The organism is Rahnella sp. ATs2 (genome assembly GCF_051851855.1).
GTDB classification, from domain to species: Bacteria; Pseudomonadota; Gammaproteobacteria; order Enterobacterales; family Enterobacteriaceae; genus Rahnella; species Rahnella variigena.
Genome location: NZ_JBLYPL010000011.1, coordinates 115,343 through 208,278, shown reverse-complemented (window position 1 = coordinate 208,278; position 92,936 = coordinate 115,343). Strand labels below are relative to the sequence as shown.

Genomic DNA, 92,936 nt, shown 5'->3' with positions numbered 1-92,936 from the left:
GGGCTGGGGAGGGGTATTAAGGTCAAAAACTGATGTTAAGGTTTTTTTAAACAGGGTGTTAGCCCTTAAAACCCCCTCCCGTCCTCCCCCTTCGCAGGGGGAGGAGCAGGGCAAAACCCATTCACGATGGAAGGAAAACCAAAACTACATCACCAGCGCCTGTCCGTCTTTGCGCGATTCAGTGCCCGCCAGATAACCGCCTGCCGGATTAGTGACAATCACCTGCGCGCCGCCGAACGAATGGCCGCCGAGCGGGTCTTCGACGATCAGCTCATGACCCATCGCGCGCAGTGCAGCCAGCGTGTTGTGATTGAAGGTCGATTCGATCGCCACCTGACGCCCGCCGTTAATCCGCCAGCGTGGCGCATCTATCGCGGCCTGCGGATTTTGTTTATACAGCATCACGCGCAGCGCCAGTTGCAGATGTCCCTGTGCCTGCATCGGACCGCCCATCAGGCCAAATGACATCAGCGGTTGACCTGCGGCGTCCTGGGCAAAGGCCGGAATGATCGTATGCAGCGTGCGTTTGTTCGGCGCGACACAGTTGGCGTGTGCCGCATCGAGAGTAAATCCACAGCCACGGTTTTGCATGCTGAGACCGGTGCCCGGCACTACGACGCCGGAACCAAAGCCCATGTAATTCGACTGAATGAAAGAGACCATCATGCCGCTGGAATCGGCCGCTGTCAGATACACGGTGCCGCCCGGACGCGGTGCGCCGTAGGTCACGTCGCTGGCTTTGCTGCGGTCGATCAGTTTCGCGCGTTGTGCCAGATAATCGTCGTTAAGAAACAGTTGCGGATCGAAGAACATATGCTCGCTGTCGGTGACGTGCTGATCCAAATCCGCCAGCGCCAGTTTCATCGCTTCAATGCACAGGTGCGTGGTTTCGACCGAGTCAACCGGCTGGCTGCCGATATCCAGTTTGTCGAGAATGCCCAGTGCGATCAGCGTGGCGATACCCTGACCATTCGGTGGCAGTTCATGAACCGAACCGCCCGCGAAAGACTGCTGCATGGTTTCCACCCAGTCGGCTTTGTGATTCGCCAGGTCGTCCAGCGTCAGCGCGCCGCCGTGGGCCTGACAGTGCGCCACCATTTTTTCTGCCAGTTCACCGCGATAAAACGCTTCGCCTTCAGTTTTGGCGATCAGTTCCAGTGAATCCGCCAGTGCCGGATTACGGAAGATTTCACCGATTTTCGGCGCACGACCTTCGGGCGCGAAACACTCCATAAAGCCCGGCTGGTTATGCAGTTTTTTGACCGCGATTTCCCAAAGGCGGCCAATCAGCGGCGATACCGGAAAACCGTTACGGGCATAATCAATCGCCGGTTGTGCCAGCGTGGTCAGCGGCAGGGTACCGAAGCGTTTTGCCAGCGTCACCCAGCCGGAGACTGCGCCCGGTACGGTGACGGCATCCCAGCCGTAGGTCGGCACGGCGTCCAGACCTTTAGCGGCGAAATATTCCGGTGTCCACGCGGCGGGTGAACGGCCTGAAGCATTCAGTCCGTGGGCTTTTTTGCCGTCCCAGATAATAGCGAACGCGTCGCTGCCTGCGCCGTTGCCGCTTGGTTCAAGCACGGTCAGGGCGATAGCGGTGGCGATGGCCGCATCGGCGGCATTTCCGCCCAGCATCAGCATTTTCATACCGGCCTGTGCGGCCAGCGGTTGTGACGCGCAGACCGCATTAGCCCCCATCATCGAGGGACGCAGGGTCGGATAAGCTACGTTAAAATCGTAATTCTCAGACATGTTTCTTCCTTAAAAAAGCGGCAAACGGTTTATTCAGAACGCGGGTCGAGCGCATCACGCAGCCCGTCACCCAGCAAATTGAAACCCTGTACGGTCAGGAAAATCGCCAGACCGGGAAAAATCGACATCCACGGCGACTGCTCCAGGAAACTGCGCGCAGTATTAAGCATCGCACCCCATGAGGCGTCCGGCGGTTGCTGGCCGAGGCCGAGAAACGACAGGCTGGCTTCGGTGATGATCGCCGAGGCAATCGCCAGCGTCGCCTGGACCAGAATCGGCGACAGCACGTTCGGTAGCACATAGCGCCAGAGGATCCAGCGGTCGGGCAGGCCAATCGCCCGCGCACCTTCGATATAATCCTCGTTACGGATACTCATCACCTGCGCTCGCGTCAGGCGGGCGAAAATCGGCATGGCGGAAAGCCCGATGGCGATCATCGCATTGCCCAGACTCGGACCCAGGAACGCGCCCAGCGCAATCGCCAGCACCAGAAACGGACACGACAGCAGCGCCTCAACCACGCGGGAAATCACGCTGTCCAGCCAGCCTTGCCAGAAACCGGCGATAAGGCCGAGCGGCACGCCAATCACAATCGCGATAATCACCGACACACAACCGGCCATCAGCGAGGTGCGTGCCCCCCAGAACAGGCGCGATAAAATGTCGCGGCCCAGCTCATCGGTACCCAGCCAGTGCAGGGCAGAAGGCGCTTTACGCACTGCCATGAAATCAGCTTTGATCGGATCAAACGGTGAAATCCACGGCGCAAGTAAAGCCAGCAGGGCGAAGGTGACGACCAGTACTGCGCCAATCACCGCGCTTTTATTACGCAAAAATTTGCGCAGCACACGATTAGGTTCGCGGACAGGGAGTGACGTTGTCACGGAAATCACAGATACGCTCATCTCAGGTTCTCCGCATACGTGGGTTGACCAGCACATACAACACGTCGGCCAGCAGATTCATCAGCAGAAAACCGACCGCGACCACCATTACCACGCCCTGAACCACGGCGTAATCACGGTTAAACACTGAATCGACGATCATTTTGCCAAAGCCCGGAATGGTGAATACCTGCTCGCTGAGCACCGCGCCGCCCAGAAGTTCGCCGAACAGCAAGGTCGTCAGCGTGATGATCGGCACCAGCGCATTGCGCAGCGCGTGTTTCATGATCACCATTTTCGGCAGCAGCCCTTTGGCACGGGCGGTACGGATGTAATCGGTTTTCAGCACCGCAATCATCGCCGCACGCGTATGGCGCATCAGCGTGGCGGAAAGGCCGGTGCCGAGCACCGCCGCAGGCAGCAACATGGTTTTCAGGTTTTGCAGCGGATCTTCTGAGAACGGCACGTAACCGGACGCCGGAAGCCAGTGCAGTTTCACCGAGAACAGCATAATCAGCAGCACACCCAGCCAGAAATGGGGGATCGAAATCCCCGACAGCGCCAGAAAATTGGTGCCGTTATCTATCCAGGTGCCTTTGTTCACCGCCGCCAGCACGCCCATAGTGATGCCGATGATCAGCGCCACAATCATCGCCAGCAGCGAAAGTTCGAGCGTCACCGGTAGTTTGCTGGCGATGAGCTGTAACACCGGTTCCTGAGTGCGCAGCGAGGTGCCGAAATCACCGCGCAGCGCGTTGCCGACCCAGTGAAAATACTGGCTGGGGATCGGATCATTCAGATGGTATTGCTCTCGTAACTGCGCAATGACTGCCGGATCCCGTTCCTCGCCAGCCATCGCGGTGATCGGGTCGCCCGGCAGCAATTTCTGCAACGAGAACACCATCAGCGTGACCAGAAACAACGTCGGTATGGCTGAAATCAGCCGTTTCACCACCAGTTCTAACATTGTCTTTCCTCAGGCAATTACTTGTTCAGCGCCAGACCCTGCAAACGGATCAGCCCGTCGGCGTAGGGCACGAAACCCGTCACTTTCTTGTTGATACCGAAAATGCGCGGTTCGAAGTACAGATACACCAGCGGATCGTCGAGGTTTTCCTGTACAACGACCTGTTTGTAGAGGGCTTTACGCTTAGCCACATCGCTGGTCAGACGGGCTTCCTGCAACCACTGGTCAACCTGCGGATTGCTGTATTTACCATCGTTCAGACCGCCTTTGGTATTGAGGAACGAGAAGATATTACCGTCGGGATCCGGGCGTCCTGACCAGCCGGACATGCTCATTTTGAATTCACCGCTTTGCTGGCGATCCAGCAGCGTGGCGTATTCGGTCATTTGCAGATTCAGGTTGATGCCCGCTTCGCTGACCATCGCCTGAAGCACCTGCGCTACCTGCTGGGACGTCGGGTTGTTGGCGACCAGGAAATCAATGGTCAGCGGCGTTTTCACACCGGCTTCGGCCAGCAGCGCTTTGGCTTTTTCAATATCGCGTTTTGGCACCGGAATGTCGGCGTGATACGGGCTGGCAGGCGAGAAAGCCTGATTCGCCGGCGTGTACTGCCCCTGGAACACCACCTGATTCAATGCGTCGCGGTCAATCGCCAGCGATAATGCCTGACGTACACGGGCATCTTTCGCCAGCGGTGTATTGGTGTTGGCGGTGCCGTTGGCGAGATTAATTGTCAGCCCCATATACCCCAGGCCGGTGGTGCTGGCCAGTTGCAGATTGCTGTCGGCTTTCACCGTGGCGGTGTCGCTGGCGGCAATACCTTCGGTGATATCCAGATCACCCGCACGCAGGTTAGCCAGGCGCACGGACGCATCCGGGATCGGCAGGAACACCACTTTATCGAAGTGATATGCGCCTTTGTTCCAGTAATTTTCAAACCGTTTCAGCACGATGCGATCCTGCTGAACGCGGCTGACAAACTCATACGGGCCGGAACAGACCGGATGTGCCGCCACGTTGCCTTTGGCCGTTGCCTCTGGCGCCATCATGGTGCCCGCGCGGTCAGTCAGTTGCATCAGCAGCGCGGCATCCGCCGTTTTCAGATGGAAAACCACGGTGTATGGCGCGGTGACTTCCACGGATTCAACCGAGGACAGCTCACTTTTACGCAAAGAACCCGGCAGCGTCAGATAACGTTCGATGTTGTATTTCACCGACTGCGCATCGAATTTTTCGCCGTCCTGGAAAGTCACGCCTTCGCGCAAATTCAGGGTCAGCGTTTTGCCATCCTCGCTGTACGCCCAGTCTTTCGCCAGACCCGGAACGATTTGCAGATGTTGATCGACATCCACCAGCCGTTCGCACATGGCGCTGAACACGAAACGCCCGTAATAGGTGCGCGCCGTGGCCGGATCCAGCATGTCAGGATCGCTGCCAAGGCCGATACGCAGGGTGCTTTCCGCATGGGCGAGGCCCGCAGACGTCAGCAACATGAAGGCCGGAATGCAGGCAGTTAAGCGGGGTGCAAATTTCATGGTCGGGTTCCCAGAGTTGATGTCGGAGTGGAAAGTGAAAGCCGGTTCTGGCTCGCTTGTTCAAACAGCGCACGCCGTAAGGTGAAAGCGGCGGACGGCGGCGGAACCAGCACCGAAGTGCGATCCCGTTGCAGTTCGCTCCAGCGGTGGCAGGCCACCATGCGGTTGTCACTGACGGTTTCAAGTTGCGGCTCCACCAGTCGACATTCGTCGGTAGCGTAGGCGCAGCGGGTATGGAAACGGCAGCCGGTCGGCATATTGGCCGGATTGGGCATATCGCCCTGCAGCAGCGGCACCGGACGTTTCATCCCCGGCGCGAGCTGTGGCGCGGAAGCAATCAGCGCCTGGGTATAGGGATGCAGCGGCTGGTCGAAAATGTCATCGGTGCTGGCGAGTTCGACGATTTGCCCGAGGTACATCACCGCCACGCGGTCGCTCATATGGCGGATCACCGCCAGACCGTGCGCGACGACGATCATCGTCAGGCCAAACTGCTGTTTAAGATTTTCCAGCAAATTGACTACCTGCGCCTGTACCGACACATCCAGCGCCGACACCGGCTCATCACCCAGCAGCAGTTTTGGCGATGACGCCAGTGCACGCGCAATGCCGATACGCTGGCGCTGACCGCCGGAAAACTCATGCGGATAACGGTTACTGAATGCGGCGGGCAGGCCGACGGTGGTCAGCAGTTCGCGCACTTTGGCCTGCCTGTCCGCTTTGCCGCTGACGATGTTGTGCAACCACAGGGGTTCGCCAACGATTTCTTCTACCGTCATGCGCGGGTTGAGCGAGGCAAACGGATCCTGAAAAATGATTTGCAGGTCGCGGCGCAGCTTTTTCATCTGGTCAGCAGAAAACTGTTTCAGGTTTTCGCCTTCATAAAACACGTCGCCGTCGGTGGCGCTGAGTAACTGCAATAACAGACGTCCAAGGGTCGATTTTCCCGAGCCGGATTCGCCGACAATCGCCAGCGTTTCGCCATGCCAGACGCGCAGCGAAATGCGATCCACCGCCTGCACGATTTTGGGTTTCGTGAACAGCGTTGAAGGACCTTTGAAGACTTTGGTCAGCCCGGCGGCTTCCAGGATGGGGCGGGGTGCGAGACTCATGCGCAGGCTCCTTCAGCGGACAGGGCAAAAAAATTTTCCAGCGGCGCATAAAAACAGGCGACGTGGTGTGAAGACTGATGCAGCGGACGCAACGCCGGACGTTCCTGATGGCAGCGCGCATCGGCAAACGGACAGCGCGTCGAAAACCGGCAGCCTTTCGGCATGTCTTTCGGCAACGGTACGGCACCGGGAATGGTGGACAATGCGCCCTGGCGCGAGGCCAGCGACGGCATCGACCCCATCAGCCCGATGGTGTACGGATGCTGCGGATTATTGAAAATATCGGCCACCAGACCCTGTTCGACGATTTGTCCGGCATACATCACCGCCACGCTGTCAGCGACTTCCGCCACCACGCCGAGGTCATGGGTGATCAGCAACAATGCGCTGCCGGTTTCCTGCTGAATGCGGTTGAGCAGGGCGAGGATCTGCGCCTGAATGGTGACGTCCAGCGCGGTAGTCGGTTCGTCGGCAATCAGCAATTGCGGACGGTTGATCAGCGCCATCGCAATCATCACCCGCTGGCGCATACCGCCGGAAAGCTGGTGCGGATAAGCGTCCATCCGCAATTCCGGCGCAGGAATTTGCACCTTTTTCAGGATTTCCAGCGCCTGCATTCGTGCCTGTTTTTTATCCGCACCCTGATGGCGCATTACGGCTTCAGCCAGCTGATCGCCGAGTGTCAGCGCCGGATTGAGTGAGGTCATCGGTTCCTGAAAAATCATCGCCAGCTCCTGACCGCGCAGGTCTGCGTACTGGCGTTCAGATAGCCCGAGCAGCGAGGTGTCATTCAGGCGGATATCGCCCTGCAACACATTGGCGCTGGCAGGCAATAGCCCCATCAGCGCCAGCGACGTCACGCTTTTGCCGCAACCGGATTCCCCGACCAGCGCCAGCGTTTTTCCGGCTTCCAGCTGCAAGGAAATGCCGTCGAGCACGGTCGCGGGGGAGCCGGAAAACTGCACCCGCAGGTCGCTGATATGTAACAGCGGCGTGACGGGTTTGGCCGGGTCAGTCATCAGTAAAATCCTCGTCATCATCATTCAGGGTGGAAAGAAACGCCTGTTGCAGCGCCAGAAGGTGCTCGCGCATGACTCTGGCGGCCTCTTTGGGCTGGCGTGCGGCGATGTGTTCTACGATGCGCTCATGGTGATCGTCGTAACGGTTCAGGCGCTCCTGATTTCGTGCGGCGTTACGCACCGCCAGCCAGCTTGGATCACGGCGGATGGCATCGACGGCATCGAACAATCCAAGCAACAACCGGTTACCGGCGGCATCGGCAATTGCGCGGTGAAATGCGCTGTCCCACAGTTCAATCTGATCCGGATCGCCGCGTGACATGGTTTTCACCTTGTCGAGCAAACGGCGCATCAGCTGTATCTGTTCCGGCGTGGCGCGCAGTGCGGCGTATTTCGCCAGCCCCGGTTCGAGCTGCAAACGCGCTTCCATCACTTCCTGCAAGTTCGATTGCTTCTGTAACGTCTGCAAACTCAGCGGCTGCGCAGGACCGTTCGGCCCGATGAACGTGCCTTTCCCCTGTTTGCGCCACACGCGGCCTTCTTCTGCCAGCACATCCAGCGCCCGGCGGATTTCACGGCGGCCGACGTCAAACATCTGCATCAGATCGCGCTCTGCCGGTAACGGCTGAGTCTGATCGGGATGCTGCTGTATCAGCTGACGCAGCTGTTCCAGTGCTGAGTTCGAGGTCCCGTTAGAAGGGGGCAGCGCCCCGGAATTTGTTGGCATATTTCAGTTTCCCGCTGGGAATTAAATCGTTAATCAGTCCTTTGCATTTTCTGAACCAATTTTGTAATGGTTCATGAGAAAGTTAGGCAGAACGGCAAATTTGTTTTTAATTTCAAACGACTAAAAATTACACGCTTTAATCGGAAGATCGGTTTAAGTATTTCTAAGGTGTTGATATCTGGCTGATATGCACGCGTGTGGTGCGTTAAATTAATGTTAACGGATCGTAATGGTGCGTGGTGTGGCGGTATGAGAAGTAGATCAAATAAGCGTAATAAGTTGGCTAATGGTTCGCTATATCGTTGCTTCACCAAAGAAGGAAAGGGTTGGGCGGGGTATTAAGGAATAATTCGCAAGTCGTAGCGGACACGGGCAGTGGTTTCGTCTGCAAGTTTGTGAGTACTGGTCAGGTTTTCGCAGAGTAGCCAGGGAATTCAGTTCAGCTCCCTCCCCTGCGAAGGGGAGGGTTGGGGTGGGGTATTAAAGTAAAATCAATAATTTGGAGTATACTTTGACCGGGTATTAGCCCTTAAAACCCCCTCCCAACCTCCCCCTTCGCAGGGGGAGGAGCAGGTCAACACCCACTTCCGTTGTGGAGGGAAACACGGTCAGCTCGCTCCCTTTCGCAGGGGGAGGAGCAGGTCAACAGCCACTTACGGTGTGGAAGGAAACACGGTCAGCTCGCTTCCTTTCACAGGGGGGGGTGCAAAAACAATCGTCAGAAATAACAGCCATATATACCGCTGTTCCCCCAATCACTCCCAACAAAACCCGTGTTTAATACCTATCATCAGAGGGGTGCAAACCCAACCAGTCTTGACTCTGAGGGCTGAGGCCGTCCGAAGAAATATCCCTGGAACAACGTACAACCTTCTTCTTTCAGACGGCGGAACTGCTCGTCGGTTTCCACACCTTCCGCTGTGGTCTGAATGTCCAGACTGCGGCTCATGCCAGTAATGGCGCGGATGATCGCCAGAGCCTCGCGGCTGTCCTGCATGTCATTGATGAACGACCGGTCGATTTTAATTTTGTCGAACGGGAAGGAGCGCAGATAACTCAGCGACGAATAACCGGTGCCGAAATCATCCAGTGCAATGCGCACGCCGAGCGCCTTCAGTTTGCGCAGGATGCTGATGTTTCCCAGTGTGTTATCGAGCAATACCGATTCGGTGATTTCAACTTCCAGACGTGACGGATCCAGCCCCGAAGCTTCCAGCGCAGATTCCACCACAGACACCAGCCCGCTGTTTTTAAACTGGATCGGTGAAAGGTTTACCGCAACCGTCTGATTGCCTTTCCAGGTGGTCGCTTCACGGCAGGCTTCGTGCAAAGCAAATGAGCCAAGACTGTGGATCAGTCCTGTTTCTTCGGCAATCGGAATGAAATCGACCGGCATAATCAGTCCGTTTTCCGGATGCTGCCAGCGCATCAGCGCTTCATATCCAATGACTGCATCATGACGTGCATCGGTGATCGGCTGATAATAAAGACGCAGCTGATTACAGGTGATCGCATCGCGTAAATCCATTTCCACCACGCGGCGTTTGCGGGCGGCGGCATCCATTTCGATGCGGAAATCTTCGTAGCGGTTACGGCCATTACGTTTGGCTTCGTACAGCGCCATATCCGCACAACGCAGTAACTGATCCGGGGTATTTTCTGCCGAATCTGCCAGCGCAATACCAATGCTCAGACCGACAGACAGCGAATGGCCGTCGATGATCACTGGCGGGCGCACTGATTCAATCAGTCGTTTAGAAATCTGATGTGCCGCTGAAATGTCTTTCAGCCCCGGCAGCACCACGGCAAATTCATCGCCGCCAATGCGCGCCAGCGTATCGTCATCACGCAGCGTCATGCGCAGACGTTTGGAAATCGCACGCAGCAGTTCATCACCAATCTGATGGCCCAGTGCGTCGTTGACGTTTTTGAAGTTATCGAGATCCAGACACAGCGTGGCGGTGTGGCTGTGGCTATAACTGTCACGCTGCAACGCCTCGCTCAGACGCTGGCTGAACAGAATGCGGTTCGGCAGACTGGTCAGATTATCGTGGTGCGCCATGTGATGAATCCGGGCATGTGCGGCCTGTTGATCCGTCACGTCGTCAGCGATCATCATCACGTAGCTGGTCTGCGGATCGTTGCCGCGGATCACCGAACTGGTGGTCTGCAACGTGCGGTCGCCGATGGCGGTCAGCAATTGCTGTTCGCTGCGGTGAACCCCTTCTGCGCGCAGACACTCGTCCGACTGCTTATTGATAAAGGTGCTCAGCCCTGAACCCATGCAATCCTGCGGACGTTTACCGAGCATTTTTTCACGTGAAATGCCCAGTAAACGTTCTGCCTGACGGTTAACCAGTAAGATCTCGCGGGAAACCGCATTCTCAACAATCACGGATGACGGGATATTGGCGATGACCGTATTCAGAAACTGCGAAAGGGAAGCGAGTTGCTCACTGTTAGATTCAGCCAGTTCTTTGGCCTGTAACAATGCCTGTTCGGCTTCACGACGTTCTGTCACATCGCGGGTGATTTTGGCAAAACCTATGATCTCACCGGCTTCACGCAACGCTTCAATAATGATGTGCGCCCAGAAGAGAGTGCCATCTTTGCGCTGTCGCCAGCCTTCGGATTCATAGCGGCCGGTTTCGCGCGCTGTTTCCAGGCCGTGCTGTGGCCAGCCGCTTTTGCGGTCTTCTTCGGTGTAAAAACACGAAAAATGCTTTCCGACTATTTCCTCGGGCGTATAACCCTTTGCCCTCTGCGCACCGGCATTCCAGTTCGCAATAATGCCATCGGGTTTAAGCATGTAAATCGCGTAGTCTTCTACGCGCTGAACCAGCAACCGATACAATACATCAGAATCTTCGCTCATTTTATTTTGCCTGCTAGCCTGCCGCCTTTACGGGGATCCTTCCGTACTAAAGTCCGGCTAAATAGTGCGCCTGTCCCGACGCATTTTTGCTGTGATGTGCGGATGAAACGTTAGCATAAGATAATTCTTACTTCGCCAAATTTTGCTTCTAACGTGCTTAAATTTAAGCGTATTTAGCAAAAAGATCGGCCTTAAGTGAAATTCACTCTTTGGGTTTTAAATAGCACGGAAGTTATCGGCAGACGGGGAAGTAACTTTAATAAAAAGGCACACAACGTTCAGGCGTTACACGTGTTTAATCAGCATGCAAAAAAGCCGCAACAGTGTGCGGCTTGTCATGAAATTGTTTAGCCGCGATGTTCGGGCTTATTCATCTCCGGCTTTGGTTTCACCTTGTGATGAACCGGCACCGGTTTAGCTTTGTGATGCGCAGGCTGATGATGAACAACCGGCTTGTGCGTTTTATGTACCGGCTGCGGCTCTTTAACCGGCGGCTGACGCGGGCCTTCAGCAAAGACGCTGACACTCGCAACCAGCAGTGCTGCGCAAAGAACAACCATTCCAGATTTTTTCATTTTTGTTTCCTGTGTCCCGTCATGACGGTGGATCATGTTCACGCGCACAATGCAGGGCAAAGGGATAAACGACAATTCGGAAAAGGCTTAATCGGTGGTGTTTAACGGATAATTTAAACCGCGTTTACGGAAAGCTTAAGGAAGAGCCGGTCCGCTCGTCACCGATTCCCGCAAAATAAGCTCTGATACAAACTTATTCTGTTCGGACAAATAACCGCCATCGAGCATGGAAATAATCTGGCTGATGACTTCACTGACCATATCGCTGACCGGATCTTTCACGCTCGACAGCGCCGGAATAAGAAACGGCGCAGTCGGGATATTATCAAACCCGATCACCGAAACATCGGCGGGGACGGCAATTCCGGCATCATTCAGTTTCTTCATCGCGCCGATCGCCATTTCATCGTTACTGGCAAGAATGGCGCTGAACGTCTGACCGGCGGCGAGCAGGGCTTCTACGGCGGCGGCACCGCTGGCTGCTGACCATTTACCGGGGATAATCAGTGCATCATTTACCGGTAAACCGGCTGCCATCAGCGCCTCTTTATAACCTGACAGGCGCTCAATCGCGGTCGGGGAATCCATCGAGCCGGTAATAAAAGCAATATTGCGATGGCCGCGCTCAATCAGCGCATTGGTGGCCTGGAGACCTGAACCTTTGTGATCGCAATAAATACAGTGGCTCTGATGTTTTCGTAATTTACGGTTCACTACCATCACCGGCTTTTTATATTTATCGATGATGTCATCCATTTCATCGACGGATAAAAAGCGCGGATAAATAATAATGCCGTCGCAGCGCAAATCATGCAGAAACTGAATGGCTTCGCGTTCCTCTTCGGCGCTGTGTTTGCCATCGACCAGGATCAGCTGACGTCCGTTGGCATCGAGTTTTTTTGCCGCCTGTGAGATTAACTCGCTGAAATAATTGCCGTTATACAGGGTGTTGGTGACCACCAGTCCGATGCACATGGATTTGCTGGTCGCCAGATTCCGTGCCAGCAGATTTGGCCGGTAGCCCGCTTCCTCAATCGCTTTAAACACCTGATCTTTGGTTTCCTGGCTCACATATCCCTTACCGGAAAGCACTCGGGAAACGGTGGCTTTGGAAACTCCTGCTTTATTAGCCACTTCCTGCATTGTTGACATCAGCCGCACCCAAAAAAGAAAAATTATCCGTCATTCTACACATTCCGCGCATTTTGCGATGAATTGAGCCCGGCTCAACGCCAGCGGGAGATCGCCATCACAAAAATAAAACAGCGTTGCAGATTTTTATTGATGTCAGGAATAGAACTGCACATTCTCGTATGAAACCGGTTACCTATCGTTTCACAGCCTTTCACAAAAGAACCAGTACGTTGCATAAAAAGCGGTTTCACAGAAGCCAGGGCTTCTGAAAAAACATTCATAACCCTATGAATCCGAGAGAGTTTTTACTCATGTCTAAAAATTTTGCAGCAATATCACAGTCGGTTGTCGCGGCAATCGGTGGTGCAGAGAATGTGGCAGCAGTGACGCACTGCATGACACGCCTGCGCTTCGTGCTGAATGATGAATCTGCCGTCGATACCGCCACGCTGAAAGCCATTACCGGCGTGATGGGTGTGGTGCGCAATGAAAAACAGTGTCAGGTGATCATCGGTAACAATGTTTCTCAGGCCTACGCCGAAGTGCTGAAACTGCTGCCGGAAGGCTTTGCTGCGGCCAGTGATGACGCGCCGGCCAAAAGCAAAATCACGCTTAAACGCATTGGGTCCGGCATTCTCGATGCGCTGATCGGCACCATGTCACCGCTGATCCCGGCGATTATCGGTGGCTCGATGGTCAAACTGCTGGCGATGATCCTGGATATGACCGGTGTTTTCGACAAGGGTGCCTCAACGCTGATTATCCTCAACACCATCGGCGACGGCGCGTTCTTCTTCCTGCCGGTGATGGTGGCGGCGTCGGCGGCAGTGAAATTCAAAACCAATATGTCGCTGGCGATTGCCATTGCCGGGATTTTGGTGCATCCGGCATTTATCGATTTAATGGCGAAAGCGGCGCAGGGACAGAAAGTCGAATTTATCGGTATTTCGGTGACGGCGGTGAAATACACCTACACCGTCATTCCGGCGCTGTGCATGACCTGGCTGCTGTCTTACATCGAAAAATGGGTCGATCGTATTACACCGGTAGTGACCAAAAACTTCCTCAAACCGATGCTGATCATGCTGATTGCGGCACCGGTTGCCATCATGCTGATTGGCCCGCTGGGTATCTGGATCGGTACCGGGATTTCGGCGGTGGTGTACACCGTTCACAGTTATCTCGGCTGGCTTTCTGTCGCCATTATGGGCGCGGCCTGGCCGCTGCTGGTGATGACCGGCATGCACCGCGTGTTCACGCCAACCATTATTCAGACCATCGCCGAAACCGGCAAAGAGGGCATGGTCATGCCGTCGGAAATTGGCGCGAACCTGTCGCTGGGCGGTTCTTCGCTGGCGGTGGCATGGCGTACCAAAAACCCGGAGCTGCGTCAGACGGCGCTGGCGGCGGCGGCATCGGCGATTGTCGCCGGGATTTCCGAACCCGCGCTGTACGGCGTGGCGCTGCGCCTGAAACGTCCGCTGATCGCCTGTTTAATCAGTGGTTTCATCTGCGGTGGCGTGGCCGGATTAGGCGGACTTGCCAGCCATTCGATGGCGTCACCGGGGCTGTTTACCAGCGTGCAGTTCTTTGACCCGTCAAATCCGATGAGCATTGTCTGGGTCGCGGGCGTAATGATCCTCGCGGTGGTGATTTCCTTCTTCACCACGCTGTTACTCGGATTTGAAGATATTCCGGTGGAAACCGTGGCGCCAAAAAATACAGCGCCGGAATCAACGGTTCCCGCCGCCTTTGCGGTTTCGCAGAGCGCAGTTAAAATAAATTAAAGGAGAGGATTTCTCATGGCAGCATCAGCATTTCCTGAAGGTTTTTTATGGGGCGGGGCGATTGCCGCAAATCAGGCTGAGGGCGGCAGTTTTGAAGGCGGAAAAGGCCTGACCACGGTTGATATGATCCCGCACGGCGCGCACCGTCTGGCGGTTAAAACCGGTCAGGAAAAACGTTTCTCACTGAAAGAAGACGAGTTTTATCCGGCGCATCAGGCGATTGATTTCTATCACCGTTATAAAGAAGACATCGCGCTGATGGCCGAAATGGGCTTTACGGTGTTCCGCACGTCAATTGCCTGGAGCCGGCTTTATCCCAACGGCGATGAACTGACGCCGAATGCGGAGGGGATCGCGTTTTACCGCGACGTGTTTGCCGAATGCAAAAAGTACGGCATCGAACCGCTGGTCACGCTGTGCCATTTCGATGTGCCGATGCATCTGGTGATCGAATACGGGTCGTGGCGTAACCGTAAAATGGTCGAGTTTTTTGCACGTTATGCGCGTACCTGTTTTGAGGCGTTCGACGGACTGGTGAAATACTGGCTGACGTTTAACGAGATTAACATTCTGCTGCACAGCCCGTTCTCCGGCGCGGGTCTGGTCTTCGAAGAAGGTGAAAATCAGGAGCAGGTAAAATATCAGGCCGCGCATCATGAGCTGGTTGCCAGTGCTTTAGCGACCAAAATCGCCCATGAAGTGAATCCGCAAAATCAGGTCGGTTGTATGCTGGCGGGCGGTAATTTTTATCCGCAAACTTGCAAGCCTGCGGACGTCTGGGCTGCGTTGCAGAAAGATCGCGAAAACCTGTTCTTCATCGACGTGCAGGCGCGTGGGGAATATCCGACGTACACCCGGCGGGTCTTTGCAGAGAAGGGCGTGAACGTGGTGACGGAACCGGGCGACGCAGAGATCCTGAAAAACACCGTCGATTTTGTCTCGTTTAGTTACTACGCGTCACGCTGCGCATCGGCAGACATGAACGACAACAACAGCAGCGCGGCCAACATCGTCAAATCGCTGAAAAACCCCTACATCGACGCCAGCGAATGGGGCTGGGGCATCGATCCGCTTGGCCTGCGCATCACCATGAACATGATGTACGACCGCTATCAGAAACCACTTTTCCTGGTGGAAAACGGCCTCGGCGCGAAAGATGAAATCAACGCGCAAGGTGAAATCAACGACGACTACCGCATCAGCTATCTGCGCGAGCATATTCACGCGATGGGCGAGGCGATCACCGACGGCGTGCCGCTGATCGGCTACACCTCATGGGGTTGTATCGATCTGGTTTCCGCTTCGACCGGCGAAATGAGTAAGCGCTACGGCTTTGTTTACGTCGACCGTGATGATGCCGGAAATGGCACGCTGGAAAGAAAGAGAAAAAAATCGTTTTACTGGTATAAGAAAGTGATCGCCAGCAACGGCGTGGATCTGGACTGATTCTGCAAAGGGGAATATCTGCAAATCAGATATTCCCTTTAACCGGAAAGCATTAATCATTCATTTCATTTACTGACGTTATTTCCGCCATTATTTATGGTGATTAATATTAATATCCGTAACAAACGTGCAATATAATTATCTCATTGTATCCAATCGAATTTTATACTCCGGCTTATCCCTTCGCTATATTTTAATTTCACACTCTGCCACCGCATTAAAATTCCCTGATGGCTGCGCGAATCAGGTGAAAAGAGTGTGATCTTAACTCCATAACCTGAGCAATTAATTTGCAGCCATTCTCTGCAGAGAATAAAAGACAGCTAATAATGTCAGTTAATGCATTTAACTTCAGGAGCGATGAATGAAACAGCAGTGGAGCAGGGAGCAGGCATCCGTGTGGAGCCAGCGACAAGGCTGGATTTGTGGATTTAACTATCTGCCACGCACGGCGGTGAACTGGACGGAACTCTGGCAGCGCGAGACTTTTGATGCGCCAACTATCGATCAGGAACTCGGCTGGGCGCATGAGGCGGGTTACAACCAGCTGCGCATCAATCTGCCGTTTATTGTCTGGCAGGATGACCGCGACGGTTTGCTGGCGCGTATTGACGCGTTTCTGGCGATTGCTGCCCGTCATCAGATCAAAGTGATGCTGACGCTGATGGATGACTGCGGGTTCTCCGGCGACGAGCCGTTCCTCGGGCCGCAAAAAGCGCCGGAACCGGGTAAACATAACAGCCAGGCGGCAGCCAGTCCGGGGCGCGATGTGGTGTGTAACCGCGATATGTGGCCGGAAGTGGAGCGTTATGTGCGCGATATTGTCCGTTATTACCGCACCGATGAACGTATCGCTATCTGGGATTTGTATAACGAGCCGGGCAACCGTGGCACTTTTGCCAGCGGGCTTGAGGAAGTGTCGTACGACGAAAAACTCGAAGTCTTTGCGCTGGAACTGATGCAAAAGGCGTTTGTCTGGGCGCGGGATGAAGATCCGCTTCAGCCGCTGACTGTCTGCGCATGGCATTTCTCGCAGGATCCGGATGAGCCGGAAAACGAATTCTTCACCCATCCCATTGATGTCGAAGCGGCAAAACTTTCCGATATCATCAGTTTCCACGCCTACGTCGCCACGCCGAAGCTTTTGCAGGCGTTGCGTTTCTGGCAGAAATACGACCGTCCGGTGTTATGTACCGAATGGCTGGCGCGCCACGTCGGGAGCGTGTTCGAGGAACAACTGCCGCTGTTCAGCGCATTCAATGCGGGCTGTTATCAGTGGGGATTAGTGCGCGGTAAAACGCAAACTACGCTGCCGTGGCCCTCGGTGCGTAAGGGCAATCACGATTATGCGCATTTGTGGTTTCACGATGTGCTGGATGAATACGGCATTCCATTCCGTCGCACAGAAATGGACCTGGTTCGCCGTTTAACACGAATGAAATAACGCGCAGGGAGTGATTTATTCAATGCGTCAGGTTTTTCGGCAGGCGATATGCGTCTCATATCTGTCCTGAACATTGATATCGCCTGATGCAGAAATTATAAAAAAAGCCTTCGCGAGCGAAGGCCAGTGAATGATCACTAAAATTTAGTTTTGGAACGAGAGACGTGCTCCCGGAACGATGTTAGTACTCTTTAGAAATTTGGCCTGAGAAATCGCGTTAAGTAATTAAAGAAACTTCACCTGTGATTTCCGCAAAATTCGAGCAGGGTGATTTACGATGAAAAAAGCCGCCCGGGAAGGGCGGCAGCGCTTCAGTTTTAAGACTCCGGTTCCGCCTTTTTCCCGGCCAGCATGGCTAAGAAGTCATATTTCTGCTGCAACTCTTTCTCTGCCGCCGCATACAACATTTCTGCCACTTCCGGCTGCTGGGAATTCAGTCGACGGAAGCGTTGCTCGTTGTTGAGCGTATCGGTCAGTCCGCTGGAAGGTGGCCTTGAATCCAGTGCCAGTGCCGGTTTACCTTCTTCCACGCGGCGCGGATCGAAGCGGTACAACGGCCAGAAACCGGTGGTGGTCAGCTGTTTCATCTGGTCATGGCTGAGCGCCAGATCGTAACCGTGTTCTTCGCACGGACTGTACGCGATAATCAGCGACGGCCCCGGATACGCTTCGGCTTCCTGAATGGCTTTCACTGTCTGGTTCAGTTGCGCACCGAGCGAAATTTGCGCCACATACACATGACCGTACATCATCATGCTGACGCCCAGATCCTTACGCGATTTCCGTTTGCCCTGTTCGGCAAATTTCGTCACCGCGCCAAGCGGCGTTGCCTTCGACTGCTGGCCACCGGTGTTGGAATAACACTGGGTATCGAGCACCAGCACGTTGACGTTTTCCGTCAGGCTCAGCACGTGATCCAGCCCGCCGAAACCGATGTCATACGCCCAGCCGTCGCCGCCAATCAGCCAGATAGATTTATCCACCAGATAATCGGCGTCGGTCGCCAGCTGACGCGCATCCGGCGTATCAATGTCTGCCAGAATGTTACGCAGCGCCGTGACATGTTCACGTTTCACTTCCGGCGTGGACGTCTCATCGCGCAGGCCGCCTAACAGTTCGGCGGGAATATGTTCTTCCAGCGAGGCGACTAAACGCAGCACGCGACGGCGATGCTGATCGACAGTCAGACGGAAGCCCAGCCCGAATTCGGCGTTATCTTCAAACAGCGAGTTTGCCCAGGCCGGACCGCGGCCATCGGCGTTGGTGGTGTACGGCGTTGAAGGCAGGTTGCCGCCATAAATCGATGAACAGCCGGTGGCGTTGGCAATCAGCAAACGATCGCCGTACAGCTGGGTCAGCAGTTTGATGTAAGGTGTTTCGCCACAACCGGAGCAGGCACCGGAATATTCAAACAGCGGCGTGATCAGCTGCGACGTGCGGATATCGATACGTTCCAGCGTGGTTTTATCAATTTCCGGCAGTTTGAGGAAGAAGTCATAGTTGGCGCGTTCTTCTTCCAGATGTTCAATGCGGTCTGCCATGTTAATGGCTTTGATGGACGGATCCTGACGATCTTTTGCAGGGCACACTTCCACGCAAAGATTACAGCCGGTGCAGTCTTCAGGCGCAACCTGCAATACGTATTTCTGGCCGCGCATGTCGCGGGATTTCACATCCAGAGATTGCAGTGCAGACGGCGCGTCTTCCATAAACTCCGGCTGTACCACTTTGGCGCGGATGGCGGAATGCGGACAGGCCGCGACACAGTGGTTGCACTGAGTACACAAATCCGGCTTCCAGATCGGCACTTCTTCGGCAATGTTGCGTTTTTCCCATTGCGTGGTGCCTGTCGGCCAGGTGCCGTCCGGCGGGAAAGCGGAAACCGGCAGTGCGTCGCCAAGACCGGCCAGCATGGTGGCAGTGACGGTTTTGACGAAATCCGGCGCAGCGTCGGACACAATCGGCGGGCGTTTGCGTGGATTTTCCGGAATCGCCTGTAACGGCACAGAAACCAGTTCTTCCAGCGTGGCCGCCAGCGCCATCCAGTTGCGGGTGACGATTTCCTCGCCTTTGCTGCTGTAGCTGCGGGCAATCGCGCCCTGCAATTCGGCGAGCGCCTGTTCGCCCGGCAGGATCTGCGTCAGGTGGAAGAACGCCATCTGCATGACGGTGTTAATGCGCGCGCCGAGTTTGCATTCGCGGGCAATTTTGGCGGCGTTAATCACATATAAACGGGCTTCGCGCTGGATAAGCGTCGCCTGAACTTCCAGCGGTAAACGTGCCCAGACTTCATCAGCGCTGAACGGCGTATTGAGCAGGAAAATACCGCCCGGACGCAGACGTTCTGCCATCTGATACAGATCGATAAACTGCCACTGATGACAGGCGACGAAATGCGCCTGGCTGACCAGATACGCGGATTTGATCGGCTTTTCGCTGACGCGCAGATGCGACACCGTCAGACCACCGGCCTTTTTGGAGTCGTAAACGAAATACCCCTGCGCATACATCGGCGTGCTGTTGCCGATAATCTTGATATTGTTCTTGGTGGCAGATACCGAACCGTCGCTGCCCAGCCCGTAGAACAGGGCCTCGAGCGAAGCGTGCTGCGGTAAATCTTCTTCCACCACCGGCAGGGAAAGGCCTGTCACGTCGTCATAAATGCCGACGGTAAAGCGCGGACGTGGCTGGCTGAGTGACAGCTCGCGGAATATCGACATCACGCAGTCGGGGCCGAACTCTTTCGAGGATAGCCCGTAACGTCCGCCGGTCACTTTTGGCAGCGTATCCCGTTCTCTACGGCTATACGCTTCTGCCAGTGCGGTCATCACGTCGAGGTATAACGGCTCAGCCAGCGCGCCCGGCTCTTTGGTGCGATCGAGCACTGCAATGCTTTTCACCGTCTGCGGCAGCACGGACAACAGATGTTCTGCGCTGAAAGGACGGTACAGACGCACTTTCAGCACGCCGACTTTCTCACCGCGCGCAATCAGGGTTTCAATCACTTCTTCGGCGGTGCCGATCCCGGAACCCATCAGCACAATCACCCGTTCTGCCTGCGGATCGCCGACATATTCGAACGGCTTATATTCGCGGCCGGTTAGGGCGGCAAACGCATTCATGGCGTCGATAACGTGCTGACAGGTCGCGTCGTAATACGGATTAGTGGCTTCGCGTGACTGGAAATAGGTGTCCGGGTTAGCAGACGTCCCGCGGATCACCGGATGATCCGGCGAAAGGGCGCGTGCGCGGTGTGCGTCAATCTGCGCCTGCGGCAGCATCTGCTGGAGCGTGTCATCGCTCAGCGGGGCAATTTTGTTGATTTCGTGCGAGGTACGGAAGCCATCAAAAAAATGAATAAACGGCACGCGGCTGTTGAGACTGGCGACCTGAGAAATCAGCGCGAAGTCTTGTGCTTCCTGCACGCTGGCAGCAGAGAGCAGGGCGCAACCGGTCTGGCGCACGGCCATCACATCGGAATGATCGCCAAAAATCGACAGCGCGTGGGTGGCGACGGTGCGCGCCGCGACGTGCAGCACGAACGGCGTCAGCTCACCGGCCAGTTTGTAGAGCGTCGGGATCATCAGTAACAGACCCTGCGACGAGGTGAAGGAGGTCGACAGCGCACCGGTCTGCAATGCGCCGTGAACGGTAGAAATTGCCCCGGCTTCGGACTGCATTTCCATTACCGTCGGGACATCGCCCCACAGATTTTGCTTTCCTTCGCCTGACCATGCACCGGCAATTTCGGCCATGGTGGAACTTGGTGTGATCGGGTAGATGGCAATCACTTCGTTAGTGCGATAAGCCACGGAAGCGACTGCGTTATTACCGTCAGTGGTGATCATGGAATACCCTTTTGCGTTGCTCACAATTGCGGCCAGCAGGAAATTCGTTTTGCTGGCAAGAATGATAAAAGCTTAGCAGAGGGCGGATTAATCGATTTATCCTGATTGTGTGCAGGGCTATTTCGCTCTATTTTTGAACCGGTTACGCAATGACCTGCGGTGTAAGGATTTTTATTAGCCGCTGGCGGAAAACACAAACTCAGCAGCGGCTAAATAGGGCAATGAGGAAATGAAACGGCGATTAATTAATATCGATGCGTTTTATTCCTTTCACCGACATCAGCGCCTCGTACAATTTATCCACGCTTTGTTTCGGACGCAGGATCACATCCAGAACCAGTTCACATTTACTTTCATCTTCGTCGCGCTGATTCACTTTGATATGACCCGGACGTATACGCATTTTCTGTAACGATAATAACACCGCAGGCACGCTTTCCGGCATCAGGCGTATTTCGATTAAATGGTGATGGCCGACCCAGTGATTGCTGATCTGGCGAAAGACTTCCAGCACAATTAAGGTCATGAAAGCGCCATATATACCGATTTCGTACAACCCGCTACCAATCACCAGACCAATGGCGGCGGTCACCCACAAACCGGCGGCGGTGGTTAAGCCTTTCACAATCTGTTTTTGAATAATGATGGTCCCGGCGCCGAGGAAACCCATCCCGCTGACGACCTGTGCGGCGACACGGCTGGGGTCGAAACTGACGTGGGTTTGCATCAGGATATCGGCGAAACCGTATTTCGACACAATCATAAACATCGCGCTGCCGATACCCACCAGAATATGGGTGCGTAATCCGGCTTCTTTCGCGCGCAGCTGACGCTCAATACCGATTAAGCCACCCAGGGCTCCGGCGAGGGCAATACGCAGGAGAAAATCTGTCAGCATAAAAAGGCTCCTTGTTGATTATATTTTCCAGTGTATGTAGACGGAAAATAGGTTAATAACCGTTAATTTTATTAGCAGAAGAAATAACCAGGCGAAATAAAATGTGTCTGAGTGTTTAAATACGCCCTTTTTTTAGGAAAAAGTTGATGTTATTTCTCCGGAGGGCTCGACGGCGATGAAAAACGTCGGATATGATGGCGATTCGAAAAAAATTCCCCCCGTCATATTCAGGAGCAGGACAGATGATCACTGCGTTTCGCGTGTTACTGGCCGCGGGTGTGCTGGTGTTAGCCGCATGCAGCAGCCACGACGATTCGGCTGAAGTTGTGCAAAAAGGCAACAGCGTTAATATCGGACAGCGCACCGTTAATATAGACAGCCCGGCTTATGCAGCCTGTTCCATGGCGGGAGGCCAGTTACGAATGGCGCCGCAGCTTGATGGCAGCCGTGTCGGCATGTGTTCGATGGCGAATGGCCGTCAGTGCTCTGAAGGCGCGCTGATGCAGGGACTCTGTAAAGCCTGATAAAACGCCAAACTGATGTTTGGCGTTTTTGCATTCGTGCTACGACATACCTGCTGTTACATACGGTCTTTCAGACGATATACCAGCTGGTGTTTGCCCTGCGTCAGGGTCAGTTTGTGATCCTGCAGGGTCACTGCCGCGCCGTTATTCAGAACGTCGCTGATCACGTGATCCCATTTATTCAGATTTTCATCCGGGCACAGCATCATGGTGGACGCCAGGCCTTTCACGGTCAGCACGTTGTTTTGCAGCTTGCCCTGACCCATGAAGTTGTTACACATTTTGCCGGAAACATGCATGTTTGAGCCGAATTCGATTTCCGGAATACGCCCCTGCGCAGCAGGAACCGTCTGACCATCCACACTCAGCAGTTCAAAGCGGTGATGCTGCAGGTCGTTTTGTTTCACAGTAGTGTCTTGATTCATGCTGCAGGCACCCAGAGTCATCGCGGCGGCCAGAATAAACAGTGACTTCTTCATCTTCTCTCCTGAGAAATATTCCTTTAGCACTCGCCATGTCGATACATTCAACTGACTTATGCAATATTTGTCGGAGTATTATAGCGTGAATGGATGGGGATTTTAAGCCCTTAACTCCCTCCCCTGCGAAGGGGAGGGTTGGGGTGGGGTATTAATGACAACTCAGAATTTGAAGTTGCCTGTAAAACCCCCTCCCGGCCTCCCCCTTCGCTGGGGGAGGAGCTTAAAACCTTGTCCGTCTTTATCCCGTCATCTCCCCATCATAAAAGCGTCATTTTAGCCCGATAGGTTATGCCCATCACGAGTCAGAGAGACACCGGCGGCATGAGCTATTTATCACTTCACCACATCCGAAAATCCTGGGGCAACAAAGTAGCACTTAACGACATCAGCTTTGATGTGGAAGAGGGCGATTTCATTGCGTTGCTGGGGCCTTCCGGCTGCGGGAAATCCACCATGCTGCGCACGATTGCCGGCCTGGAATCCGCGGACAGCGGCGCGATTTATTTCCAGCACACAGATGTGACAGCGCTCACACCGTCACAGCGCAAGCTTTCTATGGTGTTCCAGTCCTACGCACTCTTTCCGCACATGAACGTTCGCGAAAACCTGTTATTCGGATTGCGGGCGCGCGGCGAGGATAAACGTCATTTCGCTTCGCGGTTACAGGAAGTCAGCAAACTGATGGAGCTGGAACCCTTGCTCGACCGGCTTCCGGCGCAGCTTTCCGGCGGACAGCAGCAGCGTGTGGCGCTGGGCCGGGCGGTGATTGCCAATAACAAGCTGTGTCTGATGGATGAACCGCTTTCCAATCTGGACGCCAAGCTGCGTCAGAGTATGCGTCGTGAGATCCGTGCGATTCAGAAAAAGCTCGGTCTGACGATGGTGTACGTCACCCACGATCAGACCGAAGCGATGAGCATGGCGGACAAAATCATTCTGCTCAACGACGGGTGTATCGAACAGCACGACACGCCGGACAATCTCTATAACAACCCCACCAGCATTTTTACCGCGCAATTCATCGGTGCGCCGCCGATGAACATTCTGCCGCTCGAACGCCGGGGTCATCATCATTATCTGGCCACCATGTCCGTGCCGGTGGTGGAATATTTCCATCAGGACGCGATCAGTCTGGGGCTGCGTGCAGAAGATATTCAGCTGATTGCCGCCGAAAACGCCAGCCTGACCGCGCAGGTGATAAGCCACGAATACTTGGGTGCGGATACTCTCATCGCCTGCGCCTTAGCCGGATATGCGCAACCGCTGACGGTCAAAGTCGCCGGGATGAAACGCTACGCCGAAGGCCACTCCGTCGGGTTGCAGTGGGCGACGGGCGCACAATATTTTTTCTTCACAGCGGACGGAAAGCGCTGCTATCAGGCGGAACAAGCCTGCCAGCCTTCAGATAACCGCGTCGCCGTGTAGCACGTTTTTTTGAGTCACTTTTATTCTTACAACGACTATTACCGAAGGGAACATCATGTCTATTGCGCACCGTTTCTCACGTCTGACCGCAGCGATGCTTTTAATCACCGGAACCTCGGCTTTTGCGGCGGACCCGGTGAAATTACAAATGTATTACCCGATCGCCGTGGGCGGAAAAATCAGCCATACCGTGGATACGCTGGTGGAAGATTTCCAGAAAACGCATCCGGATATCAGCATTCAGCCGGTGTATACCGGGGATTACGCCACCACAGTGACCAAAGCGCTGACCGCGTTCCGTGGCGGCAATGCCCCGCAGATTGCGGTTATTGGCGACATTGAAGCCTATTCGCTGATCGACGCGGGTGCAATTTTGCCGGTCAGTGACCTGGCGAATGACGCAGACGGCAAAAAATGGATCGACGGTTTTTATCCGGCCTTTATCCGCCATATTCAGGACAAGGTCTGGGGAATTCCGTTCCAGCGTTCAACCGTGGTGATGTACTGGAACAAACAGGCGTTTGAGAAAGCCGGGCTGAATGGCGATACGCCGCCCGCTAACTGGCAGCAGGTGGTGGATTTCGGCAAAAAACTGGTGGTGCGTGACGGCAATGAAGTGAAGCAGTGGGGTATCGAAATTCCTTCAACGCCAAACGGTTACTGGAACTTCCAGGGGATTGCCGCCACCAACGGCAGCCATCTGGATAACGGCAAAGGTACGGCGGTCACGTTTGATACGCCGGCTAACGTCGAGACGCTGCAATGGCTGACTGATTTGTCGCAAAAAGAGGGCGTATCACCAAAAGGCACTATTGCGTGGGGCACCACGCCGCAGGACTTTATCGACGGTAAAACGGCGATGATGGTGACCACGACCGGCAATCTGACTACCGTGCGTGAAAATGCCAAATTCCCGTTCGGTGTGGCGATGTTGCCGGAGAAAACCCGGCGCGGCAGCCCGACCGGCGGTGGCAACCTGTACGTTTTCAAAAACACCACACCGGAACAGCAGAAAGCCGCCATGGCGTTTATCCGCTGGGTTTCTGCGCCTGAGCAGGCCGCCCGCTGGAGCATCGCGACGGGGTACGTCGCGACATCACCCGCCGCATGGGAAACCCCGGTCATGCAGGATTACGTGAAACAGGTGCCGCAGGCGCTGGTGGCGCGTGAGCAGCTTAAATATTCCCAGCCGGAGCTCTCGACGTATAACAGCGTGCAGATCCAGGAACTGCTGAACCACGCGATCGAAGCCGCCGTGACGCAGGCCAAAACGCCGGCAGACGCGCTGAGTTCGGCGCAGAAACAGGCCGACCGCCTGCTGAAACCTTATCAGTAAGGACCGGCATGAGCATCCTGCACACTGTTGCACCGGCCGCCCGCACTCGCGGGCTGTCTTTACAGCTTTATGGTTATCTGCTGCTGTTGCCCGCGCTCTGTTTTTTGCTGCTGTTTACCCATTATCCGGCGCTGGCGACGGTGTGGGAAAGCCTGTTCAGCGCAGCGCGTAGCGGGCATTCCGCGCAGTTTGTCGGTCTGGACAATTACCGCGCACTGCTCGACGACGACATCTTTATGCTGTCGCTGCGCAATAACCTGCTTTATGCCGTGATCACCATCCCGCTGTCGGTCATTCTTGCGCTGATGATGGCGCTGGCCGTGAACCGTCGTCTGCGCGGTAACGCCATCACCCGCGCGGCGTTTTTCATTCCTTCGCTGCTGCCGATGGTGGCGATTGCCAACCTGTGGCTGTTTTTCTATACGCCGCAACTCGGCTTGCTTAACAAGCTGCTGGCGCTGTTTTCGCTGCCGGCGGTCAACTGGCTCGGCGAACCCGGCACGGCGCTTTACAGCCTGATGGCGGTTTCCGTGTGGCGCGAAGCCGGATTCTTTATGATTTTTTATCTGGCGGCGTTGCAGCAAATCGATCCGCGTCTTGCCGAAGCTGCTGAAATTGAGGGAGCGTCGCGGCGCTATTTCTTCTTTCGCGTGCAGTGGCCGTTACTGATGCCGACCACGCTGTTCATCCTGATCAATGCCTCGATGAATGCTTTCAGGATTGTCGATCAGGTGATTGCCATGACCAACGGCGGCCCAAATAACAGCACCAGTTTGTTGCTCTTTTACATCTACCGCACAGCGTTCAGTTACTGGGATTTACCGGCCGCGTCAGCCATGACGGTCGTCTTGCTGGTGATCCTCGCCGCTATTGCGCTGATCAAATTTAATCTGCTGGATAAAAGGGCGCACTATCAGTGAATCGTTTTTCTCTCAGCCGTTTTTCCCTGAATCTTGCCATCTGGCTGGCTGCTTTGTTGTGGTTTTTGCCGGTGCTGGTGGCAGTCTGGGTATCCATTCATCCGGCCTCGGCGCAGGGCAGTTTTTCACTGTTTGCGCCGCTGACCTTGCAGAATTTTATCAATGCCTGGAACGCGGCTCCGTTCGCCCGTTACTTTCTCAACACCACGTTGCTGGTGCTGATGATTGTGGTCTGCCAGCTGATACTGGCGACGCTGGCGGCTTACGCGCTGGTGCGGTTTAAACTCAAAGCCGGTGGATTTATCTTCGCGCTGATTTTGCTGCAACTGATGATAAGTCCCGATGTTCTGATCCTGAACAACTACAAAACCATTGGTGCGCTGGGGCTGCGTGACACGCTGGCCGGTATTGCGCTGCCGTATTTTGCCTCGGCGTTTGCCATCTTCCTGCTGCGCCAGACGTTTAAAAGCATTCCGCTGGTGCTGGAAGAAGCCGCCATCGTGGAAGGCGCCAGCCGGTTCTATATCCTGCGCAAAATCTACATCCCGCTGGCGAAACCGATTTACGTGGCCTTTGCGCTGGTTTCCATCAGTTTCCACTGGAACGATTTTCTCTGGCCGCTGGTCATCACCGATTCGGTGAAAGTGCGGCCGGTTACGGTCGGACTTCAGCTGTTTTCTGCGCCGGAACAGGGCGTGCAATGGGCGCTGATCAGCGCCGCGACGCTGATGACCGTGCTGCCATTACTGGTGCTGTTTCTTATCTTTCAGCGCCAGTTCGTTCAATCTTTTATGCGGGCAGGGATCCGATAAGCACCTGACAGGAGAATATTATGACCGTCAAGACTTCATCCCCTTTGTTATCTGAGCGGCAGGCACAGGCGCTGGGCAATGTCAGTTCACTGTACGAACCGCCGGAGGTGCATGATGCGCTGGTAAACGGCGCTCGACTGCGGTTCGGGCTGATTGCGGATCCACAATATGCAGATGCCGATCCGCATAACATCCGTTATTACCGCAACAGCCTGAATAAACTGGCTACGGCTATCAATGAGCTGAATGACTTAAAACTGGATTTTGTCGTCACATTGGGTGACCTGGTGGACAGAGACTGGACCAGTTTTCAGGCGGTTCTTGACCGTTATGACGCGCTGCGCCATCCGCATGCGGTGCTGATCGGCAACCACGATGCGCAGGTGATTTCTGAACATCTCTGTGCGCAAAAACCGGCATTGGGTCTGCCGAAAAGTTACTATTCGTTCAGTCTGCCGGGCTATCGTTTTCTGGTCATTGACGGCAACGACGTCAGCTTGTACTGCAATCATGCTAACGGTGACGACCATCAGCTGGCTGAATATATGCTGGAAGAACTGACCGAATGCCAGCAGTCGCAGGCGCAGCCGTGGAACGGTGCGGTTGGTCGCAAACAGCTGGAATGGATTGAACAGAATTTGCGCGAAGCCCGTGAGCGGCGTGAAGTGGTGCTGGTTTTCGGGCACTACCCGCTGACGCCGGTAAACAGCCATAACCTTTGGAACTGCGAGACGCTGGTCGAACTGCTGTGCCGTTATGACGTGCGCGCCTATTTCGCCGGTCACGACCATCGCGGCGGCTATGACCGCGTCGGAAATACCGATTTTATAACGCTCAAGGGAATGGTGGATGGCGAAAATAGCCTGCCGTTTTCCTCGGTGACGCTGGCCGATGACGTGCTGACCATCATCGGTTATGGCACGGAAATCAGCCGCGTACTTAGTCGCTGACAACTTAGCCGCTGACAGCGACAGCAGAAATTAAAAAGGCTCACCGAAGTGAGCCTTATCATTCTTACGTTATTTAAGCGGTCAGCAGATTCGGGCAGTGAACGCCTTTCGACAGCTGATCAATATTCATCAGCGTGGTTTCTGAAATGCTGGTCAGTGCATCGCTGGTCAGAAACGCCTGATGGCCGGTGAACAGCACGTTGTGACATGATGACAGGCGGCGGAATACGTCGTCGAGGATCACTTCGTTGGAGTTATCTTCGAAGAACAGATCGCGTTCATTTTCGTAAACGTCCATGCCCAGCGCGCCGATTTTTTGTTTTTTCAGCGCATCAATCGCAGCGGTGGCATCCAGCAATGCGCCACGGCTGGTGTTGACGATCATCACGCCATCTTTCATCTTGGCAAACGCACCGGCATTCAGCATGTGGTGGTTTTCCGGCGTCAGCGGACAGTGCAGCGAAATCACATCGGATTCGGCATACAGCGTGTCCAGATCGACATATTCAGCGCCGAGTTCCAGTGCCAGCGGGCTTGGGTACGGATCGTAAGCCAGAATGCGCATACCAAAACCTTTGAGAATACGCATGGCGGCCACGCCGATTTTACCGGTCCCGATAATGCCGGCGGTGCGCTGATACATGTTAAAACCGATCAGGCCTTCCAGTGAGAAGTTAGCTTCACGGGTGCGCTGATAGGCGCGATGAATGTGACGGTTCAGACACATCATCATACCTACTGCATGTTCGGCCACCGCTTCTGGCGAATAGGCCGGTACGCGCACCACCGAAATCCCTAACGCTTTCGCTGCATCTAAATCGACATTGTTAAAACCGGCACAACGCAGGGCGAGGGTTTTAATGCCAAGGGTTGCCAGTTCCTGTAACACGTCGCGGCAACCATCGTCGTTAACAAAAATACAGACTGCATCAGAACCTATCGCTGTTTTCGCCGTTTTCGGGGTCAGCAGAAAATCGAAAAATTCCAGCTCGTAGCCATAATGTTGATTGACCAGTTCCAGATATTTCCGGTCGTAATTTTTAGTACTGTAGACAGCCACTTTCATGGTGTTTCTCCGCAGTGAGTTTGAATCTCTGGCGAAACGGTTTCCGACTGTTTTATAAGGAATAAAGAGTTTCAGAAACAATTCGCAATATGCTACCAAACTAGCAGAGCGCAGGGGCGCAGACAATTTTTCCCGTGCTATTTGGCTCAGGTGTTCTGGCAATCCGGCCATCAGTTGTTACGCTAATTATGATATCTTGCGGGCGGTTAGGTCATTTAGTGAAGTATAAGACAAGGCAAGTCATGAGGAACGGACTGAAGAGAAGCGCGCAGATACTCCTGAGTATAGTGGTGATTATCGCATTGCTGATGTGGGTGTTATGGAAAACCGTGCCGCGCTGGTTGCCCGTTGTGGCCGGGCACTGGCTGCCCGCAGGCACGCAACTGACGCTCAAAGGCGCGCCGCGCTGGGCTGACGGTGTACTTCAGTTGCCGGGCGTGGGTTATTCCGCTGGTGACTGCCAGCTTACCACCGCGCGCAATGCCCGCCTCAGCCGTCATGACGGACAATGGGCGCTGAAACTGGACGCCCTGAGCGTAGACACCGCCTGTCTGGCTAAAATGCCGAAAAGCGACAGCCAGCAGACGCTTTCGCTGGCCGATATTCAGCAGATGTTGCCGCCCGGCGATATCAGCATTGATCATCTTTCTGTCACGCCCTGGCAGCGCTATGCCGGTCAGTTGCAGATCAGTAATGCTGGCGGCACGCAGCATCTTTCCTTTAATGGCGAATCGCTGAAACTCGACGCGGTGCTGGACGGCAACCGTCAGCTGGCGATCCATTCCTTCAGCCTGACACCACCGGGCAGCGACCAGCCTGTCACGCTGAGCGGCAAATTGCTGCTGCCTGCGACGTTAGACACTCTCCCGGAATCCGGCGAGTTGCACGCCGAAATGCAAACTGCGCAGGTGCCCAATCCGCTGGATATTCAGCTCAGCTGGCAGGCGACTGAAGGCGTGCTGACGTTAACAGAAAAAGACAGCCAGCAGCCGTTACTGATGCTGCCGTGGAAACTGAGCAATAACGTTTTAGACATCACGCATGGGCTGTGGCGCTGGCCGTATGCTGCGCAACCGCTGGCGGGTGGCGTAAACCTGACCCTCAGTGACTGGACGCCGACGTTCGATCAAACCAATATCACGGCGCGCCTGAACGTGCTGACGCAGGGGCACAATGGTAAGGCGAACGTGGTGCTGACCATGGGGCCGGGGCGCGTCGGGCTGCTCGACAGTAATCTCGGTTTCCGCCTCACCGGACAAGCCAATTTGCAGGCAACTTCTCTGAGTGCGTCGCTTCCCGGCCAGCTCAGCGGTTCGGTTCTGAATCCGACGCTGTCACTGCGCAGCGGTTCACTGCTGCGTGCGTGGGGGAAACCGACGCCGGAGCTGACGATCAGCGATGCGCGCTGGCCGCTGGCGGGGGTAAAAGTGTCGGCTGAAGGTGTCAGCGGGCCACTTCAGGCCATTCTTAAAGCACGCCACAGCTTCTGGGGCGCGTTTGATTTACATCTCAGTGGCAAAGCCCTGACATTCTGGCCAGATATCGGCCAGTGGAATTTCAACTACTGGGGCAACGGTCATCTGCCGCCGCTTAACGGTCGCTGGGATATGTCCGGCAAAGGCCAGTGGCATGACAATCTCATCAGCATTAATTCGCTTTCCACCGGTTTTGACCGGCTGCATTACGGCCTCGTCGATGTCGATGCGCCGCGTCTGACACTGGAACATCCTCTGCAATGGAAACGTCCGCCGTCTTCGCGTTTTAAACCGCAGTACCCTGATTTACCGACAGAATTTAAAGGTGACATCAAACTGGTGGCGAAAAAAATTGCGCTGGAGAACGGCGGATATCTGCCTCCGGCAACGCTGGCGTTACAGCTCAGCGGCGACAGCCCCGACAGTTTCACGATGCGCGGAATGCTTGATGCCAAACCGATTGGGCCGATCCGCCTCAACGGGCGCTGGGACGGCGAACGTCTGCGCGGCGAAGGCTGGTGGCCTAAACAACAACTCACCGCGTTCCAGACACTGCTGACGCCGGATCTGAACATCAAATTACGTGCAGGATCGTTCTACGCGCAGTCGGCATTCTCGGCGGCACGCGGGCAGGGATTTGTCGCTGGCGGCCACTGGGTAGTGAAAAACGGCGGCTTCTGGATGAAGGACGGCGACCTGAGCGGGCTGGATTTCAGTCTGCCTTATCGCCTGAAAGATCAGGTCTGGCAGCTCGGCGTGAAAAAACCGGTGACGCTGCGCATCGGCGAAGTGAACAATCTGGTCAAAATGCAGAATGTGACTGCTGATTTGCAAGGTCATTATCCGTGGAGTGAAGAGACGCCGCTGACCCTGAGCAATCTCGGTGTCGATATGCTGCGCGGGCATCTGAGCCTCTCGGCGCTGCGTATGCCGCAGCATGATGCGGCGGTGCTGAAGTTCGACAAGATCAATCTCAGCGAACTCTTCACGGCGCTGAAACCGAAACAACTGGCGATGTCGGGCGTCGTGTACGGTGAACTGCCGCTGTACGTGGAAAATCCGCAGTGGATCATCCATAACGGCTGGATCAGAAATGACGGCGGCCTGACGCTGCGCCTCGATCCGCAATTCGCGGACGCGATGGCCAGCGGGAATTTCGCCAATAACATGGTGATTGGCCTGCTGCGCTATCTGGAAATCAGCCGTTCTGATGCGCTGGTCAGCCTCGATAATCTTGGCGTGCTGTCCATGAAAGCGAAAGTGGACGGGGTGAACTACACCGACACGACGCACGGCGGTGACAAAGAAAAACGTGAAATCGTCCTCAACTATTCCCACGAGGAGAACATCTACCAGCTCTGGCGCAGCTTGCGCTTTGGCGACAATCTTCAGGAATGGCTGCAACAGCAGATGTCTTTGCCTGCGAATGCGCTGTCAAAAGGCTCCGCTGCGGCCGGGCAGAAAAAGGATCCAACAGTGAGGAAGGAAAAATGAAACTGCAATTTGCAGGACCGTGCGTGGCGCTTTGCGTAGTAATGCTCAGCGGATGCGTACCGCGCATCGAACTGGCTGCGCCGAAAGAGCCGATCACTATCAATATGAACGTGAAAATTGAACACGAAATTCATATCAAAGTGGATAAAGACGTGGAAGATCTGCTGAAAAATCAGAGCGATTTATTCTAGGAGCCACTATGTCCGCGATAATTTTCAATAAAAATGGCCTCAAAAGAATCAGCCTGATGTTGCTGGCCGGTGGTTTACTGTTTTGCAGTCAGGCGTTCGCATTAACGCTCAATGAAGCCAAGCAACAGGGGCGCGTGGGCGAAACGCTGTCCGGTTATCTGGCACCGCTAAAACAAGACGCGGAAAGTGTCGCGCTGGCATCAAAAATCAACGAGGCGCGCAAACAGCAATACCAGCAGGTGGCGCAGGAAAATAACGTCAGCACCGACGATGTGGCAAAACTGGCCGGACAGAAACTGGTCGCCAGAGCAGGAAAGGGTGAATACGTCCGCGGCATTAACGGACAGTGGTTGCAGAAATAGGGTTTACTGAAGAGAGCGGGTGATTTTGAGGAAAAAACGGCAAAAAAAAGCGCGCCTCTCGGCGCGCAATAGTTTTATCACAACTTCATCTGAGCATAACGGACAGATTCTTAAGTGAATGGGTGCTCAGATTGTGATCACTGCAATTATGCGGCAGCCAGTTCTTTGATGGCCGCATCGATGGCTGCTTTCGCATCAGTCTGTGCTTTAGTCGCCACTTCAGGACCGTATGCAATGCCTTCAGCGTAAACGAATTCTACGTCGCTCATTCCCAGGAAGCCCAGGAACAGGGACAGGTAAGGTGCTACCAGGTCGCTTGGGGTGTCTTTATGAATACCACCACGGCTGGTCAGAACGATAACGCGTTTACCTTTTACCAGACCTTCAGGGCCTTTCTCGGTGTATTTGAACGTCACGCCAGCACGGGCAACCAGGTCGAAATAGGTTTTCAGCTGAGTCGGGATGTTGAAGTTGTACATTGGTGCAGCGATAACGATCACGTCATGCGCCTGCAGTTCGTCGATCAGGGTGTTAGACAGCGCCAGTGCTTCTTCCTGACGTGGTGTCAGCGGAGCATCGGAAGGACGCAGTGCGCCAACCAGTTCGCCATCTAATACAGGGATTGGGTTAGCCGCCAGGTCACGAACTGTCACGGTAGAACCGCTGTTTGCAGACTGATACTGTGCAACCAGGTAATCGGCCAGTTGGTTTGACTGAGAGAAGTTAGCCAGAATGCTTGATTTCAGAACGAGTACTTTGCTCATTAGTGAGTTCCTTAACTGTGTGGTACATAGGGTGTTGGTTTTTATAACCAGAACGTTCCCCGAATGGAACTTACTTTATTCAGAAAGCTTATGCAGTGATAGCGCAATATTTAGAGACCTATCATCGATTTTTTTGAACAACTTCAACTCCGGTCGCAAAATCACCCGTTTTCAGCATCTTCAATACCTTGTGTTAACATAGACACAAGCAGGCAAGGCGTGAACCTTCCTCATCCCCCATTCAGATTCAGCTGGCGCAGATGATTTGCTCTCCGGCTGACATGTAACAAGGAATTCCGATCGTGAAATCACCGCTCGCGGCATTATCAGCGCAGTTAGACGGGCTGATGCTACGTGACCGGCAACGCCTGCAACGTCGTTTGCAGGGTGCCAGAAAGATTGATAAACCCGAAGCACTCGACGCGTTAAGTGCTGAAATCCAGAGCGCTATCAACGAGAGTCTGAAGAAAGTCAGCGCCCGTGAAGCGTCACGGCCAAAAATCAGCTATCCGGAAAACCTGCCGGTCAGCCAGAAAAAAGAAGACATTTATAACGCTATCCGCGACCACCAGGTGGTGATTGTGGCGGGCGAAACCGGCTCCGGTAAAACCACGCAGATCCCGAAAATCTGTATGGAACTCGGTCGCGGGATCAAAGGCGTGATCGGTCATACCCAGCCGCGTCGTTTGGCGGCGCGTACCGTGGCCAACCGTATTGCCGATGAGCTGGATACCACACTCGGTAACACGGTCGGCTATAAAGTTCGCTTTAACGATCAGGTCAGCGAAAACACGCTGGTTAAACTGATGACCGACGGTATTCTGCTGGCTGAAATCCAGCAGGATCGCATGCTGATGCAGTACGACACGCTGATCATCGATGAAGCGCATGAACGCAGCCTGAACATCGACTTTATACTCGGTTACCTGCGTCAGTTGCTGCCAAAGCGTCCGGATCTCAAAGTCATTATTACCTCGGCGACCATTGACCCGCAGCGTTTCTCGCGCCATTTCAATAATGCGCCGATCATTGAAGTCTCCGGCCGGACGTATCCGGTCGACGTGCGCTATCGCCCGATTGTTGATGATGCCGACGATGTGGATCGTGACCAGTTGCAGGCGATTTTCGATGCGGTCGATGAACTCGGTCGCGAAAGCATGGGCGACATCCTGATTTTCATGAGCGGTGAACGTGAAATTCGTGATACCGCTGATGCGCTGAACCGTCTGGATCTGCCGCACACCGAGATTTTGCCGCTGTATGCGCGACTGTCGAACAGTGAACAGAATCGCGTGTTCCAGTCGCATTCCGGTCGCCGTATTGTGCTGGCGACCAACGTCGCCGAAACCTCGCTGACCGTGCCGGGCATTAAATATGTGATTGACCCCGGTACCGCGCGTATCAGCCGTTACAGCTTCCGCACCAAAGTGCAGCGTCTGCCGATTGAGCAGGTGTCTCAGGCGTCCGCTAACCAGCGTAAAGGACGTTGCGGACGTGTGTCCGAAGGTATCTGTATCCGTCTTTATTCGGAGCAGGATTTCCTGTCGCGTCCGGAGTTTACCGACCCCGAAATTCTGCGCACCAACCTGGCGTCCGTTATTTTGCAAATGACGTCGCTGGGGCTGGGCGATATTGGCGCATTTCCGTTCGTGGAAGCGCCGGACAAACGCAATATTCAGGATGGTGTGCGTCTGCTCGAAGAGCTGAACGCCATCAATAATGCCGTCGATGGCCGGTATACGCTGACGCCACTGGGCCGTCAGCTGGCGCAGTTGCCGGTGGATCCGCGTCTGGCGCGCATGGTGCTGGAAGCGCAGAAAAACGGCTGTATGCGCGAGGTGATGATTATCACGTCCGCGCTGTCGATTCAGGATCCGCGTGAACGTCCGATGGACAAACAGCAGGCGTCCGATGAAAAACATCGCCGTTTTGCTGACAAGGATTCAGATTTCCTGGCGTTCGTGAACCTGTGGGATCACCTGAAAGTACAGCAGAAAGAGCTGTCTTCGGCGCAGTTCCGCAAGTTATGCCGCAGCGATTACCTCAACTATCTGCGCGTGCGTGAATGGCAGGATATCTATACCCAGCTGCGTCAGGTGGTGAAAGAACTTGGCCTGCCGGTGAACAGCGAACCGGCTGAATATCGCGAAGTTCACTGCTCGCTGCTGACCGGCTTGCTGTCGCATATCGGTCAGAAAGATGCGGATAAACAGGAGTATACCGGCGCGCGCAACGCACGTTTTGCCGTCTTCCCGGGATCCGGATTATTCAAAAAGCCGCCTAAATGGGTGATGGTTGCTGAACTGGTGGAAACCAGCCGCCTGTGGGGGCGCATTGCCGCGCGTATCGAACCGGAATGGATCGAGCCGCTGGCGCAGCATCTGGCGAAAAGCAGTTACAGCGAACCGCACTGGGAAAAAGCACAGGGCGCGGTCATGGCGACGGAAAAAGTCACGCTGTACGGCCTGCCGATTGTGGCGGCGCGTCGTGTGAACTATGGCACGATTGATCCGGTGGTTTCCCGCGAGCTGTTTATTCGTCACGCGCTGGTGGAAGGCGACTGGCAGACGCGTCACGCGTTCTTCCGCGCTAACCTGCGTCTGCGTACCGAAGTCGAAGAGCTGGAACACAAATCCCGTCGCCGCGATATTCTGGTCGATGACGAAACCTTGTTCCTGTTCTATGAGCAGCGCATCGGGCAGGAAGTCGTGTCTGCACGTCACTTTGATACCTGGTGGAAAAAACAGCCGCAGGACAGCCTGAACTTTGAAAAAAGCATGCTGATCAAAGAGGGCGCAGGCAATATCAGTGCCCATGATTACCCGAACTTCTGGCATCAGGGCAATCTCAAACTGCGCGTCACTTATCAGTTTGAACCGGGTACGGATGCCGACGGCGTGACGGTACATATTCCGTTGCCGCTGCTCAATCAGGTGACGGAAGAAGGTTTCGACTGGCAGATCCCTGGCATTCGCCGCGACCTGATTATGGCGCTGATTAAATCGCTGCCAAAACCGGTTCGACGCAATTTTGTGCCGGCACCGAATTACGCCGACGCTTTGCTCGGTCGCATTAAACCGTTTGAAATGCCATTGCTCGATGCGATGGAAAAAGAGTTGCGTAAGATGAGCGGCGTGACGGTGTCACGTGAAGACTGGCAGCTGGAGCAGGTGCCCGATCATCTCAAAATGACCTTCCGCATTGTTGATGACAAAAACAAAACGCTGCGTGAGGGCAAAGACCTGCTGGCACTGAAATCCGGCCTGAAAGAGCAGGTTCAGCAAACGCTGTCTGCGGTGGCGGATGACGGCATCGAACAGCGCGATCTGCATGTCTGGAGTTTCGGTACATTGCCGGAGCGCTACGAACAAAAACGCGGCGGCTATGAAGTGAAAGCCTATCCGGCGATTCTGGATGAGAAAGACAGCGTGGCGATCCGTCTGTTCGACAGCGAGCTGGAACAGCAGCAGGCGATGCTCAGCGGTATGCGGCGTTTGCTGTTGCTGAACATTCCTTCTCCGGTCAAATACCTGCACGAGAAGTTGCCGAACAAAGCCAAACTGGGGCTGTACTTTAACCCGTACGGTAAAGTGCTGGATCTGATCGACGACTGTATTTCCTGCGGTATCGACAAACTGATTGCCGAATCCGGTGGACTGGTGTGGCGCGAGGAAGATTTTGCGAAACTGCATGAGCACGTACGCGCCAACCTGAATGAGACGGTGGTACAGATTGCGATTCAGGTGGAGCAAATCCTGACCACTGTGTTCAGCATCAACAAGCGGCTGAAAGGGCGGATTGATATCACCATGGCGCTGGCGCTTTCAGATATTAAAGCGCAAATGTCCGGGCTGATTTATCGCGGATTCGTGACGCAAAACGGCTGGAAGCGTCTGCCGGATACGCTGCGTTATTTGCAGGCGATTGAACGCCGGATGGACAAACTGGCCATGGATCCGCACCGCGACCGTGCACAGATGTTAAAAGTGGAAAACATCCAGCAGCAATGGCAGCAGTGGTTCAACAAACTGCCGCCGGTGCGTCAGCAAAGTGAGGATGTAAAAGAAGTGCGCTGGATGATTGAAGAGCTGCGCGTCAGCTACTTCGCTCAGCAACTGGGCACGCCGTATCCGATATCGGATAAACGTATTTTACAGACCATGGAACAGCTGGTTTAACCGGTTCTCTAAACTAAAAAACCGCCTTAGTGACTCAAGGCGGTTTTTTTTACGCTCTGCAACGGTGATTCGGACGTTTATTGAACGGGCGCCGTCGCCGGTGTGCTGGCGCTGATGACGCCGGAAGACAGCGTGTTCAGTGCGTCGCGGATGGCCGGAACGGCCAGCGCACGGTTGTCTGCCAGATAACGATCCTGCGCGGCAGGCGCGGAACTTTGAATCGCGACCAACGACCAGCCGTCAGCATTTTTCAGCAACAATGGCGAACCGCTGTCGCCCGGCAGCGTGTCGCAGCGATGCGATAACACGCCCGGTTGTGCCCAGCCTGTCACCAGACAATCCTGATGCACGTATAAATCATCGAGATGATCTTCCGGATAGCCTGCCTGTGTCACTTTTCTGCCTTCCTGCTTGAGCAGCGCAGTCAGATCATCGCGTGAACCTTCCCACAACGGCAGGGGTTTGATCGGCAACGCCAGCTTTTCATCCGTCAGACGGACCAGCGCGAAATCGAACGGTGCGGCTTTTGGCGGAACGATCCAGCCATCGCCATCGGCTTTCAGTTTCTTACCGAGCTTAGGATCCACCAGGGTTTGCAGTGCCGTTATCTGATAACGCCATTTCTGATTGTGAGAAATAAAACGCAGGGCAATGACTTTGTCGATCTTACCCGGAGGCGCGAGAACGCAGTGACCGGCAGTGAGGACCAGATGTTTGGAAATCAGGGTGGCGGTACATAAATTACCGCTTTCGGTTTCAATCTGTCCGATGGCCTGCCACGGCCAGTGCGCCGCCGCAGAAACCTGAGTTCGCTGATCGTGACCGAAGAACAGGGCCGTTTTTTCTTTTAAGCTGATTGAAGGTGCGTCGCTGTCTGCGTCATCCGGAGAATCTGCATGAACAAGAGGACTGGCGGTAAAACAGAAAAAGCACAAAAAAAGCGGTAACGCGATGCGCATAACATTCTGACCTTGAAAACAGGGAGAACCCGATAACCAGTTATTATGGAACGATTATAGACGGTTATCTTTCGTGTTGGATAGATTTGTCTGATAACTCAATCTTTTGAGAAGATGACGGACGTCATCCGGGATACTTCAGAAGTAGAAGAACAGGGTGATCAGACCGCAGAGGATCAGAGAGCACAGGGTGATTTCGAACAGGTAGCGGCGCAGCATCTTCCATCAGTACCTCAAGATAAAGAACCGGAGAAAAAAACACCCGGCGAACCGGGTGTTAAATCATCAGTCTTGATAATGGTGAGTAGATACGCTCACAAAGACTTCTTACTGACTACTTATGCTGCTGGCGTTGCTTTTGCAGCTGGTGCAGCTTTCTTAGCATGTTTCACGTGTTTTTTAGCAGCCTGGGCTTTCTGAGCTACCGGAGCCGCTTTTTTAGCGTGTTTCACGTGTTTTTTAGCAGCCTGAGCTTTCTGAGCTACCGGAGCCGCTTTTTTAGCGTGTTTTACGTGTTTTTTAGCGGCCTGAGCTTTCTGAGCTACTGGTGCTTTCTTGGCTGCTTTTTTGTGTTTCTTGGCAGCCTGAGCTTTCTGCACAGGTTTTTTATGTGCTTTATGCTTAGTCGCATGAGCCGGAGCAGCGGTAGTTGCTGTTGCAGCGGGTGCTGGCGTTGCAGTGGTTTCAGCAGCGAAAGCAACTGAAGACAGGCCCATTGCAGCGGCTACAACCAGAGCTAATACTTTTTTCATGTGTAATTCCTTAAGAATTTTAGTTTAAGTGTCCACCCCACTGCGGGGCCGGTGAAAGAATAATAGGCATGTGGATCGCTGCTGTCCGTGAGTGATTGGTATCGGCGTGTAACGGAATGTACAAAGAGGGGGATTTTAGGAAAATCAGGGGATTACATTGTATTGGCGGGAGTTAGATGTGTTGTTTTGCTCCTCCCCCTGCGAAGGGGGAGGCAGGGAGGGGGTTTTGCAGACAAAACCGTGGCTAATGCACACATTAATTTTTGATTTGACCTTAATACCCCACCCCAACCCTCCCCTTCGCAGGGGAGGGAGCAAACGGAATTCCCCCCAAACCCAACATCTCTCCTGCTTATGCCTAAATCACCCATCTATATCCCTTTTTGTTAGTGGCACCGCCTTCATCCCTTGTGCAATTCTCTGACTTACAAAAGAAAAACAGGTCTGTATTTGTTCTGAATACTCCACTTTGAAAAATTGGGGCGTAAGCCCTCTGAAGACTATTCATAAGGAAAAGCGATGGCTGTCATTGACGTAAATAAAACCAAGATTGCTGCCGGATTGTTTCTGGCGCTCAGCACGATTTCTTCTTTTGCCGTGCACGCGGATCAGCTGGCGGACATCAAGAAAGCCGGTGTGGTGAAGGTCGCGACCTTCGATTCCAATCCGCCGTTTGGGTCTGTGGATGCCAAAACGCATGACATCGTCGGTTATGACGTTGATTTCGCAAAAGCGCTGGCGAAAACGCTGGGCGTGAAATTGCAACTGGTACCGACCAATCCGGCGAACCGCATTCCTTTGTTACAGTCCGGTAAAGCGGATCTGATTGTGGCTGATATCACCATCACGCCGGAACGCGCGAAAGTGATCGACTTCTCCGTGCCGTATTTCGTCACCGGCCAGCAGTTCCTGGTGCCGGCAAATTCGCCGGATAAACTGGATGCGTATGCCACGGCGCGTATCGGTGCGGTGAAAGGCACCACCGGCGAGCAGGAATTGCATAACCGCTTCCCGCAGTCCCGCGTGCTGTCTTATGACGATATTCCGCTGGCACTTTCTGCGCTGCGTAACGGCAACGTGCAGGCCATTACTCAGGACAGCACCATTCTGGCCGGTTTGCTGGATGGCGCGCCGGATAAAGCGAAATACAAAGTGCTGCCTGAATTACTGAGCAAAGAAGAGATTGGCGTGGGCGTGAAAAAAGGCGAGACCAGCCTGCTGAAAGTGGTCAATGACGAGCTGCTGAATCTGGAGAAAAACGGTCAGGCGGTCAGCATTTATAACGTCTGGTTCGGTCCGCAGACTAAATCACCTCAGCCGCGTCTGTTCAAAATCGAAGCCAAATAATCTGTTTTATGCAAGGTAAGACACATGCAGCAAGACACTCTCTCAACCGCAGCGACGTCTGCGGTTTTTTCACATTCATCCGCCGGAAAAACGGCGGCCGTTGAATTCCGCCAGGTCAGTAAATCTTTCGGTCCGCATGAGGTGATCCGTAACGTGGATTTGCGTGTGGACAGCGGCGAAGTGGTGGCAGTTTGCGGGCCCTCCGGTTCGGGAAAATCCACGCTGATCCGGCTGATTAATCAGCTGGAATCGGTCAGCAGCGGTGAAATTTATATCGATAACCAGCCGACGCGCAATCTCAAAGGTGCCGCATTACGCCAGTTGCGCACGCACATCGGATTTGTATTTCAGCAGTTCAACCTTTATGCCCATCTCACCGCCGAAGACAACGTCAGTCTGGCGCTGATCAAAGTGCATGGCTGGAAGAAAACTCAGGCACGCGAAAAGGCACGTGCATTGCTGACGCGCGTCGGGCTGGGCGATAAAGCGCAGCATTATCCTGAGCAGCTTTCCGGCGGTCAGCAGCAGCGCGTGGCGATTGCCAGGGCGCTGGTCACGGATCCGGGCATTATTTTATTTGATGAACCAACGTCGGCGCTGGATCCGGAAATGATTGGTGAAGTGTTGCTGGTCATGCAGGAACTGGCGAAAAGCGGCATCACCATGATTGTGGTGACGCACGAGATGAGTTTTGCCCGTGAAATCGCTGACCGGGTGATTTTCATGGACGGCGGTGAAATTCTTGAACAGGCGCAGCCGGAAGATTTCTTCCTACGTCCGCAACATCCGCGTGCGCAGCGGTTTCTGCAAAAAGTCCTGTTCCCGCTGCATCCGCAGAGCGGAGCCGCGCTATGAACTGGCATCTCGACTGGGCTGGCGTGCTGACCGGCCAGCCTCTGCAATGGATAGTCTCCGGCTTCCTTACCACGCTGTATGTCAGCATTGTTGGCAGCCTGCTCGCCACGTTACTGACTGTGTTGCTGCTGGCGCTGCGCATTAGTTCGTCGCGTCTGGCACGCGGTGCGGTGGCGGCGTTTGTCTCTGTTTTTCGCAACACGCCGCTGCTGGTACAACTGCTGTTCTGGTATTTCGCGGCATACGGCGCGCTGCCGCAAAGCTGGCGTTTTTATATCGGCGACAATCATCCGTGGGCGTCGTTTCCGGGCAACATTGCGTGGCTGACCCCGGAATTTCTGTGTGCGGCCTGGGGGCTGGCGCTGTTCACGGCGGCGTTTCTGGTGGAAGAAGTGCAGGCCGGACTGAATTCTGTGCCCAAAGGCCAGACCGAAGCGGCGATTTCTCAGGGTTTCAGCCGTAAAACGCTGCTGCTTTCGATTATCCTGCCGCAGGCGCTGATCAACGCGTGGCAGCCGATCACCGGCCAGTATCTCAACCTGATGAAGCTTTCCTCGCTGGCGACAGGTATTGGTTTTTCGGAACTGACGTATCAGGTCAGCCAGATTGAAAGCTATAACGCGCACGCCTTTGAAGGTTTCGCCGTCGGGACGCTGCTTTATCTGGCACTCGGACTGATCCTCGGCTGGCTGATGACGGCGTTTGGCCCGAAACGACCGCAGCACAGGCCGCAGGTGGTACTGAAGGAGGAAACCCGCGATGGAGTTTGACTGGTCTGTTATACACGATAATTTCACTTATCTGCTGTGGGGAAGGCTGGCGGATGGCGAGCCGGGCGGAGTATTGCTGACGCTAATCATGGCGGCATCGGCGGGCGTTCTGGCGTTAGTGTTCGGTGTGCTGATGGCGGCGCTGGCGTGGCGTTTCGGCGGCTGGACGCGGAAAATCCTGTTTATCTGGGCGTCGTTTATCCGCGGCATTCCGCTGATATTTGTGATTTTCTGGCTGTATTTCCTGCTGCCGGTGGTATTTGGCGGGTCGATCCCTGGGCCGATGACGGTGATTCTGGCGCTGGCCTGGTTTACCTCGGCGGCGGTGATGCATTCGACGCTGGCCGGTCTGGAAGCGTTGCCGCGCGGGCAAACTGAAGCGGGAATTGCGTCCGGCATGAGTGACGGCAAAGTGCTGTTGTTCGTGCTGTTACCGCAGGCGTGGCCGAATTTGCTGCCGTCGTATCTCGGGCTGCTGATCTCTCTGGTGAAAGACACGTCGCTGGCGTTTATCGTCAACGTGCCGGAACTGACCACCGTTGCCGGACAGGTGAATAACCGGGTACAAATTTACCCGGCAGAAATCTTCCTGCTGGTCGGGCTGATGTATTACCTGCTGTGCGCCTCGCTTGCGTATCTGGCCGGTAAATCGATAAAACGTCGTCAGGGGTTGCGGACGTAAAAGAAAACCCCGCCTGGTTCCGGCGGGATTTTCAGACTGGAGAGACGGCAGGATTATTGTCTTTTGCTGACTGACGTTAATTCCGTATCCACACTCAGATCCCGGTCGAACCATTTTTCAGAAATCTTCTTCAAGGTTCCGTCGGCCCGTAATTCGCCCAGTGCGACATCCACTTTTTGTTTCAGTGCTTCTCCGCGCGCGTCTTTCCTGAACGGCAGGGCGACCTGTTTCAGGCCAAACGGTTCACCGACAACTTTCAGCGGCAGATTTTTATGCTTGATCTGCCCGAGCAGGATCACCTGGCCGGAAACATAGGCATCCACTTTTCCCTGCGCCACGCTGTTAACTACCACATCCATCCCCTCGAAGGTCACCAGCTTGATTTCATTTTTCGGGTCAAATTCTTTCAGGACTTTGGCATAGTTCGAACCGAGATCGGCGGCGACTGTTTTCCCTTTCATGTCCTGCAAACCATGAATGGTGGTGTTGTTTTTACTCACCGCTAACTGCGCCGCTGAGTAATAGTAGGGCGCCGAATAATCATATTTTTTGCGCCGCTCCGGCGTGTCGGCGAAATTGCCTACGGTGTCCACTTTGCCGGTTTCGAGAGAGCCCAGCACGCCCACCCAGTCGGACGTTACCCATTCAACTTTGTAGTGGATTTTGCTGGCGACGGCGTTGAGAATGTCCGCGCTGAATCCTTTGATGGTATCGCCCTCTTTAAAATAGTGCGGATAACCGTCCGGTGTCGCACCCACCCGCAGAACCGGTTGGTCATCCGCTTTTTCGGCGGGCTTGTCACATGCGGTCAGCAGAAGAGGGAGCGAACAAATCGCCAGTGTTAACAATCGCATAGCTTAATTTCCTGTTTAACCGGCATAAGGTTTGCCGAGATGTTTTTCGAGGCGACGCTGTAACTCACTGAAAATGATGGTCAGCGCCCAGTAGACCAGCGCCACGGCGAAATATGCTTCGAAGAATTTCAGCGATTCTGTGGCCACCATTTTTCCGGCGGCCAGCAGTTCGCTAACGCCTAAGGTGAACGCCAGCGAAGAGTTCTTGATCAGGCCGATATACACGTTGCCGGTCGCCGGAATGGCATTGCGGCAGGCTTGCGGAAACAGGATGCGGCTGGAGGCTTTAAACATGCTCAGTCCGGAGGCCAGAGAGGCTTCCAGTTGCCCTTTATCAACAGAGTCGATGGCGGCACGGAAGATTTCCGCCAGATAAGCGGACGTGTTTAAGCTTAAACCGAGGATCACCGCATTCATGGCGCTCAGTGAATTCATCGAAGGAATAATTTGCGGCAAACCAAAATAAATAATCAGTAACTGCACCAAAACCGGCGTGCCGCGAAAGAAGGAAATATAAAGGTGGGCGAAAGCCGCGGGTATTTTACCGGCCCTGAGTAACAGGGCGAAAATAATACCCAGAACGGTAGCCAGTAAAATGGAAAGCAATGAAATCAGCAAGGTCACGGGAAGATAAACGAGGATCTGCGGAATAACGCCGAGCATATAAGGAAAATCAAAATTCATTGTGCAAAGTTCCGTGTACGGCCATCAGGCAAAATCGTGTAAGAAAGAACGGGTGCGGTTCGAGGATCCGGTCTGGAAAATTTTGGCCGGTTCGCCTTGTTCGATAATATGGCCGTGCTCCATGAAAAATATCCGGTCAGAGACATCCCGTGCAAAACCCATTTCATGCGTCACGATCATCATGGTTAAGTCGCGCCCGGCCAGCCCTTCAATCAGGTTCAGCACTTCACGGCGCATTTCAGGATCCAGGGAAGACGTGGGCTCATCGAATAAAATGACCTGCGGATCAACGGCCATGGCGCGGGCGATGCCGACGCGCTGCTGCTGTCCGCCGGAGAGTGTGCCGGGATAAGCCGCCGCTTTGTGCGCCAGACCCACCTGCGCCAGCAATTCTTCACCCCGTTCGCGCGCCTGCGCTGTGTTTAGTTTTCGGGTAAAACGTAAGATCTCAGTGATGTTTTCCAGTGCGGTTTTATTTTTAAACAAATTGTAGTGCTGAAAAACCATCGAAGTCTGGCGGCGAAAATCGGCTGTTTGTCTGCGGGTGAGTGTGTCTGCATTAATGTGTTTATCTCCAATCTGGATCTGGCCGGAATCCGGCCTCACCAGCAAATTCAGCGAACGTAACAGAGTGGATTTCCCGGAACCTGATGGGCCAATAATCGACACCACTTCACCTTTATTTACGGTGAAATTAATATCCGACAGGGCAGGGAATTGGTTAAATGATTTATTCAGTCCGCTGACAGTGATCATGCATACTCCCGCTGGTTAATATAAATAACGCGCATATTTCCTTAAAGGAATATTAACTTTTCGGTTGCCTGCGACAAATGCTTTAAATCGCTAACGATATGCGGGGCGTAATATTATGCATAATACCGGAGCGGATAATCTTTATTGTGCCGGTTTGAACTGACAACCGGCAGCGCATCAATCAGCTTTTTCGTCCACGGATGCGCCGGGTGATGGAACACATCATCGACTTTTCCGTGCTCCACTACGCTGCCGTCTTTCATTACCATCACCCGGTCAGCCAGATGATGCACCACGCCTAAATCATGCGAGATAAACAACAGCGCGGTGCGGTGTTCGGCCTGCATTAACTCATCTAAAAGATAAATCCATTCCGTTTTTGAATTTAAGATCGTGCGGGCGATTCAGAAATCTTGCTGAACGGAGCGGCCTGGAGACCAAAGGCTTCAGGACCGAGAGAAGGAACCGCGTAGCGGCAAGATTTCCAGCCTGTCGCTGCGGTACCTGAAACATAGCCAGCGAGCGGAGCGCGCAGTGAAAGAGCCGGAGATTCCTAAGAGGCGCGGCGACAGGCGCCTCTTAGGGCCAGTTTGGGTGGCAACCCAAGGTGTTGACCTTAAACCGTCAGTGCATCGGAATGCACACTCTTAGCAGTGAATTGATTCTCCGGCTCACTTAACCCCAGATTCCCCCGCAGGGTCTGCGCCTCATAGTCCTTCCGGTATAACCCGCGTGCCTGCAAAATTGGGATTACGCTGTCGATGAAATCATCGAACGCCGTCGGGGTGCCGCCACGAACGATAAAACCGTCGGTTGCGCCTGAGGTGAACCAGTGTTCCAGACCGTCGGCGACGTCTTCGGCAGTGCCAGAGAAGGTCGGACGCGGTGTGGCGGCTTCCAGCGCGGCCTGTCGTAGTGTCAGTCCGTGTTCATGAGCGTTGCGTTTGATTTCATCTGTCGTGCTGCGGAAACTGTTTTGCCCTAAATCGCCGATGTCCGGGAAGGGAGCATCCGGATCGTATTGCGCAAAATCGTGATGCTCAAAGTAGCGGCCGAGGTAATCCAGCGCGCTTTCCAGCGTCACCAGTTGCGCCGTTTCCTGGTACTTGCGTTCGGCATCGGCAGGCGAGTCGCCGATAATCACGCTGATACCCTGGAAGACGCGGATGTCCTCAGCGTCACGGCCGTGTTCTGCTAACTGGCGCTGGACGTCGAGACGGAATTCGCGTGCCAGTTCCGGGGTTTCCTGACGGGTGTAAATAGCGTCGGCAGCTTCGGCGGCAAAGGCTTTGCCCTGTTCTGATGCTCCGGCCTGAAAGACAACCGGACGGCCTTGTGGCGAGCGTCCGACGTTCAGCGGTCCCTGCACCGAGAAGTATTTACCGTGGTGATTGAGCGTGTGCAGTTTCTGTGGCGCAAAGAACTGGCCGGTGCTTTTGTTGCGCACAAACGCGTCTTCTTCCCACGAGTCCCACAGGCCTTTCACCACGCTGACGTATTCGCTGGCAATGCGGTAACGCTCGTCATGTTCCGGATGTTTATCGCGGGAGAAGTTTTTCGCCGAACCTTCCAGCGGCGAGGTCACTACGTTCCAGCCCGCACGGCCACCGCTCAGATGATCGAGGCTGGCGAACTGGCGTGCGACGGTAAACGGTTCGCTGTAAGAGGTCGATAATGTCGCCACCAGACCGATTTTTTGAGTCACCAGCGACAGCGCTGAAAGCAGGGTAATCGGCTCAAAACGGTTGAGAAAATGCGGAATAGATTTCTCGGTAATATAAAGTCCGTCAGCGACAAATAAGAAATCAAACTTAGCCTGTTCGGCTCGTTGCGCTAATTGCTGGCAGAACTGAATATTAATACTGGCATCGGCGACGGCATCCGGATGACGCCATGCAGACATATTTCCCGACGCACCCTGAATAATGGCACCCAGACGTAACTGTTTTTTCTGACTCATTGATTCATCCTTAAGATTATATTATTCAGCCGCCGTTAAGCCAGCGTGCGTAATTCAGCGACAGAGCGAACCAGCAGCGCCTGCTCCTGGGCATCGAATGCCTGCTGATTGAGGATTTTGCGCAGATACACCAGTTCGACGCCCAGCGGATTGGTCGCCCGATGAAACGGCTCGTAACCGCGTCGCTGATACAATGCGGTCAGCCACGGATGTTTTACCGCCGTCGCCAGATATACCGCCGGTGATTTCAGCGTGTCGCGTAAGAATGTTTCTTCGACGTAACGGATTATTTCATTGCCAAAACCCTGACCCTTGGCGTGTTCCGCCACCGCAAACCAGTGGACAAATGGCCACGGCGCAAGATGATTTTTCGCAGGCGTCCACAAAAAACGCGTGGTCAGTGTCGCCGTCAGTACGCCGTCTTTTTCCAGCACATAGGTGGTTTCATTGCGAATAACATCCCGCACATCCTCAACGCTGGCGCGGGTGATGGTGAAATGAATGCCATGTTCCAGCAGCGGCGCGTAAGCTTTTTGCAAAAGGCTGTGCAGCGCAGCCGCTTCTGATTCCTGAGCAAGGCGGATCACGTGGCTCATAGTGTGTCCTTAAGCCAGCGCAACGCTGGATGTGGCTAACAGTTCGAGGGAACGCAGGCGCGCATGAGGCTGAGAAACCGGCGTATCAATGATAAATTCTTCCACACCGTACCTTGCCTGCAATGTTTCCAGTTGCTGATGAACATCCTCACCGGTGCCGTACAACACTTCGGACTGACGTTCTTCAATACGATGAGATTTGGCTTTTGACTGACGCAGATACGCCTCAACTTGTTCATGGCTGCCGACGTTGACGCTTTGCCCGTCGCTGGCGATAACGCGATACCGCTGCGTTTTATCCACCAGCCGTGCAGCCTGTTCGGTGGTATCAGCGACAATTACCGGCACAGCCAGAAGCGCCCGCTTGCCGTGACTGTCGTGCGAATAAGCGGAAAGGGCGCTGGAAATATCGCGCTCGTCGGCATTCAGGTGCGCAGCAAAGACGAAATTCCAGCCGAGACTGGCGGCCAGACGGGCGCTTTGTTCGCTGGCACCTAATAAGAAACGTGAGGCGGACTGCGGCGGCTGTGGGGTAGCAGAAAGCGCATCGGCGTCTTTGCCTCTGACGGGCACTGAAAGCCAGTCGTCGAGCTGACGCAATTGTTCCGCGAAATCGCCCTTACGTGCCGGATCCACCGCGTGTTGCAGCGCATGGGTCGAAAGCGGTAATCCGCCCGGCGCTTTGCCAATGCCGATATCTACACGGCCGGGGGCAAGTGATGCCAGCTGATTAAAATTTTCCGCCACTTTATACGGACTGTAATGTTGCAGCATGACCCCACCGGAACCTACCCGCAGGTGCTGCGTATGCGCGAGGATCCAGGCGATCACGATTTCCGGCGAAGAGATCGCGAGTTTGTCAGTATTATGATGCTCCGCCAGCCATAACCGGTGATAGCCCCAGCGCTCTGCATTTTTGGCGAGTTCCAGCGTCCTGCGTAATGCCCCTGCGGCATCTTCATGCTCATCCAGCGGACTTTTTTCAAGCAAACTTAAACGGTATCCCATCGTTTTTCCCTTTATTCGCAACACGTCGTTAACAGGGATTATTAAAGTCAGGGACAAAAGATGTAAAACAACAATAGTTGCTATGGAGTTGCAGGAGATGAGAATGGATGTGGGCTGGCGGGCGACATGTGCGCGGATCTTAGCCGGGAAAGATAAACCGGGTGCTTGAAAAACATAAAAGGCGACTTATGTCGCCTTTAGAATGCTATAGCGGCATAGGTTATTTATCCTTCAGCTATGCAGGGATGGGAGGGAACATTTCCTCTAGCGCTCTTATCACTTTACAGAAGAACTGATTATTTAAAGACGTTTTGTTGTAAACCATATAGACCGGTATGCTTGGCAGATTCATATCCACATTAACCGCACAAATATCATACTGCTTTTTATATTCTTCATATGCCTTGAGCGGCACAAATGCCAGTGTGTCTGTGGCTTCAACGACCGGCATTGCGGCACCGATATAACCTACATAATAACGAATTTTCCTTTTAACACTTATTCTTTTCTCAAGTTGTTGAGCGAGGTTAATTCGTAGCAAGCTGTCATTGCTGATAAACGTGAACTCTTCCTTCATAACATCTTCTGGCGAGGCTTTATCTTTAATTCTTGGATGGTTTTTTGCACGTATCACTACCAGAGGTTCCTCATACAGTAAAAAAGTATTACGAGATAGATTCTTATGTGGGTTGATATCAAACACGATGTCAGTTTTACGAAAAGTCAGTAAATCATCTATTGCCTGGGAAGAATTTCCTACCACAGTGTGAGTTACTTTGCAGCCTGGTGCTATTTTGTCGATAGCCCTGACTAAGGGGCCGAGTATGGTGAGAGAAAAATAGGGTGGACAATTAATCACTATATTTGAAATGGCAAGTGGGTGATCTATTTCCTGAAATCTGGCCAATAAATTATCATAGGACTCAAAGAGTTTTTCATGTATTCCTGTCGCCGTTTTGGTTGGGGAAAGGTTTTTCCCCTGCCGGACGAAGAGGGGATCAGAAAAGTGATCTCGTAAACGCCCAATAGCCTGGCTGACGGCGGAAGGCGTCAGTCCCAATATACCGGCAGCTTTGGTGATGCTGCCATGGATATAAACAGATTCAAACATGGTTAACAAGTTAAGATCAAAACCCTTAATAGCATTAAGACGTTCCGTGTTGTGATTGAGTTTCATTTTTTCTCACTTGGTTTTTTCAGAAATGATGGTTTGGTCAGCCTGTAAATTCATCTCCACAGGCGTTGATTGAGATTTGTGTGATATTTTAAAGAGATTAAAAATTCAAACTACGCACAAATCTACCATGCTTATTTTAAATGGATTATAAAGAAAGTGTACCTGGATTTGTTTTTTTCATAATATATGTGGTTGTGTCGCAGTTTCCAAGTGCCTGGGTGAATGTGGATTTTATTAATTTGCAATTAGGATTTTTTTTATCATGTAATTATATGTAATAGAACAAATAATTATAAACTCTTTAATAAAATGAATGAATGTTTAAGTTCACTGTGTTTATTTCCACAGCGACAATGTGAATAATGCCTCTCCCCTGCAAATGCCTCTCCCCTGCATATGGATTCAGGGTTCAACTAACAAAATTGAAATGGAGAGATAATTTTGAAACTTAATACATTCATTTAAAATGAGCGTACTGGCTGCCGGCATGGTTGCTGCAATGGGTGCATACGCAGAAGACACCGGTACCGTTTCGATTTCCGGCACTTTTATTATTAAGCTGAACAGTTGCCCTGCAGATCTTTCCGCACAAGTTCAATTTAACGGGCAAACTTCTTCTTATGAAAATCTTGTTTTCGTAGGCTCCAGCATGACAAGTAACTCAGGTATGATTATTAAAGATCAGGCTGGTGTTGTGCTTACCCCTAACGCAATGGATACTTCTGAAAGCCAGGCATTAATTTCAGGCAACAATGAGTTGAAATATACTGTAGGTCTGACTAAGACTAAAAACAACGTTGTTGCGGGTCCATTTAGTAACTCCGTTACTTACGTTATCAGCTACCAGTAATCGTTAATTAAGTAAAAATAATTTCTGAAGTGATTTCAATATATAGTTGTTCTGGTTAATCCCAGAGCCACTTTCTTTTAAATTCACAGGTTCAATATAAATGTTCAAATATTTATTACTCCCAATGTTAGTCATCATGTCCAGCAATTCCTTTGCTGGATTATCGGTAGGTGCCACCCGCGTTATTTATAATGGCAATATGAAAGAGGCTTCGCTTTCCATAAAGAACACAGAAGACTCGAGTGTTTACCTAATTCGTTCCTGGATAAGTTCTGACAATGCGGGCGAGAAGATACCCTTTGTTATCACTCCGCCATTGTTCCGCATCGAGCCTGGCCAGGATAACACCGTCCGTATTACCCAGACTTCGTCATCATTAGCGCAGGATAAAGAGTCTGTTTATTGGCTTAATACGTTGGCTATTCCCCCTGCTACAAAAGAAAAGAATTCCCTGCAGTTCTCGATTAACACACGTATCAAACTGATCTACCGACCGACAACACTGAATAACAAAGAGGCGATTGCCAAAGCGTATCAGCAGATCACCATCACCCGCTCAGGTAGTACCTTAACCGCCAACAATCCTACACCGTATTATGTCAACATGACAAAAGTCAGCGTGAACGGTAAAGAGCTGAAGGCAGGATATATGGTTCCGCCAAAATCTTCGTTGGAGATTAGTAATGCTCCGGCGGGGAATAGCATCAACTGGCAAGCGATTAATGATTTCGGCGGATTAACAGAAAAAGTCAACGCATCAATTTAATTAAGTTGAAAAATTAAAATCGGGAATGTCTGTTTATTATGGATAATAACAATATTAAAAATCGTCAGGACAAAGACAACACCAGAAGAAAAGGTGATAAAAGAAAGAGCGGCGCACTAAACAGTAAAGCTGCTGCCCGCTCTTTTTTATTAAAACCCTTATCCTTTTTCATATTGTTATCTCTTCCCGGATTGGCTTTCTCCGCTGAAACGTTTAACGCGGAAATGCTTAAGGCCGTCGGTGATGGCGGCGATATGAAAAACGTCAATCTGGATTATTTCTCCGAAAAGGGCGGGCAGATGCCCGGCACTTATCAGGTGGAGATCTATCTGAATAACCAGCAGGTCGACTCACGCAACGTCGAGTTTGTCAGCCTGCCAGATGCGCCAGGTAAACTCTACGGGGCAATCACCCCGGCGGAGATGGCAGAGTACGGCGTTAAGCTGGACGTATTCCCTGACCTGCAAGCCGTTGCACCTGATGCAAAGCTGACCAAGCCACTGAGTGCCTATGTGCAGCAGGCCACTGAAAATCTTGATATAAACCGTAAGCGTTATGATATTACCGTACCGCAAATCGGCGTAAATCTACGTCCGCGCAACTCGGTTGACCTGAAGCGCTGGGATAACGGCATCGCCGCCTTTATGCTCAATTACAGCTATTCCGGTTCTACCACACAGCGCGACGACAGCGGTCAGTCAAAGAGTAACTTCGTTAACCTGCGCAGCGGGGCTAACCTCGGCGCATGGCGTCTGCGTAACTACTCGACTTACAGCGACCAATATACCGAAGGGACTCACGGTGGCGATGACACCAATACCCGTGACTTCGAATCAATTAATACCTACGTGCAGCGTGACGTGCGTTTCCTGCAGGGCGGGCAACTGACGCTGGGTGAATATTCCACGCCTGCCGACGTGTTTGACAGCGTCCAGTTTACCGGTGCGCAACTGGCCTCCGATGACCAGATGCTGCCGGACTCCATGAGCCAGTTTGCGCCGACAGTGCGCGGCATGGCTGTCGTGTTATTGATCGGGGGCGTGAATAATGCCATGGCGCTGGGTGTGTGTAGTTATCTTTCCAGACAGCCATTGATTACGGTAAACATGAACGTGACTTCACAGCAGGACTGGCCAAATGGATTCGTCATCGGGGGAGTGGCTTATAGTACAGCCTACAAAGTGGCTGAGAATTGTTCGGGCGAGTATCAAATGACGAAAACAATGAATACCGCTGTCTACCCTTCCTCCACCTCCAAGATATTTAAAAGCGGTGTCGAGGGCGTGGGTATCCGGCTCACGATAGGCGGTACCCCTGTGTCTACGGGGGCTAATCAGACCAGTGGTAACGGTGACGGTTCGAGCCCGATTAATCTGCAGGATGTTGACGTTGAACTCATCAAAACAGGGGATATCGTTCCCGGCTCTGTGACTCCCGGAGAGTTAGCCACCGTTGAGATGAAAGACAGCGCAGGGACAAGACAGGTATTAACTATAAATATAGGCTCGGTCAATATTAAGCAAGCTTCCTGCGAAATCACCGGTTCCAGTGCTATCCCTGTCCCAATGGGCGATGTGATGAAAGAAGATTTTCAGGGCAAAAACTCAACGCTGAAACCCCAAAATATCAATATCCCTCTGCAATGCAGCGCGCAAACCAGGGTGAATATCAATTTTGATGCGAAGTCATCACAAGGCAACGGCATCATTGACCTGACGGCGGGCGGAGCAGAAGGTGTGGGCATTCAGCTGAAACTAAACAGCACGCCGGTGATATTTAACAAGACTCTGTTTGTGGCACAGGCCACCGAACAAGGTGCATTTAACATCCCGCTGACCGCGGCCTATATACAAACTGCCGATGATATTGCACCTGGTTCAGCCAATGCGGTGGCGAACTTTACCATCACCTACGAATAATGTTCAGACATAACCGGCGGCTGATCCTTGAGAGATGCCGCCACGCTGCACTCTGTTACTGATGTTATCCCGTCTGACCTTCAGCATCACACTACCGCCTTCAAATAACCGCTCCAGTAAAACTCCTCCACACCGTTCAGCAAGATTTCTGAACCGTCCGCACTATCTTAAATTCATAATAGAACTGCTTTTGATTGAGATGCTGCGGCACCTGAAACACAGCCAGCGAACGTTAGCGCGCAGTTAAAAAAACGCAGAATTCCAAAGGGTTTCGTTTAAAAACCCTTTGGGGCCGTGTGGGTCAACGCCCACGACCTTGAATCTGAATTCGATTTTAAAAGCGCTAAAGGTCGCCCACCTGCAAAACCTGATATCCGAAGAAGGGCGCACTTGCTGCGCCCTGGATTAACCCGCTATTCAGAGGTAGCCGCTCTCTTGTATGCAGGCCTTAAAGGCCTTTCAACAAACTCCATTGTGACTGGATTAAAGTAACGACTAGGCCAAATCGTGGAGGGAGGAACTCCAATTGCCTGACCGATCAGCAATTCGCCTTTTGGCCACGGGCGGGACAAGGCATTAGACAAAGTGGATGAGCCCAGCCCTGCCGCGCGTGATACTGCGGCCAGAGTGGTACCTTTTTTGCGCAGTGCCGCAATAATGTCGGCAGGGTGCCAGTCCTGAAAAGGAAAAGATATGTTGGGTGGATAGTTTGTGGTCATTTCGCAGTTTCCGTTGCAAAGCGATGAGATAGCTACCACAAGAGGTGCAAATCTCTGGGGGTGATAGCTCAGACGGAGTTTGCACTACCGGGCACAACGGATGCCGGCCAGTCCGGAGACTGCCCCCTCTGAGCCACCATTGAGACGTGCATATTACACGAAAGCGTAATAAGCAACAGGTGTGCAAAGGCCTCGATATATAACGTAAACTATATATATCGACGTTGTGACATCCGGGGTGCAAATCCCGGCCACGGATTTTGCCGTAGCAAATCCACTATAGCGTAAATAGGTAGCGTAAACCAAGCGGATAAAAACGTGCATAAATGTTGATTTAATTAGGGTTTTTATCTGTTCAGCTAATACCAAAAAAAAGCCTCCCACATCAGGGGAGGCTTGAACCATTGCTATCAACGGGTTGGATGATTCACTTCTACCGGACGCAAATCAAACAGCAATACTTCTGCCTGATCTCCGTCGGTAAAGGTCAGTTTATCTTCCTGACGAACCCGCGCACCGTCGCCGGTTCTGAACTCGATACCGTTCACTTTAATGCTGCCGCGTGCCACATGAATATAGGCATAACGGTTCGGGTCTAGATCAACTGTCGCCTGTTCCGCGCCATCGAAGAAACCGGCGTAAATCTTCATATCCTGACGAACGGTCAGCGAGCCCTTGTCACCTTTTGGCGAGACGATCAGGCGGAACTGACCGCGTTTGTCCGCTTCAGGGACAGACACCTGCTGATAACCCGGTTCGGTGCCGTTTTCCGCGGGCACAATCCAGATTTGCAGAAAATGCACGCTTTCGTCGCCGGAGTGGTTGAACTCACTGTGCGTCACGCCGGAGCCCGCGCTCATCAGCTGTACATCCCCCGGGACGATCACTGAACCAGTACCCATCGAATCTTTATGCGCCAGTGCGCCTTCCAGCACATAAGAAATGATTTCCATGTTGCTGTGAGGATGCGCGCCAAAGCCGCGCCCCGCTGCCACCTGATCATCGTTGATAACCAGCAGGTCTGAGAAACCGACCTGTTTTGGATCCCAGTAACTGGCGAAAGAGAAGGTGTGACGGGAATGCAACCAGCCGTGGTCACCTAAGCCGCGTTGTTCAGAGAGACGTTGTTCGATCATGGTGTACTCCTCAGTGTGTCAGGGAGGAAGTGCGTTTGCGCTTCCGATAGACAGAGAATACACGTAAACTAATTTGCTCAACAATGCGGTGGTTTGACTATCACTGTCACGTTTTAGTTGACAAAAATGCGGCGTGCCAAAGAGGAGAGAAAGTGATGCAGATAGAAGATCTTCGTATTTTCGTCGCGGTGATTAAAGCCGGAAGTTTCACTGCCGCTGCCGAACAGCTGTTGTTGTCGAAACAGTACGTCAGCCGCCGTATGGCCGCACTGGAAGCGGGGCTGAATGCCCGTTTGCTTAACCGTAATACCCGCAAACTGTCGGTGACCGAATCCGGTCAGCTGTTTGCCGGACACGCGCAGCGCATCCTCGACGATATAGAAGAAGCTGAGCGGGCGGTGTCGCAAAAGCGCCAGGTGTTGCAGGGGTCTTACCGCCTGAGTATTCCGATGTCATTTGGTATCAGCCATCTTTCACCGCTGATTGCTGAATTTCTGGGGCAGCATCCGGCCATTCAGTTTCAGGTGGATCTGGTGGACCGGTATGTCGATCTGGTCGGTGAAGGTTTTGATATTGCGCTGCGTATCGGCAATCTGGCCGATTCTTCGCTGGTGGCACGCCGTCTCGGTGAGCTGAAACGGGTGATATGTTGCAGCCCGCAGTATCTGGAACGCATGGGGACGCCGCAAACGCCGGAAGACCTGCTGCAACATCAGTGTCTGCGTTATGGCCGTGAAGGGCAGACGGGCTGGGAGCTGGATCATAACGGCAAGCGCCGGTTATTCGAAGTGCGGGGGCCAATTGTCAGCAACAACGGCGAAGTGCTGCGCGATGCTGCCGTGGCCGGGCTTGGGCTGGTGTTATTACCAGAATTCATCGTCGGACCGGCGTTGCAGTATGGCGCACTGGTGCGGGTGCTGGACGATTTCCACCCCGGCGCGCTGGATCTGCATGCCATTTATCCGCAGCATCGTCAGCGCAGCGAAGTCACCCGCGTGTTTCTGGACTTTTTACAGGAGCGGCTTAAAGCGCAGCGCGTCTCTGCGGCGTGATTTGCCGGATAAAGAGCGCCCGGAACGAAAACTCTGCTCAGGCAAGTTGGCAGGATCAGGCAAGAAATAAAGAGAACTGTGGCTTGCTGCTGCGGGCTTTAAATCTATAGTAAATGGGTCATTAACACTTCAGGAGCTGACTGATGAAAACTGTTGGATTTGCGGCCTACGATCCTAAAAAACCGCTTGCTCCGTACGCCTTTGAGCGTCGCGGCCTGCGTGATAACGATGTGGCAATGGAAATTCTGTACTGCGGTGTCTGCCATTCAGATTTGCATACGGCGAGAAATGACTGGGGCTGGAGCTATTATCCGATTGTTCCCGGCCATGAAATTGTCGGACGCGTAACGCAGACTGGCAGCCAGGTCAGCCGGTACAAGATTGGCGATCATGTCGCGGTTGGTTGCATGGTGGACAGCTGTCAGGAATGCGATCAGTGTAAAAAAGGCGAAGAACAGCTGTGTCGTGAAGGGAATACCGGGACGTACGCCGGTTATGACCGTTTCACCAAAGAACCGACACAGGGCGGATATTCCAAGCATTTAGTGGTGCGCGAAGAGTTCTGTCTGCGTATGCCGGAAGGGTTAGATCTCTCCAAAGCTGCGCCATTGCTGTGTGCCGGGATCACCACCTGGTCGCCGCTCAAAACCTGGAACGTCAAACCGGGCAGCCGTGTGGGCGTGATTGGTCTGGGTGGTCTGGGTCATATGGCGGTGAAACTGGCGGTCGGTCTGGGTGCGGATGTCACCGTGGTCAGCCGTTCGAATGCCAAAGAAGCCGACGCACTGGCCCTGGGGGCTAACCGTCTGCTGGTTAGCGCCGACAGCGATGCCATGGCGCAGGCACACGATCATTTCGATTTAATCATCGATACCGTGCCGGTGAAACATGACGTCACGCCGTACCTGCCGTTGCTGGATGTGGACGGCACGCTGGTGCTGGTCGGGCAGGTCGGGCCGATGGACGAGTTCAACACCGTTCCGCTGCTTTTAGGCCGTCGTCGCGTGGCCGGCTCGCCAATCGGCGGGATCCGCGAAACTCAGGAAATGCTCGATTTCTGTGCTGAGAAAAACATTCTGCCGGATTGCGAAATGATCCGTATGGATGAAATCAACGAAGCGTTCGAGCGCATGGAAAAAGCGGACGTGCGTTATCGTTTCGTGATTGATATGGCTTCTCTGGATGTCCCTGCGACAGTCTGATCAACAGGATCACTGAGCAGTAACAGAAACAACAATGGCTCCTGAACAAGGAGCCATTTTTTTATGCAGAAACGGGCAGCGATCCGCGTCTTTTCAGCGGTACGGTGATGAAAACCAGGCACAGCACCACCAGTCCGATTCCCGTCCAGCCGAGCGCGGGCAATCTTTCGCCGACAATCAGCACCGCTAATACCGCCGCCACAGCCGGTTCCAGCAGGGTGATGGTGGTCGCCATACTCGCCGGGATCCGCGCCAGCGCATAGCCGAAACAGACGTACCCTACGAACATCGGGATCAGCGCCATGTAAGCGCCGACCGCTGCATTATTCCACGACGCCAGCAGCGGGCCGCCGGTGACAAACAGCACCGGCATCAGGAACAGGCCGCCGAGTCCGAAGGTGGCGCCCATCGCGGCGCGGGAGCCTATTCCCCGCTGCATGAGATGGCGTGCCGCCCAGGAATAGAGTGCGTAAGTCAGACCGGCAAGCAGCCCGAGCCCGATCCCGGCAATGACGCCGGAACCCTGACCGGTTGCCGCATGACCGGCACTTTCCGCCACGCACAGTAAAATCATGCCCGCCACGCCGATGGCAGCGCCGGTCATCCAGCGGCGTGAAAGACGCTGCCCGTCGAGTGAATACTCAATCAGCGCAGATAACAGCGGGGCGGAACCAATGGAAATCACCGTACCCACCGTGACACCGGCCAGATGCATGGAGGCGTAAAATGCCAGCGGATAAATACCCACCGCCAGCGCGCCGGTCAGTAACATGCGCCAGTTCTGGCTAAACCGGTGGCGGCTGGCAATTATGCCTTTGGCGGAAATCAGCGCCTGCAATAATCCGCCCAGTCCCATCGCCACCGCGCCGATTGCCAACGGACTGACGTCAGGCGCAAAGGTCGCGGCGGTGCCGGTCGATCCCCATAAAACGGATGCGAACAAAACGGCGAGGATCCCCAGCATGCGTTCCCTGCGGGCGACGATCATGACGCCTCCATCATTTCAGCGGCCATTGCCATTGCCTGACGCACGCACCGGCCATTGCCTTCCAGTCCGGCACGAGAAATCGCGCCTTCCAGCAGAAACGAGAAATGGCGCGCCATCAGCTGTGCTTTGGCTTCGTCAGCCGGGAACAGTTCGCAAAGATGCGCGGTCACGATCGCTTCCACCTGTTCTTTGTGTCCGCGCACAGCAACGCGTCCGGGCGCACCGGCGGGCAGTTCAGCCGCGGCGTTCAGCAAACCGCAGCCCCTGAATCCGCGTTCGTAAGAAAACTCAGCGTGATCGTCGTAAGCCTGAAAAACGGCCAGCACTTTCTCTTTCGCCGTGACCGCGTTTTCCAGTCTGCTGGCGTAAAGCTGTAACCATTCGTCGTGGCGGATTTCAATGTACGTCGCCACCAGTTCGGCTTTGGATTCGAAATTGTTGTAGAGGCTTTTTTTCGCCACACCGGCTCTTTTGATAATGGCGTCGATACCGGTGGCGGCGATGCCGTCGTTATAAAACAGTACGCGTGCGGCGCCCAGAAGGCGGTCGCGGGCGCTTTGCGGTGAAGAGTCTGATGTGGACATAGGTTTCTCGTCGCAATGAATTTGCAGTAGGTATACCAGTCTACCTACTTCATGTAAAGCGGGACAACGATAAGAGAAAGTAACGATTTTGGCCGTGCCTTTATTGTGGGAAAGGGACATAATCCGGCAAAAGCCGTGGAGAGACAGCAGGTTGGGTTCATCCGGCGGGCAGCATTGTCGTTAACTTTCGGAGAGAAAAATGATTCATGAATGGCTGAACACCTTACATCTTATTGCTGGCATGTTATGGACTGGCGGGTTGCTGGCGCTGGCATTGGTCAGCGTGGTGTTTCGCAGTGCGGGAACCGGCGCAAACGACGGGCTGCGGGCGCTGGCCGTCACCGTGCAAAAATGGAACCGCTGTATTACCAGTCCGGCGATGATCCTGCTGTGGGTGGCGGGGATCTGGATGATTGTCAGTCACGGCCAGTTCCCGCACGCCTGGCTGCTGATCAAAATGGTGGTGGTGCTGGTGCTTTCCGCGCTGCACGGTCTGCTTTCCGGCAACTTACGTCGTCTCGCCAGCGGTCAGCCCGCGAAAGATTTTGCGCTGGTGCGCAAAGCCGGAACTGTGATTGTCATTGGCGTCATCATCATCGGCATTATGGCCATCATCCGGCCTTTCTAAGATTCTGATTTTAAAAAAGTCAGGCAGATGGCAGAGCAGGAAATCCACGTGAAAGCGTGGATTTTTTTATGTAGGGAGGTACAGATTATCAGTGGTGATTAATAGTCAGGTATGTTTTGTTACAATCTTGAATCTGGTGCAGGAATTGGCAGCGTATAAAATAGTGTTTTGAAACACGCTGAGCTGTTGATTTAACGATGAAATGGTTAACAAAAAATGCGCTCTTGTTCTCAGTCAAAACCTGTATTGCGGCATTTTTAGCCTTATATATAGCCCTCGAACTCAATCTCGATAAACCGGCCTGGTCGATGGTGTCGGTGTACGTCATCTCACAGCTTTATTCTGCGTCAACACTTTCCAAAGCCACGTACCGCTTTCTCGGCACCGTGCTGGGCGGCGTTTTTATCTTTCTGGTCTATCCGTTTACGGTCACCGATCCGGTGCTGTTCAGCCTCAGCGTGTCGCTGTGGGTGGCATTTTGCCTGTATCTTTCGCTGCATGATCGCACGCCGAAAGGCTACGTTTTTATGCTGGCGGGCTACAGCGCGGCGATCATGGGATTTGCCGACGTCGATACCCCGATGTCGATCACTTATACGGTGATTTCGCGTGTCGAAGAAATCACCGTGGCGATTGTATGCAGTACGCTGATCCACATGCTGGTGTTTCCGGTGCGCATGCGCAATTTGCTGGAGAACAGCGTCAACAACTGGTACGAAAGTGCCAAAAAGCTGTGCAATGAATTGCTGACCGTCACCGCTAAAGATCCGCTGCCGGAGCGGGAACATATTCTGGTGCAGATGGCTAATTACCCGCTTAACGTGGAAACGCTGATCACGCACTGCGTGTTTGAAGGGGATTCTGCCCGCAGGTTGATCCGCCTGGTGATGGCACAGTATCAGCATTTGTCGTATCTGATCCCCACGCTGACGGCCATCGAAAAGCGTCTGAATCTGCTGGCCGAACAGCAAATCCCGTTTCCTGATTTTGTCTCAGAGACGTTCAGCCAGTTTCTGCTGTGGCTGAACAGCGCCGAACTCAGCGGCAATGCGCAGGGCATTCAGGCGGAAATCCGTGCGTCGCAGGCCCGCATCAAAAATCTTTATGAAAGTGGCGAAATGACGCCGGAAGAAGGGCTGCTGTTCACCGGCCTGCTTGAGCGTTTGCAAAACTTTGTTCACATCACTGAATCGTATTACGGCGTAACCGAGCGGGTGACGCAGTTCAGTAAAGAGAAAAAGCGAAGCAAAATAAAACTGGGGCTCAGGAAGCATATTGATGAAGGGATGATTTTACTTTCTGCGTTTTGCGCCTTCACCGCCACCATGATTGGCTGCCTGTTCTGGATAGGCACCGGCTGGCGCGACGGGGCATCTGCGCCGATGATGGCAGCGGTTATCTGTTCGTTCTTTGCCTCGCTCGACAGCCCGATTGCCTCGATGAAAGTCTTTCTGAAAGGGGTGCTGATCGCCATCGTTATCAGCGTGATTTACGCGGTGATCTTCATCCCGATGGCGATCACCTTTGAGTCGCTGATTATCTGTCTGGCACCCGGTTTGCTGGCGCTAGGGCTGATCATTGCTAATCCTTCGACCAATTTTATCGGCCTGATTATCGCCACGCAGATCCCGGGTTTTATCGGCATGGGGCATGATTTTAAACCTGACGTGCTGGTGATTGTGAATGCGGCGATTTCGACGATTGTCGGGATAATGATTGCGCTGCTGACCACCGCGCTTATCCGTAACAAGCGGCCATCATGGACGGCCAAACGTGCGCTGCGCAAAGGTATCAAAGAGCTTTTACAGTTCACCAGCGAAATCAAAATCAATGCGTCTTCGCTGCGCGGAAGGCAGCAATACGTCGCCAGTATGCTGGATAAAGTGAACATTATTTTGCCGCGCAATAAAGCGGATCCGTCACCCAAAGTGGCGCTGGGCGGGAATCTGATCACCGAAATCTGGCTGGGCGTGAACTGCTATGATTTTTATGCCCGGCATCAGGACGTATTGAAAAATCATAACGTTGAAACGGAAGTGCTGATGTATGAGATTAATAATTACATCAAAAAGCGGCTGAAAAATATCTACATCGGACCGCCGGATTCGTTGCTCAATGCGCTGAATCAGGCGCTGCTGCGGCTTGAAGCGTTATGTCGTGCGGACATCGAACTGTTCACGCCGCTGTTCCATCTGTTCAACATCCGTATGGCGCTGTACCCGACCGCACGCTGGCCGGAACTGGCGTAACCCGTAATGAAATTGCCCGCGCCGCTGCTCCTTAAGATGAACCCGCGGCGCGGGTTTTTTATGCTTCGTTTTGTACCAGTGCAATCAGCGTGCAGGGCACCGGCGGGGTATTGCCGTCCCTGAGCACCACCAGTGTGTCGTTTTCCCGCACCGCAAACAGAGGCAGCACGCCGCTGTTTTTCTCCAGGTAATCTATCCAGCCAAAACTTTCATTCAGCTGCGTGGCTTTGATCACCGCACCTTTCGCCAGCAAAGAGCTGAGCTTCGAGTAGGTCGCGTCGCTGTTGAACAGCACTTCATGACGCTGAAAACGACTGTTTTCCTCCGAACGGGCACCTTTGAGCGCGGGCCCGGAGCGCACGGCAAACACCTTTTCCCGGCCGAAAATATGGCCGAAATGATACACCGCCAGCGCATTCTGATGACGGTTAGGCGAAAGCGCCAATACCTGCGATACGCCGCTCAGATCGAGAAAGTTTTCCGCATGTTCTGACCACGCATTACCGTAATAGGCCGGAATGCCGTCCATCCGCGCCTGCCGGTAATATTCCCAGCTGCTGTCGGTGAGGCGCACCGGAATATCCTGCTTTATCAGCACTTTCGCCAGCATCCGCGCCACGCTGTTCGCACCGACGATCAGCACGCCGCGCGGCGTTTTCTGCTGTACCCGCAGCGCACGGGCAATCGCCCGGCTGGTCAGGCTTTGCAGCACCACGGTGCCAATGATAATGGCAAAGACCACGGTCACCAGTTTGTCGGCCTGCGGATAATTCATGCGTTGCAGCGTCAGGGCAAACAGCGAGCTGACCGCCGCCGCCACGATGCCGCGGGGTGAAATCCAGCACAGCAGCAGACGGTCACGCCAGTGCAGGGAAGAACGCCACGTCGAGACGGCAATACACAGCGGGCGGGCGATAAACTGCACCACCAGCAACAGGCCAATCAACGGCCAGCCCATTTCCACCAGTGCATGAATATCGAGGCGTGCCGCAAGGATAATAAACAGTGCGGAAATCAGGATGGCCGAAAGTTCTTCTTTAAAAGCCAGAATGTCAGTGGTATCGACATCGCGCATATTCGCCAGCCAGATGCCCATTACGGTGACGGTCAGCATGCCGGATTCATCGGCAAGGGCATTGGAAAGCCCGAACGCGGTCAGCATCACTGCCAGCACGCCGAGGTTTTGCAGATAAGCGGGGATCCACACACGGCGCAATGCGACGCCCAGCACGTAACCAAAAAATGAACCCAGTATCAGCCCGGCGGCAGCGGTTTCGCCCAGCGTCCAGATAAGGTGCGTCAGCGATTCGGCGTGTTCACGCAGGGTAATAAAATCAAACACCAGCAGGGTAAAAATCGCGCCCACCGGGTCGATCACAATCCCTTCCCAGCGCAGCACCTGGTTAATGGCTGCATTCGGACGCACCACGCGCATTAACGGCGCAATCACAGTCGGGCCGGTTACCACGGTCACCGCACCGACCAGTGCGGCCAGTTCCGGCTCAAAACCAAGCAGCCACCAGCAGGCGAGGCTGATCACGGCGAACGTTACCAGCATCCCGATAGTGACGAGATTGCGCACCACGCCGCCCAGTCCGCGGACTTCGTCCACACGCAGCGTCAGCGCGCCTTCAAACAAAATGATGGCAACCGAGATCGACACCAGCGGAAACAGCAAATTGCCAAACAGGGCATCAGGCTGGATGACATGCGTCACCGGGCCAAGTACGACGCCGAGTAACAGTAAAGGCAGGATGGCCGGGATTTTTAATAACCACGCCAGCCACTGCGCCAGCAAGGATCCCAGACCAATGATGACCAGCATCAGCGGGGCGGATAACAGCATAAAATTTCCCTTTTATTGAAAGACACGAAAGACCAGCTGACGGCCATAGACAAAGTTTTTTAATGAGCATAATCGGGCATCAAAAAGCCCGCAAATTTGCGGGCCTCTTTTTATTGCATATAAACAAAATTATTGTATAGAAACAAAAATCTTATTTTTTCTTATACACATCGGCATTGCCGTGAATTTTGTTGTTGGTGTTGCCTGAGGTTAATACGATAACATCACCGCCTTTTTTATCTGCCTTCTTGGACAGATCTTCCAGCGCGCCAGACTGAGACGTTTTATTCGACGTGCTGACCGTACCGATTTTGGTGTACTGAGATTCTACTTTTTCGAACTCGGACTTTTTCATCAACTGAGCAGAAAAAGCACTGGAGGAGATCAAGCTTGCCAGAGCCACTGCCAGTATTACGCTAATTTTTTTCATGTATGCCTCAAATGTCAGAATGCCCGTTAAGGGAAGAGGTGCTTGCCATAAGCGAATTTATAATTACCCTGTTGACGACAAACCTTGCTGTAAAACAACGATTTATCGCTAACATTAAGTAATAGGCAAGGAAGTTAATAATTTCAAGGCTGAAATAAAATATTTAGCGATAAGTGCGTTTTTTGGCTTTTTATGCTACCTGATTTGGTACGGTGTCAGTCATTGCCCGCCAGCGGTCAGATTAATAAGGAAAGTATGTTTTCACTTGAATCTCTTGAAGCACTGATCAGAGCGCACGGGCTGCTGATTATGACGCCGCTGGCTATTCTGGAAGGGCCGGTAGTGACGGTCATCGCCGGTTATTTTGCACGTCTCGGCTATTTAAGCTTAACCGGGATTTTTGCTGTGGTCATGGCCGTGGAAGTGTTCGGGGATCTGCTTTTTTACTCGCTGGGACGCTGGGTGATTGGCGCGGACGGCAAACCACCGCGCTGGCTTATCCGTCTCGGCCTGACGCAGGAACGGCTGGATAAAGGGGTGAGCAGTTTTGCACGCAAAGCCGGACGATTACTGGTGCTGGGTAAACTGACGCATTCCGCTGGCGCGCTGGTGCTGACCGCTGCGGGCATGGCGCGTATGCCGCTGGTGCCTTTTCTGTTCTATAACATTATTGCCGCCATTCCCAAGACCTTGTTTCTGCTGGCCATTGGCTGGTTGTTCGGCGATATCCTTGCCGAAGTGAATAACTGGCTCCTTTACGCCTCTTTCATCCTGCTGATTGTGGCGGGCGGGGTGATCGTGAACTGGCTGAAATCAAAACAATAATCGCGTGAATTTTCATCTGCTTACAATTCACCCTGGTTTTTCGGCAAATTTACATTTCTCACGCAATCTGTTGCAAATCCACATACTCCATTCCTTTCCAGTCATAGCGCCAACTGATATCAATTATCATTAATAATTTGATAATGCTTCTTGTTGCTGGAGCCACCTTTGTTAGCCACCTTTATTATCGGTCTGCGTGAGGGTCTTGAAGCCGCACTGATTGTCGGCATTATTGCGGCCTTTTTACGCAAAAACGGCAAAAGTCTTTTTGCGATGTGGGTGGGCGTCGTGCTGGCGCTGGTGCTCTCCGTCATAGTCGGTATTGCGCTGGAAATGACAGAGCGCGCTTTGCCGCAGGCCAGTCAGGAAGGGATGGAATCGGTTATCGGCGCGATCGCGGTGTTCTTTGTCACCGGCATGATCATGTGGATGAATACCCACGCTCACAATATGAAAAAAGAGCTGGAAAACGAAGCCGCCGAGGCCATCAGCCAGTCCAGCGCCTGGGCGCTGGCCGGTATGGCGTTTCTGGCGGTGCTGAAAGAAGGTTTTGAAACCAGCGTATTTCTGCTGGCGACGTTCTCGGTGGCGCAGTCCGCGATGTGGGCCGCTGTCGGCGCAGTGATCGGCCTTATCGTTGCTGTGATCATCGGCTGCGGTATTTATTTCGGCGGTATCCGCATCAACTTATCGCGCTTCTTCCGCTTTACCGGTCTGTTCCTGATCCTCGTGGCAGGCGGACTGATCATCACTTCACTGCAAACCGCACATGAAGCCGGCTGGCTGAATATCGGTCAGCAACGTATTGCCGATCTCTCGTGGCTGGTTCCGCCGGGCACCATCCGTTCCGCGCTGATCACCGGCGTGCTGGGCATTCCGCCCGATCCGAATCAGATCCAGACCGTGGCGTGGCTGCTGTATATCGGCATTGTTTCGGTGAGGGTGTACTGGCCTGCCCATCGTCGCCCGGCAGCGAAAAAAGCAGCGCGTCTTTCTCTGGCTTTCGCCGGTGTGATGGCGCTCGCCGCGCTGGGGCTGTTTCTGTTTTATCCCCCGTTTACCCTGCAATTGCCGGACAACGCGCCGCTGGTCAGCGACGCGCAGCAAACGCCTGCCGGTCAGGTGCAACTTCTCGTCACCGCCGGTAACGGCTATCAGCTCAGCCTGCAATCCGCCGCTGGCAAGATTACGCAGATAGCGCTGCCGGACGATGCTGCCACGACCGGCGAACGTGGAGGATTGCCGACGCGGGAATGGAATACCAAAACGTCCCTGACGCCCGCCGGTGCGCCGGACATTGTCACGCTGGATCAGGTGGTGGCGCTTTATGGTAACCGTATTCCCATCGGTCTGAATCCGGCCATGCATCCGGGGCCATATCAGGCGCAGTGGACGGTGCATTGCAACGTTCAGGCGTCTGCTGTAGGTGACAGGTTACTCGACGCCAGCGGGCAGGGGGAAGAAGTCATCACGCTTTCGGGCAGCGGCCTGCAATCGCCGCGCACCGTCACGGTTCGCACACCCACTGCCGATGTTTCTGCCTGCAACTGGCAGGTGAGCAACGCGTATCAGCAGCACGTTTCTGACGCTCTGCAACAAAGACAAACTTATCAGGACACTTATCGTTTCCGGGCTTACATGCTGCCTGCTTTGCTGGCGGCGCTGGCCCTGATTTTTGCTGTATCTGCACTGCGGGTTTTACTGCAATTCCGTCATGAGCGGTCATCTGTCAGCCGGGAATATGACCTGTCATTCGGTTCCCAACCACACAAACATTTGCCAAAAAATAAAGGATAATTAATTCATGCGTAAGAAGAATTTTAAGAAAAAAGAATCGCTGATGACCGCCGCGGGCCTGACTGCAATGTTGATGTTTTCGCTTGATGCGCCAGCCAGTGCCTCACAGGCACCGGTGACGAACGGCGTTTCGCAGGTGAATATCACCATGACCGGCGACAAGGGCGGCACCTGTGTGGTGGAACATAATTCGGCAAAAGCCGGTCCGGTGACATTTAACGTGGTCAATAAAACCGCGACGGCCATTACCGAACTGGAACTGCTGAGCAACAATCGTATTCTGGGCGAAAAAGAGAACCTGGCGCCGGGGCTTCCGGCGGTCAAATTCACCCTCACGCTGGATGGCGGCAAATATCAGATTTACTGTCCGGGCGCAGAACATGAGATGACGGATTTCACCGTGACCGGTAAAAGCGCCGCGCAACCGGCGGGCAGCACTGCAACCATTCTGGCGCATGGCACCAAAGATTACGCCACCTACGTCAACGGCGTGGTGGATGCGATGGTGGTGGCGGTTAACCGCCTGAAAGCCGACATCGATGCTGGCGACCTGGCTACCGCTAAGGCAGATTATGCCAAAGCGCGTCCGTTCTATGAGCGTATCGAATCAGACGTGGACGGTTTTATTCTGCCGGGCTTCAAGGCGACGGATAACGCCGGCAACCTCGATTACCTGATCGACATGCGTGCTTCAAATCTCGATCCGAAAGCGGGCTGGCACGGTTTCCACGCCATCGAACGTGACCTGTTCGGTCAGGGAAAAATCACCCCGGAAACCAAACAGCTGGCGGCTGAATTGCAGAAGAACGTCGCACAACTCGATACGCTGACCAAAGCCCTGACCTACAAACCGGAAGATCTGGCTAACGGTGCTGCCGACCTGCTGGAAGAAGTGCAGAACACTAAAATCAACGGCGAAGAAGAAGCGTTCAGCCACTTTGATCTGGTGGATTTCGCCGGTAACGTCGAAGGCGCACAACAGGCGTTTGCCTTCCTGCAACCGGGTCTGGAAAAAATCGATCCGGCGCTCACGAAACAGGTCGCCGCGCAATTCGCTGCCGTCCATACGCAGCTGGAAACCTACCGTGATGCCAGCGTCCCTGGCGGATACAAATATTACACTGCTGAACTCAAAGCCTCTGATGCTGCGAAGCTGAGCCGTGCTATTCAGGCGTTGCAGGAACCCCTGTCTAAAATCGGTGAGAAAGTGGCGGCTAATAAGGGAGCCTGATGAATGAGTGAACAACGCGAACCGGCCAGGGAGGCCGGTAAGTTTTCCCGCCGTGATGTGCTTAAAGGCGCGGTAGCCGGTGCCAGCGCCCTGGCGATCCCGACCGTTGCCCACGCGCACGGTCAGGCGGTGGCGGCACAGGATCCTGAAGACAGAATCGATCTGTCGCGTCAGTATCCGTTCTATGGTGACGGCGGGCAGGTCGGCGTCACCACGCCGCCGCAACGCCATATTATGTACATGACCTTTGATCTGACCACCACCAGCCGTCAGGATTTACAGGTCTTGCTGGCTCGCTGGTCATCGGCGATTGCGCAGTTGATGAAAGGCGGCATTATCGGTCAGGTGGAACCGGCGCGTGACAGCGGCGTGGGAATGGACACCGGCGAGGCGATGGATCTCGGTCCGGCGTCACTGACCGTCACCGTCGGACTAGGTCCGCGCGTCTTCACCGACACTTTCGGGCTGGCGAAACAAAAACCGCCACTCATGCGTGAGCTGATGAAGCTGCCGAGTGACGATATGCAGCCGGAACTGACCGGTGGCGATCTCTCGTTGCAGGCCTGCGCTGACGATCCGCAGGTGGCGTATCATGCCATCCGCGATTTAGCGCGTATCGCCAAAAGCACCGGCGCGGCAGCGACACGCTGGACAGTCATGGGCTTTGGCCGCGCATCTGCCGGTAAAGGCCAGTCCACGCCGCGTAATCTGTTCGGTTTTAAAGACGGCACCCGTAACATCACCGAGAAAGCGGATTTTGATAAATACGTCTGGATCAACGATGGCGGTCCGGCGTGGCAGCAGCAGGGCAGTTATCAGGTGGTGCGGAAAATCAAAATTCATATTGAAAGCTGGGATACAGACCGGGTCAGTGACCAGAATAACGTGTTCGGACGCCATAAAGTTTCGGGTGCGCCGCTGACCGGCACCAAAGAGTTTGATACCCCGCACTTCACCCAAAAAGATGCCGACGGCAATCTGATTATTCTGGCAACCGCGCATATCAGTCTGGCGGCACATGAAAACAACGGCGGGATTAAAATCCTGCGCCGTTCTTATAATTACACCGACGGGCTGAATAATATGGCGCAACTTGATGCCGGATTGTTGTTCATCAGCTATCAGAAAGACCCGGCGCAGTTCGAAGCCTTGCAGACAAAACTCGGTGCATCGGACGCGCTGAACGAATACATCTCGCATATCGGTTCAGGGATCTTCTTCGTGCCACCGGCACCGAAAGAGGGCTCTTATGTCGGGGCGGAGATGTTTGAGGTGTGACGGTGGAAAAGGTTTTACGCTGCATGGGTTGAGGGCAGCGTAAAACCGGTGTTGCACTCTGAGGGGCCGGTTTGTGCCAATAGCGGACATTGCTCATGGTCAGTTATACCAACCAACGAAGATCAGGTCTGTTGCATTGAAGAATTTATGTCAACATAGAAACGCCTGAATACGTATTTCCCCCCTTATCAAACTCAGCGATGATCCTTTCTCCGGAAAATCATCCGGGCAACAACGCATAAAAGTTACGTTTCGCTATTTAACTTTGTGAATTTCATCTGCAATGTTTCTAAGGGTATTCCATGCAAAATAAAAGCACTCTGCTTTTACTGGCGCTGTCTGTGGCTGTTTTCGGGGTAATCACCACCGAAATTGCCATCATCGGCTTACTACCAAAACTGGTTTCTCAGCTCCACGTCACGCCCACCCAGGTCGGTTTTCTGGTCAGCATCTATGCCATTATCGTGGCCGTTACCGGGCCTTTTATCACGCTGATGCTGTCTGGCTTTAACAAGAAAACGGTTCTGCTGAGCATTCTTGTCGTCTTTATTGTGTCGAACCTGATTTATGCCACCACTGACGTGTTCAACCTGATGTTGGTGTTTCGCATTCTGCCTGCGCTGGCTCATGCCGTCTTCTTTGCCGTTGCGCTGGTTGTGGCCGCTAATTCCGTACCGAAAGAAAAAGCCGCAGGCGCTGCAGCAAAAGTGTTTGCCGGAGTGGCCATTGGGCTGGTGCTGGGTGTCCCACTCAGCTCTCTGATTGCCGAGCATTTCTCTTTATCCGCAGCGTTTTACTTTGGTGCTGCAGCGTGCGTGCTGGCCTTCCTGGGCGTCCTGTTCCTGATGCCCTCAATGCCGACCCTGCATAAGGTTTCCTTTGCCAGCCAGCTTTCCGTACTGCGGAACGGTAAGCTGTGGCTGACCATCTCAACGGTAACGTTAATTTTCGCCGCAATGTTTTCCAGCTTTAGCTATGTTGCAGATTATCTTTCACGCGTTACTCACCTGAATAACAATTACATCAGCGCCATGCTAATCCTCTTTGGTGTCTGTGGTTTTGCTGGCAACTTCGTGTTCAGCAGTTTCCTGCAAAAGAACGTAGTTAAAACCACTCTGGTTTACCCGCTGCTGTTCACCTTGCTTCTGCTTTTGGTATGGTTCTTTGGCTTTTCACCGTTGGTGATGTGCCTGCTGACCGTGTTCTGGGGCGCATTCCACTCCTCCGGCCTGGTGGTCAGTCAGACCTGGCTGATGCGTGAAGCCAGCGAAGCGCCCGAGTTTGCCAACAGCCTTTATATGTCGTTCTCCAATCTGGGAATTACCCTCGGTTCACTGACGGGCGGATGGTTTATCGCCCGCCTGGGGACGCACTCGGTGGTACTGAGCAGCGTGATCTTCACTCTGCTGGCATTTGTCAGCATTCTGATTAAACACCGCTCTGATACTAAATCAGTACCGGTTCAGGAAGAGATGGCCTGAAAAAAATAAAGACGGATCGCTGCTCTAAGTAGAATCTATGGAACCTCTGTTCGGAACGGAACGGGGGTTTTATTCCCTCTTTCAGCACCGCATTATGGAGTTCAGTTATTAAAAGGAGTCTGTAATGGAAAAGTTGTTTACTTCATACACCGTCGGTGACACGACAATTCAAACCCGTATTGTCATGGCACCGATGACCCGTTCCCGGGCCAGAGAAGGGGATATTGCCGATAACCTCACCGCTAAATATTATCGTCAGCGCGCATCAGCAGGCCTTATCGTCAGCGAAGGCTCTCAAATTTCCGTTCAGGGGCAGGGGTATCTTTTTACGCCTGGTATCTACTCTGCTGCACAGGTAGAGGGATGGAAGAAAACGACTCAGGCGGTTCATCAGGCAGGCGGCAAAATATTCATCCAGCTCTGGCATGTTGGGCGAATTTCGCATGTCAGTCTGCAAAAGAATGGCGCCGCCCCCGTCAGCTCAGTTGCCGTCAGGGCTGAAAACTCGACGTGTTATGCCCGTGATGAAAATGGCATTGCTGGATCTGTTCCGGTTTCATTCCCGCGCGCTCTTTCAGCCAAAGAGATCGGTTTGGTCATTCAGGATTATGTAAAGGCCGCTGAAAATGCTATTGAAGCGGGTTTTGACGGCGTCGAAATCCACGCGGCAAACGGCTATCTGCTTGAACAGTTTATTAATGGCGCTCTGAACACGCGCAGCGATGAATACGGTGGTGAGAGAATTGAGAACCGACTGCGATTCGTGCTTGAAGTGACTGACGCTGTATCACGGGCGATCGGTGGAGGAAAAACCGGCATACGACTTGCGCCATTTGGTCGTCTGTTTGATATGCATGCATTCAGCGGTGAAGAACAAACCTGGCTGACGCTGGCAGAAGAGCTCACGACACGCCGGCTGGCCTATGTTCACCTGAGCGATCAACAGACTTTAGGTGAACAGGCTATTCCTGAAGGATTCATTGAGAAATTCCGAAAGGCCTACAGCGGCACGCTCATTATTGCAGGGGGATTCGTTAAGCAACGAGCCGAAATTTACCTGCAGGAAGGAAAAGCGGATCTCATTGCTTTTGGCAGACCCTATATTGCCAATCCTGACCTCACAGAGCGGATGAAAAACAACTGGCCGCTGAATGAAGTTAACCGGGCAACAATGTATGGTGGGGCTGAGGAAGGCTATACCGATTATCCGTTCCGGCCAGACACAACGGCATAGTCGTCCCATCAGTCAAGTAAGCCGTCTTCTGCTGCCTTTATCAACGTGTCCACAACATAACGAATTTTAGGTAACAGTTGGCGGTTTTTAGGCCAGAGCGCACTGATGGGCATTTCTCCACCGGAATGTCCGACCAGAACCTCTTTCAGCTCCCCTGATTCAAGATATTTTCCAACCAGCCATAACGGCAGTTGTGAAAGCCCACAGCCCGCCAGCGTGGCCGATAACATCGCATCTCCGTCCGCAAACTCATGGGTCGGTGGCGGCGTATACCGCGAAATCTGACCATCATTTTCTTTGAGTAGCCAGGAGATCGGCTGATTCCGGCGAAACCCCACCACACACTGATGCTGGCTCAGTTCTTCAGATGAAACGGGTTCTCCACCGTACAGTAAATAGTCAGGAGAAGCGCAGATAACCAGTTTCTGCGTGGTCAGCCTTCTGGCAACCAGCCCACTGCTGTCGGCAAGTTCACCAATGCGGATGACAAGGTCAATACCCTCCTCAATGAGGTCGACAAATCGTTCGCTGAAAGTGACGGTCAATGCGAGTTCGGGATAACGGCGTGTAATCTGCAGCAGGATCGGCAAAATACGCTGTCTGCCAAAGGCTGCGGGTAAGTCCACCCGAAGCCGCCCTGAAGGCTGGCAGATATGAGAGGTCAACTCGGCTTCTGCCTGCTCAAGAATATCCATGGCATTTTGACAACTTATCAGGAAACGCTCACCATCCGGCGTCAGGCTCAGACGCCGCGTGGATCGCAGAAACAATTTAAGTCCCAGCCTGGCTTCAAGGCGACCCACACTTTTACCCACGGCTGATTTTGTCAGCCCGAGTCTCTCAGCCGCCGCGGTAAAACTCCCCTGCTGTGCAGTAGTGACAAAGGCGGTAATTCCGCCCAGGTGATCGGTATTTCGCATGTTGAATATTCCGTTAAGTGCTTCAGGACCAGTTTGCGTGACGAATGACGAGATAGCGGCCTCCCTCTTCAGCCAGTTCCAGGCTGAGTCTTCGTTCAGTACCGTCTACAGGGAGTAACAGGGTGCTCTTCATCGCCAGAATGTCTGTCTCTTCAATACTTATCCCGTCGGGATCGGCACTGCGTAAAAATGCGGGTAAATTCTGTCGTGTATTCTCATCGGCATTCCCGGAAACGATCGTTGAAACAGCCCCAGACCTTGCGGTCAGCATAAGCTGAAAGAAACGGGCTATAAACGAATGTACCCGGTTTTCACTGAATGACTCACGGAATACCTTACCAGGGTTTTGATATACGGGAGTTTTCTGCATGAAAGTAAAAAAAGCGTCCTCTCCCTCACCGAATAAGAGCGTTGTCCGGTATTCCGAAAGTGCCCCTCCCACCGTTAAATCACTTTCGACCCTCTGGTAGCCAATATCCATATTAACGGTTGCCTCGTTTTCCTGGCCGGGAATAAATTCAAAGCGCCGGATAAAGTGCGAGCCCTTTTCGTATGGCAGGCTTTTCAACCAGCTATCCATTCCGTCTTTTCCCTCGGCCAGAAGATGCGTGCCGGCATGAACCAGCCTGACGTACGGAGTGAAAATATCCAGATGCCGGCTGACCTCCTCTGTTTGTCCCTCAAAAAAAGCAAACCAGCGATGGGCAATATCACATGCCGAGTAATACCGGGCTTTCCAAATCTGCTCTTCAGTCATGGTTTTTCCTTGTCTGTCGTGTCGTGTCGCAGGTAGTTTTGGTTTGTTGACGCAGAGTAAGACATCAAAGATACCCCTAAAGAAGAAACAGGATTGTAGAATCTAAGTCCGCATAGATGCGACCGAAACCCGATTTATCATCCGTGTAAAAACAATCATAGTAATTTCCGAAATGATTAATTTACCTCCGGACGACTGTTCCGGCGATGTGGAGATAATGATGAAAGAGAAAACAATCCCCCTGTCACTGCTTGACCTGGCACCCATTACCGAAGGCAATACCCTTTCTGACGCCATTACCAACAGCGTGCGGCTGGCGCAGGCGGCCGAAAAAGCCGGGTATCACCGTTTCTGGATGGCAGAGCATCACAATATGGTCGATATCGCCAGCGCGGCGACGGCGGTGATACTCAGCCATATCGGCGCAAAAACTGAAAAAATTCGTATTGGCTCGGGTGGCATTATGCTGCCAAACCATGCACCGCTTGTTGTCGCTGAGCAGTTTGGCACGCTTGAGATTATGTATCCGGGCCGCGTTGATTTAGGACTGGGCCGTGCGCCGGGTACTGACCAGGAAACATTGCAGGCGCTGCGCCGTGAAACCCGCGCCAAGGGACTCGACTTCCCCGACATGCTGGATGAACTACAGCATTTTCTTGCGCCTGCACAACGCGGACAGCGTATTACGGCCGTGCCAGGTGCGGGACTCGATATTCCGTTGTGGCTGCTGGGTTCGAGTACCTTCAGTGCACAGCTGGCGGCGCAGAAAGGTTTGCCCCTTGTTTTTGCCTCTCACTTTGCGCCCGATGCCATGCTCGCTGCCATTGATACCTATCGTTCAGGCTTCCGCCCATCAGAATCGCTTGCCGAACCGTATGTGATGATTTGCGTCAACGTCGTCGCCGCTGAAAACCAGAGCGAAGCAGACTATCTGGCGACTACCGAACTGCAGAAGTTTGTAAATCTGGGGCGGGGCGTTGAGGTGAAATTACCGAAGCCGGTAGACGATATAAATGCGCTCTGGCATCCGGTCGAGGCTCAGCGCGTACTGACTCAGCTGCGTGAATCGGTGTGGGGCACAAAAGAGACCGTCCGGACCGGCCTGAATGACCTGGTCCGCCGTACCGGTGCGGATGAAATTATGGTGAATTCGTGGATACATGATGCCGATGCAAGGATCAGGTCACATCAGCTCATTGCTGAAGCATGGAACTGATGGCTATGAAAAAGCTATTTACCGGCTACAGGCTCGGCGATATCACGCTGAAAAACCGCTTTATCATGGCGCCCATGACGCGCTCCCGCGCACGGGACGAGCATGCTGATGCCTTAACGGCACTTTATTACGCACAACGTGCCAGCGCCGGATTAATTATTTCTGAAGGTTTACCGGTCTCTCGCGAAGGTACTGGCTATCTCTTTAATCCGGGGATCTATCTCGACAGTCATGTTGAAGCCTGGCTGCCCGTCACACAGGCCGTGCATAAGAAAGGAGGAAAAATATTTGCTCAGCTCTGGCATGTTGGACGGGTATCTCATACCAGCCTCCAGCCTGAGGGGCAGCCCCCTGTCAGCGCCGTCGCCGTTCAGGGTGGCAGCGCCTTTGCCTGGGATGAAAATGGTGAACCTGCAACGGTTACTGCAAGCCTGCCCCGCGCCCTGCTGACTGAAGAGATTAAGCAGATAGTGGCTGATTTTCGCAAGGCCGCTGCCAACGCCATTTCGGCGGGGTTTGATGGCGTGGAGGTGCATGGTGCCAATGGCTATCTCATTGAACAATTCATTAATCCTGTACTGAATACGCGCGATGACGGCTATGGCGGCGGAAGCCTGGCAAGCCGTACGCGCCTTCTTCTGGAAATTGTTGACGCCATTTCAGATGAAATTGGTACAAGCCGGACGGGCGTGCGCCTTTCCCCCTGTAATCAGCTTCAGGACATGGCTCCTTACGCCGATACCTCAGAAACCTATCTTTATATCGGTAAGGAGCTTAGACGCAGAGGGATAGCTTATGTCCACCTGATGGCCCAGGGGCCCGTGATGTTTAACGGCCTGTTGCGCGATTTCCGAAAGGTATGGCGTGGCACGCTTATCCTCGCCGGTGGCCTTACTCCCGCTCAGGCCGCGGCACTTATCGACGATGGGCTGACCGATCTTGCGGCTTTTGGCAGTCCGTTTATCGCCAATCCAGATTTTGTTGAGCGGGTCCGCAAGGGCTGGCCACTGACTATGGCCAGGCGAAGTTCCTATTACGGCGGGGGGAAGAAGGCTATACCGACTATCCCTTCCATGGTGAAGACCATAACTGAGGCGCAGCCAGTGAAATGTCCAGGCGCGGGCACATCAGGCAGCACTAACCTGCTGATGGTCATGTAAATGGCATTGAATCCAGATGCACCAAATTAATCAATAACACCTTTTCAAACAATGAATTGCAGGACACTGCACACAGGAGAACACGATGACACCTTCAAACGGCTTCAAGCATGTGGGCTTTCTTATTCGTAAAAAAGGACAGAGTTTTGAAGACTTTGTAAAGCACTGGGATGAAGTACACACGGAAATCGCTCTGCGTTTGCCGGGATTACGGGGCTACGTTTTAAATCCCGTCGATCGGGAAAAATATCCGGATGCACCGGTAGATGGGTTTTCTGAATTATGGTTCGACTCCATTGAAGATGCCGTGGCCGCCTTTGACTCGCCAGTTGGTCAGGAAGCCTTCCGGGATGTGCCGAACTTTGTCGATAGTGCAGCCATTACCTACATCACCGAAATCAGAAAACGTTAGGACTTTACTCTTAGCCAGCGTTCGCGCTGGTTAACACCGGACCGTCAATATGCCCACTTCAGACAGTGAAATATCGAAAACAGGCGCTGTACAGACAGGATATATTCAATGATTACCCCTCTTAGCCGCTCAGATGCACTCAGTTTTATGGAAACACTTCGCAAAAGCTGGGAATCCGGCCACTGGGCCGATACGGATTGCTCTGTGGCTGAAACGGTCAAACTCAAAAGCAGCCACAAAGGCATACTTCATGGTAAATCAGCATTAATCACAGCGTTACGTGAAGATACATCCTCTGAAAAGCATCTAAATCTGGTGACCTCTAATTTTTACGCGGCTGCGGACGGAGAAGGGACCGCCATGGTAAGCGCCTATCTGTATGGTGAGGTAGCACCAGGCGCAAAATATAATCCCGTTGCCCTGTTTGGCGCAGTGTTGCGACTGACGCTGAAAGCAGAGTCTGATGGCTGGAAGCTGACCGAAGTGCTTATAAATATCGGCTGGGCGGAAGGTGATACTGATTATCTGGTTAACTGGCGTCTGCCTCCTGGGCAACAGGGGTGGCGTCCGGGAGATGCGCCACCTGTTCTGGTCAGTGAGCTGGATTCCCCCTGGCATTGCATTGCGCAGAACCAGATAAAGGCGACTGAAGAAGAGCAAATTGAGGAGTCCTATTCACGTTATTCGTGGGGGATCGACCAGAATGATTTTAGCCAGTTCCGGACCTGTTACACCTTAGATGCTTGCGGACAATTCCCTCCACTGGGACCATTAAAAGGTCTGCACAGTATTGTAGGATCGCTTAAAGAGTTTCGTCGTCACTGGCCCTGGATGCAGCATTATGGTGTCCCACTAAAAATCACCCTCAGAACAGACGGTACAACAGCTGAAATGTGGACGGGGCGCTTAATACCAGGACAGATAAAAAATAAGAATGTTGAGTGGATGTACGGTGCTCATTATCGAATTGAGCTTCGCAAAGAAGAGGGTTTGTGGAAGTTCAGCTGGAGCGAGTACGTTCCCGGCTGGTTCTCTGAAGAAAATCCTCCTTTTCTGAACTGAAACTCTTCGCGCATTCTCTGGCAATTAAGCTTTCTGGTTGTGAAGGCTTAATTGCTGAGAAGTTGTTTGTTTGAGGTCCCCCCCTCAACACCATACATTCCATAAACAAGGTCCGCTGTTCGCTCATAGCTGCCCGTCAACTTTGTGCCAGAAGCGGACAATGTCGCTGGTTTCCTGACCCACAAAATCATTATTAATACCCAGCCCTTGTATAATATAAGTCACATAGCACCTAGAGTAAGGTAATGCGTGGCGTTCGCCTGAATCGCTACCCGGGCGGAATAGGCGCTTATATGCGCTATGTGAGGCAAGATCCGACGTATAGGTTGGTTGTGTCTGTAGAGGGGCATTTTCACTCCTGACGGGCGCAGTCAGCTGCGCCCGTTATTTAGTCAATCAGCAATGATGATTACTTCGCTGCATCACGTAGAGCCTTTTCAATAAAGGCGACTGAACTCTCAAGCGCCTGTACCGCTTCTGGCTGCAACGTGGAGAAGAAATGCCAGGCGTGGAACATGCCCGGCCAGACTTCCAGATTTACGCGTACGCGGTTATCCCCCAGATGAGTTGCCAAACGCATCGCGTCGGTCAGCATCAGTTCGTTTTCGCCAATTTGAACCAGCACCGGCGGCAGGCCCGTTACATCAGCAAACACCGGTGATGCCATTGGATGGTTAGGCAATGCATCGCCGAGGAACGTACGTGCGAGAAAATCAAGACCCGCTTTGGTGTTCAGAGGATCAAGGCCTTCTCTGTTGGTCATAGAGACACCCGTGTGCTCAAGGTTAGCCCAGGGTGAAATAGCGACCCCGCCGGCTGGAAGTGGCAGGCCCTTGTTGCGTGCAGCAACCATAACGGTAACCACCATCGCGCCGCCCGCAGACTCGCCTGCCAGCACGATTTTACTGGCGTCAAATCCCTGTTCAATTAACCACTCATATGCACGAACGGTATCGGTAACGGGCGTAGGGAAAGGATACTCCGGTGCCAGTCGGTAATCTGGCATGTAAACCCGGGCGCCCGGCATGCTGGCATAGTTGCCACCAATACCGTGATAGCCAGCAGATTCACCGACAATGTATGCCCCACCGTGGATGTACATGACGATGGCATCGGTTTTAAGATTTTCAGGAGTCACCAGCGTTCCCGGCATGCCCCCCATATCGACCTCAGTAAAGCCAACACCTGCAGGTGCAGGATTTTTAGCCAGCATACGGGTATAGGCGTCACGCACTTCACTCATTGGCGTTACGGTATCTTCACCCGTAAGGATTGGTCCCAGACCGGCCAGGCTTTCTGACCATTCTTTTACGGCTTTCTTTGTTTGTTGATTCATCATCGGTATTCCTGTTTGTATTTGCGCTAAATTGGAACAGGAATATATAATATAACAATATTTGGGGAATGTGCTTCCCATATAAGGGTACAACAACGACCATATTGGATGAGAAAATATAGTATGGAGATCAACAGCATTGGTGATATCGCCGCGTTCGTCGCGGCTGTAAAAGCCGGGAGTTACACACACGCCGCAAGTTCCCTTGGGCTTACACGTTCTGCGATTGGTAAAAGTATCGTCCGGCTCGAAACGCGTATGGGGGTTCGTCTTCTTAACCGTACCACCCGAAGTCTGAGTCTTACCGATGAAGGGAGGGTCATGTTTGATCGTTGCCGCCAGATACTTGAGGACCTGGAAGAAGTCGATGCCGCCATGGCCATGCGCAGGGGTAAGCCAACGGGGACTCTCCGGCTGAGTGCGCCGCTTTCTTTTGGGCAGCGACATATCCTTCCCATTCTGGATATTTATCTGAAAAAGTGGCCGGAAATTCGTGCCGAAGTGTCCTTTAGCGACAGGTTTGTTGACCTGATAGAGGAAGGCTTTGATATTGCCATTCGTATAGGTGAACCTCGCGATGACTCACGTATTCTTACCCGCACGATTGCTTCGCAGCATATTGTCACTTGTGCATCCCCGGAGTACTTATCTTCACGGGGCGTTCCGGAAACACCCGCAGACTTAACCAGGCATGACACTATTTTTCTTCTGAGTGCAGAAAAGAGACGCAGTTGGCGGTTTGCGACACCGGAAGGCACTTTTGTGTATGAAGGACCCGGGCGGTTAAACCTCGACAGTTCGGAAGCCATGCGGGCATCGGCAATTTCCGGATTCGGTATCGTTCACTTACCCACCTATATGCTTGGAGAAGATTTGCGTAGCGGTAAATTGATACCGGTGCTTGAGAAGTATCCTTTCCCTCCGGAACCTATTCGACTCATTTATCCCAGTAAACGACATTTATCCCCGCGAATCCGGGCCTTTATTGACCTGCTTGTGGAAAGCTGGGAGCAAGGTTTACCTTGGGAATAAAGTATATCCAAACGCAGTTGTCCGGCAGCATTTTCAGGCACAATGTCCGCTCCTCGCTCATAGCTGCCCGTCAACTTTGTGCCAAAAGGGGACATTTTCAAATCTCGCTCTATTCATAAATGGCTACCCATTCTTTAAACCTCAAAGACTGTACTTTTTCATTTTTATACTTGTTTTTAAGAAAACTGTTGACCATGGAGAACGATTGTTCTACCTTCATCTCATGAACAAGAAGCCAACAGATACCCGCGAAAAAATCCTGACTACCGCTGAGCAATTGATTTATAGGAATGGAATTCATGCCACAGGCATGGACCTTCTGGTCAAGACCTCAGGCGTAGCAAGAAAAAGTATTTATCGCTATTTCGCGAACAAGGATGACGTGGCAGCCGCCGCGTTGAAAGAACGTGATGAACGCTGGATGCACTGGTTCAGAACTGAATCTGATAAAGGTGATACTCCTCAGAAGCGCATTTTGAATATGTTCAGTGTGCTCAGGGGCTGGTTTGATTCAGAAGGCTTTCGTGGTTGTGCTTTTATAAATACAGCCGGAGAAGTGGGTGATCATAACGACCCCATTCGTCAGATAGCAAAGCTGCATAAACAAAAATTGCTGGATTACACGCTCGATCTCACGGAGCAATTAAACATTGAGCAACCTGTCGTTCTGGCCAAACAGTTGCTGATTCTGATAGAGGGCGCAATCACCATATCCTATGTGATGGGCGATAGCAGCTCCGCCGACAGTGCAAGGGAAGTTGCAGAACGTTTGCTGGAACAGGTCTCTCCTTAGGTCTGAGTAACAAAACTGTTTCTATTTATAGTTCCAATTTTACGGGAGGTTTTACCATGTCCGATACACACATTCGCCAGCCACTTCCACCTTTCACTCACGAATCGGCGACTGAGAAAGTTCGGCTCGCTGAAGATGGCTGGAACAGCCGCGATGCCGAAAAAGTATCGCTGGCGTACTCACTGGAGACCAAATGGCGGAATCGAACAGAGTTTGCAAATAATCGTGAAGAAGCCAAAGAATTCCTCACACGTAAGTGGAACAAAGAACTTGAGTATCGTCTCATTAAAGAGTTGTGGACGTTCGGTAGCAACCGCATTGCTGTCCGATACGCTTATGAATGGCGTGACGACTCAGGTAATTGGTTTCGTTCTTACGGGAATGAAAACTGGGAATTTGAAGCAGATGGCCTGATGCACCGTCGCTTCGCCTGTATCAATGACATGCCTATCAAAGAAGGTGACCGCAAGTTTCACTGGCCCCTGGGGCGTCGCCCGGATGACCATCCGGGGCTGTCGGAGTTAGGTCTGTAAATTTGACGGTTATCTCGCCAGAAGCGGACCTACAGGGGTTTTAGATGGCCACCTCATGAAGTGGCCAATTTTTATCGACCACTTCACTAATGATCCAGATAGAGGTAGTGCATCCAACTGGTCATACGCAGCAGCACTTTACGCATCACTGAAACGTGGGCGAAATGGTCTGAGTACACGGCCACTTGTGCGTAAATACCATCAGGCAAAACGTCAATTTCATTGTTTGGCGCCAGTTCAATGATGGCAATCACGCTGTCGCTGCCCGCGACGTTACTCAGTGACTGAAGGGCACCCTGAGCCTGATATGCCCCTCCTGGTACTACGGGAAGAATACTGGTTAATTTTCCAGAAAATACTTGCCCTGGGAGTGCGTTGAATACAACTTCAGCCTCATCGCCAGCCTCCAGTCGTAGCAGCGAGTTTTGTCTGAACTGAGCTATGATTTGCCTTTTTTGCTGAGGAATAAATATCATTACCGGGCGCAGGGGAAGGGAAGCCGCATATGTTCCAGGTCGAATCAATACCTGAGTTACATAACCGTTACTCGGGGCTCGAACGACGGTTTGCTCAAGATTATATTTAGCTTCTGCTAGCTGAGCTCTGATACTCACTATTTGCGATTGCTCCCCGTTCAGCACACTGTCTAACTGACTTCGAATCTGTGACTGCTCGGCAACCGATCCTTTCACAAGCGCATCCTGAGCCAGGTAGTTTTGCCGGGCATTATCAATGTCGCTTTCAGAAAAAGGGTTTACACGCGCTTTGCTGCCGGTAAGGTAACGTTGGTAGTCTTTATATAAACGATCGCGTTCGGCACTGACACGCGATGTATTAGCGATAGCGCCCTCTAATTGTCCCTTGAGTACTTGATTATTGTGAATAGCCGTCACCAGATCAGCTTGTAATTTATCAACACGAGCCTGGAATCGGGATGGGTCGATCCTGAAAAGAAGGTCTCCTTTTTTCATTAACGTATTTTGTTTATTGGTTACCTCACTAACAATCCCCGTTACCTGAGGAGTAATAGGAATTGAAATAACCGCTTTTTGCGCCAAATCTGTATAGGGATGGTTGTAATTCATCAATAAAATGAGCGCGCCAATTAAAAAAACGCCACCTAAGGCCGCAGTGGGTATTGTCCATTTATTTACCGGTATTTTGAAAATCTTAAATATTGCCCACGCAAAGGCGACATAAGTCAGGATAATGAGTAAATCCATCGTGTTACTCCAATGGAGGAATGTTGGTGTTTACCAGTTTTTGTTCTAATTCCGTGACCCGTTGCTGCAACTGGGTCAGCGAAGCTTCCTGAGTTTGCATGCCCCATCCGCGTTCGGGACGATACAATGTGGCCCATATCCATAAAAACGGCCAAATAACATGTAGCGTAAATAAACTCACCCAGCCTGCCACGTGGATAGCATCAGCATGAGGATGATTTCTGGATTTGGCAATGAGATAGGGAATATCATGAAGAATAATAATCCCATAGAAGATAATGAGGAAGACTACAATAAGGACACCCAACGCAAAATAATTCAGGAACATAGCGGCCTGGAACCTCAATGAGTGGTGTTGAGTAAATAATAGACGTTAAATAACATTGCCGCCTTTTTTTTCTGCGCATTAATACACTATACTGAATGTTTACAGAGTACTTAAATTTAAATCCATGAAATTAATGCTGTTTTATAAAAGATGGACTGCTTTTCATAGTGCTTTCTCAGCACTCATTTAAAGAATAAACATTTAATATAACTATATACCACCAGCAAAGGGTTTTAATGGAGCCAAGTATGGTGATGCGGTTCGCAAATTATCAGTTCAAAATAGTCATCTTATTAATACTATTGCTGGGAAATGCGAAGACTTTTTCCGCCGGTGGGGACCTCATCAAGAAACGGGCCGATGCGGTTCTTTCACTGATGACCTATACGGTGGTGCCTGATATCACCGCCAGCGACCTCAATATCCGCAATACATCCAACGAGAGTACGGCGCTCTCTCTCACTCAGATCGGGGGCGGAGCTACGTTGAGTGAAACGGTCCCCATCTATCTGGAAGGAGTTCTGGGATATAGTCGATACGATCCGCAGTTCGTTGTCTCCAATGGCAGCGAGAGTCGTAATATCCCGGTCAAATGGAACAGCGTGACTGCCACCGGGGGCATTGGCTGGGACATCAGGCTACTCAAAGATAAATTGGGGGGGAACCTGGTATTACGCCCGATCGCTAACTTTTCGTTAGGTACTGTGGCGAGCGATTTACGCATCGGCGCCCGGGCGCTTGAACGCCAAAGCGGCGGTGAGTACGACTTCCTCGACGGTGGACGCCTCAATGCCTACGGGTTGGGCGGAGCACTGATGCTTGACTACGAACTGTTCTCTAAGACCCAGGATATTGACCTGGAGTTACGCTATTCCTATCAACATTTGCAAAGTTTCGCTACTAGCCCGGACGTTGTCAGCGGCAACGCCGACGCGGAAAATATCGGGCTATATCTGCGCCGTAGAGCGCCAATAGCCGACTGGACGCTATTGGGTAAACCAGTACGGTATGTAATGGAAGGTGCACGCACAGAATACCTTGGAAATCAACGAGGTCAGTTAGGTTTTGATAGCTTAAATTCGTTAGGTCTGGGGCTGGAACTCGACAGCAGCAAGTATGATATTGTGATCAGCCGTACACGCGTGGTCGCACGCTACATGTTCGGAAATAACACCTCGGGTTACGGTATCGGCATGGCAATCAGTTTTTGATTGCGCAACCTGGCCGGTGGCGATTTCAGGGCATCGGGACATGAGGTAGACTTTTTAAGTATTCGGCTGTCAATTTAAACTTACTACATACTATTTTTTCTTATCACCATTGCGGTGCCGGAAATTTTATTCGGGGTATTTGCTGAGGTAAAAACGTAGATATCACCACCTTTATCATCCGATTTTTTTCGAAAGTTCATTCTTCGCTTTAGACTGTGCTACTACCAAAAAAGCTTTTCAGCAATTCTTCTTCAGTTTACGGTGTTTCCAGACTTGAGCCGGAAACTCTTTAACTTAAATCAAAAGCTCACTGCGGGTCATTCCCTGTCTGTTTTCTAAAGGGTTAACCAACTCGCCCCGCAAATCCCTCCAGCAGCCAGTCGATAAATACCCTCAGGCGCTGGGGGACGTGGCGGTTCTGCGGATAAACCACGTGGAACGGATACACCGCCGGCCGCCATTCTTTCAGGATTTCCACCAGCGTGCCTTCGCGCAACGCGTTGTTTGCCGAATAACTGAATGTCTGGATGATCCCGAGTCCCGCCAGTCCGGCGGCTAAATGGGCATTGCTTTCGTTGACGCCGACGCGATGCGCGACTTTGATTTCAGTTTTTTCACCGTCACGTTCAAAACGGAAAGGAAAGGCGCGGCCATTTTGCGACGAGACATAGCTGACCAGCCGGTGACCGTTTTTTAATTCATCGGGATAGGCCGGAGTGCCGAAAGTTTTCAGGTAAGCCGGTGTTGCGCAGGTTATCAGCGTGGCGACGCCAATCTTGCGGGCAATCAGCGATGAGTTATCCAGCGGTCCGCCGCGGATCACGCAATCTATGTTATCGCTGATCAGATCGACAGGCCGGTCGGAGACGCCCAGATCCAGGCAAATATCAGGATAGCGCGCCATAAAATCCGGCAGCATCGGGATCAGGACATCACGCGCTGTGGAACCGCCAACGTCAACGCGTAAAAGACCGCGCGGTTTGCTGCGCGCCGTATTGAGCGAGGTATCGATGTCTTCCAGGTCGCGTAGTACACGCGCTGTTTTTTCATAATACCCGCGACCTTCTGGCGTGACCGTCACCCGCCGCGTGGTGCGCTGCAACAGCCGCACGCCGAGATAGGCTTCCAGATCCTGCACTAGTTTGCTCAGCGTTGCATTGGGCATATCCAGTGAATCTGCCGCTTTGGTAAAATTTCCGGCTTCCACCACGCGGGCAAAAGCCCGTATCGCTGTCAGCTGATCCATCTGTTTTCTCCGCCAGTCAGTAGGTTTTGATTATACACATTCATGAATAGTCATTTTCATTTTCCACTATTTTTCAATAAACCGCGCAGGACTACAGTAAGTCCATGCCGCAAACGCGGCTCACCGAAACTCCATTGATATTGAGGAATGAAAATGAGCAAATTACTGAATGGAAAAATTGCACTGGTTACCGGCGGCACCAGCGGTATTGGTCTGGCGAGCGCAAAAGAACTGGCTGAGCAGGGCGCACAGGTATTTATCACCGGTCGTCGTCAGGCAGAACTTGATGCGGCAGTCAGTGAAATCGGCAGTGCCGCAACGGGGATCCGTGCGGATGCCTTGGTGCTGAGCGAACTCGATGCGGTTTATGCACAAATAGCCAAAAGCGCAGGGCATTTGGATATTCTGTTTGCCAATGCGGGCGGCGGGGATATGCAGCCACTGGGCGCGATCACGGAAGAACATTTCGACCGTATTTTTGGCACCAATGTGCGTGGCGTACTGTTCACCGTGCAAAAAGCGTTACCGTTGCTGCGCGTAGGGGGTTCAGTGATCCTGACCGGTTCGACGACGTCGATTCAGGGCACCGAAAGTTTCAGCGTGTACAGCGCGAGTAAAGCGGCGGTGCGTAATTTTGTCCGCTCCTGGGCGCTGGATCTGAAAGGGCGCGGCATTCGTGTGAACGTCGTCAGTCCGGGGCCGGTACGCACACCGGGTCTTGGCGGGCTAGTGCCTGATGAACACCGCCAGGGATTATTCGATGCGCTCGCCGCACAGGTACCGCTGGGGCGACTGGGTGAGCCGGAAGAAATCGGTAAAGTGGTGGCGTTTCTAGCTTCCGATTCCGCCAGCTTTATCAACGGCACTGAGCTGTTTGTAGACGGCGGTATGGCGCAGGTGTGATGCGCGATTAATACCAGGATAAAAAAAACCGGCCAGCGGTAATCCACTGGCCGGTTGTGCTTTTTCAGAAAGCCTATCAGAACATCAATACCATCCACGGATAGGCAATCAGCATCATGCCGCCGAGGAAGATAGCACCGAAGATGGTGCCAAGACGCCAGTAGTCTTTGGTTGGCAGATAGCCGCTGCCGTAGTAAATCGGGCTCGGGCCGGTGCCGTACGGGGTGATGATCCCCATCACGCCCAGCGATGTCACCATCATCAGGCAGTAAACCGGCATGTTGATGCCCGGAATAGCCGCCGCAATGGTCAGCATAGCGGGTAACAGCGCGGTGGTGTGCGCCGTGGTACTGGCGAATAAATAGTGCAGCAGGAAGAACGCAATCAGCAGCATGACGGCCGCCACCTGCGGGTCGAATCCGTCGAGCAGTTGGCCGCCTTCTTTACCCAGCCAGGCAATAAAGCCGACGCGGGCCAGACCATCCGCCAGTGCCACCAGCGTTGCAAACCATGCAAAAGTGTTCCAGGCCGGTTTGTTGCTGGTGATGTCGTTCCAGTTCAGCACGCCGGTCCACAGCATCAGCACCACAACCAGGAGCGCAGCCATGGCAGGTTCAATCCATGACGCGGCAAAAATCCACATCAGCAGGGCAGAACAGACGAAGATCAGCAGCAGGATTTCGTTGCGTGACAGCTTACCCAGTTTGTCGAGTTCGCTTTTCGCCCAGCGCGGTACCTCATCATTGATCTTCACTTCCGGCGGATAGAACCAGTAGGCCAGCAGCGGCATGGTCAGGATCAACAGCACGCCCAGCGGCAGGAATGCCAGGAACCACATGCCCCAGGAGATGGTAAAGCCGGTGATGCTTTTGACTAACGCCAGCGCCAGCAGATTCGGCGCAAGTGCAGAAAGAAACATCGAGCTGGTGATACACGCGGCGGTAATCGCCACCCACATCAGATAAGAACCGATTTTACGCGCACTCGGGTCATTGGGCTTGGAGCCGTATAACGGTGGCAGGTTGGCGATGATCGGGTAAATCGTCCCGCCGCTGCGCGCGGTGTTGGACGGCGTGAAGGGCGCCAGCAACAGGTCCGCAAAGGTAATGGCATAACCTAACGTCAGACTGCGGCGACCGAGATATTTCACCAGGATCAGCGCCAGACGGCGGCCAAACTGCGTTTTGTCATACCCTGCGGCAAACATAAACGCGCCAAAAATCAGCCAGACCGTTGAGTTACCGAAGCCGCTCACTGCCCATTTGAAGGCTTCAGTTGGCATCTTAAATTTAGGGTTGGCGATTTCTTCCGGACTGAATAACAGCCACTGGCTGAACAGGGCGATGACGACCACACCGGTCAGGCCAATTACCGCGCCCGGCAGGGGTTCGAAGATCAACCCGACAATCACGCCGACGAAGATGGCGAAGAAGTGCCATGCATAAGGTTCAAGCCCCGTAGGCACTGGCGTCAGCAGTAACAGCACCGCCACCAGCACCGGCAGAAATAGCATAATCAGATGTTTTTTTTGACTCGCGGCAGGCGGTGCGGCCTTGGCGGGATCATTCAGCGTGGATGTGGGTTTCATAAATTTTATCTGCCCGTAATTGAGAGTGAGCCTGACGCCCCGGTTATCGTGTTCTGGTTCAACGAACCCTTTATTATGCTTTATCAGAAATGTGTTAAGCGGTACGTAATGATGATGCAGCCTTTGTGACGCAATTAAGACGTTACTATTATTCTTAGGATAAATGACACGCGCCATTCACTAATATTTAAATGAATGTCATTACAAAAATTGTGGTTATTTATTTCCTGAAAGAGTCCGCTTATGTGAATGTAGAGTAAATTTGAGTAAACGCCAACATTCCATCCAACTTGCTGATTTTGCAGGTGAGATTTTTTATGTTAATCTAAAGTTGATTTTTGTCAACTCATCATTAACACTTGAAGGTGGTATTGGTTTTCATGTCGGGTAAATAAACAACTCCTGCTTCCAGCACGTTTATAACGCCAATTTCATCGCCTGATGCAAATAAATTAGCCAACAGATTTCTATATTCGCCTGCTTCGTATTGCTTAATTAATCGGTAGTTTTCTAACGGTAGGTAATGCGGCCACGGAAAAATTCAAGACTTACATATTTCGGAGTTGATCATAATGAATAAGCTGACCCCGGTACTAAATCCGCTCACGCTTCCTAACGGCGCGGTACTGAAAAACCGTCTGCTGATGGCACCCATGACCACCTGTACCGGCTTTTATGACGGTACCGTCACCAGTGAACTGGTGGAATATTACCGCGACCGTGCTGGCAGCATCGGCACCATCATCGTCGAATGTTGCTTCATAGATCGTATGGGTCCGGCGTTCCCCGGCGCTATCGCTATCGACAGCGACAACAAAATTTCCGGTCTGAAGAAAATTGCCGATGCCATTAAATCCAAGGGCTCGAAAGCGATTTTGCAGATTTACCACGGCGGCAGAATGGTGGAGCCGGAACTGATCGGCGGCCGTACGCCTGTCGCGCCAAGTGCTATCGCTGCTCCGCGTGAAGGCGCAACCCAGCCGAAAGAACTGACCGGTGAAGAAGTAGAAACCATGATCACCAAGTTTGGTGATGCCGTTAACCGTGCGATCAAAGCAGGCTTCGACGGCGTGGAAATCCACGGCGCTAACACCTATCTGATCCAGCAATTCTATTCGCCGAACTCCAACCAGCGCACCGACCAATGGGGCGGTGACCGCGACAAACGCGCCCGTTTCCCGCTGGAAGTCCTGGAAATCACCCATAAGATGGCAGAACGTTTCGCCGACAACTCTTTCATTATCGGCTACCGTTTCTCGCCGGAAGAGCTGGAAGTGCCGGGCATCCGCTTCGACGACACGATGTATCTGCTGGAAAAACTCGCCGCGCGCGGGCTGGACTACGTGCATTTCTCTGTCGGTCAGCTGCTGCGTCCTTCCATCGTCGATACGCAGGATCCGACCCCGCTGATCACCAAATTCCGCGCCATGCGTTCTGAAACGCTGGCCAAAGTGCCGGTAATTGGCGTCGGCGGCGTGATTAACAAAGCCGATGCCGAGAAAGGGCTGGAATACGGCTTTGATCTGATTGCTGTCGGTAAAGCCTGTATCGCCTATCCGGACTGGGCCGATCGCATCATTAACAACGATCATCTCGAGCTGTTTATCGACAGCCACAAACGCGAAGAACTGAATATCCCTGAACCGCTGTGGCGCTTCTCACTGGTTGACGCCATGATCCGCGACACCAGTGTTACCGGCCGTAAATACAAAGCGGGCGTTTATCAGGAGAAAGTCGAAGCCGAAGCGCTGAAGCTGAAAATCAGCGTTACGCTCGACACCGACCGTATTACCGACATTGCACTGGTCAAAGACGATTCGCTGGACGTCGATTTCACCACCACGTTCGAGAGCCTGCGTACCCGTATGCTGGTCGCCAACAGTCCGCACGTTGATGCGATCACCGGCGCGACCACGCAAAGTGAGGCGCTGAAAAAAGCCGTTTCCCGCGCACTGGCGACCTCCAGCAAAGAACACGTGATTGAAGAAGGCGGCAATCCGCAGGCGCCGCAAAACTTCGATGTTGTGGTCATCGGCAGCGGCGGCGCAGGTCTGGCAGCGGCGATTCAGGCGCATGACGAAGGCGCGCATGTGGTGATTATTGAGAAAATGCCGACCATCGGCGGCAACACGATTAAAGCCTCAGTCGGGATGAACGCAGCAGAAACGCGCTTCCAGAAACTGAAAGGTATCGAAGACAGTAAAGAGCTGTTTTATGACGAAACGCTGAAAGGCGGCAAGTTCAAAAACAACCCGGTCTTGCTGCGTGAGTTTGTGGAGCTGGCACCGGAAGCCGTCGAATGGCTGGCAGCGAAAGAAATTGAACTGAATGACATCACCATCACCGGCGGGATGAGCATCGACCGTACGCACCGTCCGGCGGATCGTTCAGCGGTGGGTGGCTTCCTGATCAGCGGTCTGGTGAAAAACATCAACAAGCGCGAAATTGAAGTGCTGCTGGAAACCTCGGTCGCGGAAATTTTGTCTGATAACGGCGTAGTGACTGGCGTGAAAGTGGTGGATGAGTATAACGACAGCCGCATTCTGAATGCGAAAAGCGTGATTGTCGCCACCGGTGGTTTCAGTGCTAACCGCGAGATGGTGGTGAAATATCGCCCTGAACTCGATGGTTTTGTGACGACCAACCACCCTGGCGCGACCGGCAGCGGTATCGCCATGTTGCAAAAGCTGGGCGCAGACACCGTGGATATGGGTGAAATTCAGATCCACCCGACGGTTGAGCAAACCACGTCCTATCTGATTTCAGAAGCTATCCGTGGCGGCGGCGCGATCCTGATCAGTCAGGCCGGGAAGCGTTTCTACAACGAGATGGAAACCCGCGACAAAGTGTCTGCTGAAATCATCGCCTTACCGGAAAAAAGCGCGTGGGTTATTTTCGACGAACAGGTGCGGTCGAATAACAAAGCGGCCGATGAGTATATCGCCAAAGGCTTTGTAATCAGCGCACCAACGCCGGAAGAACTGGCGGTGAAACTGAATATGGATCCTCAGACACTTTCTGAAACCCTGCTGCGCTACAACCTGTTTGTGGTGGAGAAAAAGGATGAAGACTTTGGCCGTACCACCGCGCTGCGTCATCCGCTCAATCAGGGACCGTTCTTTGCCATCCGCATCGCGCCGGGCGTGCATCACACCATGGGCGGTGTGACCATCAGTCCGGAAACCGCGGTGCTTGATGCGCAAAAACAGGTGATTACAGGTGCCTGGGCCGCAGGTGAAGTGGTCGGCGGTATTCACGGCGCAAACCGCATCGGTGGTAACGCTGTCGCCGACATCATTATCTTCGGCATTCTCGCCGGTAAGAATGCGGCGGCGCTGGCGAGACAATAATCGTCAGAATGTTAAAGGCTAAAAATGCGAAAACCCACGTGCGAGCGTGGGTTTTTTTATGGACAAGGGATTCAGCCAAATGTCTCACGCACGGCCTGAATAAAACTGCGGATTTTCACAGTTTGCCTTAATCCTGCCGGTGTCAGCACATGCATAGGTCGTGAAGGCCCGTCGTAATCCGGTAACACCTGCACCAGTCGTCCCGCCCTGATTTCTTCACGCAGCACATCTTCCGGCCCCAGCGTGACGCCATATCCGCTGACGGCGGCGTGCAGCAGTGCCCGCCAGTCATTGGAGCGCAGACGGCCTGCCGGCTGGATTTCCTGCATTTTCCCGTCCTGGTAAAATTGCCAGCGGCAGGGTGCCTGTGGCGACCAGATACCGTAAACCAGACAGGAATGGGCGGCGAGATCCGCCGGTGTTTCAGGCACACCATTTTGCATGAGATAACCGGGGGAGGCGCAGGCAATCAGCCTGTACGGTCGCAGCGGATAGGCAATCATCTGGCTGTCGCTGAGTACACCAATTCTCAGGATCACTTCGTAACCTTCTTCAACCGGATCGACCATCCGGTCACTGAGCGTCAGCTCGACCTGCGTTTCAGGGTATTGCGCCAGATACTGCGTAATGAAAGGTGCCAGCGAGGACGTGCCAAAAGTCACCGGCGCATTCACGCGCAACGTGCCGGAGGGCGTGACTTTCATTTCCAGCGCGATGGCATCAGCAGCCTCGGCCTCAGAAAGCACGATCTTACAGCGTTCATAATAGCTGCGCCCGATGTCTGTCAGGTGCTGACGCCGCGTCGTGCGGTTAATCAGCGCCGTCCCCAGCCGGGATTCGAGGCGCGCGATATGTTTCGCCACCATCTGCGGCGAAATGCGTAATACTTCTGCCGCCGCCGCGAAAGAGCCCAGATCGGCAGTTCTGACGAACACATTCATGCTGGTTAAACGATCCACGATTCCCTCTTATTTGTTGTTTAATTATGTCTGTGAAGGAGATTTATCAATAATGAGTATGGAATTATTCTTACCCTATCGACAACAAAATGAAAGGTGAGAATCATGAAAATAGGCATTATTGGTGCAGGATTTGTGGGCAGGGCGGTGGCTAAACTGGCAATCAAGGCCGGACATCAGGTTATGCTCAGTAATTCACGCGGCCCTCAGACGCTGTTCAGCCTGAAGCCGATGATCGGCTGTGAAATCGGTAACGCGGCAGACGCCGCTTCTTTTGGCGATATTGTGCTGATAGCCGTGCCACTGACGG

80 protein-coding genes and 1 pseudogene (1 of these 81 cut by a window edge) are annotated in these 92,936 nt (G+C 53.1%); 41 read left to right on the top strand and 40 right to left on the bottom strand.

The features are described from left to right. Positions 1–144: 144 nt before the first annotated feature. The 10 genes from ACJY2G_RS14380 to ACJY2G_RS14335 all read right to left on the bottom strand — a co-directional run bounded on the left by ACJY2G_RS14380 (position 145) and on the right by ACJY2G_RS14335 (position 12,598). Positions 145–1,752, bottom strand: coding sequence for a gamma-glutamyltransferase family protein (locus ACJY2G_RS14380; RefSeq protein WP_430320132.1), 1,608 nt, complete (start codon positions 1,750–1,752; stop codon positions 145–147). A gap of 29 nt (positions 1,753–1,781) precedes the next feature. Next, a complete protein-coding gene (locus tag ACJY2G_RS14375; RefSeq protein ID WP_430320133.1) occupies positions 1,782–2,657 on the bottom strand; it encodes an ABC transporter permease in 876 nt (291 codons plus the stop codon). A gap of 1 nt (position 2,658) precedes the next feature. Continuing rightward, positions 2,659–3,603: an ABC transporter permease gene (locus ACJY2G_RS14370; RefSeq protein ID WP_430320134.1), complete on the bottom strand. Its 945-nt coding sequence runs from the start codon at positions 3,601–3,603 to the stop codon at positions 2,659–2,661. Between the two features lie 17 nt (positions 3,604–3,620). Next, positions 3,621–5,138, bottom strand: coding sequence for an ABC transporter substrate-binding protein (locus ACJY2G_RS14365; RefSeq protein ID WP_430320135.1), 1,518 nt, complete (start codon positions 5,136–5,138; stop codon positions 3,621–3,623). Continuing rightward, the gene (locus tag ACJY2G_RS14360; protein ID WP_430320136.1) at positions 5,135–6,250 is read right to left on the bottom strand and encodes an ABC transporter ATP-binding protein; all 1,116 of its coding nucleotides are present in this window, start codon (positions 6,248–6,250) and stop codon (positions 5,135–5,137) included. Before ACJY2G_RS14360 ends, ACJY2G_RS14365 begins: the two co-directional genes overlap by 4 nt. Next, positions 6,247–7,272 carry an ABC transporter ATP-binding protein gene (locus ACJY2G_RS14355; protein WP_430320245.1) on the bottom strand — a complete coding sequence of 342 codons (1,026 nt, stop codon included), beginning with the start codon at positions 7,270–7,272 and terminating at the stop codon, positions 6,247–6,249. The genes ACJY2G_RS14360 and ACJY2G_RS14355 overlap by 4 nt, the downstream gene beginning before the upstream one ends. Next, positions 7,262–7,996, bottom strand: coding sequence for a FadR/GntR family transcriptional regulator (locus ACJY2G_RS14350; RefSeq protein ID WP_430320137.1), 735 nt, complete (start codon positions 7,994–7,996; stop codon positions 7,262–7,264). Before ACJY2G_RS14350 ends, ACJY2G_RS14355 begins: the two co-directional genes overlap by 11 nt. A gap of 790 nt (positions 7,997–8,786) precedes the next feature. After that, entirely contained in the window at positions 8,787–10,871 is a 2,085-nt protein-coding gene (locus ACJY2G_RS14345; protein ID WP_430320138.1) for a putative bifunctional diguanylate cyclase/phosphodiesterase, read from the bottom strand. Between the two features lie 347 nt (positions 10,872–11,218). After that, positions 11,219–11,446 (bottom strand): hypothetical protein, encoded by a 228-nt coding sequence (locus ACJY2G_RS14340; protein ID WP_112288513.1) that lies wholly within the window; start codon positions 11,444–11,446, stop codon positions 11,219–11,221. Positions 11,447–11,581: 135 nt separating this feature from the next. Beyond that, the gene (locus ACJY2G_RS14335; protein WP_430320139.1) at positions 11,582–12,598 is read right to left on the bottom strand and encodes a LacI family DNA-binding transcriptional regulator; all 1,017 of its coding nucleotides are present in this window, start codon (positions 12,596–12,598) and stop codon (positions 11,582–11,584) included. 293 nt (positions 12,599–12,891) lie between these two features. On the opposite strand from ACJY2G_RS14335, the gene ascF reads away from it, so the two are divergent. From ascF to ACJY2G_RS14320, 3 genes are all read left to right on the top strand, one after another. Next, positions 12,892–14,367, top strand: coding sequence for a PTS cellobiose/arbutin/salicin transporter subunit IIBC (gene ascF, locus ACJY2G_RS14330; protein ID WP_439291871.1), 1,476 nt, complete (start codon positions 12,892–12,894; stop codon positions 14,365–14,367). A 15-nt stretch (positions 14,368–14,382) separates the two neighbouring features. Next, positions 14,383–15,813, top strand: coding sequence for a 6-phospho-beta-glucosidase (locus ACJY2G_RS14325; protein WP_132966118.1), 1,431 nt, complete (start codon positions 14,383–14,385; stop codon positions 15,811–15,813). A gap of 364 nt (positions 15,814–16,177) precedes the next feature. Continuing rightward, complete coding sequence (locus ACJY2G_RS14320) at positions 16,178–17,257, top strand: 1,4-beta-xylanase (RefSeq protein WP_430320141.1); 1,080 nt, start codon at positions 16,178–16,180, stop codon at positions 17,255–17,257. A 317-nt stretch (positions 17,258–17,574) separates the two neighbouring features. Here ACJY2G_RS14320 and nifJ read toward each other — a convergent pair whose 3' ends face one another. Together nifJ and ACJY2G_RS14310 are read right to left on the bottom strand one after the other, a co-directional pair. Then, positions 17,575–21,105 carry a pyruvate:ferredoxin (flavodoxin) oxidoreductase gene (gene nifJ / locus ACJY2G_RS14315; RefSeq protein ID WP_430320246.1) on the bottom strand — a complete coding sequence of 1,177 codons (3,531 nt, stop codon included), beginning with the start codon at positions 21,103–21,105 and terminating at the stop codon, positions 17,575–17,577. Positions 21,106–21,346: 241 nt separating this feature from the next. Next, entirely contained in the window at positions 21,347–22,003 is a 657-nt protein-coding gene (locus ACJY2G_RS14310) for an MgtC/SapB family protein (RefSeq protein ID WP_112287264.1), read from the bottom strand. 242 nt (positions 22,004–22,245) lie between these two features. Here ACJY2G_RS14310 and ACJY2G_RS14305 point away from each other — a divergent pair, with 242 nt between their 5' ends. Further along, the gene (locus ACJY2G_RS14305; RefSeq protein ID WP_430320142.1) at positions 22,246–22,527 is read left to right on the top strand and encodes a putative hemolysin; all 282 of its coding nucleotides are present in this window, start codon (positions 22,246–22,248) and stop codon (positions 22,525–22,527) included. Positions 22,528–22,583: 56 nt separating this feature from the next. On the opposite strand, the gene hslJ is transcribed toward ACJY2G_RS14305, so the two are convergent. Next, positions 22,584–23,006, bottom strand: coding sequence for a heat shock protein HslJ (gene hslJ, locus ACJY2G_RS14300; protein WP_120163981.1), 423 nt, complete (start codon positions 23,004–23,006; stop codon positions 22,584–22,586). A gap of 324 nt (positions 23,007–23,330) precedes the next feature. On the opposite strand from hslJ, the gene ACJY2G_RS14295 reads away from it, so the two are divergent. Genes ACJY2G_RS14295 through ACJY2G_RS14275 form a run of 5 tightly spaced genes read left to right on the top strand, consistent with a single transcriptional unit; the run spans position 23,331 to position 28,452 of the window. Then, positions 23,331–24,434, top strand: a complete 1,104-nt coding sequence (locus tag ACJY2G_RS14295) for an ABC transporter ATP-binding protein (RefSeq protein ID WP_430320143.1) — start codon at positions 23,331–23,333, stop codon at positions 24,432–24,434. A gap of 55 nt (positions 24,435–24,489) precedes the next feature. Further along, positions 24,490–25,770, top strand: coding sequence for an ABC transporter substrate-binding protein (locus ACJY2G_RS14290; protein WP_430320144.1), 1,281 nt, complete (start codon positions 24,490–24,492; stop codon positions 25,768–25,770). Positions 25,771–25,778: 8 nt separating this feature from the next. Continuing rightward, positions 25,779–26,690: a carbohydrate ABC transporter permease gene (locus ACJY2G_RS14285; protein WP_430320145.1), complete on the top strand. Its 912-nt coding sequence runs from the start codon at positions 25,779–25,781 to the stop codon at positions 26,688–26,690. Beyond that, positions 26,687–27,502, top strand: coding sequence for a carbohydrate ABC transporter permease (locus tag ACJY2G_RS14280; RefSeq protein ID WP_112287258.1), 816 nt, complete (start codon positions 26,687–26,689; stop codon positions 27,500–27,502). Before ACJY2G_RS14285 ends, ACJY2G_RS14280 begins: the two co-directional genes overlap by 4 nt. Positions 27,503–27,522: 20 nt before the next feature. Next, on the top strand, positions 27,523–28,452 hold the full coding sequence (locus tag ACJY2G_RS14275) for a metallophosphoesterase (protein WP_439291870.1): 930 nt from the start codon (positions 27,523–27,525) through the stop codon (positions 28,450–28,452). A gap of 73 nt (positions 28,453–28,525) precedes the next feature. Here ACJY2G_RS14275 and ACJY2G_RS14270 read toward each other — a convergent pair whose 3' ends face one another. Continuing rightward, positions 28,526–29,518 carry a 2-hydroxyacid dehydrogenase gene (locus tag ACJY2G_RS14270; protein WP_439291869.1) on the bottom strand — a complete coding sequence of 331 codons (993 nt, stop codon included), beginning with the start codon at positions 29,516–29,518 and terminating at the stop codon, positions 28,526–28,528. Positions 29,519–29,772: 254 nt separating this feature from the next. Between ACJY2G_RS14270 and ACJY2G_RS14265 the strand changes: the two genes are divergently transcribed. From ACJY2G_RS14265 to ACJY2G_RS14255, 3 genes are read left to right on the top strand one after another with little or no spacing between them, the layout of a single operon-like run. After that, the gene (locus ACJY2G_RS14265; protein WP_439291873.1) at positions 29,773–32,487 is read left to right on the top strand and encodes a YdbH family protein; all 2,715 of its coding nucleotides are present in this window, start codon (positions 29,773–29,775) and stop codon (positions 32,485–32,487) included. Beyond that, positions 32,484–32,678, top strand: a complete 195-nt coding sequence (locus tag ACJY2G_RS14260) for a YnbE family lipoprotein (protein ID WP_112287254.1) — start codon at positions 32,484–32,486, stop codon at positions 32,676–32,678. Before ACJY2G_RS14265 ends, ACJY2G_RS14260 begins: the two co-directional genes overlap by 4 nt. A gap of 56 nt (positions 32,679–32,734) precedes the next feature. After that, on the top strand, positions 32,735–33,040 hold the full coding sequence (locus tag ACJY2G_RS14255) for a YdbL family protein (protein ID WP_112287266.1): 306 nt from the start codon (positions 32,735–32,737) through the stop codon (positions 33,038–33,040). Positions 33,041–33,186: 146 nt separating this feature from the next. Here ACJY2G_RS14255 and ACJY2G_RS14250 read toward each other — a convergent pair whose 3' ends face one another. Further along, positions 33,187–33,804 carry an FMN-dependent NADH-azoreductase gene (locus tag ACJY2G_RS14250; protein ID WP_112287253.1) on the bottom strand — a complete coding sequence of 206 codons (618 nt, stop codon included), beginning with the start codon at positions 33,802–33,804 and terminating at the stop codon, positions 33,187–33,189. Positions 33,805–34,106: 302 nt separating this feature from the next. Between ACJY2G_RS14250 and hrpA the strand changes: the two genes are divergently transcribed. After that, positions 34,107–37,982 carry an ATP-dependent RNA helicase HrpA gene (gene hrpA, locus ACJY2G_RS14245; RefSeq protein ID WP_439291868.1) on the top strand — a complete coding sequence of 1,292 codons (3,876 nt, stop codon included), beginning with the start codon at positions 34,107–34,109 and terminating at the stop codon, positions 37,980–37,982. A 77-nt stretch (positions 37,983–38,059) separates the two neighbouring features. Here the strand turns inward: hrpA and ACJY2G_RS14240 are convergent, their stop codons facing one another. Further along, entirely contained in the window at positions 38,060–38,941 is an 882-nt protein-coding gene (locus ACJY2G_RS14240) for a trypsin-like serine peptidase (protein WP_430320149.1), read from the bottom strand. Positions 38,942–39,279: 338 nt separating this feature from the next. Beyond that, positions 39,280–39,693, bottom strand: coding sequence for an acid resistance repetitive basic protein Asr (asr, locus tag ACJY2G_RS14235; protein ID WP_159281118.1), 414 nt, complete (start codon positions 39,691–39,693; stop codon positions 39,280–39,282). Positions 39,694–40,212: 519 nt separating this feature from the next. On the opposite strand from asr, the gene ACJY2G_RS14230 reads away from it, so the two are divergent. The 4 genes from ACJY2G_RS14230 to ACJY2G_RS14215 are packed head-to-tail and all read left to right on the top strand — an operon-like array spanning position 40,213 to position 43,347. Next, positions 40,213–41,040, top strand: a complete 828-nt coding sequence (locus ACJY2G_RS14230; protein ID WP_430320150.1) for an ABC transporter substrate-binding protein — start codon at positions 40,213–40,215, stop codon at positions 41,038–41,040. A 24-nt stretch (positions 41,041–41,064) separates the two neighbouring features. After that, positions 41,065–41,895, top strand: a complete 831-nt coding sequence (locus ACJY2G_RS14225) for an amino acid ABC transporter ATP-binding protein (RefSeq protein ID WP_439291867.1) — start codon at positions 41,065–41,067, stop codon at positions 41,893–41,895. Next, on the top strand, positions 41,892–42,665 hold the full coding sequence (locus tag ACJY2G_RS14220) for an amino acid ABC transporter permease (RefSeq protein WP_439291866.1): 774 nt from the start codon (positions 41,892–41,894) through the stop codon (positions 42,663–42,665). Before ACJY2G_RS14225 ends, ACJY2G_RS14220 begins: the two co-directional genes overlap by 4 nt. After that, the gene (locus tag ACJY2G_RS14215) at positions 42,655–43,347 is read left to right on the top strand and encodes an amino acid ABC transporter permease (protein ID WP_112288535.1); all 693 of its coding nucleotides are present in this window, start codon (positions 42,655–42,657) and stop codon (positions 43,345–43,347) included. Before ACJY2G_RS14220 ends, ACJY2G_RS14215 begins: the two co-directional genes overlap by 11 nt. Positions 43,348–43,400: 53 nt before the next feature. Here ACJY2G_RS14215 and ACJY2G_RS14210 read toward each other — a convergent pair whose 3' ends face one another. From ACJY2G_RS14210 to ACJY2G_RS14175, 8 genes are all read right to left on the bottom strand, one after another. Continuing rightward, positions 43,401–44,201 carry an amino acid ABC transporter substrate-binding protein gene (locus tag ACJY2G_RS14210; RefSeq protein WP_439291865.1) on the bottom strand — a complete coding sequence of 267 codons (801 nt, stop codon included), beginning with the start codon at positions 44,199–44,201 and terminating at the stop codon, positions 43,401–43,403. Between the two features lie 15 nt (positions 44,202–44,216). After that, positions 44,217–44,885 (bottom strand): amino acid ABC transporter permease, encoded by a 669-nt coding sequence (locus tag ACJY2G_RS14205; protein ID WP_112288533.1) that lies wholly within the window; start codon positions 44,883–44,885, stop codon positions 44,217–44,219. A gap of 24 nt (positions 44,886–44,909) precedes the next feature. Continuing rightward, positions 44,910–45,641 (bottom strand): amino acid ABC transporter ATP-binding protein, encoded by a 732-nt coding sequence (locus ACJY2G_RS14200; RefSeq protein ID WP_439291864.1) that lies wholly within the window; start codon positions 45,639–45,641, stop codon positions 44,910–44,912. Between the two features lie 113 nt (positions 45,642–45,754). After that, positions 45,755–45,988: an ABC transporter ATP-binding protein gene (locus ACJY2G_RS14195; protein WP_439291863.1), complete on the bottom strand. Its 234-nt coding sequence runs from the start codon at positions 45,986–45,988 to the stop codon at positions 45,755–45,757. Positions 45,989–46,257: 269 nt separating this feature from the next. After that, positions 46,258–47,601, bottom strand: coding sequence for an LLM class flavin-dependent oxidoreductase (locus ACJY2G_RS14190; RefSeq protein ID WP_430320156.1), 1,344 nt, complete (start codon positions 47,599–47,601; stop codon positions 46,258–46,260). Between the two features lie 35 nt (positions 47,602–47,636). Then, positions 47,637–48,197, bottom strand: coding sequence for a GNAT family N-acetyltransferase (locus ACJY2G_RS14185; RefSeq protein ID WP_112288776.1), 561 nt, complete (start codon positions 48,195–48,197; stop codon positions 47,637–47,639). A 9-nt stretch (positions 48,198–48,206) separates the two neighbouring features. Continuing rightward, positions 48,207–49,205 (bottom strand): LLM class flavin-dependent oxidoreductase, encoded by a 999-nt coding sequence (locus ACJY2G_RS14180; protein ID WP_112288775.1) that lies wholly within the window; start codon positions 49,203–49,205, stop codon positions 48,207–48,209. Positions 49,206–49,440: 235 nt separating this feature from the next. Beyond that, on the bottom strand, positions 49,441–50,382 hold the full coding sequence (locus ACJY2G_RS14175; protein WP_120162464.1) for a LysR family transcriptional regulator: 942 nt from the start codon (positions 50,380–50,382) through the stop codon (positions 49,441–49,443). 487 nt (positions 50,383–50,869) lie between these two features. Here ACJY2G_RS14175 and ACJY2G_RS14170 point away from each other — a divergent pair, with 487 nt between their 5' ends. The 3 genes from ACJY2G_RS14170 to ACJY2G_RS14160 all read left to right on the top strand — a co-directional run bounded on the left by ACJY2G_RS14170 (position 50,870) and on the right by ACJY2G_RS14160 (position 53,917). After that, positions 50,870–51,232, top strand: a complete 363-nt coding sequence (locus ACJY2G_RS14170) for a fimbrial protein (protein WP_430320157.1) — start codon at positions 50,870–50,872, stop codon at positions 51,230–51,232. A 100-nt stretch (positions 51,233–51,332) separates the two neighbouring features. Further along, positions 51,333–51,998, top strand: a complete 666-nt coding sequence (locus ACJY2G_RS14165; protein ID WP_120162466.1) for a fimbrial biogenesis chaperone — start codon at positions 51,333–51,335, stop codon at positions 51,996–51,998. Between the two features lie 38 nt (positions 51,999–52,036). Then, positions 52,037–53,917: a FimD/PapC N-terminal domain-containing protein gene (locus ACJY2G_RS14160; RefSeq protein WP_439291862.1), complete on the top strand. Its 1,881-nt coding sequence runs from the start codon at positions 52,037–52,039 to the stop codon at positions 53,915–53,917. Between the two features lie 413 nt (positions 53,918–54,330). On the opposite strand, the gene ACJY2G_RS14155 is transcribed toward ACJY2G_RS14160, so the two are convergent. From ACJY2G_RS14155 to ACJY2G_RS14145, 3 genes are all read right to left on the bottom strand, one after another. Next, entirely contained in the window at positions 54,331–54,636 is a 306-nt protein-coding gene (locus ACJY2G_RS14155; RefSeq protein ID WP_120162468.1) for a helix-turn-helix domain-containing protein, read from the bottom strand. Between the two features lie 68 nt (positions 54,637–54,704). Further along, on the bottom strand, positions 54,705–54,788 hold the full coding sequence (locus ACJY2G_RS14150) for an ash family protein (protein ID WP_112288766.1): 84 nt from the start codon (positions 54,786–54,788) through the stop codon (positions 54,705–54,707). A 258-nt stretch (positions 54,789–55,046) separates the two neighbouring features. After that, positions 55,047–55,772, bottom strand: a complete 726-nt coding sequence (locus ACJY2G_RS14145) for a pirin family protein (RefSeq protein ID WP_120162469.1) — start codon at positions 55,770–55,772, stop codon at positions 55,047–55,049. Positions 55,773–55,927: 155 nt separating this feature from the next. On the opposite strand from ACJY2G_RS14145, the gene ACJY2G_RS14140 reads away from it, so the two are divergent. Next, positions 55,928–56,824 carry a LysR substrate-binding domain-containing protein gene (locus tag ACJY2G_RS14140; protein ID WP_430320160.1) on the top strand — a complete coding sequence of 299 codons (897 nt, stop codon included), beginning with the start codon at positions 55,928–55,930 and terminating at the stop codon, positions 56,822–56,824. A 143-nt stretch (positions 56,825–56,967) separates the two neighbouring features. Beyond that, positions 56,968–58,026 (top strand): NAD(P)-dependent alcohol dehydrogenase, encoded by a 1,059-nt coding sequence (locus ACJY2G_RS14135; RefSeq protein ID WP_439291861.1) that lies wholly within the window; start codon positions 56,968–56,970, stop codon positions 58,024–58,026. 61 nt (positions 58,027–58,087) lie between these two features. Here ACJY2G_RS14135 and ACJY2G_RS14130 read toward each other — a convergent pair whose 3' ends face one another. Together ACJY2G_RS14130 and ACJY2G_RS14125 are read right to left on the bottom strand one after the other, a co-directional pair. Then, positions 58,088–59,014, bottom strand: a complete 927-nt coding sequence (locus tag ACJY2G_RS14130; RefSeq protein WP_120162471.1) for a DMT family transporter — start codon at positions 59,012–59,014, stop codon at positions 58,088–58,090. Then, positions 59,011–59,598, bottom strand: a complete 588-nt coding sequence (locus tag ACJY2G_RS14125) for a TetR/AcrR family transcriptional regulator (protein WP_430320161.1) — start codon at positions 59,596–59,598, stop codon at positions 59,011–59,013. The genes ACJY2G_RS14130 and ACJY2G_RS14125 overlap by 4 nt, the downstream gene beginning before the upstream one ends. Positions 59,599–59,797: 199 nt before the next feature. On the opposite strand from ACJY2G_RS14125, the gene ACJY2G_RS14120 reads away from it, so the two are divergent. Next, positions 59,798–60,226 (top strand): CopD family protein, encoded by a 429-nt coding sequence (locus ACJY2G_RS14120; RefSeq protein WP_120162473.1) that lies wholly within the window; start codon positions 59,798–59,800, stop codon positions 60,224–60,226. A 197-nt stretch (positions 60,227–60,423) separates the two neighbouring features. Then, positions 60,424–62,475 (top strand): FUSC family protein, encoded by a 2,052-nt coding sequence (locus tag ACJY2G_RS14115; protein ID WP_439291859.1) that lies wholly within the window; start codon positions 60,424–60,426, stop codon positions 62,473–62,475. 58 nt (positions 62,476–62,533) lie between these two features. Here ACJY2G_RS14115 and ACJY2G_RS14110 read toward each other — a convergent pair whose 3' ends face one another. Together ACJY2G_RS14110 and yahO are read right to left on the bottom strand one after the other, a co-directional pair. Further along, positions 62,534–64,321 carry a cation:proton antiporter gene (locus tag ACJY2G_RS14110; protein ID WP_439291858.1) on the bottom strand — a complete coding sequence of 596 codons (1,788 nt, stop codon included), beginning with the start codon at positions 64,319–64,321 and terminating at the stop codon, positions 62,534–62,536. A gap of 151 nt (positions 64,322–64,472) precedes the next feature. Then, positions 64,473–64,751, bottom strand: a complete 279-nt coding sequence (gene yahO / locus ACJY2G_RS14105; RefSeq protein WP_120162476.1) for a DUF1471 family periplasmic protein YahO — start codon at positions 64,749–64,751, stop codon at positions 64,473–64,475. A gap of 255 nt (positions 64,752–65,006) precedes the next feature. Between yahO and ACJY2G_RS14100 the strand changes: the two genes are divergently transcribed. From ACJY2G_RS14100 to ACJY2G_RS14075, 6 genes are all read left to right on the top strand, one after another. Next, positions 65,007–65,576, top strand: coding sequence for a DedA family protein (locus ACJY2G_RS14100; RefSeq protein ID WP_439291856.1), 570 nt, complete (start codon positions 65,007–65,009; stop codon positions 65,574–65,576). A 168-nt stretch (positions 65,577–65,744) separates the two neighbouring features. Beyond that, the gene (efeU, locus tag ACJY2G_RS14095) at positions 65,745–67,373 is read left to right on the top strand and encodes an iron uptake transporter permease EfeU (protein WP_439291855.1); all 1,629 of its coding nucleotides are present in this window, start codon (positions 65,745–65,747) and stop codon (positions 67,371–67,373) included. A 7-nt stretch (positions 67,374–67,380) separates the two neighbouring features. Continuing rightward, the gene (gene efeO / locus ACJY2G_RS14090; RefSeq protein WP_439291854.1) at positions 67,381–68,604 is read left to right on the top strand and encodes an iron uptake system protein EfeO; all 1,224 of its coding nucleotides are present in this window, start codon (positions 67,381–67,383) and stop codon (positions 68,602–68,604) included. Positions 68,605–68,607: 3 nt separating this feature from the next. After that, on the top strand, positions 68,608–69,882 hold the full coding sequence (gene efeB / locus ACJY2G_RS14085; protein WP_439291853.1) for an iron uptake transporter deferrochelatase/peroxidase subunit: 1,275 nt from the start codon (positions 68,608–68,610) through the stop codon (positions 69,880–69,882). A 302-nt stretch (positions 69,883–70,184) separates the two neighbouring features. Next, the gene (locus tag ACJY2G_RS14080; RefSeq protein WP_119824549.1) at positions 70,185–71,363 is read left to right on the top strand and encodes an MFS transporter; all 1,179 of its coding nucleotides are present in this window, start codon (positions 70,185–70,187) and stop codon (positions 71,361–71,363) included. A gap of 124 nt (positions 71,364–71,487) precedes the next feature. Then, positions 71,488–72,597 carry an alkene reductase gene (locus ACJY2G_RS14075; protein WP_439291852.1) on the top strand — a complete coding sequence of 370 codons (1,110 nt, stop codon included), beginning with the start codon at positions 71,488–71,490 and terminating at the stop codon, positions 72,595–72,597. Between the two features lie 8 nt (positions 72,598–72,605). Here the strand turns inward: ACJY2G_RS14075 and ACJY2G_RS14070 are convergent, their stop codons facing one another. Further along, complete coding sequence (locus tag ACJY2G_RS14070) at positions 72,606–73,517, bottom strand: LysR family transcriptional regulator (RefSeq protein WP_053142522.1); 912 nt, start codon at positions 73,515–73,517, stop codon at positions 72,606–72,608. A 22-nt stretch (positions 73,518–73,539) separates the two neighbouring features. Beyond that, positions 73,540–74,274, bottom strand: a complete 735-nt coding sequence (locus ACJY2G_RS14065) for a hypothetical protein (protein WP_129639969.1) — start codon at positions 74,272–74,274, stop codon at positions 73,540–73,542. 220 nt (positions 74,275–74,494) lie between these two features. Here ACJY2G_RS14065 and ACJY2G_RS14060 point away from each other — a divergent pair, with 220 nt between their 5' ends. The 4 genes and pseudogenes from ACJY2G_RS14060 to ACJY2G_RS14045 all read left to right on the top strand — a co-directional run bounded on the left by ACJY2G_RS14060 (position 74,495) and on the right by ACJY2G_RS14045 (position 78,124). Then, positions 74,495–75,490, top strand: coding sequence for an LLM class flavin-dependent oxidoreductase (locus ACJY2G_RS14060; RefSeq protein ID WP_162928615.1), 996 nt, complete (start codon positions 74,495–74,497; stop codon positions 75,488–75,490). Positions 75,491–75,495: 5 nt separating this feature from the next. Then, positions 75,496–76,583: pseudogene (locus ACJY2G_RS14055) on the top strand (alkene reductase). Between the two features lie 152 nt (positions 76,584–76,735). Next, a complete protein-coding gene (locus ACJY2G_RS14050; protein ID WP_119824539.1) occupies positions 76,736–77,062 on the top strand; it encodes an EthD family reductase in 327 nt (108 codons plus the stop codon). Between the two features lie 108 nt (positions 77,063–77,170). Beyond that, positions 77,171–78,124 carry a nuclear transport factor 2 family protein gene (locus tag ACJY2G_RS14045; RefSeq protein ID WP_439291851.1) on the top strand — a complete coding sequence of 318 codons (954 nt, stop codon included), beginning with the start codon at positions 77,171–77,173 and terminating at the stop codon, positions 78,122–78,124. 409 nt (positions 78,125–78,533) lie between these two features. Here ACJY2G_RS14045 and ACJY2G_RS14040 read toward each other — a convergent pair whose 3' ends face one another. Beyond that, entirely contained in the window at positions 78,534–79,463 is a 930-nt protein-coding gene (locus ACJY2G_RS14040) for an alpha/beta hydrolase (RefSeq protein WP_439291850.1), read from the bottom strand. A 120-nt stretch (positions 79,464–79,583) separates the two neighbouring features. Between ACJY2G_RS14040 and ACJY2G_RS14035 the strand changes: the two genes are divergently transcribed. From ACJY2G_RS14035 to ACJY2G_RS14025, 3 genes are all read left to right on the top strand, one after another. Further along, entirely contained in the window at positions 79,584–80,492 is a 909-nt protein-coding gene (locus ACJY2G_RS14035; protein WP_112288738.1) for a LysR family transcriptional regulator, read from the top strand. Positions 80,493–80,715: 223 nt separating this feature from the next. Continuing rightward, the gene (locus tag ACJY2G_RS14030; protein WP_439291872.1) at positions 80,716–81,285 is read left to right on the top strand and encodes a TetR/AcrR family transcriptional regulator; all 570 of its coding nucleotides are present in this window, start codon (positions 80,716–80,718) and stop codon (positions 81,283–81,285) included. A gap of 56 nt (positions 81,286–81,341) precedes the next feature. Then, a complete protein-coding gene (locus ACJY2G_RS14025) occupies positions 81,342–81,818 on the top strand; it encodes a nuclear transport factor 2 family protein (RefSeq protein ID WP_120162495.1) in 477 nt (158 codons plus the stop codon). An 86-nt stretch (positions 81,819–81,904) separates the two neighbouring features. Here the strand turns inward: ACJY2G_RS14025 and ACJY2G_RS14020 are convergent, their stop codons facing one another. Both ACJY2G_RS14020 and ACJY2G_RS14015 read right to left on the bottom strand, forming a co-directional pair. Then, a complete protein-coding gene (locus ACJY2G_RS14020; RefSeq protein ID WP_120162496.1) occupies positions 81,905–83,041 on the bottom strand; it encodes an HlyD family secretion protein in 1,137 nt (378 codons plus the stop codon). Between the two features lie 4 nt (positions 83,042–83,045). Further along, on the bottom strand, positions 83,046–83,369 hold the full coding sequence (locus ACJY2G_RS14015) for a DUF3302 domain-containing protein (RefSeq protein WP_120162497.1): 324 nt from the start codon (positions 83,367–83,369) through the stop codon (positions 83,046–83,048). A gap of 248 nt (positions 83,370–83,617) precedes the next feature. On the opposite strand from ACJY2G_RS14015, the gene ACJY2G_RS14010 reads away from it, so the two are divergent. Next, positions 83,618–84,580 (top strand): hypothetical protein, encoded by a 963-nt coding sequence (locus tag ACJY2G_RS14010; RefSeq protein WP_439291848.1) that lies wholly within the window; start codon positions 83,618–83,620, stop codon positions 84,578–84,580. Positions 84,581–84,923: 343 nt separating this feature from the next. On the opposite strand, the gene ACJY2G_RS14005 is transcribed toward ACJY2G_RS14010, so the two are convergent. Then, a complete protein-coding gene (locus ACJY2G_RS14005) occupies positions 84,924–85,826 on the bottom strand; it encodes a LysR family transcriptional regulator (RefSeq protein ID WP_439291847.1) in 903 nt (300 codons plus the stop codon). A 153-nt stretch (positions 85,827–85,979) separates the two neighbouring features. Here ACJY2G_RS14005 and ACJY2G_RS14000 point away from each other — a divergent pair, with 153 nt between their 5' ends. Continuing rightward, positions 85,980–86,729 (top strand): SDR family NAD(P)-dependent oxidoreductase, encoded by a 750-nt coding sequence (locus ACJY2G_RS14000; RefSeq protein WP_430320184.1) that lies wholly within the window; start codon positions 85,980–85,982, stop codon positions 86,727–86,729. A 76-nt stretch (positions 86,730–86,805) separates the two neighbouring features. Here the strand turns inward: ACJY2G_RS14000 and ACJY2G_RS13995 are convergent, their stop codons facing one another. Continuing rightward, on the bottom strand, positions 86,806–88,317 hold the full coding sequence (locus tag ACJY2G_RS13995; RefSeq protein ID WP_439291846.1) for an anion permease: 1,512 nt from the start codon (positions 88,315–88,317) through the stop codon (positions 86,806–86,808). 572 nt (positions 88,318–88,889) lie between these two features. Between ACJY2G_RS13995 and ACJY2G_RS13990 the strand changes: the two genes are divergently transcribed. Beyond that, positions 88,890–91,667, top strand: a complete 2,778-nt coding sequence (locus ACJY2G_RS13990; protein WP_439291845.1) for a flavocytochrome c — start codon at positions 88,890–88,892, stop codon at positions 91,665–91,667. 71 nt (positions 91,668–91,738) lie between these two features. Here the strand turns inward: ACJY2G_RS13990 and ACJY2G_RS13985 are convergent, their stop codons facing one another. Continuing rightward, positions 91,739–92,626 carry a LysR family transcriptional regulator gene (locus ACJY2G_RS13985; RefSeq protein ID WP_430320186.1) on the bottom strand — a complete coding sequence of 296 codons (888 nt, stop codon included), beginning with the start codon at positions 92,624–92,626 and terminating at the stop codon, positions 91,739–91,741. A gap of 105 nt (positions 92,627–92,731) precedes the next feature. On the opposite strand from ACJY2G_RS13985, the gene ACJY2G_RS13980 reads away from it, so the two are divergent. Next, positions 92,732–92,936: the 5' end (the start) of an NADPH-dependent F420 reductase gene (locus ACJY2G_RS13980; RefSeq protein WP_430320187.1), read on the top strand. Its footprint extends 440 nt past the window's final position; 205 of the gene's 645 nt are visible here — the first part of the coding sequence; it begins with the start codon at positions 92,732–92,734; its stop codon lies off the right edge, out of view.

Bases quoted from the DNA above. Each gene is read 5' to 3' on its own strand.
- ACJY2G_RS14380 (WP_430320132.1), bottom strand. From the start codon at position 1,752: ATGTCTGAGAATTACGATTTTAACGTAGCTTATCCGACCCTGCGTCCC.
- ACJY2G_RS14375 (WP_430320133.1), bottom strand. From the start codon at position 2,657: ATGAGCGTATCTGTGATTTCCGTGACAACGTCACTCCCTGTCCGCGAA.
- ACJY2G_RS14370 (WP_430320134.1), bottom strand. From the start codon at position 3,603: ATGTTAGAACTGGTGGTGAAACGGCTGATTTCAGCCATACCGACGTTG.
- ACJY2G_RS14365 (WP_430320135.1), bottom strand. From the start codon at position 5,138: ATGAAATTTGCACCCCGCTTAACTGCCTGCATTCCGGCCTTCATGTTG.
- ACJY2G_RS14360 (WP_430320136.1), bottom strand. From the start codon at position 6,250: ATGAGTCTCGCACCCCGCCCCATCCTGGAAGCCGCCGGGCTGACCAAA.
- ACJY2G_RS14350 (WP_430320137.1), bottom strand. From the start codon at position 7,996: ATGCCAACAAATTCCGGGGCGCTGCCCCCTTCTAACGGGACCTCGAAC.
- ACJY2G_RS14345 (WP_430320138.1), bottom strand. From the start codon at position 10,871: ATGAGCGAAGATTCTGATGTATTGTATCGGTTGCTGGTTCAGCGCGTA.
- ACJY2G_RS14340 (WP_112288513.1), bottom strand. From the start codon at position 11,446: ATGAAAAAATCTGGAATGGTTGTTCTTTGCGCAGCACTGCTGGTTGCG.
- ACJY2G_RS14335 (WP_430320139.1), bottom strand. From the start codon at position 12,598: ATGTCAACAATGCAGGAAGTGGCTAATAAAGCAGGAGTTTCCAAAGCC.
- ascF (WP_439291871.1), top strand. From the start codon at position 12,892: ATGTCTAAAAATTTTGCAGCAATATCACAGTCGGTTGTCGCGGCAATC.
- ACJY2G_RS14325 (WP_132966118.1), top strand. From the start codon at position 14,383: ATGGCAGCATCAGCATTTCCTGAAGGTTTTTTATGGGGCGGGGCGATT.
- ACJY2G_RS14320 (WP_430320141.1), top strand. From the start codon at position 16,178: ATGAAACAGCAGTGGAGCAGGGAGCAGGCATCCGTGTGGAGCCAGCGA.
- nifJ (WP_430320246.1), bottom strand. From the start codon at position 21,105: ATGATCACCACTGACGGTAATAACGCAGTCGCTTCCGTGGCTTATCGC.
- ACJY2G_RS14310 (WP_112287264.1), bottom strand. From the start codon at position 22,003: ATGCTGACAGATTTTCTCCTGCGTATTGCCCTCGCCGGAGCCCTGGGT.
- ACJY2G_RS14305 (WP_430320142.1), top strand. From the start codon at position 22,246: ATGATCACTGCGTTTCGCGTGTTACTGGCCGCGGGTGTGCTGGTGTTA.
- hslJ (WP_120163981.1), bottom strand. From the start codon at position 23,006: ATGAAGAAGTCACTGTTTATTCTGGCCGCCGCGATGACTCTGGGTGCC.
- ACJY2G_RS14295 (WP_430320143.1), top strand. From the start codon at position 23,331: ATGAGCTATTTATCACTTCACCACATCCGAAAATCCTGGGGCAACAAA.
- ACJY2G_RS14290 (WP_430320144.1), top strand. From the start codon at position 24,490: ATGTCTATTGCGCACCGTTTCTCACGTCTGACCGCAGCGATGCTTTTA.
- ACJY2G_RS14285 (WP_430320145.1), top strand. From the start codon at position 25,779: ATGAGCATCCTGCACACTGTTGCACCGGCCGCCCGCACTCGCGGGCTG.
- ACJY2G_RS14275 (WP_439291870.1), top strand. From the start codon at position 27,523: ATGACCGTCAAGACTTCATCCCCTTTGTTATCTGAGCGGCAGGCACAG.
- ACJY2G_RS14270 (WP_439291869.1), bottom strand. From the start codon at position 29,518: ATGAAAGTGGCTGTCTACAGTACTAAAAATTACGACCGGAAATATCTG.
- ACJY2G_RS14260 (WP_112287254.1), top strand. From the start codon at position 32,484: ATGAAACTGCAATTTGCAGGACCGTGCGTGGCGCTTTGCGTAGTAATG.
- ACJY2G_RS14255 (WP_112287266.1), top strand. From the start codon at position 32,735: ATGTTGCTGGCCGGTGGTTTACTGTTTTGCAGTCAGGCGTTCGCATTA.
- ACJY2G_RS14250 (WP_112287253.1), bottom strand. From the start codon at position 33,804: ATGAGCAAAGTACTCGTTCTGAAATCAAGCATTCTGGCTAACTTCTCT.
- ACJY2G_RS14240 (WP_430320149.1), bottom strand. From the start codon at position 38,941: ATGCGCATCGCGTTACCGCTTTTTTTGTGCTTTTTCTGTTTTACCGCC.
- asr (WP_159281118.1), bottom strand. From the start codon at position 39,693: ATGAAAAAAGTATTAGCTCTGGTTGTAGCCGCTGCAATGGGCCTGTCT.
- ACJY2G_RS14230 (WP_430320150.1), top strand. From the start codon at position 40,213: ATGGCTGTCATTGACGTAAATAAAACCAAGATTGCTGCCGGATTGTTT.
- ACJY2G_RS14225 (WP_439291867.1), top strand. From the start codon at position 41,065: ATGCAGCAAGACACTCTCTCAACCGCAGCGACGTCTGCGGTTTTTTCA.
- ACJY2G_RS14220 (WP_439291866.1), top strand. From the start codon at position 41,892: ATGAACTGGCATCTCGACTGGGCTGGCGTGCTGACCGGCCAGCCTCTG.
- ACJY2G_RS14215 (WP_112288535.1), top strand. From the start codon at position 42,655: ATGGAGTTTGACTGGTCTGTTATACACGATAATTTCACTTATCTGCTG.
- ACJY2G_RS14210 (WP_439291865.1), bottom strand. From the start codon at position 44,201: ATGCGATTGTTAACACTGGCGATTTGTTCGCTCCCTCTTCTGCTGACC.
- ACJY2G_RS14205 (WP_112288533.1), bottom strand. From the start codon at position 44,885: ATGAATTTTGATTTTCCTTATATGCTCGGCGTTATTCCGCAGATCCTC.
- ACJY2G_RS14200 (WP_439291864.1), bottom strand. From the start codon at position 45,641: ATGATCACTGTCAGCGGACTGAATAAATCATTTAACCAATTCCCTGCC.
- ACJY2G_RS14195 (WP_439291863.1), bottom strand. From the start codon at position 45,988: ATGCAGGCCGAACACCGCACCGCGCTGTTGTTTATCTCGCATGATTTA.
- ACJY2G_RS14190 (WP_430320156.1), bottom strand. From the start codon at position 47,601: ATGAGTCAGAAAAAACAGTTACGTCTGGGTGCCATTATTCAGGGTGCG.
- ACJY2G_RS14185 (WP_112288776.1), bottom strand. From the start codon at position 48,197: ATGAGCCACGTGATCCGCCTTGCTCAGGAATCAGAAGCGGCTGCGCTG.
- ACJY2G_RS14180 (WP_112288775.1), bottom strand. From the start codon at position 49,205: ATGGGATACCGTTTAAGTTTGCTTGAAAAAAGTCCGCTGGATGAGCAT.
- ACJY2G_RS14175 (WP_120162464.1), bottom strand. From the start codon at position 50,382: ATGAAACTCAATCACAACACGGAACGTCTTAATGCTATTAAGGGTTTT.
- ACJY2G_RS14170 (WP_430320157.1), top strand. From the start codon at position 50,870: ATGGTTGCTGCAATGGGTGCATACGCAGAAGACACCGGTACCGTTTCG.
- ACJY2G_RS14165 (WP_120162466.1), top strand. From the start codon at position 51,333: ATGTTCAAATATTTATTACTCCCAATGTTAGTCATCATGTCCAGCAAT.
- ACJY2G_RS14160 (WP_439291862.1), top strand. From the start codon at position 52,037: ATGGATAATAACAATATTAAAAATCGTCAGGACAAAGACAACACCAGA.
- ACJY2G_RS14155 (WP_120162468.1), bottom strand. From the start codon at position 54,636: ATGACCACAAACTATCCACCCAACATATCTTTTCCTTTTCAGGACTGG.
- ACJY2G_RS14150 (WP_112288766.1), bottom strand. From the start codon at position 54,788: ATGCACGTCTCAATGGTGGCTCAGAGGGGGCAGTCTCCGGACTGGCCG.
- ACJY2G_RS14145 (WP_120162469.1), bottom strand. From the start codon at position 55,772: ATGATCGAACAACGTCTCTCTGAACAACGCGGCTTAGGTGACCACGGC.
- ACJY2G_RS14140 (WP_430320160.1), top strand. From the start codon at position 55,928: ATGCAGATAGAAGATCTTCGTATTTTCGTCGCGGTGATTAAAGCCGGA.
- ACJY2G_RS14135 (WP_439291861.1), top strand. From the start codon at position 56,968: ATGAAAACTGTTGGATTTGCGGCCTACGATCCTAAAAAACCGCTTGCT.
- ACJY2G_RS14130 (WP_120162471.1), bottom strand. From the start codon at position 59,014: ATGATCGTCGCCCGCAGGGAACGCATGCTGGGGATCCTCGCCGTTTTG.
- ACJY2G_RS14125 (WP_430320161.1), bottom strand. From the start codon at position 59,598: ATGTCCACATCAGACTCTTCACCGCAAAGCGCCCGCGACCGCCTTCTG.
- ACJY2G_RS14120 (WP_120162473.1), top strand. From the start codon at position 59,798: ATGATTCATGAATGGCTGAACACCTTACATCTTATTGCTGGCATGTTA.
- ACJY2G_RS14115 (WP_439291859.1), top strand. From the start codon at position 60,424: ATGAAATGGTTAACAAAAAATGCGCTCTTGTTCTCAGTCAAAACCTGT.
- ACJY2G_RS14110 (WP_439291858.1), bottom strand. From the start codon at position 64,321: ATGCTGTTATCCGCCCCGCTGATGCTGGTCATCATTGGTCTGGGATCC.
- yahO (WP_120162476.1), bottom strand. From the start codon at position 64,751: ATGAAAAAAATTAGCGTAATACTGGCAGTGGCTCTGGCAAGCTTGATC.
- ACJY2G_RS14100 (WP_439291856.1), top strand. From the start codon at position 65,007: ATGTTTTCACTTGAATCTCTTGAAGCACTGATCAGAGCGCACGGGCTG.
- efeO (WP_439291854.1), top strand. From the start codon at position 67,381: ATGCGTAAGAAGAATTTTAAGAAAAAAGAATCGCTGATGACCGCCGCG.
- efeB (WP_439291853.1), top strand. From the start codon at position 68,608: ATGAGTGAACAACGCGAACCGGCCAGGGAGGCCGGTAAGTTTTCCCGC.
- ACJY2G_RS14080 (WP_119824549.1), top strand. From the start codon at position 70,185: ATGCAAAATAAAAGCACTCTGCTTTTACTGGCGCTGTCTGTGGCTGTT.
- ACJY2G_RS14075 (WP_439291852.1), top strand. From the start codon at position 71,488: ATGGAAAAGTTGTTTACTTCATACACCGTCGGTGACACGACAATTCAA.
- ACJY2G_RS14070 (WP_053142522.1), bottom strand. From the start codon at position 73,517: ATGCGAAATACCGATCACCTGGGCGGAATTACCGCCTTTGTCACTACT.
- ACJY2G_RS14065 (WP_129639969.1), bottom strand. From the start codon at position 74,274: ATGACTGAAGAGCAGATTTGGAAAGCCCGGTATTACTCGGCATGTGAT.
- ACJY2G_RS14060 (WP_162928615.1), top strand. From the start codon at position 74,495: ATGAAAGAGAAAACAATCCCCCTGTCACTGCTTGACCTGGCACCCATT.
- ACJY2G_RS14050 (WP_119824539.1), top strand. From the start codon at position 76,736: ATGACACCTTCAAACGGCTTCAAGCATGTGGGCTTTCTTATTCGTAAA.
- ACJY2G_RS14045 (WP_439291851.1), top strand. From the start codon at position 77,171: ATGATTACCCCTCTTAGCCGCTCAGATGCACTCAGTTTTATGGAAACA.
- ACJY2G_RS14040 (WP_439291850.1), bottom strand. From the start codon at position 79,463: ATGATGAATCAACAAACAAAGAAAGCCGTAAAAGAATGGTCAGAAAGC.
- ACJY2G_RS14035 (WP_112288738.1), top strand. From the start codon at position 79,584: ATGGAGATCAACAGCATTGGTGATATCGCCGCGTTCGTCGCGGCTGTA.
- ACJY2G_RS14030 (WP_439291872.1), top strand. From the start codon at position 80,716: ATGAACAAGAAGCCAACAGATACCCGCGAAAAAATCCTGACTACCGCT.
- ACJY2G_RS14025 (WP_120162495.1), top strand. From the start codon at position 81,342: ATGTCCGATACACACATTCGCCAGCCACTTCCACCTTTCACTCACGAA.
- ACJY2G_RS14020 (WP_120162496.1), bottom strand. From the start codon at position 83,041: ATGGATTTACTCATTATCCTGACTTATGTCGCCTTTGCGTGGGCAATA.
- ACJY2G_RS14015 (WP_120162497.1), bottom strand. From the start codon at position 83,369: ATGTTCCTGAATTATTTTGCGTTGGGTGTCCTTATTGTAGTCTTCCTC.
- ACJY2G_RS14010 (WP_439291848.1), top strand. From the start codon at position 83,618: ATGGTGATGCGGTTCGCAAATTATCAGTTCAAAATAGTCATCTTATTA.
- ACJY2G_RS14005 (WP_439291847.1), bottom strand. From the start codon at position 85,826: ATGGATCAGCTGACAGCGATACGGGCTTTTGCCCGCGTGGTGGAAGCC.
- ACJY2G_RS14000 (WP_430320184.1), top strand. From the start codon at position 85,980: ATGAGCAAATTACTGAATGGAAAAATTGCACTGGTTACCGGCGGCACC.
- ACJY2G_RS13995 (WP_439291846.1), bottom strand. From the start codon at position 88,317: ATGAAACCCACATCCACGCTGAATGATCCCGCCAAGGCCGCACCGCCT.
- ACJY2G_RS13990 (WP_439291845.1), top strand. From the start codon at position 88,890: ATGAATAAGCTGACCCCGGTACTAAATCCGCTCACGCTTCCTAACGGC.